The following is a 115,343-nucleotide window of genomic DNA, read 5'->3' as shown; positions in this document are numbered from 1 at the left end:
GATCAGGCTCTACTTCAGAAGAAGGTGTATTCAACTGAATAGAGGTCGGCTCATCTGCTTGAGTAACTTCAAAATGAATCTCTTCAATTTCTTCAAGCGTTGTCTCTAAAGCAGCATCATTGCTCAATAAATTGGGTAGGGGTGTGTTATAAGCATTTGCAATGAGCTGTTCAAAATTATCTACATTTAAATCTGACAGTTTGAAGAGACTATAACCAATTTTGACATGCTGTTGATAGGTTTGATCTCCCAGATTGACGAGCCTAGGTTTTTCAAGCGCATGTAGCGCAGAGAGTCTTGATTTTAGAACTTCAATCGTTTCAGCTTGAATGATAGTGGCATACAGGGCTGTTTCAATTTTAAATACAGCGCCATTGGTCTGTTCGAGAATAAAGTCTGAAAGTTTGCCGAAATAGCCTTTAAAAGTATCCCAATCAGAACTCAAGATATAGTCTGGACAACTGGCTAGGCTGAAGATGACCAAAGCATTTTCTTGAGCAGGGTGTTCTTCAAGATGTTGTAAAATTTTTGCCAATGTTGTGTGTGGTGCAATTCTACTGTCTTGGTGAGGTGCAGTCTCAAGTTGAGGACTAAATGGTTGATCATCCTGTTGAAAATGCGTTGAAATCGTAATTTCAATGATTTGATTTTGATCTGTAGGATTACATTCAATTTGGACTGGATTTTGATGTGTTAACTGTGGATTAAGAGAAATCAGTTCAAAAGGTCCATACTCAAATTTACCGAAAGCTAATTTTTTAAATCGTGCTTTAAAAGATTGAATATCCTCAGGTTGTATTAAATCAATGAGCGGGGATCCAATAACGTCATCAAACGTGTTGAAGCCAAATAAATGCGTAAACTCATGGTTGCATTCAACGACAATCCCTTCTTCTATGATTGCAACTGCTTTTTTATGCTCTTCGATCCAATTTTGTTTAATTTGAACATTGTGTTTCAGTTCATCCGTTAATTGCATCTGATTTTTTTGTAAGCGACTAAAAGCCAATGCTCGAATAATTTTAAGTAAACATTGTTCAGGTTGATCAATATTTAAAACATCGTAGATGCCCATCGAAATGAGTTTTACTTCAGACATTTCTAGCGCTTCTGGAGCTAGATAAAGTGTTGGGGTAAAAGCTTTATCAGAATCTGCAAGCAGTCGAAGAAAATGAGTTAAGGTCAGTTCATAGGCACGACCAAACAGAATTAAATCCCAATCTAAATGAAGTTGCTTTTCAAGACTCACTTGATCATCGAGTAGCACTGCTTCTACCTTGTACTCGCGTTTTTCGAGTAAAGAGATAATATGGTTATAACGAATCTGATTATCATCGACAATGAGTAAGCGCATTCCAGATTGTTTTAATTGTGTTGATAGAAGTAGGTTTTTCACTTCAATGCTTCCCATACATCTTGAAAACGATTTGATTCAAGGTTTTGATGTTGTAAAAATTCATCAATCAGATATTGCTGCTCATCATTAAATAATTCAAATTCAAATTGAACAAAACTTTGTGTGATGAGCATGGTCTTTATCAATTCTACTTTGATATCTTGATCAGTTAAGCGTAAATAAATAGATTGTTGTTCTTTGAAAAACTGTAAATTTGGCAAAATAAGAGAATGCTGTGGAGCATCAATCTTCAAGGTATGTACAAATAAACATGGATGATAATTAAAAGAACTTCGATCTGTATAAACTTTTGCGGCGCAAGGGTGGATGTCGGGTCCAATCACTTCAAGCCCAAGTTCATAGCTTTTTTTAACAGATTGTTTGATCCAACGAATTACACCACCTTTCCATTTGCTGTTCACTCCCTCATTGATCAGGATAAATTCACCAGTTCTTAAATTTGGAGGTGCTTCTTCTTCTAACCAACGTACGCGATAACCATTTAAACTGATATCTAAAACTTGAGCCGCATGGATTTGACGTGCCTGTTTATCTAGAACCTTGTTTGATTTGTCTGTATAGGCATCTGGGTAGTCATTTAAATATGTAAATGCAAACTCGTCTTCTGATTTTGATTTAGGCGGTGTTAGTCGTAAGGTTTCGCTAAAAGTTTTGGTTTTAGAGAGATAATAATGAGCGGTAAGTAAACTGAAACAGAGTTGTAACTGAGCGGAATGTTCATAACGTTCATGTCTGCGTTCAATGGTCGAGCCTAAAACATTTTGTACATGAAATTTAAGAGGCGCAGTTAAATATGCTTTCTCTTTCTTAGATAAATATTCATTGTCCTTTTGAATGGTTAAGTTGACATGCTCAAGCAACGATTGTGTCGCCACGAAAATGTTAGGTTTAAAACTCTCATGGTGTTTTCGGTTGTAAACTGGCGGATGATCTTTAGTGGTATCAATGACGTAACGAGATAAAGCGGTTTCGCGTGGTAAAACTTGCACTAATTGTGCCCAATCCGCTGTGCATTGATAGAGCGCGTAGATCTCAGAAGGACGAATTTGGTGAGTATTAAATATTTCTAATAATAAGACTTGGGCATAGCACTGTTGAATATTTTTTAAAGCGTGATGAGTGCCTTGCAATAAATTAATATTGACCGTGTGTTCTTGGTTTTTTAATGCCAAATCATACAGATAATGGGTCATTAACCATTGCTTAGACAAGGCAGAACGATAAAGCATCTGTTGTTGTACTAGCAATAAACCCAATTGTTGAAGAGCGTAATAACTGGAAAGGAGTCGTGCAGTTTTCACATTACGCTTTTGAGCAAACTTCAAAATAGAAAACTTTTGTTGTTTTAGCTGCATTTCACTGCGCTGTGCAATATCTATGTAGATATCAGCAAATAATGTTCTCAAGCGAGTGGTTAATTCTATAATATCTTTGTTACGGTCAGATAGAAAAAGACCTTGATTTAAAAAGTTTTTTTCAAGTCTCTCTAAAATATTTTCGATCAAAGGGTGTAGCGCTTGAATAAGATCAAAGCGCAATGTTTCCGAACATTTGAGTTCAGCGATTTCATATAGGGCTTTTAACACCGCTTCAGAGGTGTCACCTAATTGCATAATTGAAAGTTGAGATGCCCAAAAACCCAAGTCCTGAACATTTGCATTTGCAAAACTCAGTTGATCTCGAGTCAAGGCAGTAGGATAGTGAAAAATTTCTGAAATCTGAGCCTGAAGCATGTGAATGAGTCTCTAAAAAGTGGCAACTCCATAAAGCGGTGTTTTATTCTGTTCTCCCGCAATTTCTCTAACCAGCTTTGGAACCAAGTATCCAGGCAACCTTGCCAAAACCTCTTTATAGATTGAATCAATAGATTCACTTGGTAAATCAAAATGCTGAGCACCTTTCACTTTATCCAACACATGTAAATAATAAGGCATCACACGCGCATCAAATAATCGATGACTTAGATCAACCAAAATATCAGGATGATCATTAATACCTTTTAATAACACAGCTTGATTCAACACCAAAATATTTTGTTGTGAAATTTGCATTAATTTCGAAGCGGTAAAGTCATCAATTTCAGTAGCATGGTTTGAGTGTACCACTAGAATAATACGTAGCCTACTGTTTTTTAACAGAGAAATAAGTTCATCATCAAGCCGATTTGGGATAACGATTGGAACTCTAGAATGAATACGCAAAATTTTAAGATGTGGAATTGAACTTAATCTATCGATCCAAACGGCAAGTTTACGATTTGAAAGTGTTAGGGGATCCCCTCCGCTTAAGATCACTTCATTGATTTCTGGATGAGCGAGTAAGTAGTCTTGTATTTTTTTCCAGTCGTCATTTTTAGGTAAATTTTCTTGATATGGAAAATGACGTCTAAAACAATAACGACAATGAACAGCACATGCACCTGTTAAAGTCAGTAAAAAACGTGACTGATATTTATGTAATACACCTGGAATTAAATTGGCAGCCTCCTCATCAAGGGGGTCTGTCACAAAATCAGGATGTTCATTTAACTCCAGATGATGAGGGAGTACTTGAAGTAACAGTGGATCATCAGGATTAGATTTTTGCATCTTCGCGACGAAGGCGCGAGGGACTCTTAATTTAAATTGGGCTGATGCCAAAATTGCACCATGTATTAAATCTTCAGGTTGCAATTCCAAGAGTTCAATGAGCTCATGTGGGTCAGTGATTAAATCGCTGAGTTGATTTTGCCAATGTTGCTCTTGATACAAATAGTGGGTCATACAGTTTAAATTTAGAGGGAGATGAAAGGCTTCATTTTAAATCAAAACCCATTGAAAAACTCAGTTGTGTCCTGATTAAGCCTTCTTTATTGAATGTTGGGATGAAAATACTCAAGCCTAAAGATGATCAAATTAAGTCTACAACAGTAGTTCTGCATGGAACTTAGACAGCTTAAACGTTGTATTTCGGAATTTATCATTGCGGCAGAGTAGGTTGGTCATTTAGAATACGCAACATAAATGCATGTGCATGTGGCATATCATGCACCTGTCAGCCTTGCTAAATGACAGTGTAGCAGCCCATCGCATTAATAGATTAAAGTTAGTAAGTTTGGAGTGAGCCTCTCATGGCCTATTATTCTACGAACGATTTCAAGTCTGGCCTTAAGGTAATGCTTGATGGTAACCCATGCTCAATCATGGAAAACGAATACGTTAAACCAGGTAAAGGCCAAGCGTTCAACCGTGTTAAATTACGTAACCTTAAATCAGGTAAAGTATTAGAAAAAACATTTAAATCTGGTGATTCTTTAGAAGCAGCAGATATCGTAGAAGTAGAAATGGACTACTTATACAACGACGGCGAACTATGGAACTTCATGGATCCTGTGACTTTCGAGCAAATTGCGGCTGACAAAGTTGCAATGGGTGATGCTGCGAAATGGTTGAAAGACGATTCAAACGAAAAATGCACAATCATGTTATGGAATGGTGTTCCTTTAACAGTGAATGCACCTAACTTCGTGGTATTAAAAATTGTTGAAACTGATCCAGGCGTACGTGGTGATACTTCTGGCGGTGGTGGTAAACCAGCGAAACTTGAAACAGGTGCTGTAGTACGTGTTCCATTATTCGTTCAACAAGAAGAAAGCGTTCGTGTTGATACACGTACTGGTGAATACTTAGAACGTGCATAATGGTGTAAATTTATACTATTATCGAAAGGGATGATGACAATCATCCCTTTTTTAATGCCAAGGTCTAAGGTAAAGAAGAATTATTGAGGAGTATAGTCGCAAGGGAAAACAGCAGTAACACGAATAATAAAATTGAGCTGATTGCAAATACGAAATAATGAGGGTTTGATATGGATCAAATACAACCGAAGTCATCCATGACTTCGAAATTGATTTGGATTATTGTGGCCATAATCGGTGCAGTATCCTTTGGAATATTAGCGGTTAGTCGTGGAGAACATGTCAACGCAGTTTGGCTCGTACTCGCTGCAGTCTGTGTTTACAGTATTGCATATCGTTTTTATAGTTTATTTATTGCTAATAAAGTATTCGAGTTAAATGCTCGGCGTTTAACACCTGCGCACCGTCTAGCGGATGGTCTAGATTATGTGCCTACAAATAAAAGTGTTCTGTTTGGTCATCACTTTGCTGCGATTGCAGGTGCTGGTCCGTTAGTTGGGCCTATTCTTGCTGCGCAAATGGGTTATTTACCAGGAACGATTTGGCTGTTAGTCGGTGTTGTACTGGCAGGTGCAGTCCAAGATTTTCTAGTTTTATTTATTTCTACACGCCGTGACGGACGTTCACTGGGTGAAATGGCAAAACAAGAACTGGGTTCATTTGCAGGAATTATTGTGATGCTTGGCGCATTAGGGGTAATGATCATTATCCTAGCTGTGCTTGCACTCGTGGTGGTTAAAGCATTAACCAATAGTCCATGGGGTGTGTTTAGTATTGCTGCCACCATTCCAATTGCATTATTTATGGGCGTATATATGCGATATATCCGTCCAGGAAAGATTGCCGAAGTTTCAATCATTGGCTTTGTACTGATGATGCTCGGTATCATCTACGGTGAAAATATTGCTCAACATCCTTATTGGGGGCAATTATTCACTTTATCGGGTACAGAGTTAACATGGGCATTGATTATCTACGGTTTCATCGCTTCTGTATTACCAGTATGGTTGTTATTGGCTCCACGTGATTATTTATCGACTTTCTTGAAAATTGGCGTGATTGCAGGTTTAGCATTGGGTATCGTATTTGCGATGCCTGAATTAAAAATGCCTGCAATTACCCACTTCGTAGATGGCACGGGACCTGTATTCTCTGGATCACTTTTCCCATTCTTATTTATTACCATTGCCTGTGGTGCAATTTCAGGTTTCCATGCATTGGTTTCATCAGGAACTACACCTAAGCTCGTAAATAATGAACGCGATATCCGGATGATCGGATACGGCGGTATGTTGATGGAATCATTTGTCGCAATCATGGCGATGATCTGTGCAACGATCTTGGATCCAGGCGTTTATTTTGCCATTAACTCACCAGCTGCGGTGATAGGAACGACGGTTGAAAGTGCCGCAGAGGCGGTACGTAATTTAGGATTTGTGGTTACACCTGAAGCTCTAACACTACTTGCTCAAGAGGTTGGTGAAAGCACAATTCTTTCTCGTACTGGTGGTGCACCGACGTTTGCGATTGGTATGGCGCACATCATCACTGAAATTTTTAATAGTCGAGAAATGATGGCATTTTGGTATCACTTTGCGATCTTGTTTGAAGCGCTATTTATTCTAACTGCTGTTGATGCAGGAACACGTGCTTGCCGTTTTATGGTTCAAGATACTGTGGGGATCGTTGTCCCTGCGGTTAAAAACTCTAAGTCGTTTGTGGGCAACTTGATTGGTACTGCCGTTGCAGTCTCAGGCTGGGGGTTCTTTGTATATCAAGGCGTAGTTGATCCACTGGGCGGTATCAATAGTTTGTGGCCATTATTTGGTATTGGTAACCAAATTTTAGCTGCGATGGCACTGATGCTGGGAACTGTCATTTTGTTCAAGATGAAGAAAGAAAAATATGTGTGGGTCACCATTGTTCCAACGATTTTCCTATTCATTACAGCGATGACTGCTGGTTGGCAAAAAATCTTCCATGAAAATCCAAAAATTGGATTCTTGGCACAAGCAGATCGTTTCAATGCGGCTATTGAGCGAAACGAAATTTTAGCGCCTGCGAAATCCATTGCGGAAATGCAAACTGTTGCTTTATCTAATCAGATTAATGCTGCGTTATGTGCATTCTTTATGATTGTTGCTGTGGTGATGTTGTTTGCTGCCATTAAAGTGATTCGTCGTGCTTTAGCAAATCCGCAGCCAACGGCTCAGGAAGCTGAAGCAATTTATACTGATCAAGTCCCTGCAGGAGAGACCAAATGAGTTTGAAAGAACAAATTCGTCAAAAGCTGGCATTGGGTAAAATCATTAAATTCACGATTTTGGCTCAGCCGAAGAAGTTTTTAATGTTGAATGGAATCAAAACAGTTCAACTGATTTGGCAGCGGCTACAACAAAGTTTTCGTTTAATGGTGGGTGTCCCAGATTACCAAAACTATGTAGAGCATATGAAAAAGCATCACCCTGACCTAGAGCCAATGGATGAAAAAACTTTTCATCGTTATTGTGTCGATGCACGCTATCCAAGTGCAGCAGGCGGTATGAAAAAATGCCCATGTTAATTTTCTAATATTAAATAAAAAACGGCACTGAGGTGTCGTTTTTTATTTGTTTTAATTGTATAAAACCTGACAAATTTATTGTTCTGAAACTCGTATACTCTTGATCAATAACAAAGGATAAAAACATGAAAATTGGAATTTATGGTGCAGGATCGATTGGCAGTTATATCGGTGGAAGAATGGTCGCAGCAGGCCATCAGGTGACATTTTACTGTAGAGAAAGAAGCTATCAAAAATTAAGCCAAAATGGGTTGGAGCTCAGTGATTTAAACGGATACCATCATAAGCTCACTCCAGATCAATTAAGACTTACAACAAATCTAGCAGAAGTCCTAGACACGGACTTAGTCATGATTTGTGTAAAATCAGCAGCGACAGAGCAAGTGGCATTTGAAATACGAAGCTGTGACACTCTCAATAAACCACGTCTCATCAGTTTTCAAAATGGAGTGAGTAATGTTCCACGGTTAAAAAAAATGCTGCCAGAATGGGAGATTATGGAAGGAATGGTTCCATTTAATGTCGCAGAACTCAAACCTTCTCATTTTCATCAAGGTTCTGATGGAATATTAATGATAAAAAAATTTGCAGAAAATAATCAGCTAAAAATAATGTTAGATGCGGCGAAACTACAAGTTGAATTCCGTGATGATATGTTAGAGGTACAGTGGGCTAAAGTCTTATTCAACTTGAACAATTCGATTAACGCTTTATCTGGTCTAACTTTAAGAAATCAACTTACTAATCGAATGTATAGAAAGTGCCTTGCTCAGGCACAGTTAGAGACGCTTCAAATTTTAAAGCAGGCAAATATTAAACCCGCACAATTAACGCCTGTACCAGCGAACATCATTCCTCATATTCTTCGACTTCCTAATTGGTTGTTTAAGTTGATCAGTCGCAAAATGTTAGCCATTGATCCACTAGCTCGTTCATCTATGCAGGATGATCTGAATTTAGGGCGCACGACGGAGGTTGATTGGATTAATGGTGAAGTGGTCAGACTTGCTAATACACTCGGGGGGAATGCACCGATCAACAGCTATTTTATTGAACAGATCAAGCTGGCGGAAAACAATAATTCAAGCCTTCAAATTGGACCTGAAGAGATGCTCACACAGTTGAAGCTTATTCAGCATTAAGTTTGATACTGATTCTTTAATACACTGATTATTAGAAATATTTGAGAAAATAAAAAAAACCTGTATGGTAGAAATATATAGTTTTGGAAATGTAAATGATGATTTGGGGAATGAAGCAGAGTGTTCAATCAAAAGATATTATACAGCCTGAGTTAGAATCTCAGATTCAATCATTTACTCCCAAAATTTCATTATTTCTAGAACAAATCAATCAAATTGTTTTGGATAAAAATACGCAAACTGAATTGGCTTTATGTAGTTTAATTGCAGGTGGTCATATTTTATTTGAAGACTTACCTGGATTGGGTAAGACCACATTGGCCAGTAGTTTGGCATCATTATCAGGTTTATCATTTCAAAGAATCCAATTTACCAATGATATGCTCGCCAGTGATGTAATTGGCGTGAATGTTTTTAATCAAAAAGAGCATCAGTTTGAATTTAAGTACGGACCTGTCTTTACCCAAGTTCTTTTGGCAGATGAAATTAATCGCTGTAGTCCTAAGACACAGAGTGCATTGCTAGAAGCGATGGAAGAGGGCTACGCCACGATTGATGGACAGCGTTATGCTTTACCTCAGCCTTTTTGGGTGATAGCAACTCAGAATCCACTCTTTCAAAGCGGGACTTATGCACTACCAGAGTCTCAGTTAGACAGATTCCTCATGCGGTTATCTCTTGGCTATCCATCTCGCCATGCAGAAAAAATACTTCTTCAACAAGAATCACGTGCCAAATTAATCGCACAGTTGATCCATGTATTTAATGAGACTGAAATACTAAGATTGCAATCCTTGACTCATCAAGTCCATTTAAGTGATGCAATTCAAGACTATTTATTGGATTTGGCTGCGGTAACACGAAAAAGTGCGCATGGTTTATCGACGCGTGGATTATTGGCTTTAAAACGAGCATCACAAGCGAGAGCGATCGTGCATGCCAGAGCCTTTGTCATTCCTGATGATGTAAAAGCTGTATTTTCAGCAGTATGCGCTCATCGATTAAACTTGAGTGAGGATGAGACGGTCTCCCTAATGAATCAGGTTAAATTGATTTGAGGGTATGCAGGTGACCAGTATCTGGAAGCAATGGTTAAAAAAAAGATTTCGGTTTGAGCAGAGTAAAAAAATTGGTCAACGCGATATTTTGATTTTTATTTATCAGCAAGGTTTCTTATATCTTGTGTTGATTTTTATCACATTTATTGCGGGTATTAACTATGCCAATAATTTGATATTAGGTTTCTGCTTTTTAATTAGTGCGATCTTATGCATTAGTTTTTATATCACCTTTAAACAATTGCATGGTCTTGAGATAGACATCATTACTGATGAAGTTGGACAGGTAGGGCACTCGATTTTATTTAAAATCTACTTGAATCAACCTTATTCATATTCACGTTATTTATCGATCTCCATCGATTCTGAGACACAGCACATTCACATTGACCAAAAACAGTCTGAATGTGTTATACCGATTCATGTTGATCAACGAGGACAGTATAACTATCCCGATATACACATTGCTTCAGTGTATCCATTTGGTCTTGTTCGAGCTTGGACTTATATCTTTCATGGACGACATGCATGGATTGCGCCACAAGCCAAAATAAATACGAATACAAGCTTTTCAAATGCATTTGTATTGGATCAGGAAAAAGATGAGTTTAAAGAATTAAGAAGTTTTCAGGTCGGCGACTCATTACAAAGTGTATCTTGGAAGCAGGCTGCTCGTGGACAAGGTTTGTATATTAAAGTTTTTGAAGAGCATCAACAGGATCGATGTGTTGATATTCATTATCATCATATGCCATCAGTCGAGCATGAAGAAAAGCTCAAATATATGATGGGTGTGGTGGAGCAGTGTGAGCAATTACAAATTCCTTTTAAGCTGGTGTTACCTCATGCCGAATTGAATCAAGGATTTGGAGCTGAGCATATCAAGCAGGCTAAAATTCTGCTTGCTCAGGCATAAAGTGTGAAATAGAAAATAGGTTTTGATATATGGTACATCCTAAAGTTTCACAATCCATGCTATTGAGTTTGGCACTCATTTTATTTATCCAGATTATTTATCTGCCTTATGCTTTAATTTTGGTGCTCTGTATTGAGCTTATATATTTATGGCATATTCAAAAAAGTAAAAAAAATGTCTCCAAAGCAATAAAATTTAGTTTTACAGCAATTGCACTTGGCGCGATTTATCTGCATTACCATACCTTTGTTGGTGTTGAGGCTGGGGTAGCATCGCTGACAACTTTTCTATTTTCAAAAGCATTAGAAACCCAAAAAAAACGTGATTTGATCATCGTTTTTAATTTTGCCTTATTCGTGGCGGCAAGTACGTTTTTATATAGTCAAACGTTGTATGTTGCTTTGGGAGTGGTGCTGTGCTTAGTGAGCTGTTTTGTAGGACTCTATAGAATTCAAACCGCGGAGTTTCTGTCCACTCGAGAAACTAAAAATGGCTTAAAGCACGATGTCATTCATGTTGGTAAATTCATCGGATTGGCAATTCCTTTTTTTATACTACTCTTTATTTTTTTCCCAAGATTACCTCCGCTTTGGCATCTCCCGATTCAGCAAAATAAGGGAATGACAGGAATCAGTGACTCTATGTCCCCAGGTGACATTGCTGAGCTGTCTCAGTCAAATGAATTGGCATTTCGTATTATTGGTGATATCACAAAATTACCGACGCGTTCAGAAATGTATTGGCGAGCTTTGGTCTTAGATCAATATGATGGTCAAAAATGGACAAGTCATGGATTTAATAGAGGGTTAAACGAGTTAAACTCTTATCAACTTTCTAATTTAAATCAAAAAGTTGAATATCAGTATTTGGCTAAAGATCCTTCTGTAGAATGGATCATGGGATTAGAGCAATCTGTACCTCAACAACGAAATTATTATCTCCGTTATGACGGTGGTATTTCAGCTCAACGACCTATTCAAACGGCTCAACCCATAAACTTAGTTTGGTTAGGGCGTGAGACGAAAATAAATCATGAACTTAGTCAGTTTCAAATTCAGTATTACACTCAGTATCTCCATCAGCGTGATATCAAAAGTCAAAGTTTAGCGTGGGACTTATTTATTAAAAGTGGAGAGCGGCCAGAGCGTTATATCCAGCAAGTTTTAGACTGGTTTAAGCAAAATAGCTTTCAGTATTCTTTATCTCCCGGTGTTTTGAGTGGTGATCGGATAGATGCATTTATGTTTAATTCACGACAAGGATTTTGTGAGCATTTTGCTTCTAGTTTTGTCATGATGATGCGTTATGTCGGTATTCCTGCCCGAGTCGTGACTGGTTATCAAGGAGGTCAATTTGCGCCAGACCAGAAAAGTTGGGAAGTGAGGCAGTTAGATGCACATGCTTGGACTGAAGTATATTTTGGAGGTCAATGGCAGAGGATTGATCCCACTGCAATGATTGCTCCTGAACGTATTGATCAGGGAATGCAAAATTTAATTCAAAATAATCAAACACTCTACTCTGAGAATACAAATTGGTCAGTTGCAAAATATCCTTTTTTGACAAAAATTCGCGTGTGGAGTGATTACGCAAGTTATCAATGGCAAAGTAAAGTTGTTGGATATAATGCTGATCAACAGCAGAGTTGGATGACAAAATTTGGAATTCATTCAGTTGCTTCAGTGTTTGTGATTATCCTTGCAGTCTCACTGATCATATTAGGATGTTATGCGCTATGGATGTTGAGAAAAAAGAGAAAACACTATTCACAAATCGATTGGGTACTTCATGTTTTCAATAGAAAATTAGGACTTCACAGTCGCCGTTATTCTTACGAAACGGTTCGACAATGGTTAGAAAGAATTTCATCACCTTTAAGTCAAAATAATAGAGCTGTTTTCCTTGAAATTATCATTCTGTACGAGCACTTAAGTTATTCACAATCGAGTATTTCTAAACAAGAGTTCGCAAATTTTAAGTCAATGATTAAAACTTGTTCATATCTTTTGGTTAAATATGAAAAAGGCTTGTCAGCCAAGTGATTTTTGCATAAGATGCGAAGCATTCTAGGTGTATAGCTCAGTTGGTTAGAGCGCTACGTTGACATCGTAGAGGTCTCCAGTTCGAGTCTGGATATACCTACCAAGATTTAAAAAAGGGCTTAAGTACTTTACTTAAGCCCTTTTTTCGTAAGCAAGACATTACTTCTTTATTTAAAAGTAAAGTATTCGTTATCACTTGCTCTATCAATAAAAATTGCGTTTCAAAAATCTCTAAATTTGATATTAAATTATATATTTTAAGTATAAATACCCAAAATGCTTTAATCTAAATATTGGGTATTTCCGTAATTTATTAATATACCCGTACATTAACACTTACAATAACGCCCGAAATGTACGCTTTTGCCATCCTGTTTAAATATGAGACACGTATAATGTTCATATTACAGGGAAGTTGAGATCAACGTTCATTACCAGTTCTTCACTTTTCATTCAGAAGTAATGAAATTCATACAGTATTATCAAACTAAAGATGGATACTATTTTGTATGTTATTTCATCAAAATAGCGTACTAAAAGCTTATTTCATTGACTGAAATGCGACGAAGAACGATACTCTCAACGTTTTAATTTAAGCAAATCGGTTCTAAGAGACTGGACCAAAAGTTCGGTGCTCTGTAACTCAATCCAAAGCAAGGGGCTATATATGGCTGGTGGAAAGTCAACTATCATCTACACACTGACCGACGAGGCGCCATTACTGGCGACTTACTCACTACTGCCGATCATTGAGACCTTTACTAAGCCTGCTGGTGTTGAGATTGTAAAAACTGACATCTCAGTTGCAGCACGCGTGCTCGCTGAATTCTCTGAATACCTTAGCGAAGAGCAGAAAGTATCAGACAATCTTGCAGAATTAGGTCGTCTTACACAAGATCCAGACACAAACATCATCAAACTTCCAAACATCAGTGCATCTGTAGCTCAGTTGACTGCATGTATCAAAGAGCTTCAATCAAAAGGCTATGCAATTCCAGATTATCCTGAGAATCCTACGACTGAAGAAGAAAAAGCACTCAAAGCACGTTTTGGTAAATGCTTAGGTTCAGCAGTAAACCCTGTATTGCGTGAAGGGAATTCTGACCGTCGTGCGCCTGCTGCTGTTAAAAACTATGCGAAAAAACACCCACATTCTATGGGTGAGTGGAAACAGTGGTCACAAACTCACGTTTCTCACATGGATGAAGGTGACTTCTATCACGGCGAAAAGTCTATGACTTTAGATCGTTCTCGCAATGTGAAAATGGAACTGATCACGAATTCTGGTGAAACCATCGTTCTTAAAGAAAAAGTTGCACTGCAAGACGGCGAAATCATCGATTCTATGTTCATGAGCAAGAAAGCACTTTGCGACTTCTATGAAAAAGAATTAGATGATTGTAAAGAAGCGGGCATCTTGTTCTCTTTACACGTTAAAGCAACCATGATGAAAGTTTCACACCCGATCGTATTCGGTCACTGTGTGAAGATTTATTACAAGGAAGCGTTCGAAAAACACGGTAAACTGTTCGACGAACTAGGTATTAACGTAAACAACGGTATGGCTGGTCTTTACGAGAAGATCGAAACTTTACCGACTTCTTTACGTGAAGAGATCATCGAAGATCTACACGCATGTCAAGAACACCGTCCTGCTTTAGCAATGGTGGATTCAGCAAAAGGCATCACTAACTTCCATTCTCCAAACGACGTGATCGTAGATGCTTCTATGCCTGCAATGATCCGTGGTGGTGGTAAAATGTGGGGTGCTGACGGTAAGCCTTACGACTGTAAAGCAGTAATGCCTGAATCTACATTTGCACGTATTTACCAAGAAATGATCAACTTCTGTAAGTGGAATGGTAACTTTGACCCACGTACAATGGGTACTGTACCTAACGTTGGTCTAATGGCTCAAAAAGCTGAAGAATACGGTTCACACGACAAAACTTTCGAAATCGCGCAAGCTGGTGTTGCTAACATCACAGATATCGAAACTGGCGAAGTGTTAATGTCTCAAAACGTGGAAGAAGGTGATATCTGGCGTATGTGTCAGGTGAAAGATGCACCGATCCGCGACTGGGTGAAACTAGCTGTAACACGTGCACGTAACTCTGGTATGCCAGCAATCTTCTGGTTAGACCCATACCGTCCACACGAAAACGAATTGATCAAGAAAGTTCAAAAATACTTAAAAGATCACGATACAGATGGTCTAGACATCCAAATCATGTCTCAAGTACGTGCAATGCGTTACACACTTGAACGTGTTGCTCGTGGTCTAGATACAATCTCTGTAACGGGTAACATTCTACGTGACTACCTCACTGACTTGTTCCCAATTATGGAGCTTGGTACTTCTGCGAAAATGCTGTCTATCGTGCCTTTAATGGCGGGTGGTGGTATGTACGAAACTGGTGCAGGTGGTTCAGCACCTAAACACGTACAACAACTTGTTGAAGAAAACCACTTACGTTGGGATTCTTTAGGTGAGTTCCTTGCACTCGCTGTTTCACTTGAAGAGCTTGGTATTAAAGAAAACAACCCTAAAGCTAAACTTCTTGCGAAAACATTGGATGCTGCAACTGGTAAATTACTTGACAACGGCAAATCTCCATCACGTCGTACAGGTGAGTTAGACAACCGTGGTAGCCATTTCTATTTAGCGAAGTTCTGGGCTGAAGAATTAGCAGCTCAAGACGAAGATGCTGAATTAAAAGCGACATTCTCTACTTTAGCGAAGACTTTAGCTGAAAATGAAGAGAAGATCGTTGCTGAACTTGCAGAAGTTCAAGGTAAATCTGTTGATATCGGTGGTTACTACGCAATCGATCAAGAGAAAGTAAATGCAGTTATGCGTCCAAGTGCAACTTTAAATGCTGCTATTGCAAGCATCTAATAACACTTAATTTGAACTGAATTTCAGTTTGGCGGATTAAAAAAGCTGGTACTTCGGTACCAGCTTTTTTTTATTAAAATTTTTGTAAATCAAACAATGATAACGCCCAATTAGAGAGAGCTTAAGGGGAGGATTTAAAAAACTTTCATTCAATTTGCAAGCATTTCTGATTACAATGCGTTTTAATTTATTTTTAACTTATCTAGCTGTTTGGATAAGTTCTGTAGGTGCCCGCATGGAAATCAAAGTCAATTATCTCGACAATCTTCGACAGGAAGCAAAGTTCGACGATTTCACGGTTATTGCCGATCAACCTATTCGTTATAAAGGTGATGGATCTGCACCAGGCCCATTTGATTATTTTCTTGCGTCTTCAGCATTATGTGCAGCTTATTTTGTAAAGGTGTATTGTGCTGCACGAGATATTCCTACAGAAAATATTCGATTATCCCAAAATAATATTGTTGATCCAGAAAACCGTTATAAACAAATTTTTAAAATTCAAGTCGAATTACCCTCAGATATCTCTGAGAAGGATCGACAAGGTATTTTGCGTTCAATCGACCGTTGCACTGTAAAAAAAGTCATTCAAACAGGTCCTGAATTTGTTATTGAGGAAGTTGAAAGCATTGATGCGGATGCTCAAGCTTTACTTATGCCAAATATTGCCAAGAAAAATGTGACTGTTATTCCGGGCAAAGATTTACCGCTTGAAGAAACGATTGCCAACATGTCTGCAATTTTGGCGGGCTTAGGGATGAAGATTGAAATTGCGTCTTGGCGGAATATAGTGCCAAACGTATGGTCTTTACATATTCGCGATGCACAAGCGCCAATGTGCTTTACCAATGGTAAAGGTTCAACGAAAGAGAGTGCTTTAGCGTCTGCATTAGGCGAGTTTATTGAACGTTTGAATTGTAATTTCTTCTATAACGACCAATTTTGGGGTGAAGAAATCGCAAATGCAGAATTTGTGCATTACCCAGATGAAAAGTGGTTCCAACCAGGTCCAAATGGTGAATTGCCATCAGAAATTTTAGATGAATATACACTTGAAATTTACGATCCTGAAGATGAGTTATTAGGCACACATCTGTACGACACAAATTCTGGCAATACTGAGAGAGGTATTTGTTCGTTACCATTTGTGCGCCAGTCAGACGGTGAGATTGTATATTTCCCTTCAAATTTGATTGAAAATTTGTATCTGTCAAATGGTATGAGCGCAGGAAATACCTTGGCTGAAGCACAAGTACAATGTTTATCTGAAATATTTGAGCGTGCGGTTAAGCGCGAAATTTTAGAGGGTGAAATTACCCTGCCAGATGTACCTGAACATGTTCTAGCAAAGTACCCAAAAATAGTTGAGGGTATTAAGGGGCTTGAGGAGCAAGGTTTTCCAGTGCTGGTCAAAGATGCTTCATTAGGTGGGAAATTCCCAGTCATGTGCGTGACATTAATGAATCCAAGAACGGGTGGCGTTTTTGCATCATTCGGGGCTCATCCAAACTTTGAAGTTGCATTAGAACGCAGCCTAACAGAGCTTTTACAAGGTCGTAGTTTTGAAGGTTTAAATGACTTACCACGTCCTACTTTCAATAGCCATGCACTGACAGAACCAAATAACTTTGTGGAACACTTTATTGATTCATCGGGTGTTGTGTCTTGGAGATTCTTCAGTTCGAAATCTGATTATGATTTCGTAGAGTGGGATTTCACCAGTCAAGGTGAAAATACAAACGCTGAAGAAGCTGAAAAGATGTTCAATATCCTAAAAGAGATGGGTAAAGAAGTTTACATGGCTGTATACCAACATTTAGGTGCAACTGCATGCCGAATTCTGGTGCCAGGATATTCTGAGGTGTATTTGGTTGAAGATCTGGTTTGGGACAATACCAATAAAGCTTTAGCCTTTAGAGAAGATATTCTTAACTTACATCGTTTAGATAATAAACAGCTCGAAGCTTTGCTAGAGAAACTTGAAGAAGTTGAAGTGGATGACTATACCGATATTATTACCTTGATTGGTGTTGAATTTGACGATAATACGGTGTGGGGTCAGTTAACTATTCTTGAATTAAAACTATTAATTAACTTAGCTTTGGAAAATTTCGAAGAAGCGAAAGACCAAGTAGAACAGTTCTTACAATACAACACCAATACTGTAGAACGAGGCTTATTCTATCAATGCATGGATGTTGTATTAGAAGTGTTGTTAGATGAAGAAATGGAAATTGAAGACTATGAACCGAATTTTAGACGTATGTTCGGTGATGAGAGAGTTGATGCTGCAATAGGCTCAATCGAAGGTGATGTGCGTTTTTATGGATTGACGCCAACCAATATGCAACTTGAAGGTCTCGATCGTCATTTAAAACTTATTGAGAGCTATAAGAAGCTTCATGCTGCCAGAGCACGTTTTGTTTCTCAACAAAACTGATCGAATGAAAGGCTACTATGAATAGTGGCCTTTTTATTTTAAAGATCAGCAAATCGATGCATCTAGTTAGGGTGCTCAATTTTTTATAATAAAATGAAGTGGTTATGAAAAGTACTGATAGTATTTATTAAAAATAGTAATTTATTGATATTTAAGGGAAATAATTCTATTTCACTGGTATTATTAGCTAAATGCATTATCATAGTGCATGACGAGTTAACTTAAGGCGAGCATTATGAATTTCTTGAAAAAAAAGAATAAAGCAAGTTTCGTTTTCTTTATTATTACTGCGTATTCCTGTTTGGGCTTTGGATTAGGTTACATAATTTGGGAATACCTCCAAATGAAATAATGTTCATATTGATCGGTAAGAGTGCAAATTTAGAAAGTATTCACTGTTAGCAAGCATAATTTACTCTACCATTTAAAATTAAATGATCTAAAAATCATCAGTGATTTTTTAAGGGGTATATTTAAATTTATATTTTTTAACGTGATTTAAATAAAGATTAAATTTTAGCGTTTTATAACCTATGACTGTGTATTCAGCCCTTCAAATTCAGTCTATGTTATAATTAAAAATATATCCCGATAGATCGAATTGTCTAGCGACTGTTCAATTGATAGATCATCATATCAAAGCTGCTTTATTGCAGCTTTTTTAATTGTGCTTCAATTTATCGGAAATGTCATTTTGGTACGTTTATTGAATGCGTCATCTGAGCTACATTTGCCAATGAATCATTGAATAAATGATCTAAATAATTTTTACGACTCGCTCGATCTTAAGCAGGGGCTCGACAATGACAAATCCAAATTCTTCAGCGGGTTTGCTTGAACGCTTATTTAAACTAAGTGAAAACAAAACAACTTTTCGAACTGAAATGATTGCAGGGATGACGACATTCCTGACAATGTGCTACATCATCATTGTCAATCCAATGATTCTGTCTGAAACAGGAATGGATCATGGTGCGGTATTTGTTGCGACATGTTTGGCAGCAGCAATTGGTTGTTTTGTCATGGGTATTATTGCCAATTACCCAATCGCATTGGCTCCGGGTATGGGCTTAAATGCATATTTCACCTATTCGGTATGTTTAGGAATGGGTGTACCTTGGCAAACCGCTTTAGCTGCGGTATTTGTGTCTGGTCTGGTCTTCATCGCGATCAGTATGTTTAAAATTCGTGAAGCGATCGTGAATGCCATTCCAATGTCTTTAAAATTGGCTATTGGTGGTGGTATTGGTTTATTCCTAGCATTAATCGCTTTGAAAAATGCTGGCATCATTGTGGATAATCCTGCGACTCTAGTGGGTTTAGGTGATTTAAAACAACCAACCGTTCTCTTAGCCTTATTCGGTTTTTTGATGGTTGTTGTTATGCATCACTTTAAAATACGTGGTGCGATTATCATTAGTATTTTAGTGTTGACTGCAATCTCAACATTCCTAGGATTGAGTGAATTTAAAGGTGTGGTTGGTCAAATTCCTTCAATTGCACCAACATTCATGCAAATGGATTTTGAAGGCTTATTTACCGCAAGTTTAATCGGTGTAATTTTTGTGTTCTTCTTAGTTGATCTATTTGATTCAACAGGAACGCTGGTTGGTGTTTCACATCGTGCTGGTTTACTCAAAGATGGTAAATTACCACGTTTGAAGAAAGCTCTGTTTGCCGACTCTTCAGCGATTGTTGCTGGTGCTGCATTAGGTACATCATCAACGACACCATATATTGAGTCTTCTGCGGGTGTAGCAGCAGGGGGGCGTACAGGTCTTACAGCGGTAATAGTTGGCTTACTTTTTATTGCTTGTTTGTTCTTAGCACCGTTGGCTCAATCTGTTCCTGGATTTGCAACTGCACCAGCCTTACTCTTTGTAGGGGTATTGATGATTCAGGGTATTACACATATTGATTGGGATGATATTACTGAAGCGGTTCCTGCTTTCTTAACGATCGTGTTTATGCCGTTCACTTACTCAATCGCTGATGGTATTGCCATGGGCTTTATCAGTTATGCGTTGGTGAAGTTACTTACAGGTAAAGCATCTACAGTACCATATATGGTATGGATTATCGCAGTATTATGGGCGCTAAAATTTGCAATGTTTGGCGGCTAATTTTTAACAGTTTTTAAAAGGGTGTAAACTCAGTTTGCACCCTTTTTATTTTTGGTTTCATGAGGAGTAGCAATGAACCGTGTTGAGTTAATTAAAGCTTTACCTAAAGCTGAGCTTCATGTCCATATTGAAGGGACATTTGAACCTGAGTTGATGTTTGCCATTGCTCAGCGCAATGAAATTGCAATCCCATATCAATCAGTTGAAGAAGTCAAACAGGCTTATAATTTTCACAATCTGCAATCATTTCTAGATATTTACTATGCAGGTGCGAATGTATTGATCAATGAGCAAGATTTTTATGATCTTGCATGGGCATATTTTGAAAAATGTGCAGAAGATCGAGTGGTTCATACTGAAATGTTTTTTGATCCGCAAACCCATACGGATCGTGGTGTGTCATTTGAAACGGTAATTAAAGGCTTAAAACGAGCTTGCCACGATGCTGAGGTAAAATTAGGCATCACAACGCATTTGATTATGTGTTTCTTACGTCATTTGAGTGAAGAGGCAGCATTTGAAACACTTGAACAGGCTTTACCTTACAAAGACCAAATTATTGGGGTAGGGTTAGATTCAAGTGAAGTTGGGCATCCACCTTCTAAATTTGAAAGGGTATTTGCAAAATCACGTGATGAAGGATTTTTGGTTGTTGCTCATGCAGGTGAAGAAGGTCCAGCAGAATATGTCTGGGAAGCTTTGGATTTACTTAAAGTGAATCGTATTGATCACGGCGTACGCTCTGAAGAAGATCCAAAGTTGTTGGCGCGTTTGATTGCTGAAAAAATGCCTTTAACGGTTTGTCCATTATCAAATTTAAAGCTTTGTGTTGTAGATGATATGGCAGATCATAATATTCGCCGTTTGTTACAGCAGGGTGTGCATGTAACCGTCAATTCAGATGATCCATCTTATTTCGGTGGGTATATGAATGATAACTTTATTGCGATTGCTGAGGCCTTAGATTTAACAAATCATGAATTAAAGCAACTCGCTATAAATTCATTTGAAGCATCGTTTATTTCCGATGTGCAAAAACAAAAGTGGAAAGATAAAATTCTCGCAATTTAAAACAGTTAAACTTGTTTATGTGAAATACTGGAAGGTGGGGGCAAAATCCCACCTTTGGTTTAATATGCTTTAAACAATAGAGCCGAATGTGATGTTGAAATTGAAGTCTTTGTTTTGCTTGAGTCTGCTAATGTTGCCCGTAGTTATCGCGAATGCAAATACGACATTGACACAGCGTATATTAAAGCCTGTCATCCAGTATCAATGTGAGCGTGAAGTCGACCATTCAAAAATATGGAAAATAACGACATATTTAATGAATGAAGAAAACAAAAAGAAATTAAAATTAGAAACCTGTGATTGTGTATCAAATCATGCTTTAAAAGATATTCCGGCTCAGGAACTTGTCAAAGCAACAGTTAACGAAGATATCAAGCAAGAAGTCATTCGAAAAGCCATGTTGAATAGCCTAAAAGCATGTGTGATTAGCTCTAAATCTAACTCAGAAATTTAGAGCCGTACTCAATCAATCTTTAGGTTGTTTGGTCATGCTGTCTAAGACATGATCTTTATCTATAAAGTGATGCTTTAATGCCGCAGCAATATGTCCGAGTAAAAGTAAACCTGCAGCCCAAGAAATCCAAATATGAAGTGGTTTTACAATTTCAGTTACTTGAGGATTCTCACCTATTAAAGCGGGTAGATCAAATAAGAATAATACTGGTGCAGGGTAGCCGAGACTCCAACTCCATAAGCAACCCGTAATTGGTAAAGCCAGAAGCATAAAATAAAGTCCAAGATGCCCTAAATGTGCGAGTCTTTTCATGAGGGGAGACATTGTCTCTGGTAACTCGGGTGCAGGATGAGTGTAGCGCCAAAAGATACGAACCACGACCAGAAAAATAATTGTGGTTGCAATATTTTTGTGAAGCGTGATGACGTCACCTTTGAAGCTACCATCTACTTCATAACTTAAAAAATTGCCGCTATAAAAGCCGATCGCCCACGCCGTGATAAAAATAATCGCCATGACCCAATGCAAGACTTGAGCTGTACGTGTGTAATATTTGGATTTATTATTCATGATATAAACTTATGATTGAATTTCGCACATAATAATTTAAGCATAAATTATTTATAAGTATTGAAATGGGACACAGTGTTGAAAATATGCAACGGAATGCGACTTATAACTGAACATATAGTCGGGAAATACAAAAAATCTATTTCTTCATGATGTTACATTAGGCAAAATAGCTCAATTCGTAAGATGATAAGGACAATACTGTGAAAAAATTAATCGCTTTACTCGCACCAATGACATTAGTGCTCGGAGCTTGTGCTACAGGTACAACAGGGACATCATCACCTGCCGCAAATACCACTCAACAGTTAGGTTCGGCTGCACTTAAAATTGCGATCAATGCAAAATGCACAACTGAATTGAACAATATTTCTGCTTGGAAAACTGCAACGAAATTAATGACTGCAGAGCAGAAAGAAAATATCCAAGGTGAAATTTGTGGATGTGTAAGTGAAAAAGCTCCTCAAAGCGTAACTACGGTTGATTTGGCTACAGCAGCGATTGATCCAACAGCACGTGCAACAATCGTCAGCAATATCGTGACTAAAACTATTAATGAATGTGTAGCTGAAGCTGTACGTTAATTTTAAAGATATATGAATAGGCTGATTTTGATCGGCCTATTTTTTTAAGGATAAATTAGGAAAATGATGTTGATTGCTGGTGCTGATGAAGCAGGGCGCGGTCCACTGGTGGGATCGGTCGTTGCGGCTGCTGTAATTTTGGATCCTAACAATCCGATTCTTGGGTTAAATGATTCTAAAAAACTCAGTGAAAAGAAACGTGAAAAATTATTTATAGAGATCAAAGAAAAAGCACTAGCTTGGGCTATCGCTGAAGCGAGTCATCACGAAATTGATGAACTCAATATATTGAATGCTTCGTTGTTGGCAATGCGTCGTGCCGTTGAACAATTGACTGTGCAACCACAACATGTATTGGTTGATGGTAATAAAATTCCCCAAGGATTGAGTATGAGTTGTGATGCTGTAGTTGGAGGAGATGCATTACATCCAGAAATTTCTGCTGCCAGTATCCTGGCTAAGGTGACACGTGATCATCAAATGTTAGAACTTGATGCTAAATATCCTCAGTTTGGTTTTGCAAAACATAAAGGCTACCCGACCAAAGCTCATTTTGAAGCTATTGCACAGTTTGGCGTGGTTGAAGAGCACAGGCGTAGTTTTGGTCCAGTACGCAAATCATTGGGACTTTAAACAGCTTAAACACCAAAAATTTAAAGCGGCTAAATTTAGCCGCTTTAGTCACAAAATCATTTCTAATCAACGATTGAAATCATTTTGAGTGTAATTCTCTTCTTCGTAAGAAGGTTGGTAATCTTGGTCAAGATGTTGCAAGTGCTCATGCATCGCACGTTCATGCTGAATTCGTTGATAGATTTCTTCACGATGTACAGATACTTCTTTAGGCGCATTCACACCAATTCGCACTTGGTTACCTTTTACACCAAGTACAGTGACACTGACTTGATCCCCAATCATTAATGTTTCACCAACACGACGGGTGAGAATCAGCATGTTTATCTCCTTGCTTAAACGCTAAACCTGCGATAGTTTTTTCAAAAATGAAAATAACAACCTCGGCACCACGAAATATTTTAATAGATAAATGTGACGAATTTAACCATTCGCACAGGACTATTGAAATTATCCCATAAACCTCTAGACCTAATATAACAGAGCCACTATAGGAAAAACTATAGTGGCTCTGAATATTTCTTCATCAAGTATGCATTGTTTCTGCTAACTCATGGCAGAAAATTAAGCACGTGCGCTAGACTCACCATGTTCGCGGTCAAGACCAAACGCAGTGTGAAGTGAGCGAACAGCAAGCTCTAAATAATTTTCTTCAATAATAACAGAGATTTTGATTTCAGAAGTTGAAATCATCAGGATATTGATGCCTTCATCAGCAAGTGCTGTAAACATTTTACTTGCAACACCAGCATGAGAGCGCATACCAACACCTACGATAGATACTTTTACAATATCATCACGTGTTGCAACTTCACGAGCACCGATTGCTTGAGCAGTTTCTTCAAGAATTTTTTTAGCTTTAGCAAGTTCGCCACGATTGACTGTGAATGTGAAGTCAGTTGTACCATCTTCTTCAACGTTTTGGATGATCATATCCACTTCGATATTAGCATCACCAATCGGTTTTAAAATTTTAGATGCAATACCAGGAAGATCAGGCACACCTAAGATAGTTAATTTAGCTTCGTCACGGTTAAATGCGATACCAGAGATAATTGGCTGTTCCATGTTGTCTTCCAATTCAGTAGTGATAAGTGTTCCGACGTTGTTTTTGAATTCTTCGTCAAATGCGCCATCATTTTCATTGTCGAAGCTAGAGAGTACGCGTAAAGGGACTTGATATTTACCCGCGAACTCAACAGAACGTATCTGTAAAACTTTAGAACCAAGAGAAGCCATTTCGAGCATTTCTTCAAAAGAAATACGATCAACTTTTTTCGCTTTTGGTGCAATACGTGGATCTGTTGTATATACACCATCCACATCTGTATAAATTTGGCATTCATCCGCTTTGAGTGCAGCTGCTAATGCAACACCAGAAGTATCAGAACCACCACGACCCAAAGTTGTTGTGTTTCCATTAGCATCAAAACCTTGGAAACCTGCAACAACGATGACACGACCAGCATCTAATTGTTCAGTCATGACATCTGTATCAATTGATTCAATACGTGCTTTTGTGAATGAGCTGTCAGTTTTAATACCAACTTGGCGTCCAGTCAAAGATTTCGCTTCCACACCGATAGAGTTCAGTGCCATTGCTAACATTGAAATCGTTACCTGTTCACCCGTTGAAACCATTTGGTCTAATTCTCGTGGGTCAGGGGTGTCGGTAATGGCTTTCGCTAAAGCGAGTAGGCGATTAGTTTCACCACTCATTGCTGATACAACAACCACAACCTTGTGGCCGTGATCATGCCAACGCTTTACACGACGAGCAACATTTAAAATGCGCTCAGGAGTACCCATTGAAGTACCGCCATATTTTTGAACGATTAATGCCATAGTTGTTCCATATAAACCATGACCTTGAAGAGTTGTTCAAGGTCAGTTACACAAAAGGTGAAGTTTTATTTTGCAGCTAGCCAAGCAGTTAATTCTGCCATGACAGAAGCAAACTTCTCGTTAAGTGGCGCGCCACCTTGTGCCAAATCAGGCTTACCACCACCTTTACCACCTAGCTCAGTTGCTAAGTGTTTGATGATGTCACCTGCTTTTATAGAAGCTGTGAAGTCTTTAGCTACAGATGCGATCAAGCTCACCTTGTCACCCTCTACACCTGCAAGGACAATCACAGCATTTTCTAATTTTGATTTCACGCCGTCGTGTAGATTGCGAAGTGATTTCGCATCCATACCTTGAACAGTCGTGATTAACGTTTTGCGACCTGCAATTTCCTTAACTTGGCTAAGTAGTTCAGCCGCCTGTAAATGTGCAAGTTTTTGATTCAATTGATCAATTTGCTTTTGTAAGCTTGATGCTGTGTCCGCTAAGGCTTCAACTTTCTCAATCGTTTGATCTTTTTGTGCTTTCAATAAGCCATTAATCGTGTTGATGTCTCGATCAGCTTTTTGAGCCACCTCAATTGCTTTCGTACCTGTAACTGCCTCAATACGACGTACACCTGCAGCAACACCGCCTTCAGAAGTGATTTTGAACAGACCAATGTCACCTGTACGTTTTACGTGAATACCGCCACAAAGTTCGATCGAGAAGTTTTTCTCTTCAATGATTGAACCCATAGAAAGTACGCGAACTTCTTCGCCATATTTCTCACCAAACAACATCATCGCACCTTTAGCTTTTGCAGATTCGATGTCAAGGAGTTCGGTTGTTACAGGCGTATTGGCAATCACTTCAGCATTTACCAGACGTTCAATTTCTTGAATCTGTTCAAATGTCACGGGTTGATCATTGGCAAAGTCGAAACGTAACACGTCAGAAGCAACCAATGAACCTTTTTGTTGAACATGTGAACCCAAGATTTGACGAAGTGCAGCATGTAGAAGGTGAGTCGCAGAGTGGTTACGTGCTGTTGCTGCACGAATGTCTGCTTTAACTGTTGCTTCTACATTTTGAGTAACTTTAAAGTTACCCATGGTCACGATACCTTGGTGAACGAACGCACCACCAGATTTTTTCGTGTCTTGAACTTCGAAAATACCTGTATCGTTTTTAAAGATACCTGTATCACCAATTTGACCACCGCTTTCTGCATAGAAAGGTGTTTGGTTTAGAACGATTAAAGCTTCATCACCTTCAACGACTTCATCAACTTGTTCGCCATCCTTATAGATTGCGATGATTTGACCCTCACCAGCAGTTGCATCGTAGCCGTCAAACTGAGTTTCGCCTTCAACTTTTACAACGTTGTTGTAGTCGATTGCGAATTTACCCGCATCACGTGCACGTTGACGTTGAGCAGCCATTTCTTTTTCAAAACCAGCTTCGTCAATCGTTAAATCACGTTCACGTGCGATGTCAGCCGTTAAGTCAGTTGGGAAGCCGTACGTGTCGTAAAGTTTGAATACTACTTCGCCTGGAATTACAGAACCTTTTAAGTTCGCAAGTTCGCCCTCAAGCAATTTCAAACCTTGTTCTAAGGTTTTAGCAAATTGCTCTTCTTCTTTTAAAAGTTGCGCTTCGATACGCGCTTGTTGTGCTTCAAGTTCAGGATAGGCAGCGCCCATCACCTCAATTAAAGGCTTTAACATTTTGTGGAAGAATGAACCTGTCGCACCCAACTTGTTACCATGACGAACTGCACGACGGATGATACGACGTAGAACGTAGCCACGCCCTTCATTTGATGGGTTTACGCCATCAGCGATTAGGAATGAGCACGAGCGTGCATGGTCGGCAACGACTTTAAGTGATGCTGGGTATTCAACTGGTTTGCCTTCCGCTTGCGCTTTCGCTTCAAGTTCAGCAGTATCTAAACCAATAATTTCAGCTGCAGCTTTTAATAGGTGTTGGAATAGATCAATTTCGTAGTTTGAGTTGACGTGTTGTAAAACAGCAGAAATACGCTCTAAGCCCATACCTGTATCGACAGACGGAGCAGGAAGCGGATGGAGTACGCCATCAGCAGTACGGTTAAACTGCATGAATACGTTGTTCCAAATTTCGATGAAGCGGTCGCCATCTTCTTCAGGTGTGCCTGGTAAGCCGCCCCAAATGTGATCGCCATGGTCATAGAAAATTTCAGAACATGGACCACAAGGACCTGTATCGCCCATTGCCCAGAAGTTATCTGAAGCGTATTGACCGCCTTTGTTGTCGCCGATACGGATAATGCGAGACTCATCTAGACCGATTTCTTTGTTCCAGATGTCGAATGCTTCATCATCAGTGTGATAAACCGTTGCATATAATTTGTCTTTAGGTAGACCTAACCATTTTTCATTGGTTAAGAAATCCCAAGCGAATTTAATCGCGTCACGTTTAAAGTAATCTCCGAAAGAGAAGTTACCTAACATTTCAAAAAACGTATGGTGACGAGCTGTGTAGCCCACGTTATCTAAGTCGTTATGTTTACCGCCAGCACGAACACATTTTTGTGATGACACTGCACGTACATAATCTCGTTTTTCTAGGCCTAAGAAGCAATCTTTGAACTGGTTCATACCAGCATTTGTAAAGAGCAAAGTTGGGTCGTTGGCAGGAACTAGAGAACTCGACGCGACACGTGTGTGGCCTTGCGATTCAAAGTAACGCAAAAATGCTTCACGAATTTCAGCTGATGTCATAAAACGAGTACTCACAACCAAGTCACTCCATTAATTCTGTATTGGCAAATAATATGTCTGGGAAATAAAGTGCGAATTCACAAAAAAATTCACCCCAGCATACCGGGCTAAAAGTTTAAAAACGCCAAATTATAACGGAATTTGCCACCTGTACCAATGATTTTAAAGTGTTTTAATGACAATTCTCTTTAATTCTGATTTTAGGTGAAATTTTAATCATTATTTGTGTTGAGATCATTTTCAAATGCTTAAGCAGTGTATCTCGCACGAAGATCAATCAAAAATATTGAGTAGTCATAAGACCATTATTTATTACTGAATATTTTAGAAATACTTTAACATAGAGCTTTCAAGAACTTGTATTAAAGAGTTGAAGGTTACATATGCAGCGTATCGCAATTAATGGATTTGGACGAATCGGGCGAAATGTTTTAAGAGCTTGGTTTGAAAATCCAAAACAATTCAATTTTGAAATCGTTGCGATTAATGATGTGGCTGATGTAGAAACTTTAATTCATTTATTTAAATATGACACCACACATGGAAGATTTCATGGGGAAGTGGAGTTGAGTTATGTTGCAGAGCAAGTATTTCTCAATATTTATGCCTATCAAAAAAAATTATCTATTGAAGTCCACTGTCAAACAGAACCTGATCAACTGCCATGGAAGCGTTTAAACGTTGATGTTGTTTTAGAGTGTACTGGTTTATTTAGATCTCGAGCAGAAGCGACACGCCATCTCAATGCTGGCGCTCAACGTGTGATAATTGGGGCTGCACCTTTTGATACGGTTGATGCTGCAATTGTCTACGGGGTAAATCATACAGAGGTTAAAACTACGGATCAGATTATTTCGAGTGTTTCATGTACGACACAAGCATTGGTTCCTCTGGTCAAAATTATTGACGATGCCTTTGGCATAGAAAGTGCGTTAATGACAGAAATTCATGCTGTTACAGCGGATCAATCCGTTTTAGATCATGTTCACCGCGATTTACGTCGTGCGAGGGCATCTGGGCAAAACATTATTCCAACGACTTCATCTGCTCTAGGTGCAATCAAACGTGTCATGCCAAAAATGGAAGGGCGAATAGACGGTTACTCAATTCGTGTTCCTACTATTAATGTGGCAGCTATTGATTTGACATTTATAGCGCAACAGTCAATTACAGACCATCAGTTAAATGAAGCGTTAATTTCAGCAGCACGAGAGCAATTTTCGGAAATTATGTCGGTAACAGATGAGCCTTTAGTATCATCTGACTTTAATCATTCTCCGTTTTCACTCATTGTTGATTTAACTCAAACCATGGTGGTCGGGAAGCAAGCTAAAGTCTATGCTTGGTATGATAATGAATGGGGATATACCAATCGTTTACTGGATTTATGTCATTCATTTCCAGATCAGTCATGAAACTGAAATGCTGTGTCTTTTATAAAGGCTTATGTCTATAACATAGATCAACTGCTAGTGCGTTCAGAATTACCAATCGAAGCTTATGAATAATCTAAAATTCCGATTTAATTATTTAAAAGTCTGATGCACATGGGGGTTGATCGTGATAGACTAGGAGAAATCGGGTGTGTTCCCGATTTTTTTATGCGGATTTGTTCCGCGCTGACAGAATTTAGGTTTACAACATGCCCATTTCAGAGACATGGTTATTACCTGATGGTGTAGCTGATGTATTACCAGAGCAAGCGCAAGTTATTGAAACTTTGCGTCGTACCGCGTTAGATTTCCTCGCAGCTCGAGGTTATCAATTGGTGTACACGCCATTTATTGAATACATCGAATCTCTATCTTCTCTTTCAGAATCGAATCAAGATTTAGACTTAGCCACATTTAAAGTAATCGATCAACTTTCAGGTCGTTTACTTGGTGTGCGTGCAGATATGACGCCTCAGGTGGCGCGTATTGATGCACACGTGTATCCAGTTGAAGGTGTTGCACGCTATTGCTACGCTGGAACGGTACTTCATACCAAACCACAAGGTTTCAATACCACACGTGCGCCTTTACAGCTCGGTGCTGAGTTGTTTGGTTCAGACAGTATCGATGCTGACGTCGAAATGATCGATGTCATGTTGGAATTATTAAAAAATACAGGTGTAACTGAGGCGATCCATTTAGATATTGGACACGTTGGTCTATTCCGTAGCTTAGTTAAACATGCAGGATTGAACAAAGCTACAGAGTCGCATCTATCTGATTTATATCAGCGTAAAGCATTACCAGAGCTTGCTGAATATACGCAACAACTTAAATTCGGCTCTGATTTTTATGCGCTTGGTCGTTATGCAAGTGATTTAGTCGCTTTAAAATCACATTTAAGCCAAGAAATCTTAGAAGATTCGGCATTCCAAGAAGCATTTAATGCAGTTCAAAGCACACAAGATGCAATTCAGCAACGTTGGCCAAATCTGCATATTGGTATCGATGTTGTAGAGCTTCGTTCATATCACTATCACACTGGCTTAATGTATGCAGTGTATGCACCAAATCGTGCTGCACCATTAGCTCAAGGTGGACGTTATGATGGTATTGGTGAGCATTTTGGTCGTGCACGTCCAGCAACTGGCTTTTCATGTGACTTATACGCTTTAAGCGCTGGTCAATTTAAAGCATTGGAAGTAATCGTTGCACCTAAGGGCAATAATGCTGACCTAGTCAAAGCAATTCAAGGATTACGTGATCAAGGCAAAAGCGTTGTGCAGTTGCTTGGTCAAGATGAGTTGAATTCAGTACCTAACGCGACTCACCAGTTGGTGAATCAAGCGGGTGAGTGGAAACTCGAACAGATTTAATCACCTGATTTGAATACTAAATTTCAAATCATGTTCTTCAATTTTAACAGCATGATGCAATGAGGCTATTATGGGCAAGAATGTTGTGGTACTTGGTACCCAATGGGGCGACGAAGGTAAAGGTAAAATCGTTGACCTGCTCACAGATCAAGCGGCTGCAGTTGTTCGCTATCAAGGTGGACACAATGCAGGTCATACTCTCGTCGTAGGTGGTAAGAAAACTGTTTTACACCTCATTCCATCTGGTATTTTACGTGAAAACGTACTTTGCTTAATTGGTAACGGTGTAGTGCTTTCTCCTGAAGCGTTAATCAAAGAGATGACGATTCTTGAAGAGCAAGGTGTGCCAGTTAAAGAACGTTTACGTATTTCTCCAAACTGTCCATTAATTTTGCCAAACCATATTGCATTAGACCAAGCACGTGAGAAAAAACGTGGGAATGCCAAGATTGGTACAACAGGTCGTGGTATTGGTCCAGCGTATGAGGATAAAGTTGCACGTCGTGCGGTTCGTGTCGCTGATTTAGTGCGTGGTGGTGATCATCTTAAAGCATTGCTTGAAGAGTTACTTGAATACCATAACTTCCAATTAACACAATTCTACGGTGTAGAAGCGGTTAAGCTTGAAGACGTGCTTGCGTTATGTGATCAATGGCGTGAAGTTGTTGCTCCACTGGTTGTTGATGTTACTGGCGAATTGCATAAATATCGTAAGAACGGTGACAACATCATGTTTGAAGGTGCTCAAGGCTCACTTCTTGATGTTGACCATGGTACTTATCCATACGTAACATCTTCAAATACGACTGCTGGTGGTGTGAGTTCTGGTTCTGGTCTTGGTCCATTACACCTTGACTATGTATTGGGTATTACCAAAGCTTATACAACTCGCGTAGGTGCAGGTCCATTCCCAACTGAGTTGGTTTATGATGCTGCAAACGATGTTGGTGATGCAATTGGTAAGCACCTTGGTACTGTAGGTTCAGAATTTGGCGCATCTACTGGTCGCCAACGTCGCTGTGGTTGGTTCGATGCTGAAATCCTTCGTCGTTCAGTAGAAGTAAACTCACTTTCGGGTATTTGCTTGACTAAACTTGACGTTCTTGATGGTTTAGAAGAAATCAAAATCTGTGTAGGTTATGAAGCTGCAGATTCGGGCTGCGTAGGTTCTTCTGATGCACTTGCATTTGAAACTTTAAAACCAATTTACGAAACAATGCCTGGTTGGACTGAGTCTACTTTTGGTGCTAAATCTTTAGACCAATTGCCAGAAGCAGCAATCAACTATATTAAGCGACTTGAACAGTTAATCGAATGTCCAATCGACATCGTATCAACTGGTCCAGACCGTGATGAAACGATTATTCTTCGTCACCCGTTTGAAGCTTAATTAAAAGTTTTAAAAAAGCCCTGTGATATCACAGGGCTTTTTTTGATCTAAACAACGACCAAAGTTGTATAAAAATTGGCTGTGCTGAATCTTAGAGATTGTTAAAATCGAATGTATAAAATAATAGAGTGTGCAGGATGCATAAAAATATTTCTGGAACAATGTTTTATTCGTTGTTATTTGCAATGGGGGGGGCACCCACGATTGCGATGATGATAATTCGATCTCAAACAGTAGCCGAAGATGTGGTCTACCAAGTCTTTATTGGGCTGTCGATTATGATCGCTTGCATATTGGTCCCTATTATTTTAATTCAGAACACCTATTTATTTTTTAAACGTAAAGATGAGAAGCTTGAAACTCGTTTAAAACCGTGGAGTCAAACCTATCTCGTGCTTAATATTTTTTGTTTGGTCTTTTGGATCAGCTATCAATTTGTTTACTAAATTACATAACAAATAAAAAAGTGAAGAAAAATGAGATATTAAGCTTAGTTGAGTTTGTCTATAATTATGAACAAGTACTTTCAAGTAGATTGGAACATTATAATGAAGAACAAATTATTGCTCGGTCTTACAGCATCTGCGGTGATCTCGATTTCAGGGTGTACAACATTTGCGGATATGGCGGGTGCGGACTCAGCGACATTAAATGCAGCTGCTGCACAAAGTTACTCGCAAGCCATTGATACAGCTCGCAGCAAGGGCTTATTGGATACAAGCTCAAATACCTATAAGCGTATTACCAATGTCTACAATCGTTTGCGTCCATATGCTGATCAAATGAATCAAACGGGTCAGCCATTCCAATGGCAGGTATCTGTAATTAAATCAAGTGAATTAAATGCTTCTGTCATGCCGGGTGGTAAAGTTGTTTTTTATACAGGTATTGTGGAACGTTTAAATTTAACAGATGCTGAAATTGCGGCCATCATGGGACATGAAATGATCCATGCTTTGGAAGAGCATGCAAAAAGTAAATTGGGTGCTCAAGCTTTAACTGACTTGGCTTTAGGTGTTGGTTTAAGTGCAGCTGGGGTAGGTCAAGGTGGCGCAGCAGTTGCACAAATTGGTTCTCAACTGGGTGTAGGGTTGCCTTATTCACGTAACTTGGAGAGCCGTGCTGATCAGGGTGGATTAATGTTAATGGCTCGAGCTGGTTATAACCCACAAGCAGCGATTACATTATGGGAGAAAATGGCTAAAGCAAGTAATGGTGGCAATGCATCTTTCTTATCAACACACCCTTCAAATGCTCAACGAATTGAGGCGATGCGTAAAAACTTACCTGCAGCTCAAGCGATTTATAACCAAAGTCGCCGTTAAAAGAATAAAGCTAAAAAAGGATGCGTTAGCATCCTTTTTTTTATATTCACCACTTAGTAAATTGTTATCACAGTATGGCTTTGATTCAAATGTATTGAAATCGAATTTATTAGACACTTAAGGTGCTGGATTTGGCTGTTGTTTATGGATGATCTCAATTTCCTGAAGTATTTCTGCTGACAATGACACATTAAAAGCATCAATATTTTCTTTGAGTTGATTTAAATCGGTTGCACCAATGATTGTGCTGGTCACGAAGAACTGCTGCTTAATGAAAGCTAACGCCAATTGCGTTAATGTCAGTCCATGTTTTTCTGCTAAGAGGGCGTATTGTTCAGTTGCCCATTCACTTTCAGGATTACTATAACGCACAAATCTAGAGTATAAGGTGACTCTGGCATTTGCAGGTCTCGCACCATGTCTAAATTTTCCTGTTAAATAGCCAAAAGCGAGCGGTGAATAGGCCAGTAAACCGATGCCTTCAAATTTAGCAATCTCCGACATGCCGATTTCATAGGTACGATTTAATAAGTTATAGGGGTTTTGTACAGAAACAAATTTAGACAGCCCTAACTTTTCAGCTAAATGTAGAAATTTCATGGTTCCCCATGGTGTCTCATTGGAGAGTCCGATATAACGAATTCTACCTCTATTAATTTCCGCTTGAAGGGCAGATAAGGTTTCCTCGAGTGGTGTGATATCTAGTGTACTGTGAGCATGGTGATTGGTATAACCCAATTGACCAAACATATTGGTTGGGCGTTGAGGCCAATGCAGCTGATAAAGATCAATATAGTCAGTTTTTAAGCGTCTAAGATTTGAGTCTAAGGCTGAGCTGATGTCGCTGGCAGTATAGCGAGTTGTGCCGCCTCTAATATTGCTACCACCTTGGCCTGGACCTGCAATTTTTGAAGCAAGAAAAAGTTGATCACGTTGGCCGCGCTGCTGAATCCAATTGCCGATAATTTCTTCCGTCGCGCCTTGAGTTTCGACTTTAGGTGGTACTGGGTACATCTCTGCAGTATCCCAAAAATTTAACCCCCGCTCGAGTGCATATTCCAGTTGTTGGAAAGCCTCGGACTGGCTATTTTGCTCACCAAAGGTCATTGTTCCTAAACAAATTTCGGGAACGTGTATATCTGTTTGCCCAAGTCGATTAAATTTCATGCTCAACATCCTTGCTGTATTTTTTAAGTTGATATATTGAAATCATACCTAATCTAAGATTCAAAACGTATGTAAAATAAATTCGAAAGTTTTCAGAAAAAAGGCAATAAAAAAGCAAATCGTCAGATTTGCTTTTTTGAATGTAGATCAGATGAAAATTTATTCATCATCATTGTTGTCAAAGTCTTCTTCAACAGAATTTACTGCTTCTAATGATGAATCAAAAATTAAGATAGCTTTACCATCAGTTTCAATCATGCCTTGTTCTTCAAGTGTTTTAAGAACACGACCAACCATTTCACGTGAACAACCTACAATACGACCAATTTCTTGACGAGTAATACGAATTTGGCGTCCATTTGGAAGAATCATTGCTTCAGGTTGAGCTGACAAGTCGATTAAACAACGTGCAATACGACCCGATACATCAATAAATGCTAGGTCAGTTACTTTTCGAGTTGTATTTTTTAAGCGACGAACAAGCTGTGCGAACACCGCATAGCTAAGATCTGGATACTGCTTACTTACTTCATGGAAGTTAGCATATGAAATTTCAGCAATCTCACATACATCACGTGTACGTACTTCTGCAGTACGCTGAGGATTACTTTCAAATAATCCCATCTCTCCAAAAAAGTCCCCTGGGTTTAAATAGGCTACCACAATTTCACGTTCATCATCTTCACGTAAAATAATTGAAACCGACCCTTTTAAAATTAGATACAGAGATTTCGACTCTGAGCCCGCATCAATAATTGAAGTTCGTTTTGGAAATCTATTGATGTGCGCACGCTTGAGCAAAGCTTTGACAGATTCAGGTAATTGACCTGGCGACAAAGCATCTGTACTAAGTTGTGAAAAATTAGAAGTCATGCTTTTTAAATTCCGATTTGGATAGTAACTAGATCTTTAGACCTAAATAAACTTGCCACGTGAAGCATAAGAGGTGAAATTCCTTATCAGCTCAATATATGCTAGTGTACAGTCCTAAGTAAATTTATAGTTTTTTTTAGGTAGTTGCAATGCATACTAGCGTACATTGGTTAGAGAATGTTGCTTTTGAAGCAAAATCTGAAAGCGGTCACCAAATTATCATGGATGGTGCTGAAGCTTACGGTGGTGAAAACCGTGGTCCACGTCCGATGGAACTTATATTAATGGGGCTTGGTGGGTGTGCTTCGTTTGATATTGTGACCATATTAAAAAAATCTAGACAAGATGTGATGGGTGTTCAATGTCAGTTGAAAGCCGAGAGGGCAGACACAATTCCCGCGGTTTTCACGAAGATACATTTGCATTTTGTGGTTACAGGAAAAGCAGTTAAAGAAAAGCAAGTTGCTAAAGCGGTTGAGCTATCTGCAGAAAAATATTGCTCAGCAAGTAAAATGCTTTCAGATGGCGGTGTTGAAATTACACATGATTTTGAAATCATTGAAGCCGAAGCTTGATTTTATCGAGTTGAAAAAAGCAACCTTAAGGTTGCTTTTTTTATGTAAGTTGAGCGAATCAATTTTACTCTTGTACCCATGGCAGATTGTGAAATCGCCAGCCATTGTAAGTACCACGATGGGAGTTGGGATCTAAATCACCTTCAAAACCTTGATCGATATTATATACGTTTGTGAAACCAGCATTATACGCCACACTCGCTGCTGCCGCGGAGCGCTTTCCACTACGGCACATGAGCAAAATGATATCATATACATTAACAAAAGATTGTAACTTCTCTAAAAACTCTGGGTTACGTTCAAGTGAGATGCCTGTCAGCCAAGGAATATGTTCTGAATGTTCGACATAACCTACGAATTTTCGCTCTTCATGTGTTCTGACATCAATAATGATCGCTTGCTGGGATTGAAATAAAAGCCACGCATCTTGGGGTTTTAAAGAGCCTGCAAAGAGGAGTGTATGATCTTCTACATTTTTTTTTGCTTCAGATAAAATAAATTTAATTTTATCTTGATGGACTTTATTTTCTGAGAGATTTATAAAATGATTCATATAAGTATGCCTGAATGATTAAATCATCCGTTTATGGAAAACGGTGATTATTATAAGTTTTATCTATATTCTTTAAATAAATATAAAATTAATTGTTTATCTTATAAATTCATATTGAATGATTTTGCACAACATGTACCGATTAGGTCGATATAAGTTCGGCGTACTCCTATGTGATGATTTGAGAACAATAATGACCGTTTACTGAGAATATATTTTCTTTGTCATATGTAGTGAATAGTAGATAAATATCATAATCACCATGAAAAAATTGTGAAGTGGTATTGAAAAATGTATGAGCAGCACAAATATTATAATTATAATCTATCTTTATTTTTTAAATAATTGAAATTTAAGAAAATAATTAAAAAAACGACTTGAAATATGACGCTTCTCACCCATTAACTAAGCAAGTACCAAATTTGTTGTGAGGAAAATAATAATGCGTTTTGAAAAATTTACAAATCGCTTACAGCAAGCCTTATCTGATGCGCAATCTTTAGCAATGGGCAAGGATCATACAGCGATTGAAGGCATCCATATACTATCGACACTGCTTGAAGAGCCATCAAATATGAGTTTGTTGCAGCAGGCAGGGGCGAATTTACGAGAATTGAGCACAAAGTTGCAACAGGCGCTTGCTGATGCACCAACACTTGCCCATCCAACTGGGGATATCAATCTCAGTCCAGATGCGGTTAAAGCGCTTAACTTGGCAGATAGTTATGCACAAAAATCGGGTGATGAGTTTCTTTCAACAGATTGGGTGTTACTTGGTTTAGCAGAAACAGGTGCAACCAAAACTATTTTAAATGCGGTTGGTGTTCAATCCGCAGGTTTAAAAGCGGCGATAACTAAAGTTCGAGGTGATGAAAAAGTCATGAGTAACAATCATGAAGATCAACGTGATTCATTAAACAAATACACCATTGATCTCACTGAGCGAGCACTTTCTGGCAAGCTTGATCCAGTGATTGGGCGAGATGATGAAATTCGTCGAACAGTCCAAGTTTTATCACGCCGTACAAAAAATAATCCTGTTTTGATTGGTGAACCGGGTGTTGGTAAAACTGCCATTGTTGAGGGTTTAGCACAGCGTATCGTCAATGGAGAAGTGCCTGAAAGTTTAAAAAATAAACGTGTCTTATCACTTGATCTTGGATCGCTTTTAGCTGGTGCAAAATATCGTGGTGAATTTGAAGAGCGCTTAAAAGCAGTATTAAAAGATCTAGCTAAACATGATGGTGAAATTATTCTGTTTATCGATGAGTTGCACACTCTAGTCGGTGCAGGTAAAGGCGACGGTGCAATGGATGCAGGTAACATGTTGAAACCTGCTTTAGCACGCGGAGAATTACGTTGTGTAGGTGCTACAACTTTAGATGAATATCGACAATTCATTGAAAAAGATGCAGCACTTGAACGTCGTTTCCAGAAAGTATTGGTTGACGAGCCTAGCGTTGAAGACACGATTGCGATTTTACGTGGATTAAAAGAGCGCTATGAAGTACATCATGGTGTCAAAATCTTAGATTCTGCCATCATTGCTGCAGCTAAAATGTCACATCGCTACATTACAGATCGTCAACTACCAGATAAAGCGATTGATCTAATTGATGAGGCGGCATCTCGAATTAAGATGGAGCTTGATTCAAAACCTGAGTCTCTAGATAAATTAGAGCGTCGTCTTATTCAACTCAAATTACAGCTTGAGGCTGTAAAAAAAGACGAAGATGCGGGAAGTAAAGCTGAAGTTTCACACTTAGAAAAACAAATTGCTGAAGTGGAGAAGGAATACAGCGATCTTGAAGAAGTGTGGATTTCTGAAAAGCGTTTGGTCCAAGGCGATCAACAAACTCAGGCTGAGCTTGATCAAGCACGTATTGCGATGCAAAAGGCACAACGTGAAAATGATCTAGCTGAAATGGCACGACTTCAATATGGAGTAATTCCTGATTTGGAGAAACGACTCAGTGAAGAAGCATCTGAAGAGAAAGTTGAACCTAAATTATTGCGTAATAAAGTGACGGACAATGAAATTGCCGAAGTTGTAAGTGCAGCAACAGGAATTCCTGTAGCAAAAATGCTACAGGGTGAGCGTGAAAAATTACTCAGTATGGAAACATTTTTACATAACCGCGTCGTAGGCCAAGATGAAGCGGTAGTTGCAGTTTCTAATGCTGTACGACGCTCACGTGCTGGACTTTCAGATCCAAATCGCCCAAGTGGTTCATTCTTATTTTTAGGTCCAACAGGTGTCGGTAAAACTGAGTTAACTAAAGCTTTAGCAAACTTCTTATTTGACAGTGACGATGCCATGATCCGTATCGATATGTCTGAATTTATGGAGAAACATTCTGTTAGTCGTTTGGTGGGAGCACCTCCTGGTTATGTTGGTTATGAAGAGGGTGGTGTGCTAACTGAAGCAGTTCGCCGTAAGCCTTATAGCGTGGTGTTATTTGATGAAGTAGAGAAGGCTCATCCAGATGTATTTAATATTCTGCTTCAGGTACTTGACGATGGTCGCTTGACTGATTCGCAAGGGCGTGTGGTGGATTTTAAAAATACCGTGATCGTCATGACTTCAAACTTAGGTTCAAATGAAGTGCGCGAATTAGGTGACATGGCGACGGAACAAGATGTACGCAGTGTTGTGATGGCTGCTGTTTCTGAGCATTTTAGACCAGAGTTTATTAACCGAATTGATGAGCTTGTAATCTTCCATGCACTGAAAAAATCGCAGATTCGAGGTATCGCGGATATTCAGTTAGATCGCTTACGTGCTCGTTTGGCTGATCGTGATTTAAGTTTGACTGTAGATGACACTGCTTTCGATGAATTAATTGAGGCAGGATATGACCCAATCTATGGGGCTCGACCACTTAAACGTGCTATTCAACAAAAGGTTGAAAATACATTGGCTCAAAAAATCTTAGCGGGAGAATTTTTGCCAGGAGATACAATTGTTATACAAAGCACTGATGGAAATTTGAGTTTTAGTAAACTTAAATTAAATTAGAATTTAATAAACAAACTTAGAAAACCTGAATTCGTTCAGGTTTTTTTTCATTTAAGTGATTTAAAAATAATAAATTTATTTTTTAATAAAATTGCTACTCAAATCTATTAAGTATAAGATTGCACTCAATATTTTTGTGAATAAATGTTTAATTTGTTTATTGATTCACAAAAGGAATTCATTGTTTAGCTTAATGGGATCAATATGCTAGAATTAAAACGACTCCGAAAATTAAAAAAAGAACCTTATAGTGAGTTTGTTAAGGTAAAAGATTTAAAACCCCGTGATATTGAAAAGATGTTCAATATTTACAGTAACTATTATTCAAATACAGTCTTTGAAATTTTTGAAAGAGACCTTCTGGAAAAGACTGGTGTGTTTATCATTCGAGAACCCAAAAAAGATTTTTTAGTGGGTTTCTCAACTGTAATGGAGCGAAATTTTACCGTGAATGGTAAAACTGCCCATGCTTTTTTTAGTGGTGATACCATTATTGAGGAGGCGTATTGGGGTAGTCGAGCATTACAACGTGCGATGTTTCGTTATGTAATGACCTTCAAATTACGTCATACGGGGGTACCGATCTATTGGATGCTGATCTCAAAGGGCTTTAAGACCTACTTACTTCTTGCAAATAATTATTATCACTATTATCCAAATCCAGAAAATAAAGATGAATATTTAAAAGATTATGTTGAAGCGTATTGTCGTGAGTATTTTGCAGAATACTATGATGATGAATCAAAGCTGATTGATTTTGGAGAAAACTATCAGTGTCTGAAACCTGATGTGGCCCCAATAACAGAAGAAATGCGCCAGAAAAATCGTAAAATTGAGTTTTTTGAGGAATGCAATCCATCTTGGGTTCAAGGTACTGAATTACCGTGTATTGGTGAGCTGCGTTGGGTTGATATTTTGCAAACAGCGGTAAGGTTTGTGAAAAAATCATCGCTCAAAAAAAATAAGTCGAATCTGAATAAAGATAAATTATCTAAATCGGCTCAAACCAAAGATCAAGATCAAGATTCTAAGGTGGCCTAATGTCTGTGATATTTGCAGCTCATCAAGTTTTAAATTTGGCCTGTAAAAAATCATTTAAAGACTTTTATCAATACGCTGATCAATTGGAAAAAGTTCAGCGTGATAAATTAAAAGTTATATGTGATGATCCAAAGATGGAATATGAGTCGTTTGCTCAACATTTTCCAGTAACACGTTATGCTGATTGGAAGCAGAAAGTTGAAGCATCACGTAATCAAGGCGTAAATTTACTTAATAAAAGTAAAATTATCCGATTCCAGCCTACAAGTGGTTCAAGTGAAGCACTCAAATTTATTCCATATACCCAACAATTTTTAGATGAAATAGATCAGGCGATTGGTTTATGGCTCACGAGTTTATATCGTCGTTATCCTGAACTAAAACGTACAACTCACTATTGGTCTGTATCTTGGTTGCCTGAAAGCCAGCGTCAACTGACGACCACTCATAATTTAAATGATGATAGTGCCTTACTTTCTTTTTCAAAACGAATTTTAACTCAAATTACGCAGGCCGTGCCTGCTGACATTGCTTTGGCAGAAACTGCTGAAGATGCGATGTTCGCTACGGCTGTATATTTAGTCAGAGATGAAAATCTCGGCATGATTTCAGTGTGGAGCCCAACTTTTGCACTGCAACTGATCGAAATTATCCAAGAAAATAAGAGTGAAATCGTTGAGGTTTTATCGACTGGTCAGTGGAGTCGTCAAAGTTTAGATTTTTTAAAAATAAAAAAATCAGTAAAACGTAGCCAGATTCTAGAACGATTAGATTTGGAAGATCCGACTTGTTGGAAAAAATTGTGGCCAAAGCTATTTTTAATTTCATCTTGGGATACCGCAAGCGCACAGCACTGGGCACAAATTTTAAAAACCAAAATTAAGGGTGTAAGTTTTGAAGGTAAAGGGCTTTGGGCCACTGAAGGCGTAGTGACTATACCTTTAGATGATCATTATCCCTTGATGTATCAAGCTCATTTTTATGAGTTTCAAGATTTAGATACTCAGCAAATTTATCCTGCTTGGCAGCTTAAACCAGGTCAAATCGTGAGTCCGATTATTACGACAGGGTCTGGCCTAAAACGCTACATTATTGATGATGAATTATTGGTTGATTCTTTTTATCAGGGCATTCCGTGCTTTAAATTTCTCGGTCGAAAGATGACAGTTGATTTGGTCGGAGAAAAGATTGATCAATCTGTTGCTTTGAGTGTGATCGATACATTTAAACAAAACGGTTTTTTACCCATTAGTTTACTCGGTATAGAACAGACCGAATCGAAACCTTATTATGTTTTGCTTTCTGAGGGTAGTGTGAGTGGGCAGCCGTCCGATCAACAGTTAGATCAATTGCTAAAACAAAATTTTCACTATGAGTTGGCACGTAATTTAGGGCAATTAGATGAAGCACGCGTGATGCATGTGGAAGATGCATGGCATGAATATAAGACAATCGCAATGCGCAATGGCATGATTGAGGGGAATATCAAGCCAGAACCGTTGAAGAAAATGAAATTTATTTAAGAATTTAAAAATGACAGAGCAAAATTTACTATATCGATCAAAAATCTCGCCTGAATTTTATCTACGTTATGCTGCGGAGCAAGATGATCCTCAATTGATTGAGCTGATTTCTGAAAGTATGCCGAGTAACGGTATGGTGATTTCATTTGAGCGGAAACCGAGTTATTTTCGGGCTACACATGCACAATATAATAAGCCTGAAATTTTGGTTGTCGTACATCAAGATCAGCCTGATCAAATTATTGCCATGATGAACATCGGTTGGAAATCGTATTGGATCAATGGCGTCACTGAACAATTACGCTATGTATCAGATTTACGAATCAAACTTACAGCTCGGGGTAAAAAAGCGTTTAATGTATTTATGGAATACATTTTTGAATGTTTCCCTCGTGAAATTATCTTCCAGAGTGTGATTTTAGAAGATAATAAAGTAGCTCGTAATATGATGCATCGTGAAAGAGAAGGATATGCTTTACCTTATATCTTTGATTCGATGACCACTTTTACCATTTCTAAGGTGCCTAAGTTTAAGCAGTCTGCTGAACTTCGCCTTGAAACAATGACCATAGATAAGATTGATGCGGTCAATGGTTTTATACAAGAAATGGCTTCCCATTATAATTTTTTACCTGATTATGACTTTAGACAGTTATTGGAAGCTAATCATCCTTTTTGGTATGGGCTGAGATTAGAAGACTTTCATTTAGTGCTCAATTCAGATCATAAAATCGTAGGTTTATTTGGTTTGTGGGATCAAAAAGATTTCAAACAAACTAAAGTGGCGAGTTATTCTACAACGTTAAAACTGTTAAAACCTGTCTATAACACTTATGCTCGAATTACTGGACAGTTAACGCTTCCCGAAGAAGGGCAATCCTTTGATTATCTCATGACGCATAGTTTCCTCTGTGATCCAAGTGCGTTAGACGTACTAAAGTTTATGCTGACCAAAGTAAATACATTGGTGAAAGCTCAGGGTAAAACATCATTTTGTGTGACTGTGGTTGAGAATGACCCACGTAAGCAAGTTCTAGAGCAGTGTTCATCACATAAAATGAAAGCAGTTCACACGCTTCATAGTTATGAAAGTAAACCCTATGACGTGATTGATCGTTCTAAATACTCTTACTTTGAAGTGAGTCGTATTTAAGAATATGGTGCGTTCATCGGAATGCGAGTGAACGCACTTGATTAGCTGTAATTAATAAATATATAAATAAAATTACAATAATAATTCTCGAGATAAAAAATGGAATTCATAAGTGTTACTTTTCGACGGTCAATTTTAATTTCTTGCATGCTGATGTGTGGTTTCCAATGGGCAACTGCACAGCAATTAGATGAATCTGAACTCATCGAACAGCAAGTGATTGATCAGAATTTGAATGAAAATTTAGTGCAAGAATTAAAAAAAGAAGTATCACAGAGCGCTGAGGTACAAATACAAAATCAACAACATTTGGCTCAGACTCAAGCAGAAGAGTTTAATCAGAAGCAATTGGTTTCAAATGCAGTTTCTGATTTTGAATTGAGCAAAAAAGCAGATCCAGAGCAGATTAGCAAAACCATTAAACCACTGACGTATTATCCTTATGATACGCTACCACGCACTGTCTATGTTTCAACAGATCCAACCATTATTGTGACAAAGGAATATTCACCTTCAAAAAATTTAAAAAAATAAAAAAAGGGCAAACGAATTGCCCTTTTTTTTATTGGTCCAGCTCTCTAGTCATTAGGCTTGAAGGTGTCTAATTTTCCATGAACGATGAATTTTAGTATTACGTTTAAAGTCTAGACCAATTGTTTCATGGGTGAGTTCTTCAATGTCATAAAACGCTTTGATTTCGTCGTCTAATTCGAAACCACGATAGTTATTTGAGAAATACAGCGTACCACCAGTGGTTAAACGATTCATTGCACGTTTAATCAGGGATAAGTGATCACGTTGAACGTCAAACGTACCATGGAATTTTTTAGAGTTCGAGAACGTTGGCGGATCGATAAAGATTAAGTCATATTGTTCATGACCTTCTTTTAACCATTCAAAACAATCGCTGGCAAAGAACTGGTGTTGTTGGTCAGCATGATCAACCGTTAAACCATTTAAGACAAAGTTTTCTTTAGACCAGTTCAAATAAGTATTTGAAAGGTCGACACTGGTCGTGCTCGCAGCACCACCTAACGCAGCATGTAAACTTGCAGTTGAGGTATAACTGTATAGATTAAGGAAATGTTTACCTTTTGCTTCAGCAGCGATGCGTAAGCGAATTTGGCGATGGTCGAGGAAAAGGCCAGTATCCAAATAATCTGTGAGGTTAACCAAAATTTTCGCTTTGCCTTCTTGAACGATAAAGCGTTTAGAGGCAGTACTTTGTTTTGTGTATTGGTTTTTACCTTCCTGACGAGCACGAGTCTTGATAAAAATGGCATCGCGACCTAAACCTGTGACAGCACGGATAGCTTGTAAAGCAAGATTAAAACGTTTTTTCGCTTTTTCAGGATCGATTGATTTTGGTGGGGCATATTCTTGAACATGCAATCGGTCACCATATAGATCTACGGCGACATTGAAGTCTGGTAGATCAGCATCATAAATTCGCAAACAATAGATATTTTCTTTTACTGCCCATTTTTTCAAATTCTGCATATTCTTTTGCAGGCGATTTGTAAAATCTTCAGCACCTTCAATTTTATCGAATTGAAGTGGTTGCCAATTGGCTAAGAAAGGTTGTGTCACAACAGGCGGCTTAATCTTACCTGAGCGAATATAAATAGGTAGCTTACCATTCATTAAGCGAAGTGTTTGAGTTTCGCTAAATGCCAACACGTCTGCTTGTTCAATTTGAGCTGCAATAACTGCGGCAGTTTGGTTGGCAAAGTTCTTTTGAAGTAAGCCAGATAGACCAAGATAGAATGAACGGCTAGAGCCTTTATCACCAAGACGCTCACCATAAGGTGGGTTGGTGACAACGACCACAGATTTACCTTCTGCCTTAAAATCTGGCCAATCAGAAAGGGTGCGCTCTTCTATTTGAATTTGATCTAGCAATGCCTCAAATCCTGCAGCGCGGATATTATTTTTGGTTGCTTTTACTGCTTCCCAATCTGCGTCAAAGGCATAGAATTTTGGAAGCGGTTTTTCTAAGGCAACTTTGTGACGTTCCGCAGCTTCACCTTTAATTTGCATCCAAAGATCATGATCATGACCATTCCAGCCATTAAAGCCGAAACGACGAACCAAACCAGGAGCACGGTCAGTTAACATCATCAAAGCTTCAATAATGAATGTTCCTGAACCACACATTGGATCAAGAACAATATCTGGATTCTTTTCAATTAATTTTGCATGTTGAAGGATGGCTGCAGCCAAGTTTTCTTTGATGGGTGCATCAGTCATATAGTGGCGATAGCCACGTTTATGCAATGAATCACCAGACAAATCTAAACAAAAAGTATGTTCTTTCTTACCAGCCAAAGCATAAATGGTAATTTCTGGTTGTTTGATATCGATGCTTGGACGTTTACCGACAGCCTCCATGAAGGAATCTACGATACCGTCTTTTACACGTAATGTGGCGAATTGGCTATTGACCTTGATCTCACGTTCAACATGTAAACGCACAGCAAATGTACTTTGAGGTGCAAAAATAAGCGACCAGTCAAAACTATTTGCACCTTCGTAGAGTTCTTCAGCTACATCGCGTGCATCGTGAGTAAATTCAACTTCAAACGTATGAATAGGCGTCAAAACACGTGATGCAAGACGAGACCACATACAAATGCGGTAGGCATCAGCCAATTGACCTTTGAAAACCAATCGCCCAGGGAAACGTTCAACGTTTTGTACTCCTAAACCTTCAATTTCTTCTTGAAGTAAGGTTTCAAGCCCATCTGCACAGGTAACCCAATATGTAGAAAGACGAGGTTTAGAATTCATGAACATTCCCAAAGACAAATAAAGCAATCGCATATTTTAACTTATTTTTGATTTTAAAACTGCTTTAATGCGCTGATACAACCATTTTAAAAATAATTTAAATTTAAAGATTGATTGAAACTGGTTGATATAGCCCCATAAAACTAAAAAAACACTAAAAGATAAAAAATATGCTGGCTTTAATTTTCTCTATGTTTACTTTTTCATTATCGATGTCTATCTCTCCTGGACCTGTTAATTTAACTATTCTCAGTAGCAGTATGAACTTTGGTGTTCGAAAAACTTTTGCTTTTATTTCAGGTGCTACCATTGGATTTACTGCTTTACTTGCAGCAGTTTGCTTTGGTTTATATCAGATTATTTTATTGTATCCGGTTCTTTTGGATGCTATTGCGCTGTTAGGAACGGCTCTATTGGTTTGGATTGGCTGGAATATTTTAAGTGCTAAAGGCGAGAAAATTCAAACGGATCAACAAGATCTAGAGAAAATTCCAAATTTTACGCAAGGTGCTTTAATGCAGTGGCTGAATCCAAAAGCTTGGATTGCCGCTGTTTCAGGTACAGCTCTATTTTCAGCTTCAGAGAATAGTGTTTATTTAGCGCTTTTTGTTTTGATTTATTTTATGGTCTGCTATGTCTCTTTATGGCTTTGGGGATATGCAGGGGAAAAATTGGCTCAGTTTCTTAATGTGGGAAATCGAGCAAGAATTTTTAATATTTGGATGGGATTGATTTTAATCTTTATTTCACTTCAGATGTGTTGGGCGCATTTTTATGGTTAAATTGAATCAATAAAAATGCCAAAAAAATAACCATATGAAAAAAATCGCTTTAATATTGAGTCTGTTTTTTCTCTTTCAAGGGCAAATATACGCACAAATTTCAACACATGCGTTATGGAACGCCGAAAAGACCTTAGCGATTGACACTCAAAAACAAGATAGAAAGAACAAAATCACAATTTATATGCAATTTGGACAAGATTTACTAGAAGAAATTGATATTAGTCAAGTTGAAGGAATGAATTTGGGGAAGTTGGGTCTTTATCGTTCTAATTATTATGATCGAATTGAAACAACACCTATCGCATGGATCAATCGTGATGATGGAAAGTTTCAGGTGGATATACAGACACGTGTTTGGAAAAATGGGCAGAGACAGACAGTGAAAGAATCTGTTGTTTTTGATAAAGATGGAATATTCTATTGGCGTTGAATTTACTCATGTTATCAATCTCGTTGAATCTAAACTACAGCGCCTATAAATTTAAAAAAGGGGTAATGTCCATATTTTTAGATATTGAAAGATCATGAAAAAAAGTATCATGTAAACTTATAAAAATTAAATTTTTTAAAAACTTATTGCTAAATAGGATGAAACCTAAACCAATATTTTCGGTATTTATCTAATGGCTTTCTTTAGAAGAAGGAGGAAAGGACCATATTCCGAAAGGTGGGATTTATTATTCAACGACACAAATCAATCATTAATTTACTCAAGTTAGTGCCTAGTGATTGAAATAGACACCAATAATGTACAAGTTGCTAGAATGCAATATCTGATACCTGATGTACCAATAAAAATTGCAGTTGGAGATATACTTCCATTATTGGAAAGGTCTCGAATTGTTGCAAATATATGTATTAAGCGTGAATTATGGCAGCGTGGTTGTATTTGGAATAATTATATTTTTGAAATTTAATTGGTTTCTAGTTTTTAAAAAACTAATGTTTAAAAGTTAAACTGCGGTCAGAAAAGAATTTCTGTATAATACGTTAACTTAACGTATAAGGAATCTCTCATGCACTTCGCTGCATTGCATACACCGAGCCAGATTCAACTCAACCAAGATGGGAATCTCAAACACTTCCTCACCATCGAAGGCCTTTCAAAAGAAACTCTTACAAAAATATTGGACACTGCACAGTCCTTTTTTAATGACCAAAATCAGCTCATTACCAATAATATGCTTGAAGGCAAAACGGTAATGAATCTGTTTTTCGAAAATTCGACACGTACACGAACGACATTTGAAGCAGCGGCAAAACGTCTTTCTGCCAACGTGCTCAATATTGATATTGCTCGCTCAAGTACTTCTAAAGGCGAAACACTGAGAGATACACTGTGGAATTTAGAAGCAATGGCGGCCGATATCTTTGTTGTTCGACATTCTTCATCGGGTGCTGCACATTTTATTGCGAAGGATGTTTGTCCAACTGTTGCGATTATCAACGCGGGTGATGGACGTCATGCGCATCCAACACAAGCAATGTTGGATATGCTTACGATTCGCCGTGAAACCAATAAAAAATTTGAAGATATTTCCATTGCGATCATTGGGGATATTAAACATTCACGAGTTGCACGTTCTGATGTGGCTGCATTGCAAACATTAGGTTGTAAAGATATTCGTGTGATTGCGCCGAATACGTTACTTCCTTATGGCTTCGATGAATATGGTGAAGGTGTTCGCCTATTTAACAATATGGAAGCTGGGATTAAGGATTGTGATGTCATCATTACTTTACGTATTCAAAATGAACGTATCGATTCACCTGCATTATCTTCACAAGCTGAATTTTACAAAATGTATGGTTTGAACAAAGAGCGTTTGGCTTTGGCCAAACCTGATTGTATCGTGATGCATCCAGGGCCGATGAATCGTGGTGTTGAGATTGATTCAAGTATTGCAGATGGTCCTCAATCAGTGATTTTGAATCAGGTGACCAATGGTATTGCGGTGCGTATGGCAGTTCTCGCGCTGGCGATGCAGGGTCAGTTACAAGAACAAGGTTTAATTGAAGCAGTTGCGGTATAAGGAATCAGTCATGTCTATTGTTAAAGTCGAAAATGTACGCGTCCTAGATCCAATTGCTCAAACTGATCAAATACAAACTATTTTTATTCAAGATGGAAAACGCATCGAAGCGACTTCAGATGTGCATGAAAGCATCGATGGGCAAGGCAAATGGTTGATGCCAACGATGGTTGATTTGTGTGCACGTTTACGAGAGCCAGGTCAACAACAACATGGAACGTTGAAATCTGAAGGTAAAGCAGCACGTGAAAATGGCATTTTACATGTATTTACCCCACCAGATTCAAAACCTATCGTTCAGGACAATGGTGCTTTAATTCATGGTCTTGTTGAAAAGGCAATGTTAGATGGCGGGATTTACCTTGAAGTGATAGGTGCACAAACACAAGGGCTTCAAGGAAATCAACCAGCCAACATGGCAGGTTTAAAAAAGGGTGGTTGTACTGCTGTATCAAATGCAAATGCACCTTTTGCGAATGACGATGTGGTGCTTCGTACGCTTGAATATGCTGCAGGTTTGAATTTAACTGTCGTATTCTATGCTGAAGAGCCTCAAATTGCGAAAGATGGCTGTGTGCATGAAGGCTTTATTGCTTCACGCCAAGGTTTACCAATGATTCCTGCTTTGGCAGAAACGGTCGCGATCGCAAAATATCTATTAATGATAGAGGCGACAAAAGTCCGCGCACACTTCGGATTACTGTCTTGTGGTGCTTCGGTTGAGTTAATACGTATCGCGAAGGAAAAAGGATTGCCAGTCACGTGTGATGTTGCAATGCATCAGTTACATCTTACGGAATCTTTAATTGATGGATTCAATTCCTTGGCACATGTACGTCCACCTTTGCGTTCAGAGTCTGATAAAGAGTTACTTCGTCAGGGAGTGAAATCTGGAGTAATTGACGCGATTTGTACGCATCATGAACCACTCAGTAGTTCTGCAAAAATGGCACCTTTTGCAGAGACTTTGCCAGGTTTTACTGCTTTTGATTCATATGTTCCTTTTGGAATCAAATTGATTGAAGAAGGTTTATTTAGTCCATTAGAGTGGGTTGAAAAAGTAACGAGTGCGCCAGCTGCTGTTGCACAAATGACTGAGACATGGAAAGCACAGGCTGGATGGGTGCTGGTTGATCCAGATTTGGAATGGACACTTGATAAATCTTCTATTATTTCTCAAGGTAAAAATACACCGTTGATTAATCAAAAAGTCAAAGGTAAGGTAATTCGTACTTTCATAAAATAATGTGAATTCAATCATTTAAAGGTCGATTAATATCGGCCTTTTTTATTTTGGATGATTGAATAATTCATGATTCAGTATATTTTATGAAGATCTGTATTTTTTAATAAAATTTAACTGAGAGCTTTAATAAGAATCAAAACAAAACCAATGAGGTTTGGTATCAAGAGCTTGAGTTTGATTGGGGGAGTAGCATGAAACTTCGGATGAAAACATTGACCACATTGTGCATGGTTGGTGCATTGTCAGGATGCCAACAAGTGTATTCAATCATGTATGCTTTTAATCGTTGTGATCAACCTGAAGTGCAATTAAAACTCGAACAAGTCATCCATAAAGACATCGCGAATATCTCAGCGACTCAACTCAAAAGTATTATAGAAAATGATCAAGTTATTATAGATGGTCAACTCTTACAGCGTAGTTTGAAACCAGTTCAATTTAAAATTGAAAACATTGATAAAATAAAGAAAATGAGATCCTCTGATCAGACGATGTGTACAGCAAGAGTCACTGCTGAACTACCATCAAATTATCTGACGGATGCTGATGTATCGCGCGCATTAAATCGAGAGTCAAATGTTTTAGAATCAGCTGCACTTTCTCAATTAAACTTTGAGAACAATCAGATTTCTACTGAGTTAAATTATAGTGTACGAATTTCAGAGCATGAAGTAACTGTACAATTGGTGAATGCACTACATTTCACCAGTTTTATGCAAAAAGTTCTAATAGATGCCCATTTAAAACCATCACGTTTGACGGCTTTAGTGTTAGATCGTCAAAAGAAACAAGCACTTTTAAATCAGCAAAATAAAACATCAGATGATTATCAATCCATTCTTATTGCTGAAGCACAACTTAAATTAGATCAAGCCAATGAGGATCTAAATTCTGTATGGAGTAGAGCTTCACTTCAAGCACGCCAAAAAATACAATACGAGCAAGAACTGTGGGCAAAAAAGCGTAATTTAGAATGTAAATTAAATAGTGAAGGCGCCGATAATCCTGAAGTTTTTCGATTGAATTGCGAAACAAATATGGCGATTAGTCGAACATCTGAATTACAGCAAAAAATTTTCACTCTAAGTTAGGCATTGATTAAACAGGGTTGTTGAGCGTTAGCTTTTACGCATCAAATTTTAAAAAAATAAAAATGTGATGGAGTTGTTGTTTTTTATTTGATTAAATATGTCAAAATTATAAATATGCGGTATAAAAAATGACGTATAAGATTAAATTGGCTTTGATTATCTCTACCATCTTCGTTGCAGGTTGTGATCTGAATAAGAAAAGCAAAGACACCTCACAGAATGTAGAAATTGCTGATTGGAGTTGTACTTCTCCTACGAATGTCAAAGAAATTGAACGCTTTGCGCAACAGGAATATAACAACATTTTAGATCGTCGTTTAAAAGCAACAGATCAGTATGAGTCAGATTTAAAATTACTTTCCCAAATCAACTCATCGCTTAGATTTGAACTCAAGTCGATTACAACAACGAGTGATCCTTCAAATGCAACAAACAAATTGACGTGTTCAAGCCAGTTGGTTATCCACCTGCCGAAGGGGCTTCAACGTCGTGCTGAAAATGCATACCTTGAAAAACCTTGCGAATACGAATGTGAACATGACGAAGGTAGTTATACGCTCCAACATTGGATTAATGATGTTCATGGCAATATCAGTTATGGGCAAGATAAGCTCACAGGCACTTTGAATTATGAGATTACCAAGACGGATAAAGAAGGTTTAATGCTGAGTGTGCAACCTGATAATGCATTGTTAGATATTGCTGCAAGTATGACGAGATATGCTGTTCAATTTGAAGCATTTCGTAAAGCAAATCAGAATGAATCAAAAGCTTACGAAGAGTATGAGGCTGTTCAACAAAAACAAAAGGCCTTGGCACTCAAAGCTATGCAATTGAGAAAATCTGATTTAGATAAAGAGCAAGCAAGAGCTGTCGAGCGACTTAATTTAACTTGGGATAATTTGAGCGGCGAACAAAAAGAGCAGCTAAAGAGCGATCAAACTGAATGGTTCGAACGTCGTGACGTGGACTGTAAAGTGGTCTCTCAAAAGTCAATTGAAAGTATCCCAGAAAAAGAACGCGAAACTTATCAGCAACATTATCAATATTGGGACAATGAAATGAATCAAATGAATGTTGAGATGCAATATTCTAAATGTTTCATTCAAAAGACCAATGAGAGAATTGTGTACCTAAACAATGTGTTTAATTAATTCATTACAATATAGCAAAAGGGCGAATTGATTCGCTCTTTTTTTATCGGCATGCTTAGGTATACAGAATATATGTGGAAGCGATATGCGTATTAGTGTGATTGGAGCAGGGCGCGTAGCTCATCATTTGGCTCAGGTATTGAGTCAGCATCATGAGATTGTCCAAGTGTTTAGTCGAGAGCAATCTAAAGCCAATTTGTTGGCGGCTTTAGTAAGAGCTAGACCATGCAATGCAATTGAAGATCTCGAAGACACTGTTGATATTGCATTATTGGTGGTGAGTGATAAGGCAATTGAAGAAGTTGCTGAAAAAGTTGCAAAACAGCTTCCTCAGGCTTTAATTGTACATACGTCTGGCAGTACCCATATCTCTAAAATCACGCAATATCATGAGCGTGCAGGTGTGTTCTATCCACTACAAACCTTTAGCTTTGAAAGTCAAATTGATTGGTTGAGTACGCCAATATTTGTTGAAGCGATGAGCGACCAGGATTTAGCATCCTTGACTCAAATGGCAAAAGAGTTGAGTCAAAAGGTTTATCAATATGACTCAACACAGCGCTTGAGTTTGCATTTAGCAGCTGTCTTCGCGTGTAACTTTACCAACTACTGCTATGACGTCGCTAAGCAGCTCGTAGATGCACAAAAAGTCGATTTTAATTTATTGTACCCATTGATTTTGGAAACTGCGAAAAAAGCGACTTTAAATCCCCCAAAACAGGTGCAAACTGGTCCAGCGATGCGTGGTGATCAAAACATTATCCATATGCATCAAGAGATGCTGGCGCAGGCTGGACGTACGGATTTAAGCCAAGTGTATAGTGTGGTGAGTGATCAAATTTATAAAAGACAATCAGAATAAAAAAACAGGACTTAAGTCCTGTTTTTTTATTATTGAATCTTTTTAAATAAGAAGTCGTTAATTTTATGGCCTTCTTCAATTCCACGACGTTCAAACTTAGTTTGAGGACGCCAGTCAGGACGAGGATAACTGTTACCTTTACCCGCCATATTTTCTAAACGAGGGCGGTTATCTAATACATCTAACATCCATTCTGCATAGGGTTCCCAATCGGTCGCAGCATGGAATGTTCCACCCATTTCAAGTTTTTCTTCAACTAAAGGCATACGATCGTGTGAGACGAAGCGACGTTTATGGTGACGTTTTTTCTGCCAAGGATCGGGGAAATAAAGTTGAATTGCATTGATACTGTTATCTGGCATTTCACGCAAAACTTGAATTGCATCCGCATCAAGTAAACGTAAGTTTGTCAAACCAGCCATACCCGCTTCATATACACATTGTGCAATGCCGGGAACATGTACTTCGATGCCGACATAATTGCGTTCAGGATTGGCTTTTGCCATAAGTACAAGAGAGCGCCCCATACCGAAACCGATTTCAACCGTCAATGGACGTTCAGGATGCTCAAATTGCTGACGTAAATCACCAACAGGATATTCCAAAATTAAGTGACCATATTGTTCAAGCGCAGTTCGTTGAGAAGTATTCAACGGAGATGAACGGCGCATAAATGTGACAATTTCGCGATGCTCGTTCAAGTTGTCTAATTCTACAACTTGCGGGTCTAATTGATCGTTCGACATAACTTTGGCAAATGAGAAAAAATTCGAATGCGGTATTTTAAGACCTGAGTCTCCTAAGTCAAACCTTTTTCTACCTGAAAGCACTACGTAGCTATCAATGATTTGTCGATCTATTCATGGACTTTTTCAAAATGTCATGAATTGTTCATCTACTTGTCATGCCTGTACACTAGGCTTGGAAAATAATATGAACAATGAATAAGACTTAAAATGAATAAAATAACGCTAAATAAATGGGTGTTCAATAAACTCACATTATCTTTATGTTTGATCGGATTTAGTTCAACGCCGTATGCTGAACTCATGATCAGCCAGTATGTGGATGGTAATAACAACAAGAAAGGTATTGAACTATACAATCCAGATGGAGGTGTTGTTGATTTATCCGCGTATCAATTAAAAATATTTCCGAATGGTCTAACCACCGCGAATTTGACGGTTAAGCTGCAAGGAACTTTAACAGCTCAGCAGCACTTTTTAATTGGACATTCAAATTTAAAAACTGAATTGGGTGAAGCAGTTCAGCAAACTGCTAACCTATCATTTAATGGCGATGATGCAATTGTTCTCTATAAAAACAATGTGGCTGTCGACCGTTTTGGTGCGATTGGAATACAGCAAAACTGGGCAACCGGTTTAAGCTTTGAACGTACAAAGAAAACACATGATGTCGTTTCGATAGATCCATCTGCACCCTTTGAAATTCAAAAAGAGTGGGCTAAATGGTCGGATCGCAATGCTTTTAACCAGTATTTAGCGATTAGTACAAATGAACCAATAGAGCCATCTCCGACGACTCTAAGTTGTAACTCTGCGAATACACCTATCGCTGAACTCTCACAAGCAGCTAAGAATCAAAACTATACTGTGAAGGGGGTGATTACTGCGGATTATCGTTATGCGAATGGATTCTCAGGTTTCTATATCCAAACCCCTGATGCCAAAGCAAAACCCGATCTAACTAACGCGATTTTTGTATATGCTCCTGCTTCAAGTCCTATAAAAGGAGGAAAAGTCGGAGAAGAAGTCGTTCTTAAAGGTCGATTAACTGAATATCAAAATCAGTTACAGATTGATAATTTATCCGAAAATATTTTAACTTGTAATCAAGCGGCAAGCGCTTGGATAACGCCATTATCAATCGAGTTACCATTTGAGAGTTTAACTAACGCGTCAGGGCATGCGCCAAAGCGTTATCAAGGTATGTTGGTTAAAATCCCTCAAACATTAACGGTAAGTGAAAATTACAATTATGGTCGCTACGGACAACTGTCATTAAGTCTAGGACGTTTGTTTATGCCGACCAATATTTATCCAGCTAAATCAGCAGAAGCAACGGCATTGGCGCAAAAAAATCTTTTGTCCAAAATTGAACTTGATGATGGATATAATGCACAAAATTTAACGCCTACACTGCCAAGTCAGTTTAGTGCTTTAAATACCCTACGTGCAGGTGATCAGTTAAATGCTGTTGAGGGTATTCTAGAATATCGATTTAATTCTTGGCGTATTCAACCTGTACAAGGTCGTACTCAAATCCAAATTAAAGCCAATAACCCGCGGCCACCAATGATTCAGAAAAATTCAAACCAAACCCGTGTCGTGGCTTTCAATGTTTTGAACTATGATAATGGTTTAAATGGTTTTCCAACTGAGCGAGGTGCTAGCAGCAAAGCTGAGTTTGAGAAGCAACATACCAAAATAGTCAGTGCAATGAAAGAAATCGATGCTGATGTATTTGGTTTAATGGAAATTGCGAATAATGGTTATGGTGAAAATAGTGCCATTGCATATTTAACACGAGCACTTGGATCGGAGTGGAAATATATCACTCCGCCAAATTCAAATCGATTAGGTGATGATGCGATTGCTGTTGCGATTATTTACAACAGTAAGCGTGTAAAACCTGTTAACGCTGCTGCAGTGTTTGATGACCAGTCACAAAGAAATCGAGTGACCCTTGCTCAAAGTTTTCAACCAGTGAGTGGCGGTAAAATCTTTACGGTTATTCCGAATCATTTGAAGTCTAAAGGAAGTTGTCCTTCAAATGATCAATCTGCTGATGCGGATCAAGGTGATGGTCAGGGGTGTTGGAATGCGACACGGGTTAAAGCGGTACAACAACTCATGCAGTGGATTGCAAAGAATCCAACGCAAATTACAGGTCATACGAATACGCTCTTGATTGGTGATTTAAATAGTTATGCAAAAGAAGATCCAATTTTGGCTTTAGAGCGTGCTAATTATACGAATGTACTGGCGGACAAGGTTGTAGGGCTCGGTGAACAGGCATATACCTATGTATTTGGTGTCGACAGTAACAAAGCTGGATTTGGTGGAGCAGGTAATTTGGATCATGCTTTAGCTGATGCTTCGCTATTTCCTGCGGTTAAGCGTGCATTTGTATGGCACATCAACGCTGATGAGCCAACGAATCTAGATTATAACGAAGAATTTAAGACTACAGAGCAGAAGTCGCTCTTTTATGCTGATCATGCATTTAGATCATCTGATCATGATCCAGTGATTGTCGACTTAGAGCTCAATAGCTCAACAAATGCTGAGCAGCCACAGCGTGACACTAAGTCAGGTGGTGGTTCGTTGAACTGGCTATCCATTTTAGGATTAAGCCTGTTAGCCTTGGTTGGTTGGAGACGCAGAAACCATTCCTAAAACTTAACAGTAAAAAAGAGCCATTTGGCTCTTTTTTTAAGTATTTGAGATACGTTCTATCAATGTTACGCTCGCTTGGTTTAGACCAATCACACGTACCTGAGTCCCTTGGGCTTCAAATTTAGCCACGACATTCGCTAACATATTGACAGAAGTGATGTCCCAAATATGAGCATAGCTGAGATCTATTTCTACTTGCTTGATATCTTCTTTGAAATCAAAAAATGCATAAAAAATTTCTGCGCTACTGAAAAATATTTGACCTTTCACCGTATAGTAGCGCACGTGATTTTCTAATTCAGATTGAACTTTTACTTCACTCTCGAGTTTATTAATGAGAAATAAGGCTGACAGAACTACACCAATCAATACGCCTAGAGCAAGGTTATGTGTTGCAAGAACAATCACCACGACAGTAAGCATGACAACATTACTTTGCACGGGATGTTTGCGGAAATTTTTTACTGAATCCCAATTAAATGTGGTGAACGCGACCATGATCATAATGGCGACTAAAGCAGCCATAGGAATATAAGCCAACCAATCTTTAAAGAAGACCACGAGACATAGCAAAAAAACACCAGCCACTAATGTCGATAATCTTGTTCTTGCACCTGAGCTGACATTGATGATGGATTGACCGATCATTGCACATCCAGCCATACCCCCCATAAAGCCACTTACCATGTTCGCGATCCCTTGACCGCGACATTCTTGATGACGATCTCCTTCAGACTCAGTCATTTCATCAATCACAGTCGTAGTCATCATGGTCTCAAGCAAACCAACTGTGGCGAGCGTGAGAGAGTACGGTAAAATAATAAGTAAAGTGTCGAGATTGAATGGAATTTCAGGAACTAAAAATACAGGCAAGGTATCTGGGAATGCACCTAAATCACTAACTGTTCTCATGTCAGCGCCAAGTAGAAGTGCCAATACACTGAGTACAATAATACACACTAATGGCGATGGTATGATTTTTCCGATTTTGGGTAAATAGGGAAATGCGTAAATGACCAATAAACCAATCGCTAAAAATATATAGCCTAAGCTATTCATTTGAGCAATTTCTGGAAATTGAGCGATAAAAATGAGAATCGCTAAAGCATTTAAGAAACCATAGACCACTGACTGGGAAACAAAACGCATGAGTTTTGCGACTTTGAGATATCCAGCGATAATTTGAATTACACCTGTCAGAATCGTAGCTGCCAATAAATATTGTAATCCGTGTTCTTTAACAAGAGTGATCATCAGCAGCGCCATCGCACCTGTAGCAGCCGAAATCATAGCAGTCCTACCACCAAAGAAGGCGATCGTAACAGCTATACAGAATGAGGCATATAGACCTACCTGAGGATCAACGCCAGCAATTGCCGAAAATGCGATTGACTCAGGAATCAAAGCTAAGCCTACGACTAAGCCTGCAAGTACGTCAGTTCGAATGTTAGAAAACCACTGATCTTTCTTTAAATAAATCACAATTTGCCTTTCACAAAGATGTAGCAGCGCTATGGTAAAACATCACACAAATAAAAGCTGAAAAAAGCTTGAAAATTAATTCAATCTGCACAATATTCATAAAGAGATCATCGATGTTTACGCTTGCTTGCAATTTAAAAAACAGTTCTTATTGAAAAAAAGCGTGAAGCAATTTAAAAATGATAGTAGTTAGATAACAAGGAAAAAGTATGAAGTTGTATTATTCGCCAGGTGCATGTTCACTCGCAGCGCATATTATTTTAAATGAAATTAATGTTGATTTTGATTTGGTTCGTGTTGATCTTAAAACTCATACCACTGAAAAAGGCGAAGATTACTTCGCAATTAATCCTAAAGGCTATGTGCCGGCGCTAGAAATTAATCCTGGCTTAATTTTAACGGAAAATGTCGCAATTTTACCATTTTTGGCACAGCATGATCCTGCTCAAGATTTAATTCCACCTTCTGGATTAGGTCGAGCAAAAGTACTGGAGTGGCTTGGTTATCTAAATTCTGAATTACACGATGCTTATGCAGTGTTTTTTGGTGCACCACTCACGGAAGATGCTAAACAAAAAGCGTATGCCGAAGTTGATCGTTTACTGACTTTCATTGATAAAACCATTGGTGAATCAAATAATGATTATTTGGTAGATGATAATTTTGGACCTGCAGATGCGTACTTATTTGTACTCACCAATTGGTCTAATCATATTGAACATGACTTGAGTCATTATAAAAATATTATTCATATACGCAATAAAGTTGCAGAGCGTCAGTCTGTACAGATTGCGATGCGAGATGAAGGATTGATTCCTTAACAGGTAAGGTTTCGTTCCGTTTATTTCGAGAGAGAGCCGAAAGGCTCTTTTTTTACTCTAAAATTTTCAAAGAAATTTCACAAATATTTTTCAGAAATAGAGAGCATTAAAAAGACAAATTTTTCATCATAATTCGTTTCAGATTCAGTGGTAATTCATTAAATAAGATATCGTTATTCATGATATTTTTTGAACTAAACATTATTTAAGTTGCTGATTTAAATCTGATATTTATATTTTGTATTTAAATCGTTGGACTAAAAAATGAGTTTGAAATTATATTCTTACAACGAATCAGGTAACAGTTATAAAGTACGTCTGTTAGCAGCATTATTGAAAGTGGATCTTGAAATTGTAGAACTAGATTATTTCAGTGATGAACAGCATAGTGAGAAATTTTTAAAAATTAATCCTAAAGGCGAAGTGCCAGCATTAGTAGATGGCGATATTGTTTTAACTGATTCTGCCGCAATTTTGGTGTATTTAGCAGGTAAATATTCAGATAAAAACACATGGTGGTCTGAAGATTTAGTAGAACAAGCTAAAATTGTAGATTGGCTTGCCTTTGCTGCCAGTTGGGTGCAATTCGGGGTTTTCAAGGCACGCGCGATATTGTCTTTCAAAGGTCCATACAATGGTTTGGGATTAGAAAGTACTGAGCAAACATTTAAAGAGGTGAAAATACGTGGTCACAAATCTTTGGCTATTTTAGATGGTGTGCTCAAAGACCGTGAATGGTTAGCGAATAATAGACCAACTATTGCGGATATCGCAGTGTTTGTCTATGTCGCGTTAGCACCTATGGGTGATATTTCTCTAGAGCCTTATCCAAACGTACGCGCTTGGATTGAAAGAATAAAAGATTTACCTAACTTTATCAAAATTGATGGATTGGATGATCCTTTGTATCGTCGAGTGAGTTAAGAAAAAACCCACTTTAAAAAGTGGGTTTTTTTTATTTAAAAAAGTATCCAGTTTCTGGAGAGCTTGCATTTGCCATACGTTTGCGTGGCATACGACCAGCAAGATAAGCCTCGCGTCCAGCTTCAACGGCTTTTTTCATAGCAGAAGCCATTAGAATCGGATTCTGTGCAGCAGCAATTGCAGTGTTCATGAGTACGCCATCACAACCTAATTCCATCGCAATAGCAGCATCACTAGCTGTACCAACCCCAGCATCCACCAATACAGGGACTTTAGCATTTTCTTTGATGATAGAAATGGTATGTGGATTAAGAATACCTAAACCAGAACCAATTAAACTCCCCAAAGGCATAATAGCGACACAGCCCATACTCTCAAGTTCTTGCGCGACGATAGGATCATCAGAGGTATAAACCATGATTTCAAAACCATCATCGATCAATGTTCTTGCAGCTTTTAAGGTTTCAGTAATATTAGGATAAAGCGTTTTTTCATCACCTAATACTTCAAGCTTGACTAAATTGTGACCATCTAAAAGTTCACGTGCGAGCATACAAGTGCGAATGGCACTATTGGCATCAAAGCAACCAGCTGTATTGGGAAGAATGGTGTATTTTTCCGGTGGAATCACTGAGAGTAGGTTAGGTTGATCTGGATTTTGACCAATGTTTACGCGACGGATTGCAACAGTAACGATCTCAGCACCACTGGCTTGGATTGCTAAGTCAGTTTCCTGCATATCCTTATATTTTCCAGTGCCCACTAATAGTCGTGAACTAAATGAACGTGATCCTATGATCAACGGACTATCTTCCATATTTACTCCGAGTTAACCACCGCCAACAGCATGAATTATTTCTATACGGTCAGCATCTGAAATAGGGGTATCTGCCAGTTTACTTTTTGAAATGATCATTTCATTTTTTTCAACAGCAAATCGTTTACCTTCTAGCGATAATTCTTGAACCAGTTCTAATAAGTTTTGGCATTGCGTTTGAATCGACTCGCCATTTAAAAAAATATTCATCAGATGACCTTCAAATTAATGTTGAATTTTGAATGCTTGCCATGCTAAAAGTAGCCAGCCAATAATCATCAATGCTCCACCAAGAGGTGTAATTGCCCCTAACCCGCGCGGGAGCCCTAAAGCCATGAGATATAGAGATCCACAAAATAAAATGATACCGAACTGGATGAAGATAAAGCTGAATTGAGTTGAAAAGTTTGGAATTATTTTTGGTATGAGTGCGAGTATTAATAATCCAATTGCATGATAAAAGAAATAATCAGTTGCAGTCTGCCACCATGTCAGTTGGGCTTCGGTTGCACGAGCTTTAAGGCCATGAGCGCCGAAAGCACCTAGCATTACGGCAAGTGCTAAATTAATGGCTGATATTGAGATCCACATCAGGTTATTCCCAATCGAAAATTGCGTCATACGATAACATACATGACGTACGATTTTTTTAAACTTGCATAGCGTAAATACAAAAAAAGAGCTTATAGCTCTTTTTTTGTAATCGTATTAATTTGATGACATGGCGATCTTGATCTTGTCCATGGCATTTTTTTCAAGCTGGCGAATACGTTCAGCGGATACATTATATTCGGCTGCTAGTTCATGCAACGTAGACTTATCATCATCTAACCAGCGGCGCTGTAAAATATTGCGTGAACGATCATCCAGCTGATCCATTGCTTCATGTAAAGCAGAGGTGCTCTGTGATTCATAATCTTCTTCCTCTGCTAAACGAGCAGGGTCATAACGATTATCCTCTAAGTAAAGCGCAGGAGCGACATGAACTGAGCTTTCATCATCTTCATCGGATTGAGCTTCGAAGGCTGCGTCATAAGCTGTTAAACGACCTTCCATTTCAAGAACTTGTTCAGCTGTTACATTTAAATCAGCCGCAATAGATTGTGCTTCCTCGAGCGTTAATTTCTTGCTCGATTTTTTTAAGCTTCTTAAGTTGAAGAACAGTTTACGTTGAGCTTTAGTTGTCGCAATTTTAACAATACGCCAGTTACGAATCACATATTCGTGGATTTCAGCTTTAATCCAATGTACTGCAAAAGAAACTAAGCGTACTCCCATATTGGGATCGAAGCGTTTTACGGCTTTCATCAAGCCTAAATTACCTTCTTGGATTAAATCGCCTTGAGGTAAGCCGTAACCTGCGTAACTGCGGGCAATATGCACAACAAAACGAAGGTGGGACATCACCAGCATTTTAGCTGCGTCTAGATCTTGGTCATAAAAATAACGTTCAGCTAACTCTTTTTCTTGTTCAGCTGTCAAAATAGGGATCTGATTTACAGTACTAATGTAAGCACCTAAATTGACCCCGGGCGCAGACAATGACAGGGGCATCAATTGATTGCTGCTGTCAGTCATGAGTACTCCTTATAGGAAAATAGTTTAAAAAACCAATTACATTCATCTTAATCCTTATAGCATACAGAATTAAGCGGATTTGGGTAGTGAAATGTAAATTTAAATACAATATTTATCCATGATTAATTTAGATGAAAACACCTAAGATTCAATCACGTAATGAAATTCAGAATCCGAAACTTGTTTAAATGCGCATGTCAATTTATGTAGCTGACAATAACGTTGAATATCGATTTGACTGTTCGGATCTGAAGCTTTTAATAAAAATTGCTGAGGTGCACTATTTTGTTTCATCGATTTCTTTAGTAGCAGTAAAGGTAAAGGGCAGGGTTTACCCATCGCATCGATTAATACTTGAGACATAGTAAAACACGAGATTGAATAATGAAATTGGTCATTATTCTAGCAAAAGTGTGACTTAAGAATAAAATTAAATGATTTAGATGAACTGTTCAAATAAAGTGCAATTTTTGCACTAAATTTGTGTGATTAATATACAAGTTTTAGTTAGATAATTAGCTAAAATTTTTCTATTAATTGTGTTGTACCCATGTTAAGCTCAATGCGTACTTAAGGATTGCGTAGAGAAATTTGTTCTCTAAGCCTTATTTATAATGGATATAACCGGGATTTTGTTAATAGTTTTACAGAATGATTACAAGCTTTGAAATAAAAAATGTTTTAAAATTTGTTTGCTCTGCTGTTTGCAACACCGGGTGGTCCCTTTTCTTACCAACTGAGGATTAACTTATGACAGCTCGCGAACAAGGCGTTGTTAAGTGGTTTAACGATACTAAAGGTTTTGGCTTTATTCAACGCGCAGGCGGTGATGACGTATTCGTTCATTTCCGTGCTATTCAAGGTGAAGGCCACCGTTCACTTCGTGACGGTCAACGCGTAGAATTCAGCGTTGTACAAGGTCAAAAAGGTTTTCAAGCTGAAGAAGTTCAGCCTTTAGACTAATCCTACTTTTCACTGAAAATTAGGTTGCGCTCCAATTTTGATAAATTGGGGCGTTTTTTGTTTATACTATAGACCATTATCAAATATTGATTGTAGAGCCCCTTATATGTCATCAGGTTTCGAAACCCTTAATTTACATCCGCAACTTAAGCAAGCGATTGATGCTTTAGGGTTTAATGAAATGACCCCCATTCAACAGAAAGTATTGAAATATACGTTGGCAGGGCATGATGCAATTGGACGTGCACAAACAGGCACAGGAAAAACCGCAGCATTCTTAATTAGTGTTATTAATGATTTACTGAATAATCCGATACAAGCACAGCGTTATCGTGGTGAACCCCGTGCCTTAATTATGGCGCCAACGCGAGAGCTTGCGATTCAAATTGAAAACGATGCACGTGATCTGACTAAATTTACCGACTTAAATGTTCTGACTTTGGTGGGTGGTGTAGATTTTGATAAGCAAAAAAAACAACTGGATGAAAATTTCGTTGATATTCTTGTCGCGACACCAGGTCGTTTGATTGATTTCACTGAACAAAAAGAAATTTGGTTGGATCAAATTGAATTTTTAGTTATTGATGAGGCAGATCGTTTACTGGATATGGGGTTTATTCCTTCTGTAAAACGCATTGTTCGATTCTCTCCACGCAAAGAACAACGTCAAACGTTAATGTTCTCTGCTACGTTTAGTTATGATGTACTCAATCTTGCTCAACAATGGTTATTTGAACCTGTTACTGTCGAAATTGAGCCTGAGAAAAAAACCAATGCTGACGTAGAGCAACGTGTTTATGTGGTTGGGAAATCAGATAAATACAAATTGCTTCAAGAAATATTGCGTGATGAGCCAATTGAAAAAGTCATGATATTTGCAAACCGCCGTGATCAAGTCCGTAAGCTGTATGATCATCTTAAACATGATGGTTATAAGGTAGTAATGTTGTCTGGCGAAATTGCGCAAGATAAACGTTTAAAGATGTTGGATCAATTTAAAAATGGCAAACACAACATTATGATCGCAACTGATGTGGCTGGTCGAGGTATTCATGTGGATGGTGTGTCACACGTGATTAATTTTACTCTGCCTGAGCAGTCTGATGATTATGTACACCGTATAGGTCGTACAGGTCGAGCAGGAACAAGAGGGGTGAGTATCAGTTTCTTGTCAGAAGATGATGCTTTTTATTTACCTGAGATAGAAAAAGCGATTGGTCAAAAGATTCCATTGACACGTTTAGATGGTTATTGCTAATTGCTCAATAAAAAAAAGTCCCATCAAAGGGACTTTTTTTATAGGAAATTTTAGCGGGATGAATTACAGCTGAAGGTGATTGTTGTTTGGTAGTCAGTGTCTTTTTCGATTGTATTTTTAGTGCCGATCACAGAGCCAAGAACTGATGAAGCTGCAGTAATGAGTTTACCAGTCTGTTCATCCACAACACCTTTTAGTGCGCCGTTATATTCAGTTTTTTCGTCAATTAAGACAGGCGCAGAATTCTTACCACAAGTTTTGTTCGCGGCAGAAATTGCATTATTTTTTGCAAGAACTTGGGTTTTGCCTAATCCTGACACTTCATATTGATTGTTTGGTTTTTGAATAGCAAGTGTTTCAGTAGGTGTTGATGCACAAGCACTCAGGAGAATTGTTGCAGTAGCTACAGAAGCCAATGTCATTAATTTTTTCATTTTATTTTTCCTCTAGCGTTGCAATATTAAGTTTGGAGCTCAGTCATGTATGCTAGGGCTTAAATTCCAAAGAATTAAGCATGTTTTGTATCGATTTTGAAGTGAAATACCTGATTTCTGTTTGATTGTAATCATGCTGGATGTCTCGTGTATAAGTATAACTGTAGAGTAGTTTTCAATGTTTATGCTAAGCTTAAGTACATAGTGTTAGTTTAAAGATTAGTCTTCAAATGTCAGATCAATTTTCTCAAGTAGTGCATGACAATATTCATCAGCGTCAATCCGTTGGTCATTTGGTAGAACCTCATCCTAACGCAGAACAATTAGAATTAGCTTTTAAAGCCGCTTTAACCGCGCCTGATCATCATCGTCTGAAACCGACACAATTTATTATTGTGAAAGGAGAGCAACGAGAAGCATTTGGAGTTTTACTCAGTGAAGCAGTAGCAGACCTTGGTGAAACTGATTCAATTCAAATTGAACGCGCACGTCAGCATCCTATGCGTGCACCTATGCTGATTATCGCTGTAACACGATTTCATGATCATGCGAAAGTTCCATATTTTGAACAAACTTTAAGTTCAGGTGCTGCAATACAAAATCTTTTGCTCAGTTTACAAGCTCAGGGTTTCAATACCATGTGGCGCAGTGGTGCTGTTGTGGAGTCGGATCTATTTAAAAGAAAGTTAGGGCTACAAACGCATGATTTAATTTCAGGTATCATTTATGTAGGGACTGCTTTTAAGGCGATTGCACCACGCGCTGAGATTGAAACAGATGCATTCGTCAGTTTTTGGCAGCCGTAATTGCAACATTGCAAATTTAACGATTAGAAAAAGAATGTTTAGGATTTAAAAGAATGTCGGAATTAAAGTTTTCAGATTTGGTCGAGCCAGTTGCAATTGATCATAAAACAGCCTTGCGTGTTACGATTCTTGGTGGTGGTAGTTTTGGTACAGCCATGGCGAATACGGCAGTGCGAAATGGTTGTGACACCATGATTTGGATTCGTGATGAGGAAATTGCGAATGAAATCAATCGAACACATGTTAATTCAAGATATTTGCCGGATTACAACCTTGAGCCAGCATTAAAAGCAGAATCCAATCTTGAAAAGGCTGTTCGAGATCGAGAAATTATTTTGGTCGCTATTCCGAGCCATTCATTCCGAGATGTACTCAAACAGATCAAGCCCTTTATCACTGCTCAGGCGGTTGTATCACTCACAAAAGGGATCGAAGCTAAAACCTTTAGTTTCATGAGTGATATTATTCGTGAAGAGCTTCCAGAAGTGCCTTATGGCGTCCTTTCGGGCCCAAATTTAGCGAAAGAAATTATGTCAGGAATGCCTGCTGGAACAGTGATTGCCAGCCATTCTGAATTGGTGAGATATGCAGTGCAGCAAGCATTACACAGTGCACTATTTCGTGTATTTGGAAGCGATGATGTACATGGCGTGGAGCTTGGAGGCGCACTTAAAAATATCTATGCTGTCGCAATGGGGATGGCTGCAGCCTACAACGTTGGCGAAAATACCAAAAGTATGATTTTGACACGTGCGTTGGCGGAAATGAGTCGCTTTGCTGTACAGCTAGGCGCAAATCCACTGACATTCTTAGGTTTGTCTGGTGTTGGCGATTTATTCGCAACGTGTAATAGTCCTTTAAGTCGAAATTATCAAGTTGGATTTGCTTTAGGTTCAGGTAAAACCTTAGAGCAGGCAACGACGGAACTGGGGCAAACGGCTGAAGGGATTAATACCATTGTGCAAGTGAATGCAAGAGCCAAAGAGCTTGATGTCTATATGCCAATCACCACAGCACTTTATGAAGTGATTTATGAAGGTGCACCACCATTACATATTGCATTATCTTTGATGAAGAATGGTCATCGAAGTGATGTTGAATTCGTATTGCCGCATCATAAAGTTTAAGATTAATGAATGGTTTATCATCATTGTCATAATGTTTAGATATGATGGATGACACATGGTTTAGGGAAAACAAATGCAACTCACTTTAGTTCGTCATGGTGAAGCCGCTCCACCAATTAATGGTAATGACTCGAAACGACCACTGACTGAGCGGGGTCATATTCAAGCTGAACAAACTGCGCACTTTTTAAAAGACGTAGTAGCACCTGATATATTTGTAGTGAGTACTTTGCTCAGGGCGCAGGAAACTTTAAAACATATACAGCAACTCTTTCCAAATGTTGAAGTTTTAGTATGTGATAAAATTAAACCTGACGATGATGCTAAAGTTGCAGTTGAGTGGTTATCTCAACTACCTTTTGAGAATATTGTGGTTGTATGTCATATGAATGTTGTGGCATATATTGAAGAAATTATTACGTCTGAATTTTTTAATCCTTTTTCGCTTGCTGAAGCGCGGATTTATGATCAGACAGTCATTGCTGCGGGACTTTCCACAAAATTAAAACATTTTGTACCGTCAGCTTAATAACCATAAGTGTTTAATGAATAAAACGGCAGAATAAAATTAATGTTGTATTTATGGATGCCAGTGTCGAATGGGGTTTGGCTCTGGTCAAATGGTGAAAATTGGAATTCATCAACAACGCTAGAAGAGTTGATTCAAGATACTCAACCGTATCATGGACAAGAAGCTGTTGTATTCTTTTCAAGCCATGATGTACAAATTATTCAACAAAATATGCCCAAAGCTCAATTCAAGCAAATTGGAAGCGAAGGCGCTAAATATTTACTTGAAGAATATACCATTCACTCCATTGATCAGATGAAAGTGCTTATTCAATTTGAGGCACCAGACCAATTGTCAGTAATGGGGATCAGTCAATACCAAGTCCAAACAATGCAACATGCTCTGAACTTGATTCCGGGGAAAGTGGTTGCGCTATTACCCGATTTTTTGGTCTTACCAGTGCCAGAACAGGGGCAAACTATTTTAGCTAATATTCATGGGCATTTATTGGCGAGAACAGGATCAAATCAAGGTTTTGCGATTGATGATTTAGCATTGTTTTTGGATCTATTGCCAAAGCCTATACATATTTTGCATGATCGGTTAAATGATGATCAGATGATGAGTTTGATTCATGCAACGGAACAAAATGAGCGGGAAAGCTTTAATTATGTATTTAAAGCTGAAAAAAAATTAAAGAATCATCCATTCAATGTTTTGCCTAAAGCAAAAAACACAGAGGGTGGAATCTCAGGCTATTGGAAAGCATGTGCAGCACTGCTTGTGGGCTTGCTTGTAGTGCAATTCAGTTATGATTTAGTGCGTTGGGTAAAGTTAAAAAAAGTATCTGATCAAACGGCTTTGGTTGCGGTAGAGCAATATCAATCTTGGTTTGGTCCCAACAGTCGTCTCAATGAGCAAAATTTGCGAAGCCAATTTGAAAGTAATTTGCGGATGAGTAAACCTGCAAATACTGAGGTCTTACAGTTAATCAGCCGTGTAGGTCCGATTTTAATGCAACATCAAATTATCGCAAATCGTGTTTCTTATGAAGCATCTGGTTTAAGTATGGATTTGGTGGCGGACTCATCCGAAAAATTACAAAATCTAATTCAGCAAATGAATCAGCAAGGCTTCAAAGCTGAACTTGGGAATGTGCAAACTCAGGATAAAATGGTCGTTGGTTTGGTGAAAGTACAATAATGAAAACTTTAGAAAAATTTCAAAATCAATTTGATCAATTATTTGAAAAGATTGATGACTATTTATCGTCATTGAGTGTGCGTGAGCGTGTACTTGTCATCGCTGCAACGATTATCGTTGTCGTCGCATTGATTGGATCTGCTTTGTGGAAAATGCACGAAGCAGCAGATAATCAGCAAAAAAGATTGAATGAACTGAAAGACACATTGGTGTGGATGCAATCCAATGTGATGACAATGAAATCTTCAACAGATTTGAGCCTAACACCTTCGGATAAAATTCAGCGTGTGGCACAACAAGCAGGATTATCTGTGGTCACACAACCAAGCGATAATAAATTAATGATCAGTGCTGAGCATGAAAACTACGCGATCCTCGCAAATTTTCTTACCCAATTGGTTCAAATGGGTTTAAGTGTTGAAAAATTGGAACTTATTAAGTCTGGAGCTGCGATTAAATTAACAGCATCAGTACAGTAAGTGGTGAAAATAAACCTATGACAGGCATAGCGTTTTGGGCATACTCAGCCTATAATGTGGCAACTTAAAAAACCGCAGTTTTTGAGATATGTTATATTCGCTTGCTCGTCCATTTCTATTTTCATTGGCGCCTGAGCGTGCACATGATTTGACATTATCAATGCTTAAATCGACATATAAGTTTGGCATAATGCGTCAAAAAATAGACCCAAAGCCAGTGACTTGTATGGGTATTCAATTTCCAAACCCAGTTGGTTTGGCTGCAGGTTTAGATAAAAATGGTGCATATATTGATGCACTTGCGAGTTTAGGTTTTGGTTTTATCGAAATTGGAACCATTACCCCTCGACCTCAGTCTGGTAATCCTCAACCGCGTTTATTCCGCCTTCCAGAGGCTCAAGCGATTATTAATCGTATGGGTTTTAATAATGATGGTGTAGATCAGCTGATTGAGAATGTTAAAGCAGCAAATTATAAAGGTGTATTAGGCATCAATATCGGTAAGAACGCCGATACAGCAGTTGAAGATGCTGTAACTGATTATCTCATTTGTTTAGAAAAAGTTTATAATTATGCATCTTATATTACTGTTAATATTTCATCTCCGAATACCAAGAACTTACGTAGTTTACAAAGTGGACATGCATTAACAGAACTTCTTGAAACTTTAAAAAATCGTCAACTTGAACTTGCTGAACAATATCAACACTATGTTCCACTGGTATTAAAGGTTGCCCCAGATTTAACTGAGTCAGATATTGAATTTATTGCATCTCAATTAATTCAATTTAAAATTGATGGTCTGATTGTGACCAATACGACTTTGTCACGTGAGGGTGTAGAAAATTTAGCGCATGGTGATGAAGCAGGTGGTTTATCTGGTGCGCCTGTATTTGAAAAAAGTACACAATGTCTATCTGCATTTTCAAAATTACTTCAAGGTCAAATCCCATTGATTGGTGTTGGTGGTATTCTTAGTGGTGATCAAGCCGCGACTAAACAGCAAACGGGTGCGCAATTGGTTCAAATTTACAGTGGTCTAATTTATACAGGGCCAAAACTGATTAAAGATTGCGTACAAGCTATGACCTAATCTATGAATACCATCGATATCTTTATACTGATTATTCTGCTCATTGGAGGGCTTAACGGTTTGCGTCAAGGATTCGTTAAAGCCTTTGCGAACTTGGTAGGATGGATTTTTGCACTCATTATGGGTGCAAAATTTGCGGGTCAAATTGCGCCTTCAATGTCCGCACTCAGTCAAGATCCTGTGGTTCAAAAAATAGCGGCATTTGCTTTTATTGTTCTGATTATTGTTGTTTTGACTTGGATCGTCACTGCAATATTAAATCGGTTGCTGAAAAGCTTAAAGCTTGGTCCATTAAATCGATTGGCAGGTGGTGCATTTGGCACCTTGAAAGGTCTCTTAATCGTCCTCATTACTATGCAAGGGATTGGTTCATTTGTAGAGAGCTCTCCACATTGGAAACAATCTAAGTTTATTCAAACTTTATTGCCTTACGCGCCTTTAGCGACTGAGTACACCAAAGAGACAGCGTCAAAAGCTTTAAGTCATATGAAATCAGAAGAGTCGAATCAATCATCAGATTCTTCTCGTCAATCATCTTCTGAACAAGATGATTCGTCATCTCATTCAACGAATAATCCTTTTTATTAATCCTAGCTTGTCTGCGAGGTTGCTATGTGTGGAGTTGTTGGTATAGCTGGTAAATCACCTGTTAACCAAATGTTGTTTGATGCATTAACGATGTTACAACATCGTGGACAAGATGCTGCAGGGATTGTGACATGCCATAATGGTCGTCTCTTTTTGAGAAAAGACAATGGCATGGTGCGTGATGTATTTCATACACGTCATATGCGTGCATTGTTAGGTAATTACGGAATTGGTCATGTGCGATATCCAACAGCTGGCTCATCGAGTAGCGCTGAAGCACAACCATTTTACGTAAACTCTCCTTATGGTATTACTTTAGCGCACAATGGTAATTTAACCAATGCTGACGAGATTCATGATGATCTGTTTAAAACAGATTTACGTCACATGAATACTGATTCAGATTCAGAAGTGTTATTAAACGTTTTTGCACATGAATTACAAAAACGCGGCAAACTTACACCGACTGCGGATGATATTTTCCATGTAGTCACTCGTGTGCATGAGCGTTGTAAAGGTGGTTATGCTGTTGTTGCGATGATCACAGGTCATGGTTTAGTTGGCTTCCGTGATCCAAATGGTATTCGACCTTTAATTTTGGGATCGCGTGATACCGATGATGGTGTTGAATATATTCTTGCTTCCGAATCAGTTGCTTTAACAGCGCTTGGTTTTAAAGTTGAACGTGATGTGATGCCAGGTGAAGCAATTTTTATTGATGATGCGGGTAATCTATTCACGAAGCAATGTGCGGCTAACCCACACCATAGCCCATGTATTTTTGAGTATGTTTATTTTGCTCGTCCAGATGCCATCATTGATGGAATTTCGGTATACAAAGCACGTTTGAAAATGGGTGAGAAGTTGGCGCAGAAAATCCTGCGTGAATGGAGTGAGGACCATGACATTGATGTTGTGATTCCTATTCCAGATACTTCGCGTACATCCGCTTTAGAACTTGCCAATACACTCGGTGTGAAATTCCGTGAAGGTTTCATGAAAAACCGTTATATCGGTCGTACCTTCATTATGCCGGGTCAGCAGTTGCGTAAAAAGTCTGTACGTCAAAAGCTCAATCCAGTTGAATTAGAGTTTAAAGATAAGAACGTATTGCTTGTAGATGACTCAATTGTGCGTGGCACAACGTGTAATGAGATTATTCAAATGGCGCGTGACGCCGGTGCTAAAAAAGTTTTCTTTGCATCTGCTGCACCAATGGTGAAATACCCGAATGTCTACGGTATTGATATGCCAGTTAAAAACGAATTAATTGCTTCAAATCGTGATGTTGAAGAAATTCGTGAAATGATTGGTGCTGATCGTTTGATTTTCCAAGATTTGGAAGATTTAAAGCAAGCTGTTCGTACGAAAAAAGTACCTGAGTTAACTGACTTTGACTGCTCAGTATTTGACGGTATTTACGTTGCGGGTAACATTGATGAGTCGTATCTCGATGGTTTAGAGCGCAAGCGTAATGACTCTGCCAAGAAAATCAAAGATGGTTATATCGATCTAAATATTGATGCAGCCTCAGTTGATCTGAGTGGCATTAAAGAAAATTAATTTATAGTTTTCTATTTGAAAAAGCGGGTATTTCCCGCTTTTTTAATTTATGATCACAAGACAATGTAATGAGGAAATTTTACATTGAAAGATGTGAGTGGTTACTTAATTAAAAACAAAAATATGCTGTGGTCATTAAGCGTATGTTTAATTGTTATTGTGCTCGCAATTATCATTTTAAACACGACGCTCGGATTGTTGGTTCATTATATTGATCCTTCTGAGTCCATTTGGTGGCATTTTCTCAGTCCATATATGATGGTGCTATTGATTAGCATTATTGGTGGTTCTGTCGTTTATGAGTTTTATGTCTTCCGCTCTGGTGGTCATACGCTCGCAAAACAATTGAAAGCACGACAACTCACTTTTATTGAAAGTACTCCAGAAGAAAGTACAGCGCTTAGACTTGCTGAAAAATTAGCACATCGTTTCTCAATTGATACACCTACACTCTATGTCTTACCCGATGAAATAGGGGTTAATGCACTGACTGCGGGTTTTCATCCCAAAGATACTGTGATTATTCTGACTTGGGGGGCGCTACAAAATCTTGATGAGTTAGAGCTTTATGGATTGTTGGGTCATGAATTCCATAAAATTTTATCGGGTGAAACTCGAGAAAATACTCGTCTTAAAATTTTATACAGTGGGTTAATTACCTTTAGCCAATGGGGCAGTAAAATCGCGAAGCAGGGATTTCGACGTAATCGGGATCAATTGAGAGATAGTTTGGAAACAACTTTTGTGGCGATCGGTGGAGTCATATGGTTAATTGGTAGTTTAGGCGTCTTTATTACGCGTCTGATGAAATATATTACTTTGGGTAGTCGAACATTGTATAACGATGCAATGACAAGACAATTATTGAGTAGTAATGCAAATATTCAAACCTTATTAAGAATCTATGTTCATCACGCAGGATCACAGATTCATAGTGAATATTCTGAAGCTATTTCTCATATGTGCTTTGCTAACTCACTTAGTCCTCAAAGTTGGTTGAATATCCAACCTTGTATTCAAGATCGTATATATGAATTAAATCCGAATTTACTTGAGGATATTCAATTAGAAAATTTACAAAAATTACGCAATCAACCACTATTTAGTTTAATGCGTTCTTTAGAGGAATCTATTGCTGAAGAATATAATCCATGGATGTCACCACAGCCACTTCCATTATTAAGATTATCACCGATCAGCTTTGCAATTAAGGATGCCATCAAACCCTTAAATAGTGAAGTTAGACAGCAGATGAAACGTCCAGAACTCATTCAAAGGGCTTTGCAAACTTCGACTGGTGCGCGTGAAGTGATGGTTGCGATTTTAATGATTCGGCAGTACCGTGAATTTATTCCTTCTGATGCGCCTGTGAGTCGTGCAATTGTCGACTCACTGTTAAATATAGATGGTCGAGTGCATATTCAAATTTTTCATGAGGCATGTAAGCAGTTGGGAAATATGCCTGCTACAAGTGCGCGTCAGTTTATTACTAAATTGGCTAAAATTATTCAAGAAGATGGTGAAATTGGACTTTTGGATGCTTTGCTGATTGAAAAGGTGAAGTCTCAACTGGATTTATTGCCAATACATCGTCCAACATCAATCGAGGATGCTAAGCCGCAAATTGTTAGGCTAATAGATGCGTTATTACATGTTCAGCAGTTAAATACTGCTAATCAGCTTGAAGTTAGAACCCAAATCTTAGAACGAATTTTAACTCGTGATGAAATTGAGTTTTATGAAGAAATTTCAGATGAACCTATCGACTTAGGTGAAATTCTTAATGATATTGCTGGATTGTTGCTGAGAGATCGGTTGAGTATTTTGGGTGTTGCTGAATTATGTTTATGGAATGATCGAATCATTACACAAGATGAGTTAGATGTACTTGAATTATTATATTGGCGACTTGGATTTGAAAGTGATGAAATTGTGGATCAAATGCATAAGAAAAATAGCGTCATTATTGTTTAGCTATCAATGCATTCTGAATTTAAAAGGTGCAAGGATATTAATGCGTCATAAATGAAATTAAGTTATGATTGTTTGCGGATTAAAAGTTCAGTAAAAGATTAAAAAAGTGGGTAGAATACCCAGCCCTCATGCCAGTCCATCTGTAATGAATGTGAATATGTTAGAGCATCAAAGAAGCCTCTTAGCTGTGATGGGAATCGATATATGGATTCCACAAAATACGGCACAAACACGTCATTACAAACCTTCCTTATATCGCGATCAAGTTGAAGAAAATCATCCAACAGATGTATCTTTTCCTGAATTTGCGCAAGCTCAATTAGAACAGTTCATCACAAAACCAGCTTCACAAGCTGAACAGCTAAATAAAGATGATTCTTCGCTTCAGTTAAAAAGTAATCCAGACGGTGTGCAGCTTCCTCGAGAGTTTGTGGAAAATGACAAACAGTCTCAAGATGAAGTTGTTGAGCGTCAACCGCTTGTAATCGATGCTTTTGAAATTCAAGCGATGATCACTAAAACACATACTATTCTGCTAGATGCTACAGCGCTCACCACAGAACAAGAAAACTTATGGGTGAATATCCAGCGTAGTGTGAGTTCACAGTTTTACGATTTAAAATGGCCATTTAATTTCGCACAATTCCAAGATGGAAGAGGTGCTGAAGTATTTATACAGGGTTTTATCGATGCATTATCTGTTGATAAAAAAATATTGAGCTTAGGGTATTTGCCGCATATATCGACGACGCAGCATATGCAGATTGCAAGTTTACAAGACATGATTGAGCAGCCATTGTTAAAACGTCGCTTGTGGAACTTAATTAAAAATTAAATCGATACTGGATCTAAAGAGGGAGTTTTATGAAAAAAAAGGTTGTGGTATTTAGTCAGATAGATCCGAAAATATTAAATCAATTAGAATCGAAATATCAGGTCGTTCAACTTAATCCGAAACAGGGTGACATTAATGAGCAACTTTTAAGAGAAGTTGCGGATGCAGATGGGATGATAGGCGCTGGGCGTCGTTTAAATCAAGACAACTTGAAGACTGCAAAAAAACTTAAAATTATTTCGTCGGTCAGTGTGGGTTACGATAATTACGACGTTGAATATCTAAAACAACAGGGTATTTGGTTGACCAATACGCCTCATGTGTTGACAGAGACGACCGCTGATTTGGCTTTTACCTTATTGATGAGTGCGGCTCGTAAAGTGACACATTTAGATTCTTGGACAAAGCATGGACATTGGACGCGTACCGCTGGTGTTGCACAATTTGGTCAAGATGTTTATGGGAAAACGCTAGGTATCATTGGCTTGGGTCATATCGGTGCTGCGATAGCTCGACGTGGTTTTTATGGATTTAATATGAATATTCAATACCATAATCGAAAACCATGTATAGAGCGAGCTGAGCCTTTAAAGGCGAAATATTGTGATCTTGATACTTTACTTTCAACGTCTGATTTTATCGTCATTGCAGTCGATTTAAATGAGCAATCGAAAGCGCTGATCGGTCAAGCTCAATTTGAGAAAATGCAAAAACATGCTGTGTTTGTGAATATTGCCAGAGGATCAGTTGTGGATGAGTCGGCCTTGATTGAGGCGCTTGAAAATCACAAAATTTTTGCTGCTGGTTTAGATGTTTATCAGAAAGAGCCGCTCCAAGAATCACCATTGTTTCAATTGGAAAATGTAGTGACATTGCCGCACGTAGGTTCGGCGACAGCAGAAACCAGAATGAAAATGGCAAATCTTGCTTATGATAATCTGGTAAAAGCCTTAGATGGGGATGAGCCTCTATATATTGTGAATAAGTAAAGTCTTTTGAGCGTAATAATAAACGTAACAGTTCATCATTAATCTTCACATCATTCAGTGTTATAGTCGATGGAGTACACGTTTAGGAATACAGGTTTGAAGAAGATCATTTTGGCTTTATTGATAGCGAGTTCGAGTTTTTCAGCGGTGGCTGATGAACTCTACAGTGCCAATAAAATTCAATTTGAAGTGCCTGATATTAATAGTGGTGTTGGATTTATCGATCAACAAAAAGAAAAAATGATCGGTGAAAAAGTCTATCGTCAAGTACAGCAACAACTTCCAGTGTTAAACAATGTTTGGTTGGAAGATCAATTTATGGCTGTATTCCGAAAAATTATTGCGCAAACACAGTTGGGTCAACCAATTGCTTTGGTGATTGTAAATGATCCACAAATTAATGCCTTTGCTGTACCTGGTGGTTTATTTGCATTGAATAGTGGGTTAATTACGTCGGCAAAGAATATGGATGAAGTTGCGGGTGTGGTTGCTCATGAGGTGGCACACGTCTCGCAAAGACACTACAGCCGTTCTCAAGAGGCTTTTAAAGGGCAGGGATTGCTTGCACTCGCTGGTATCATTGTGGGTGCTGCAATTGCATCACAAGCTGATGGTAATGCAGGTGCTGCACTGATGATGGGAACGCAGGCTGCATTGGTGGATCGACAGTTAAGTTATAGTCGTAATCAAGAGCGTGAAGCAGACCGTATTGGAATGCAATTGATGTATCGTGCCGGATATAACCCGTACAGTATGTCTGAGTTTTTTGAAACCATGAATCGTGCGACTCCAAAAATTAGTTATCTTCCTGATTTTTGGTTAACACATCCTTTGACTACTCAGCGCATGAGTGAGGCACGTTTACGAGCAGATCAACTTCCTAAAGTTCCGTATAGCAACACACTCTCTGAGTTTGATCAGATCAAGTGGTATACCGCAGTTGTGACCAATCAAACCAATGAGGAACAGTTAAAGGGAGTGGTGAGAGCAAATGCATTGGCTGGAAGAATTGCACTGTCTGCTTTTTATTTAAAGCGTGGTGATTTTGATCTAGCACAAAAAGAAATTGAACTTGCTAAGAAAATCCAGCCAAATCATCAACTTATCGCGCTTATTCAAGCAGATATCTACTTGGCGACCAATCAATTTGATTCTGCGCAGGAAACGATATTGGTGCGTCAACGAATAACACCTGAAAATCGTGCTTTAAGTTATAAATTAGCTGAAATTTATATTCGACAGGGAAATTTTGTTGCTGCTGAAAGGTTGGCGAATAAATTTATCCAAACCAATAATCGTGATACGCAAGCATGGTTCATTCGACAACAAGCGGCAAATTTAGATATTAAAAATCCTTTACGTACTGTAAATGTATTGCGATATCGGGCTGAAGTTGAATATTGGAAGGGAGCGGAAGAGAATGCGATTCGCTCACTCATTCATGCTCAGCGTTTAGCCAAGGAAAATAACTCTATGAGTGCAGTCATCAATCAAAGACTGCGGATGATGCAGGATGAGCGTCAACAAAAATTATAAGAGGTTTAAATGATAAAAGGTCAATGCTTATGTGGAAAGGTGCAATATATTTATCATGGTGATCTTGAGAAAAGTATCTTGTGCTATTGCAAGCACTGTCAGTTGGCTCAAGGCGGTTTTACTGCATGGAATAGCCCGATCCCGCTTGAAAACTTCGAGTTAATTTCTGGTGAAGATGTGCTTAAGTCTTATTTTCATACCGAGTTAAAGGCAAGAGTATTTTGTGGTGAATGTGGAAGTCCTTTATATTCACATCGACTTGATTTACTAGGAATTATACGTTTAAGGCTCGCTTCTGTGGTTGAAGGGAAAATACCGCCACCTTATGAAGAGTTTTTCCAGGAATACAAACCTAACTTTATTGAAACTATTCATTCTTAGTGATTAGATTCTTTTAGAATGATGAATGAATAAATATTTTAAATTATGTGATTGAATCTAATAATGAAATTGCCACTATTTTTTATGATGTTGTTTGGGGCAGGGGTGTTCACTCATGCGGAAACACTTCCTGTTAAATTTACACAAGAAATTGAAGTTGTATCACAAAAATATAATGCCGATATGAGGCATTTTCTAAAAATGCTAGCACCAAATACAACACACTTTAGCCTTGATCAGACTCAAAGATATTGTGTCATTGTTGGAACTTATGTCGATGGTTTTTATCAGGTGGTGGATAAATATCGAAAGGATTTACCATTTTCCTACTCTAGAATGAGTAAACAGGATGTTGTTGAGAAAGTGAACCGATCTAAAGAAATGCAGATTTTACAAAGATATAATATTCAATGTGAGTTTAAATAATCAGAAAGTGAAAAACTAAAAGTATTGTTGTAATAAAATCGGGGATACGTGATTTAGACTGGACTATTTAATGACATTATTAAATAGACCAAATCAAACATAATACGAAAAGTTAAGAAAGTTGAGCTTTAATTTTACTCGAAACTTGTGCAGGATCGGCACGTCCGGCTATGATCGGACGTAGAGAATTCATCACCTTACCCATATCTTTCATGCTAGTAGCTTGTTGCGCAGCAATCGTTTGCGCAATAATTGAATCAAGTTCTTCCTCAGTCATAGCTGCTGGTAGAAATTGAGATAAAACCTCAACCTCGGCTTGTTCCTTACTAGCTAAGTCTTGTCGATTAGCGCTTTCAAAAGCTTTAATCGATTCTTTACGTTGCTTGATTTGTTTTTCAATGACCGCGAGAACTCGACTATCATCTAGTTCTACGCGTTCATCGACTTCGATTTGCTTAATTGCTGCTTGGAGACTACGAATCACCGTTAACTTATCCATTTCTTTAGCACGCATTGTTGCTTTCAAAACGTCAGTAATTTGGTTTTTTAAAGTAGTCATTTATATATCCGAGCAGTCAATCACAAATTAATCTTAGTAAAGGCGAGTAGTACGTACTGATTCACGCGCCAATTTCTTTTGGTAGCGTTTAACAGCAGCAGCTTTTTTGCGCTTACGTTCTTGAGTTGGTTTCTCGTAGAATTCACGTTTACGAACGTCAGCTAAAACACCCGCTTTTTCGCATGAACGTTTGAAACGACGGATAGCTACGTCTACTGGTTCGCCTTCTTTCAATTTAACTTGTGGCATGAAGAATCCTCTAGTTTATGGATAAGACTAAGCGCCGAATTGCGCTGAGTCACAAGTGAAGGTCAGTATTTTACTCATTTACATCTCATATCACAAGTCTATAATAGCTTTAGCAATATTTTGAAATGGGTTAAAGGCAATTTAATGATCGTTTTAGGCTTAGAAACGTCGTGTGATGAAACTGGTCTCGCACTCTATGACAGCGAAGTCGGCTTAAGAGGACAGGTGTTATATAGTCAGATTAAATTGCATGCTGAATATGGTGGAGTGGTACCTGAATTGGCATCCCGCGATCATGTTCGTAAATTAATTCCTTTAATCAATCAATTGCTTGAAGAAAGTCAAATCAAAAAATCTGAGATTGATGCGGTGGCTTATACACGTGGTCCAGGCCTAATGGGTGCACTCATGACTGGAGCATTATTTGGTCGTACGCTTGCATTTGCGTTAAATAAACCAGCGATTGGTGTGCATCATATGGAAGGGCATATGTTGGCGCCTCTTTTATCAGCTACTCCACCGGAATTTCCGTTTGTCGCTTTGTTGGTCTCGGGTGGGCATACACAATTAATGGCGGCATATGATATTGGTCATTATGAAATCTTAGGTGAGTCGATCGATGATGCAGCGGGTGAAGCATTCGATAAGGTTGCTAAGATGATGGGGTTGCCTTATCCAGGCGGTCCAAATATCTCTAAACTTGCTGAGCAAGGTGATGCCACTGCTTTTGAATTTCCACGTCCTATGTTGCATCAAGGTTTGGAATTTTCATTTAGCGGCTTAAAAACAGCAGTTTCTGTCCAAATGAAAAAATTAGGTGAAGAAAACCGAGACGCTGATATTGCTGCGAGTTTTCAAGAGGCTATTGTTGATACATTGGTCAAAAAATCAGTTAAAGCATTAAAACAAACTGGTCTTAAGCGTTTGGTCATTGCTGGTGGTGTGAGTGCCAATAAGCGTCTTCGTGAACGTCTTGAAGCAGATTTAGCTAAAATAAAAGCTCAAGTATATTATGCTGAACCAGCTTTATGTACGGATAATGGCGCCATGATTGCTTTTGCTGGATATCAACGCTTAAAAGCAGGACAGCATGATGGCTTAGCCGTGACAACGACGCCACGTTGGCCGATGACGGAACTCAAAAAACCTACTGAAGCATAGATGTTTGGTCACGAGAAAAAAGAGGCTTATAGCCTCTTTTTTTATATTTACACTATTGAAAGAATTTGCATGTCTTCTGGTGAGAGTTGAAGATTCACTGCATTTGAAAATTGGGTAATTTGTTCAAGGTTTGTTGCACTGGCGATTGGTGCTGAAATATGCTTTTGCGCAAGTAACCAAGCCAAAGCTACCTCAGCAGGTGCTGCATTGTGGCGCGATGCCACATCTCTGAGCTTATCTAAAAGGTTTAAGCCTCGCTCATCAAAATATTTTACAAGCGTATCTGCACGTTGACGCCCTTGAATATTGTCTAATGACGAATATTTCCCAGATAGAAATCCACTAGCCAGACTATAAAAACTTACTACACCAATTTGATGGCGTTCACAAATGGGTTGCAGTGTTTGTTCGAATACATCGCGATCGTAAAGATTATATTCAGGTTGAAGAACCTGATAATGTTGCACACCAATCTTTTGTGCAGCTTGAATAGAAGCGTCTAATTGATTAGCTGAAAAATTAGAAGTGCCATAGGCACGAATTTTTCCTTGATCTTTGAGCTTTGAAAATGCTGATAATGTTTCCTCATGAGGTGTGTTTTCATCAGGCCAGTGTGCAAAATAAAGATCAAGATAATCTGTTTTCAAACGGCTTAGAGAGTCTTCAACTGCTTGCATAATCCATCGTTCAGATAAACCTTGATGGCCGGGAATCCCCATATCTAAACCGACTTTAGTAAATAGCACGATGTCTTCACGTTTACTTGGATTTTGTTTTAACCAATTACCAATGATTGTTTCTGACTCGCCACCATGATTGCCTGGTGCCCAAATGGAATAGAAGTCTGCTGTATCAATGGTGTTAAATCCACGCTCATACAGTGCATCTAAAATTTTGAAACTTTGTTTTTCATCAACCGTCCAACCGAATACATTTCCTCCGAATACGATGGGTGCGATGAATAAATCAGTTTGTCCAAGTTTTCTTTTTTGCATGAAACATCCTAGGTAGAATAATACGACTTATTCTAGCTATATAGGATTCGTCTATTTCTCGCTATCCAAATAATGTATAAACATTATCCAATGATTTTGACAAAAAAAGAGGCAAAAAGCCTCTTTTTTAATTCTCTATGTATTCAAGCAGAATCAGAAACGATAACCTGCGCTGATGTTGAACCCATCAAATTTAGCCCCATCAACTTTAGTACCTTCATAACCGATATTGATCGCATATTGCGGAGCAGGATTAATATTAATACCAACACCATATGCAAACGCTGTTTCACTTAGATCCATGTTTTCGTATATGTTCAAGGCGCGATATGAACTTTCAACTTTTGAATGCGCGATCCCGACAACACCATAAACACTGAAATTCTCATTAAGACGATATGCAGGGCCTGCTAGCAAAGAAAAATGCTTTACATCTGTATCTTGGCGTTCACCTGGTTCAATCCAAGTTTCATCACCAGTTTGATACGACATTGTTGCCATAACGCTTAAAGGAGTCTCGAGTTCATAGCGATATTGAGCGTGAACACCGCGAATATCAAACGCATTTTCAATTTCAGACTGAGCATAACCCAATGAAACGGTGTGTTGTTGGGCAAAAGTTGTCGTTGTTAAAGTGGTCATCGAGAGGATTAAACCCAATTTTAAAAATTTAGTTATCATGGCGCATGCTCATTATTTGTGATTTGTTTATCTTTAAATGCAAAAAATGGTGATCATTTTTTGGTAAATGCTATTGTACTTTCTATTTTTCTATTGTAAATAAAAATTAAAGAAATAGTTTTGTTTGTATTATAAATGGTGTGAGAATGTATTTATTGACTCGCAATTGAGTTTTTAAATCGTTCTTTTAATGCAATATAGTGGGAATGCTGTTTAGCTTCATCCCATTTCACTTTAAAAATTCGTGCTGCTGCAGCTTTAATAGGGTCTTCTTGTTGGCGTGGTAGTTCTTCACGCCCGTGAGCACCACTTAAACCTTTTTTGTCATTAGGTACAGGACCTTTATATTTTTTTCCGCCTTTATGGTTTGCATAACGTCTCGCTCGGGTATAACCCATTTGTAAAAATTTACGAGCCATATCTGCACCGACAAAATCATCGACTGCTAAATATTCAAGAAAGAGTTGATAAATCTTATTAGAACTCTCTCTAGCTTTATCTTCATCTGCAAATTTCCAAAAGGGCAGAATTTCAGATTTGTAGGGTTCGACGAGTAATACACCCTGTTCACCACGACCAATTCGATAGAGTTCTGGCCTTTCTCTGAAGTTAATTTTTGCAAAGTCCAATGAGTAATCAAAACTTTGAGAATAAACACGAGTGCTTCTATGTGGGATGGTATCAAGGTCGTTATGATTGCGAGTCATCACGTTCTCTTTTGTACTTTTAAAAAATATATTAGGTGATCTGAAATGAAAAACGATTATAGAATTGTGAGTGATATTTTAAAATTGTGATTAGTTGTTTTAAAGAGATGCGCTAAACACGCCGAAAGATTGAAATTGAACTGTACGAGAAATCAAAACAACGAATTAGACTATTGACGATAGCGGGGCGAAATTAAGTTTTAAACTTAAAATCTAGCAGACACAAATGATTAGACATGACTATGCTCAATAAGAAACATTTTGTCATATAAGTTTTATATCTATGAATTAATCTAAGCGATACGTATAAAAATAATTTTGGAAGTCTGATTGGATCTTATCATCATCATTTTTGGCTATCTATATGGTCGTAAATTTCATCCCAACAAGTACATTGAACAAGTATTTTTTTTAGCCCTGATTTTATTTATATTTTTTTGCACTGTTTACGCAGCGCCAAACCTACTTGCATTAGAAAATCCTAGAGCTGTTTTGAGCAAGCTAGTTATTCTCGCACTCGGGGTATGCGCATTTACTTACTGGTTTAGTTCACTATTTTATAAGAAGAAACAGCAGGAAAACAGCAAACGTAAAACAATCCAAATTAAGGATATCATTAAAATATTGACAGTGTATCTTTTGCTTAGTTTGGTTTTTGTGGGAGGAATCTTCACTTATCGAATGGATTTAATAGATGAGCAAATAGCTTTAAGTATTCAAAACGTTCTGATCTACATTATTCTATTTTTGATCGGAGTTTTTATATCAGCCTTTAATATCAAAACATTGCAATGGCATGATTTAAAACTCCCAATCATAATGGTTTTGGCAAATACAATATTTGCCTGCTTTATGCTGATAATTTGGAATGAAAGTGCTGTATTGCTTTCTGGATTCGGTTGGGCAAGTCTGTCTGCTGCGATGATTTCACAAAAACTAAATCCCTTATTGGCAGTTCAAGCTTTAATTGTGGATATGATTCGAGGGATGTTTTCCATCATTTTTCTACAGCTTTTTGGAAGACATCAACCACAAGCAGCAATTAGCACCACAGGTGTACTGTCCTGTGATGCATTCTTACCGATGATTAAGCAACATTGTGGTGAGCAATATGTGCTAGATGCGTTTAAAGCGGGACTATTGTTGTCGCTGTTTTGTCCATTGAATATATTTATTGCGATTCATTTTACCCAAAGTATGACAAATTAAACGGTAAAACACCTCAAAGACAGTGATTTTGGCAATCACTAACATACCATCACCATTGATATATCCGGCATTGTGATTCAAAAAAAATTCAGCATCCTCATTCATGTTATCGTGTTCATGCTTACAACCGCGTGTTCCTCCAAGGCCATCGTTATAAATAAAAACATGGCCAGATTTTGAAAGTTGATAATTGAATTGCTGAGAGAATAGGGTGCAAAGGTCTTGCATTTCTGTATTGTTATTGAGGTTTAAGCGAGTAGGCCATGTATTTTTTTTGAAAGCATATCGTGTAATTGCACGATAACTTGAGGGATGTAAACACACAGCAAAAAAATACGATGGTGCTGGGTGGCGGAGCATTTGAGAAATAATGAAATAAATGTATTGGAATTTTAACAGATTTGATTTTCGATAGGCGCTAAGAAGACCTGCTTGACCACGAAAAACATTTATTGTCTTGTCAAACTTTTTGACTTCATAACGTTGCATACATAAAAATCCAACAGGTTTTTCTTCATCAAAATAGATCAAAACCCGTTTGCTTGCAGCATCATCGGGGGCATAGGCTTGCGCAATGTCATTCAAATCACAACCCTCTGGTGTCATGAAGATCGCTTGATGAAGCGTTTTTAATATATTTTGAACATCTGGGGATTGTGTATGTTGGTTACTATATTTTTTAATTTGGAGCATGGATGCAGCCTTTTTCTATAATTATTTGCGTCCTTCATACTATTTTTGAATTGTTAAGTTTGGGTTACATTGATTTTGTTCGAAAAACAAAAAAATGGTAATTATGTTATATTGTTTTATAATTAAATTATTTTTTTAATTCTTATTTGGTTAATAAATTTTATTTAAATCAATAACTTAAAATAAATGGTGGGATTTTTTTGATTTAAGATTTTTTGATGTTGATAGAGAGCACTGAGTTAAATTATTAATTTTATCTTTATAATTATTAATGAATAATTTATTAACTTTTATCGTAATAAAAGCTAATAACTTAGCTTAAAGAGTGAAAGTCGAGAAACTAAGACGTTATTCCATCTTAGTTTCTTATTGCAGAAGCTGATGTAAATGCTTAATCACGCTTTAATTGAGTAGAACCGATCCAATGTTTTGAAAATTGGAATGCAGAACGACCTGAGCGTTGACCTCTGGCTTGGCACCAACGTAGCGCTTCAGCACGTACTTCAGGTGTCATTTCAATACCAGATTTTTTTAAATAGTGCTCTACAATCTCTAAATAAAGATTTTGACCCATTGGGTAGAATGAAAGCCAAAGACCAAAACGATCAGACAATGAGATTTTTTCTTCGATCGCTTCTTGCGGATGTAATTCAGTATATTGAGGCACGTCCACTTTAGTGATCGGGGTGTTTTCATGCATAAATTCTGGTAGTAGATGGCGGCGGTTACTGGTCGCATAAATAATAAAGTTGCCAGAACCTGACTCTAGTGAACCATCTAACACACTTTTTAAACTTCGATAATTTTCGTCTTCAGCATTAAAGGCTAAGTCATCACAATACACGATAAATTTTTCGGGACGACCTTCAATAATTTTTTGTATTTCTGGTAGGTCTGACAGATTATCACGCTCAATTTCAATGATGCGTAAACCACGGTCAGCATATTTTGACAGTAAAGATCTTACAATAGATGATTTTCCGGTTCCACGAGATCCAGTCAATAAAATATCGTTTGCAGGTAAACCTTGTAAAAATTGTTCAGTGTTTTGCAGTATTTTTTCTTTTTGTTTTTCGATACCTTTTAAATCATCAAGATGAATTATTTTAGGTTTTTGAATGGGGATCAGCCGTTTATTTTGCCATTTGTATCCTAGTGCTGAGAAATCAATTTCCTGACTCGGTTCAGATAATGTGTGATTAAGTTGGTCAATAAGTTGAGAAATTTTTGTTAACAGTTGATCTGGTAGTTCTAGAGTCGCCATAGTTGTTTGTGAAATACAATTCAATAAAATCAAGTTTAATCTACATGATGACGACAGCGATGTGAACTGATCTAAGGGATAAATCTATGGTGACTGGTCGATACAAGAAATAAATTTTATTAAGTTGATTATTTTCTGCTTTTTTTGCATAGTTTAAAAACTGAACAAAACTAATTGAATTAATAAAAATCAAAGGACTAGCTCAATGATTTTAGGCACTCGTAGTCAAATTAATCCGCATCAAGCGTATCGAATTAAAAAAATGCAACATGAGCTTGAACGTGTGGAGAGCTATGAAGAGTGGAGAGACATTGCCTTAAAGCTGGATGAGGAGACGGGCGCTCAGGAATGGAAGTTTGATAATACTTCACCCTATTTTGATGCTGAAATTATATCGCATCGTTTAAATCTCTTACGCCGTTACAAGCTGAATCATCGTGTGTTTGATCTTATCTATATTTTGCGAGAAGGCTTGAGTCATGATGTCGCCAATATTGGTCATCCTATGCTGTTCACACAAACATATATTGGCACTAAAAAACTTATTGAGGACTATATCGAAGAGGTTTCACAGAGTTTAATTTATATCGCTTCGGATGAATGTTCAGGTTTGACACATCAAGAAAAATTTGATTTTTTTAAAAATTGTCAACTGACCTATGGTCAACCAGCAATGATGTTTTCGGGTGGGGCCTCATTAGGTTTGTTTCATACAGGCGTGTGTAAGGCGCTGATGGAACAAGATTTGATGCCGAAAGTTTTATCAGGTTCGAGTGCTGGTGCGTTAATGACGGCGATGTTAGGCGTTTCTGATCAAAAAGATATTGATCAGCTGCTGACAGGAGAGAGCTTTTATAGCGAGGCATTCCATTTCAGAAGTTTAAAAGAGTTGCTTAGAGGAAATGGTGGTATTGCTGATGTGCGATATCTTAAGAAATTTCTAGTGGAAAATTTAGGGGACTTAACATTTCAAGAAGCGTATGAAAAGTCTGGACTTGATATTAATATCAGTGTCGCACCTTATGATGTCGCTCAGGAAGATGCTCGTATCATGAATAAATATACTGCGCCAGATTTACTGGTATGGAGTGCAGTATTGGCCTCATGCGCCGTTCCTATCTTATTTCCTCCAGTTCGACTGACCAGTAAGCGTTATGATGGGGTGCATACACCATACTTGGCAAGTATTCGTTGGGTGGATGGCAGTGTAAGAAGTGATTTCCCACAAGAGAAAATGGCTCGTCTCTACAATATTAATTACACCATTGCCAGTCAGGTGAATCCACATATTGTGCCATTCATGCAAAGTGATGCGGAGCGTTTTAGAACAGATCTACTCAGCTGGCCGCAACGTTTAGTGCGTAAACATGGTAAAACGATTGCGATGGATGTCATGAATTTCACTCGTGACCGAATGGGCAGTGTGCCGACGATTAGACGACTATTGGATCACGGTTATGGTATTGTTGATCAGCGTTATTATGGTGATTTAAATATTGTAGGTAATTACAGCCTACGACATTATCATTATATGCTACAAAATCCGCGACCTCATTTGTTTAAAGTCCTTCAAAGAGAAGGCGAGCGGGCAACTTGGTCTAAACTGTCCAGTATTGAAACACATGCGCGCATAGGAAAAACCATTGAACATTGTTTGGATATGCTGACGCAACTGAAACAGCAAAATGAATCTCTCGAAAAACAATCTACAGTGGCAAACCATTCAGCCTCTGCTCAGGCAACCAGTTAATTCTGAACAAAGTCAGCAGTATGGTCGTCTAATTTATTGTATCGAAATAGACGACCAAACGTATTGGGTTAAGCGACAACAGCAGGGTATCAGTTCACAGCATGAGCAGTGGTTCGACAATGAGATAAAACACTACCAATCACTCAGTACTCGCTCTTCAAAGATCTTAGTGCCGTTTGAGATCGTGTATAACGAAAACAGTAGATTCAATACACCTACATCAACACATGATTCTTCATCATTAATTCTGATTGAAAATGCGGCGCCGCTATTTGAAGTAGAAAATTCCGTCTATACTCAAATGCAGACCTTCTCACACAATGAGTTTTCAAATGTGGTCAATTTATTATTACATAGTCTAGATGCAATACTATCTATTCATGAGCAAGGATTGGTCCATGCAGATCTCAAAAGAGAACATTTTAGAATATTGAATGGTCAACCCAAATTAATTGATTTTGAACAGATGTTTCACTTGGAGTGCCATCCTCAAGTTTCTACACATGGAACACCAAGGTATATGGCGCCTGAGTTGTTTCATGGTGAGTCAAAATCACAAGCATCAGATATATATGCACTCGGTATTATTTGGTTAGAATGGTTAAATCAGTACTCAATCCGTAAAAAAAGCTATATAGATTGGGCAAAATGGCATTGTCAGCAATTAAAAGTTGAAATTATTAGGCCTTTTTCTGACTTAACACCAGTACTCCAGCAGATGTTGATGAAAAATAAATCACAAAGATTGAACAATATTTATCAATTAAAACAGTTATTAAGCGAATTTGTTTAAACAAAAACCAGTAAAATGGATAATTGTTTTATATTTAGTCAAACAATAAGGTTTTTCAAAAAAAGGGCTTGTCATGAGATAATGATCTCTATAATATACACAGCCATCGGGGACGTGGCGAAATTGGTAGACGCACTGGATTTAGGTTCCAGCGCCGCAAGGTGTGAGAGTTCGAGTCTCTCCGTCCCCACCAAGTAATTTGCTAGGTGGAACGACCGAAGTAAGTGAAATAGAGGATTGGTGTAATGGTAGCATGACGGTCTCCAAAACCGTTCGTCAAGGTTCGAATCCTTGATCCTCTGCCAAGTTTTATGAAGCTCAGTAATATGATTGAGTATTCAAAGGGGACGTGGCGAAATTGGTAGACGCACTGGATTTAGGTTCCAGCGCCGCAAGGTGTGAGAGTTCGAGTCTCTCCGTCCCCACCATATTAAGGCAAGGTTTGATACCTTGCTTTTTTATTGCCTATATTTTTATATAAATACAGACCAAAATATATAATCAAAAAAAATCGCCTACAAAGAGGCGATATTAATATTTAGATGATCTATTTAGTATTCATTCCGTTGAATTAAGGTGAGATTAAGCCTTTAAGTGATCCTCGAATTCTTCACCTAATTGCATTGCTAGAGTATTTCCAGATAAGTCACATGTCACTAAACCATATTCTTTTTTAAAACTGAAAGTGAAGCCTTGGTTATCCTTTAAATTTCGAACGGAATAACCTAATTTTTCTAACCAAATTCTGAATGCAATTAAATTTTTTGCTTTGACCACTTTCTTCATGAGACAACTCCTTTGACTAATGAAATATTAATAAGGTTAATGATGTTGTTTTTAAAGGGCTTTAACCTAAATTAATGTAAATATATTTTAATTCTATAAAAATGTATATATTTCATGCAATTAAAAGAAAGAATTTGATCATGTTGTTAAAGCTTTAAGATAAAGAAGAGAATGTATTGTCTGAAGGGTTTAAAAACTGAGCGAATATCGCTCAGTAATGAACACCTGTAATTTGAACAGATAATGCTAAATTTAGAAATTATCTTTCATTTCCCGAATACGTTTAAATTCTTCAGCACTGTTGACGCGCAAGAAAGGATTGGTCTCAAGTTCAATTTCAATGGTGGAAGGTAAGGTTATTTGATTTTGATCTCGAAGTTTCTGAACTTGCTCAAATCGTTCTTGCAGTGCCTTATTCTCAGGTTCTACTTGCAAAGCGAATTGTGCATTTGAGAGCGTGTATTCATGGGTACAGTAGACTTGAGTTCTTGGAGGGAGCGCTGACAGTCGGTTAAGTGATTGATACATTTGTTCAGCCGTTCCTTCAAAAAGGCGTCCGCATCCCATTGCAAATAAGGTATCTCCACAGAATAAACTGTCAATTTCATCTGCAAATATTGCGATATGACCTAAGGTGTGGCCAGGAACAGCGATGACGTCAAGTTTTAAGTCATTAAAATAAAATTCATCATCATGATTGAGTGGACAACTGATAAATGGAATTTTAGATAATTCTTCGCGTGGACCATAAACTTCAATATTTTTTTCCGCGATTAACTCTGGCACACCACCAATATGGTCTTTATGCCAGTGCGTAAGCCATATTTGCTTAAGTGTTAAACTATTCGAGTCACAATAGTTGACCACCAAATTGGCTTCTGTAGGGTCTACCACGGCAATTTCTTGGGTTTCAGTATCTTCAATAATCCATATATAGTTTTGTAGCGCATTGTTAACATCAATTACGCGAACTTGATAACGCATCCTAAACGATCCTAAAGCATGTGACTTATTTGATCTCATCCTAGATCAAGCTTATCAAATTGTAAAATTCACCCAAATTTTAAACAGCGATGTATTGTAAATATTGATTTCGAATTTGATGAGGTGCATTGTTGTTAGCTTAAGATTATCTGATCTGATGAACTAATTTCGAGTAAAAAGTAAATGATGATAAAAGTGAGATTGAGTGCTTGCATCAGCTCAGTGATGAGTTCGATTGTTCTTGTTGGTTGTATGCAGAACTCTCAAGTTGGTCAACTGCAAAAGTCTCAATTATACGAGCGTCCAAGCAGCTGTAAGGTCAATGAGACAATTGAACGTAAAGCGGTTCCTCAAACACCTAACCAAATGAGCCTTCCGAGTTTTGGGCAAGGGGTTATCGGTTGGGCAACAGGGCCAGAAGGTGCTCAAGCACGCTTAGAAAGTGTATCTAAGCAAGACATCCATCAGTTTAAAGCTCAAGGTGTTAGTTTGGAAATGATACGCGAATGGCAAGCGTTTTATACGCATGAAGCAAAGCGTAATCCATGCAATCCAACTGCGCCGTTACGTGCGCAATTAATGGAAAAAATCGCTTCACTTTGGATGGATTGATATTAAAAAAGATCCCATTTGAGATCTTTTTTTAAATTTACTATCGCATTTTGGCGAGTTTTTCACCTGTCATTTGTGCCAATTGTACTAATACTAAAAGAACAATGACGGTGAGTATAACGACACTGGTATCAAAGCGTTGATAACCATAGGAGATCGCAAGATCACCAATGCCACCTGCACCGACCGCACCAGCCATAGCTGTTGCACCAATTAAGCTGATTGCAGCTGTAGTTAAATTGAGAATGAGGGAGCTACGCGCCTCAGGCAGAATAAACTTGAAAATAATTTGCAGGGGTGTTGCGCCCATAGCTTGCGCTGACTCCACGATACCTTCGTTGACTTCAAGGAGTGAAGTTTCAACCAGACGACCAATATAAGGTCCTACATAAATGGTTAAAGGAACAATAGCTGCCCATGTCCCAATAGAAGTACCCACAATCATTTTTGTCAGTGGAATAACCGCGATCAGGAGGATAATAAACGGGAGGGAACGTAATGCATTCACAATAGGGTTTAATCCATAGTAAATCACACGATTGGCTAAAATCCCGTTTGGTCGTGTAACAAGTAGAGTTATCCCTTGAATTAAACCCCAAATCGTACCGAATAGCATTGCAAAAAAAACCATATGAAAGGTTTCTTGTAGGGCTGTCACAAATTGATCAATTGAAAGCGAGCTTTTCCAAAAAGGTTCAGTAATTTCTGTTAGCCATTGAACAATCATATCTCTCATGCACGTACTCCTGATTGCTCAACTTTAACGCCATGTTGTTGGAAAAAGCTGATGGTTTCTTGAATAATGTCTGGATCACCCAGTAATTGCACAAACATTTGCCCAATCACAGCGCCATTAATTTCGGTCATGTTGGCAAATAAAATATTGAGACTAATATCAAATCGTTTAATGGCAGCTTGCACAACAGTTTCTTGGGCCGAAGTACCTAAGAACTGCAAGCTATAAATACTGTGGTGATTTTGATTTTCTAAGTTATTTAAAATATTGATAGGTAATTGCTGCTGTAAAACAGTTTGAATAAATGTTTTGGTCGTCGGGTGTTGAGGTTGACTAAAGATATCGAGAGTACTGCCGTGTTCAATCACTTTGCCTTGCTCCATAACTGCAACAAAGTCGCAAATCGACTCAATAACATCCATTTCATGCGTAACCATAACAATGGTGATTCCTTGCTCTTGATTAATTTTTTTCAAAAGGGCAAGTACAGACTTTGTCGTTTGAGGATCAAGCGCTGATGTTGCTTCGTCACAGAGTAGAATTTTTGGATGATTGGCAAGTGCCCGAGCGATACCTACACGCTGTTTTTGACCACCAGAAAGCTCATCTGGAAAAGCATCGCGTTTATGTTTTAAATCGATAAACTCAAGTAGCTCATCTAAGCGTTTTAGACGCTCAGCTTTACTCCAGCCAAGGAGTTTCATTGGCATTTCAATATTGGCTGCAACGGTTTTGGTTTGTAGTAAATTGAAATGCTGAAAAATCATACCAATATTGGCGCGTTCTTGACGTAATTTTGAAGCGCTCAAAGCAGTGAAATCTTGACCGTGGATGATCATTTGACCTTGATTGGGTCTTTCTAGTAAATTGATCAAACGGATCAGTGTACTTTTACCTGCACCACTATAGCCTATAATTCCGAAGATACTTCCATCTGGAATCGTCAGATTAATATTGTCTAAGGCGTGAATAGTTTGGCCTTTAAGCTGATAATGTTTACTAATATTTTTAAATTCAATCATAACGTCAAGAACTATTAAAAATGAAAAACAGGCAAATTAAATTTGCCTGTTAAAAATACAGAAGTCTAGAATTATTGAGCTTCTGTGAGATATGTCGTTGGTTTATCAACATTAACTTTAGTGCCACCAAAGTTCTCTTTCACATATTGCTTAACCGCATCTGTATGATATAGCTGACCTACCTTTTGCAATACAGGATCATTCTGACGGCCTTCAGCTACAGCCAGTACATTCACATTCATTTTTGTACTTTGATCGATTGGCTCGTAGTAGATCGCATCTTTTAATACGTTCAAACCACCTTCCATTGCTAAGGTGTTGCCTAATACAATGGCATCCACTTCATCTTTCACACGTACCGCAGTTGCCATTTGAATCGGTTTGATGGTGATCTGTTTAGGATTCTCAGTTACATCAGAAGTTGTGCCTTTGACATTGTCAAATTGAGGTTTTAACTTTACTAAACCAGCAGATTGCAATAATAAAAGGGCACGTGATTCATTAGCACCATCGTTTGGAATTGCAATGGTCGAACCTGTTTTGAAATCATTTAGATTTTTAACTTTGCTTGAGTAAATCCCCATTGGCTCAAGATAAGTCGTAGATAATGGCGCAATTTTTTGAGTATTAGCATCATTGTATGCAACCATATATGCATATGATTGGAAGGCATTGATATCAATCTCTTTATTGGCTACCGCAGTGTTCATTGAAACATAATCAGTAAAGTTTTTAACATCTAACTTTAAACCTGCAGCTTCAGTTTCTGGCAATTTTGCAATGAACTTCCAGATATCTGCATCTGAACCTGTAGAAGCGATTGTAATGGTTTGAACTGAATCTTTATTCGTGTTGTTTGCAGCGGTTTCTGGAGCATCTTGTTTTGAGCATCCAGCGATACCCACTGATAGGCCCAAAACTAAACCAAGAATTTTCTTCATGATATTTCCTGAGTATGTTGAAACAATCTTCAACTTACATATGCAGTGAGGTGAATAGTGAAATGAACTGTCCTTGTTTAAAGAGCATTTCAACCTATTCATCTGTTAGAGATAATTCGGTATTTAGCTATCAATTATTTAAGCATTGATAACAAAAAAGTTGGTTGATGATAACAATTTTTTTTTATTCAATATAGTGATGTTAATGAACTAGCTTAGCATAAAGCGTCATATACAATTTATGAGAATGTATAAATAAACTTTAAATATCATACTTATAATTTGAGTGTTTAAAATTAGCAAGATCTGTTACCAGTCGAACACCTTATAATGATTTAATATATCAATATGAAAAATATGGATTTAATTAAATTTAGAAATTTGCTTGGTAAGATCATTATTGTATTTCTGCCGATATTGGCTAGGGGGCATACCAAACCAACGCTTGAATGCTCGTCTGAAATTTGAGGCATCGTGATAATTAAGAAGCATACCAATTGTTTCAATCGTGAGTTGCGTATGCTCAAGAAAATAAGCACTTTGCTGTGCAAGAACTTGATCTTTGACTTCTTTAAAGGTTAAACCTTCTTTTTCTAAATGACGAGCTAAGGTTCGTTTGCTCATGAATAATGAAGCGGCAATCTCAGATTCATTTTTGGGATCTGATAAATGCTCAATCAGTATTTTTTTGACACGAAACTGATAAGTATTTTGGGGTGTAAGAAGTTCCTTAAGTACATTTTCACATTGTTTTTTTGCAATGAGATAGTTCTCCTGACTTGCTGAAGCATTCGGGATTTTACACACAGATAAAGGTATCTGAATGCCATCAAAAGATTGTGAAAATGCGAAATCACATTGAAAAACTTTTGTATAAGCAGCGTGGTAAGCAGGTTTAGGATAGCTAAAAAGCAACTTCGCCTCAGTTAATGGCTTACCTAAAATAAATTCAGCACACTCTTTAAATACCACCATGCAAGACTCGATCATGCTTTGATATACAAGGGTGGAGCAATCGATATTAAATTGAATTTTACAATTCATCTGCTGATCACGCTTTTCGAGAATGACTTCTGCAAATCCAATCCGAGTAGGTAGATAATGTTGAATCGCTTCAAGTGCAGCATAGAGGTTTGGGCAACTGTGCATCAAAAAGCCCATTGCGCCATGAGTCGTTGGTTTAAGGCGATGTCCAAGTTCTAAACCGAAGTCGGGAACATCTGCCATGTTCAATGCATTGTCAAATATACGAATAAAATCAGATGCTGAAATCCGGGAATCTTCCTGTTGAATAAATTCAGCAGTCAGAGATGTGCCATTCAATAAAGTTGGGAATACACGCAGCCCACCTCCCAATTGTTGCGCAATAATTCTGACATATGCGCAGGGAATCAATGCCCGAATTGCATTATCGTCCTGATTGCTATGTTCTATTCCTTTAGACATCATACTCAAGTCCAGATAGCGTGATATTGATCTTTCTTAAATCTAGCCTCATTAGAGCTGCTAATTTGAATTAAAAGAATGTCAAAAAATGACTTATTAATGTCAAAAAATGACCTGATTGTGTATTTTTTAAATTCTATGCTCAAACACAGATCATCAGCTTAATGGAATAAAGGCTGAATATAAATTTAAAGATGAGATCACATAGGACACATTGTCATGAATAATTTAGTCAAAAAAATGAATGCTGTTCGAGTAGATTTGGTGAATTTTAGCGCTCGCTATATTCCCTTAGAAAATCACATCAAAGCTGCCCATGTATACCATAAATTAAAAAGTAGCCTATTTAAGAATCCTGATTTTGATCAAATTGAAGAAATTCAACTTCCAGATCCAAATGTTTGCCACTTACAAGAGCTTGATGTCAGTAGCCCTTTTTTATACAAGCAAGGTGTATGGAAGGATACTTTTAAGCGATTACGGAAAGATGCGCCGATACATTATCAATCAAACAGTTTATTTGGTCCTTTTTGGTCGATGACACAGTACGAAGATGTCATGTACGTTGATAAAAATCATCAGCTCTTCTCTTCAGAACCGATCATTATGTTGGGTGAGCAACCGCAAGGTTTAGAGCTTGAAATGTTTATTGCGATGAATCCACCGAAGCATGATATTCAGCGTAAAGCTGTGCAGGGGGTTTTTGTACCTAAAAACTTAAAAGACATGGAAAGCTTGATTCGGACACGTACCCAAGACGTACTTGATCACTTGCCTTTAAATGAAGCTTTCGACTTTGTAGATCGAGTTTCAATTGAGCTGACCTCAAGAATGTTGGCAACATTGCTAGATTTCCCTTACGAAGAACGCCGTAAATTGGTCTATTGGTCTGAAATTGCATCTTCATCCCCAGGTACGACAGGCGGCACGATGACCATTGAAAATACTTTTGATGGTCTAAAAGAGATGGTGAGAGATTTGTCACAACTTTGGCATGATAAGGCTGCACGTATAGAAGCAGGTGAGGCTTCAAGCTTTGACTTGATGAGTATGCTTATTCGGAGTGATGAAACAAAGGATCTGATTCAGCGGCCATTAGAGTTTCTGGGGAATTTGGCATTATTAATCGTAGGCGGGAATGATACGACTCGTAACTCGATGTCGGGCGGGGTTTATGCAATGCATTTGTTCCCTCAGGAATTAGACAAGCTGAAGAATAATCCTGATCTGTTGCCTAATATGGTTAGTGAGATTATTCGTTGGCAGACACCATTGGCGTATATGCGCCGTGTAGCGACTCAAGATCTAATTTATAAAGGTCAGTATATCCGCAAAGGTGACAAAGTTGTTATGTGGTATGCGTCTGCTAACCGTGATGAAACTGTGTTTGAAAATGCGGATGAATTTCGTATTGATCGTGAAAATGTGAAAAAACATCTATCATTTGGTTATGGAATTCATCGCTGTATGGGTAGTCGTTTGGCTGAGATGCAATTGACTATTCTTTGGGAGGAGATTCTCAAACGTTATGACAGAATTGAAGTGCTTGAAAAACCTGAGATTGTTCAGTCTAATTTTGTTCGTGGATATTCTAAGATGATGGTGAGACTGCATCCAAAGTCAGAATCTAAATAGTCCAAAATCCCTCATACTAGATGAGGGATGTTTTTATGTATCGTGAAAAAGAGGTTGGATTTGATCATAAATTATAACTCAAGCATCTACACACATTTGGATAAATGGAGCAGTGTCAGCGTCTTGCCGTTGGCCGAAGATGAGGCGAGGGGTTTGCAGAAAAATTTTCATATAGATAGGAATTAATAAATGATATTTTATTAGATTGTAGAAAGTTAAATATTTATAAGCTAAGAAAATGTTCACAGAAATTCATCAGTTTTTTGAAGAAAATTTGAAAGATTATTCTAATTTAAATCAAAATGATTTAATTATTGAAACGAAAATGATTAGTTTTGCTAAAGATAGAGGGATTTCTATAGCTGGGGTGGTAAAAGGTGATCCGAGTAGGTTTATTGAATTAGGTTGGTTAACTGTAGATAGCAATAACTTATTTCATCCATTTAGAATATATCCATTTTTGAGGGCAGTACAGCTATGTAAGCTAAGACACACTGTAACCTCATCAATTAATCGTGATTCATTTCAGGATTTTTTAAGGCGTGTAAGTGACTCTTTACCTTCTTTAGAGTTAATTGAAGCTGAAGTACAGCTAGCTAATCAAATTAGTAATTTAGCTATACTCTTAGAACCAATATATTGGCCTAAGATCACGAATAAAACAAAACTTAGATTTCCATATTGCTCAACTCCAGAAGAGTTTGATGAGACATTATTTCCTTATAAAAATAAAATTTTAGCTTATGTTAAGACTTTGGATATCGAAACTTGGCGGTCAAATCATGAAAAATTAAGAATAGGAGCTGCAAAACTCGATGATAACTATGAATTGTATATGATGCTCCGTTTAGCACCTTGGACTAAAAGGGAAAAAATCACCGGGAATATTGGTGGTGCTTTGTGGCTTAGACATATTGCTGAAGTTATACGATTAGCATTTCAAGAAGCGCATGGTGTTCAATGGGCTGAAGAATATGAAGCATTTGGTTTTTGGCATGAAGGTGCTAGAACAAAATTATATGGATCAGAAAGGCCGATTGAAAATGGACTCACCACTAGACCTCGCCTTGCTTTCGAATTTGGATTACACACTGGTAGCACAATAAGATGGTATTTAGAGGGCGAAACTGAGTATCAAGCGGCATTACATATTTTACCAAAAGCTGCTCTTGCTGGTATTGAATTCATTAATTTAAAAGGTGTTTTTCAGGAAAATGCAAATGCACCAATGCGACTCGAAGATCATTTGAAAAGTGACAGAGAATTAAAAAGATTCAGCTTTATTTCTTTTGATGGTGATGTTTCAAGAAATGTTAGCTTTTTTGGAAAACAATTAGAAAAAAATAATATTGTTGGTTACATCAATGTTAATTATCCTGATTTTGAGTTTGAAAACTTTACATTAAATGAGCTTATTGAAATAGCAATTTCATTAGATGAAAAGCTAGGGTTTAATTCTGAGAGATTGAGATCAGGAGATAGAGAAAGTATTAAGTCTGGGAAAGCCTTTGAAAAATATTATAGAGAATATTCAGATCGTAAAAATTCATTAAAAGGTAAGGAGTGGGGTGAAGCTTTAGCTAGCTACGCTTTAGATAATCCATTAAAAGAAGATACTAATCAGAGACGTACTTTCCTACAAACTATAGATCAAATTTTACATGCAAGACGAGTTTTATATGATTATCAGTATGATGCTTTTAAAATAGATTTAAATGATTTTAAAATTAAAGAGAAAGATGAATCTATATGAAATGTAAAAAACCCCGCACTCAGCGGGGTTTTTTATACTTAAAGATAATTAAGCATTTTCACGAGCAATCGCACGGTAACCAATATCTTTACGATATTGAACACCGTCGAAAGTCACTTTCTGGCAAAGCTCTAAAGCTTTTGCTTGTGCTTCACCAATGGTATTACCAAGTGCAGTCACGCAAAGGACACGACCACCAGCAGTTACGATGTCACCATTCTCATTGGCTTTCGTACCTGCATGGAACACTTTCGCATCTGCCATTTCCGTATCTAAACCAGAAATCACATCGCCATTGCTAGAGGTTTCAGGGTAGCCCTTGGATGCAAGTACGATACCGACAGTTTTACGCTCATCCCATTCAGCTTCTGCAGGAAGTTTACCTTCAATACCTGCTTCAACTAAATCAACTAAAGATGATTTTAAACGCATCATGATCGGTTGAGTTTCAGGGTCACCAAAACGACAGTTAAACTCGATTACTTTAGGCTGACCTTGTTCATCAATCATCAAACCTGCGTATAAGAAACCTGTATAAACGTGCCCGTCTTTTTTCATACCTTCAACGGTAGGACGCATCACTTCATTCATGGTTTTTTCAAAAACTTCAGCCGTCACAACAGGAGCAGGAGAGTAAGCACCCATACCACCCGTGTTAGGACCTTGGTCACCTTCAAAGATACGTTTATGATCTTGTGACGTAGCCATAGGTAAAATGTTGTCGCCATCAATCATACAAATGAAAGATGCTTCTTCACCTGCCAAGAACTCTTCGATGACAACGCGTGAACCTGCATCACCAAATTTGTTGCCTGCAAGCATGTCATCAATTGCATCGAATGCTTCTTGATTGGTCATCGCAACGATCACGCCTTTACCAGCAGCAAGACCATCAGCTTTGATCACGATCGGCGCACCATTTTTCTCAACAAATGCCTTAGCAGCATCGACTTCTGTGAACACGTCATAGAAAGCCGTTGGGATGTTGTGACGTTTCAGGAAGTGCTTCGCAAATGCTTTAGAGCCTTCTAATTGCGCTGCAAATTGGGTAGGACCCCAAATTTTAAGATCCGCAGCACGGCAAGCATCTACCACACCATTTACAAGAGGTGCTTCAGGGCCAACAACAATGAGCTCAACAGCATTGTTTTTTGCAAAATCGATAATTGCAGGGTTATCTAAAATGTTAAGAGCAACATTTTCACATTTTGGCTCTGTTGCTGTACCTGCATTACCTGGTGCAACAAAAACTTTTGAAACTTTTGCATCTTGAGCGATTTTCCATGCCAATGCATGTTCACGACCGCCACTACCCAATACTAAAATATTCATCGGTTCATACTCCATGAATCGAAAATGACATAAAGTCCTCAGCCTAAAAATAGGAGAGGACTTTATGCAAGATTAAACATCTATGTCGTTTAATGTATATGACGATGTCATTACACAACTTACCATCAATTAGTGACGGAAGTGACGCATACCTGTGAATACCATTGCAATACCAGCTTCATCAGCAGCAGCAATTGTTTCTTCATCACGCATAGAACCACCCGGTTGGATAATGCATTTGATACCTGCTTTCGCAGCGTTATCAATACCATCGCGGAATGGGAAGAATGCATCAGATGCCATTACCGCACCTTCAACCACTAAACCTGCATGTTCAGCTTTGATCGCAGCAATACGAGCAGAGTTTACGCGGCTCATTTGACCTGCACCCACACCAATCGTTTGACGGTTTTTAGCATATACAATCGCGTTTGATTTAACGTATTTCGCAACTTTCCAAGCAAAGATCATGTCATCAATTTCTTGTTCAGTTGGGGCACGTTTCGTCACAACTTTAAGATCATCTTTAGTAATCATACCTAAGTCTTGATCTTGAACAAGTAAACCACCGTTTACACGTTTGTAGTCCATTTGTGGAGCACGTTCGTCAATTGCTGGTAATTCGCCACATACAAGTACACGTACGTTTTTCTTCGCACCAGTCACTTCTAATACGCCTTCAGCAACGCTTGGTGCAATGATCACTTCAACAAATTGACGATCAACAATCGCTTGTGCAGTTGCAACGTCTAATTCACGGTTGAATGCAATGATGCCACCGAATGCAGATTCTGGGTCAGTTGCATAAGCTAAATCATATGCAGCTTTAATGCCGTCTAAAGAGACTGCAACGCCACATGGGTTTGCGTGTTTTACGATTACACATGCAGGTTTTGCAAATGATTTAACACATTCAAGTGCTGCATCAGTATCGGCAATGTTGTTATAAGATAATTCTTTACCTTGCAACTGTTTAGCAGTAGAAACAGAAGCTTCAGTTGCAGCAGGGTCAACATAGAATGCAGCAGATTGATGTGGGTTTTCACCGTAACGTAAATCTTGAGCTTTATTTAATTGCGTATTGAATGTACGTGCAAATTGATCAGCTTGACCTTCTTCTTTACCAACGCGAGCGCCTAAGTAAGATGCGATCATACCGTCGTACTGAGCAGTATGTTCAAATGCTTTAACTGCTAAGTCAAAACGAGTTGCATAAGAAAGTGAGCCTTCAGCTTTAAGCTCAGCAACTACAGTCGCATAGTCAGATGCATTTACAACGATACCTACAGACGCATGGTTTTTCGCAGCAGCACGAACCATCGTTGGACCACCGATGTCGATATTTTCAATCGCATCAGCAAGTGAGCAGTTAGGTTTTGCAACAGTTGCAGCAAATGGATAAAGGTTTACCACAACTAAATCGATCGCATCGATGTTGTGTTCAGCCATCACAGCTTCATCTAGACCACGACGAGCCAAGATACCACCGTGGATTTTCGGATGAAGTGTTTTTACACGTCCGTCCATCATCTCTGGGAAACCAGTGTGCTCTGAAACTTCGACTACAGCAATATTGTTGTCACGTAACAACTTATAAGTACCGCCAGTAGATAAAATTTCTACCCCTAGAGCAACAAGGTCTTGGGCAAATTCAACAATGCCTGTTTTATCAGAAACAGAGATTAATGCGCGTTTAATAGTCATGATTTAGTCACAGTTATCAAGAATTAAAACAAAAAAGCTAAATAGCAGGTAAAAAAAATGCCCGCGGAAGCCGCAAGCATTTTATCATTTATTCACTCATTAAACCGTGAGCTTTCAACTTTTTACGTAAAGTACCACGGTTAAGGCCTAGAATCTCAGCAGCGCGAGTCTGGTTGCCACGTGTATATTCTAACACTACAGATAAAAGAGGTTTCTCCATTTCTGCTAAAACCATGTCATAAACTTGAGATGGTTGCTCGCCTTGCAATTGTGCAAAATAATGGCGAACTGCGCGATCTACGTGAATACGAAGAGCGACATCAGATTGTGCAGTAAAAATAGGAGATTTGCTATTCATGCGAGTTAATCCGAGAATCAATAATCACTTAGGGTAAAAGTGATTTTGTGGTCAAAATAAAAAAACGAGCTCCGTTTTAGGTCCTAAAACGGTCGACTCTAAAACAAGAACAATTAGCTTGCCACAACTAGAGCAATTGAGTGAAAAATAAGCGTAACAATAGTTTAATATTTGTTACGGTTCCACATAAAACAAAAAACATCCCTGATGCGCTGAATAAAAAAATTAAGCACATGAACAGAACTGTATTTATTTTGAGAAATTGCGAGGAGTTTGCGGTACAAAGCTTTCGTGGCGCGTATCATACCATTGTCTATGAAAAAGTGAGCAAGAAAACTACATTTTTTTTAATTTTTTTATCGTTTTTTTTGATCTTATGGTCGTATAACTTCCAATTTATAATTGTCAAACTCAGATTGGGAAAAATTTATACTAAATTTGAAACCAAATGGACTGTCTTGAGGAATTCGTGTAATTCCATGCAAACTTTCTACTAAATATTCATTGGGTGTTTTAATAGAGGATGAAATCAATTTACCTTGTTGAAAAATGCTTATTTTCAACAGAGGCAGTTTTAGCCCTTTGCTATATTCGTTCACCAAGTGACCTGAAAAAACAGTGGAGATCGCTGATGTTGACTCAATATTGAGGTCTTGTACTTTTATATGGGTATAGCGTTCATCAAGCGTGTCACAATTAAATAAGTTACATGCTGATATAAATGCCTGATTTAGCGCAGGTGAGCGTTGCAATACATTTGGGTTAAACCATAAAAATTGAAAAACCAGTAATAACGCTAAAATTGTATTTACGATCGCCCATGTCGCAATATAAAGCCTAGTTCTTGGTTTCGATTGGCTATTGGCATGGATTGATGATGAAAGATTTAAAGATGGGTAGTTGGTAATCGGATCATGATTGAACGTATTTAAGTTATTTAAATACGTACGCAAGGTTATGTTTGAATTTGCAACTTTACGATCGAAAATATCCAATAGGTGTTGTTCTTGTTTAGGTTCAATCACATCTTCAGATGGTGCTGTACTGTCTTGGGCTTCTGTGATTAAAGGTTCAATCACTTTCGGTTGAGGATTGAATAGATGTAGAAGCGCATTAAACTCAGCAGAACATTTAGGACAACAAACCATACCCTCGGCAACAGTTAACTGGGTGACTGATACCTTGTAAATTGTGGAGCAATTTGGGCAGCGGGTTTGTTTATCACTCATATCTTAAATTAAGCTCTACTTATTTATGGCGTTTCCCAGAAAGACGGTACCAATTTTCATCACGCTTTTCTTTGTCTAATATATCAAAAAATTCAGCATAAACACGAGAAACATCATCAACTTGCTCTTCAATAATACCGGCTAGTGCGAATTCACCCTCAGGTTGAATGAGTGTTGAAAACTCCTCAGCAAGTGCCATCAGTGGGCCAGCAAGAATATTTGCGACAAATACATCTGCCTTTTGCTCACCGAGTGCTTGATTAAATTCTTCAGGTAAGCCGACATATAAATTTTCGAGAACGCCATTTAATTCAGCATTTTGTTGTGTAGCGAGTACAGCTTGAGGATCAATATCTGTTGCATATACTTTTTTTGCACCCAGCAATAGGGCAGCAACACCTAGAATGCCAGAACCACAGCCGTAATCGATGACGATTTTGTCTTTTACATCGGTTTTACCTAACCATTGTAGGCAGAGGAATGTTGAAGCATGATTACCTGTACCAAAAGCTAGGCCTGGATCTAATTTAATATTGACCGCATCCGCTTCAGGTGCTTCCATCCACTCAGGCACGATCCAATATTTTTCACCAATTTGAATTGGCTCATATGCATCCATCCAAGTGCGTTCCCACTCTTGATCTTCGATAAACTCATAACGTAAAGGCGCTTCAGGCATCTGGTCTTTAATGAAAGTTTCTAGTGCGACGACATCGATTTCTTCATCATCTTCTTGAGCGTAAATACCCGTTACGATGACTTTGTTCCAAAGCGGAGTCTCACCTGGAAGTGGTTCTAATAACGCTTGATCTTCTGCATCATCTAGCGTCACACTGACTGCACCAAGAGATAATAATAATGTTTCAGTAAAATCAACTTGTGCTTGATCGACAGTAATATGGATTTGTAACCACTTCACAGTAAAAAAACCTAAATATGCAATACGAGAGTTAGCATTGTACTGTATTCGCTTTAAGAATGCAGATAAAACCTGAAGCATAAATAAAGGCACGATTACAGTGCCTTTAAGATGAGTTGGTTAACTCAATTAATATCAGTTAATTTGTGAGTGGTTTCGAGTTAACTCAGCCGGATGGTCTAATGGTGCAAAACGATTCAGCAACATGCCGAAAATAGCAGCGAAGATATACATAAAGATTGAATAAACAGCTGCTGGCATCGCAATTTCGCTGCTATTCATTATCGTGATTGCAATCGCCATGGCCAAAGTACTGTTATGGATACCAATTTCAAAAGCACACGCTCTTGCTTGAAAACTCGGTACACCAAAGAAGCGTGGTAGAAAATAACCAACGCTAAGACTTGCGATACAAAATAACGCTGTTGCCAAACCAATTTGAGCAAGATAATTCATAATGTTTGCACGTTCAGAAAGTACTGCACCGACAATAATTAACACTAAGAATACAACGGCAAAAATACGCACTGGTTTTTCTAGTTTAGTTGCAACATTTGGAAATTTGTAGCGCACAAACATACCGAGGGCAACTGGAATAAGAATAATGGCGAACACTTGTAAAATTTTACTAAATTGTAGACCAATTTGAGTTGAATCCTGAATGAAATGTGTGATTGCAAAATTCACGATAAGTGGCAAGGTCACTGCAGCAATAATGGCATTAATCGCAGTCAAGGTGATGTTGAGCGCAACATCACCTTTGTATAAATAGCTAAACAGATTGGCTGTCGCACCCCCTGGTGAGGCAGCAAGCAACACTAAGCCGACAGCCAAGTAAGGAGAAAGATTGAGTATTTTACATATAATAAATGCAACGCCAACCAAAATGATGAGTTGGGAAAATAATGCGATGAGCACTGCTTTAGGGTGTTTACGAACGCGTAGAAAATCTTGAACAGTGAGTTCAAGTCCTAAACCCGCCATCACAATTGCAAGTGCTAAAGGTAAAAAAATCGTAAGGATCCCTGTGTCCATAAATTCATCCTGAATTTTGTTGTGTTATTTGTAAATAGATCATTATTTTTAATTTGGTTTTATCGTTATCAATAAATAAAAGCAACCAATTTTTCAATTGGTTGCATAAATGGTCGAACTTAAAAAAAATTGGGTTAAGACGCTTTTGGCATCGGTGGCGCATATCCGAGTGCACATTTGCCTTTATATTCTTGACCTTCGATATTTACTGAAACACTCGCTGCATCAGACTTACAAGCTGAATTAAGCTGCTCTTCATTTCCTTTCAAATCTTTACTTTGGGTTGGGAAAAATTGAGTTTGGCAAGTACCATTCCAAATGATTCCTTTATATGGGAAACTGACAGCATCACCTTCGCTTTTACCCTTACATACGCTTTGGAATTGTTTGGCATTATAGGCATTATCAACTTTGTCATTCGCAATACTCATACTACTTACGCTTAGACCCAAACAACATAACATTGACATCGTAAATAACTGGACTTTCATGTTCGTATACTCTTGTTAAAAAATATGACATGAATATGTTGAAAAAATAGTCAAATCAATGGAAGGGCAATGCTGTAAATAAATTTTCTAAATTGTTAAAAAATCACTTAAATCTGCAAAATTTATAAATTTTTATATCAATATGGTTTATATTATTGGACTTCAAAAAAATTAGAATTAAATTGTTCTCGATTGTCTCAAGGCAAACAAAATTTGCTATAATTTTCTGTCATTATTTTTATCTCCTCATATACCACTATGCATTATCCTAAAGTTTACGATGTCATTGTTATCGGTGGCGGACACGCTGGTACAGAAGCAGCGCTTGCTGCGGCACGTATGGGTCGACAGACTTTACTCTTAACTCATAATATTGAGACTTTAGGGCAGATGAGCTGTAACCCAGCGATTGGTGGTATTGGTAAATCACACCTTGTTCGCGAAATTGATGCCTTAGGTGGTGCGATGGCACTCGCTGCAGACAAGGGTGGTATTCAGTTCCGTATTCTGAACTCACGTAAAGGTGCTGCAGTTCGTGCAACGCGTGCGCAGGCTGACCGTATACGTTATAAAGCGGCTATTCGCGAAACATTAGAAAATCAAGCCAATCTTGATATTTTCCAACAAGCAGCAGATGATCTCATTGTTGACGGCGATACCGTTAAAGGTGTGGTAACACAAATGGGGATTCGCTTTGATGCGAAAACAGTCGTGTTAACCGCTGGTACATTCTTGGGTGGCGTGATTCATGTTGGTCTTGAGAAATCAAGCGGCGGTCGTGCAGGTGATCCACCTTCAATTTCTTTAGCGCACCGTTTACGTGAGCTTCAATTGCCAGTAGGTCGTTTAAAAACAGGTACGCCACCACGTATTGATGCACGTTCTGTAGATTTCTCTGTCATGACACCACAGCCGGGTGATTTCCCATCACCAACGATGTCATTTATGGGTGATGCATCTATGCACCCAGAGCAAGTCAACTGCTACATCACGCATACCAATGAAAAAACTCATGATATTATTCGTGGCGGCCTAGACCGTTCACCGATGTATACTGGTGTGATTGAAGGTGTAGGACCACGTTACTGTCCGTCAATCGAAGATAAAATTCATAAATTTGCCGATAAAGATTCTCACCAAGTATTCTTAGAGCCTGAAGGCCTAGATACACATGAACTTTATCCAAATGGTATCTCTACATCGCTTCCATTTGATGTCCAGTTTGAATTAGTACGCTCAATCCGTGGTATGGAAAATGCGCATATCCTGCGCCCGGGTTATGCCATTGAGTATGATTATTTCAACCCACAAGCTTTGAAATTCACTTTAGAGACTAAAGCGATTAATAACTTGTACTTTGCGGGTCAAATTAACGGTACGACAGGTTATGAAGAAGCCGGTGCACAGGGTTTACTTGCAGGTTTGAATGCTGCACGCCGTGCGTGGGATCAAGAACAATGGACACCGAAGCGTGATGAAGCGTACATGGGTGTATTGGTCGATGACTTAATCACTTTAGGTACGAAAGAACCTTACCGTATGTTTACCTCACGTGCGGAATACCGTTTGATGCTTCGTGAAGATAATGCAGACCAACGTTTGACACCAATCGGTCGTGAAATGGGTCTTGTGGATGACGAGCGTTGGGCAGCGTACTGCGAAAAAATGGAAGCGGTTGAGCGTGAAACAGGTCGTTTACAACATCTTTGGGCTGCACCTAACAATCCAATGGGTAAAAAATTCGTTGAAATGACAGGTGCGGATCTTTCTAAAGAATGTTCTGCGATTGATTTGTTGAAACGTCCGAACATTACTTTTGCTCAAATTGCGGAACTCACTGGTTCTGATGTTTCTGCTCAAGTGGGTGACCAAATTGAGATTGCAGTTAAATATGAGGGTTATATTAACCGTCAGCATCAGGATGTAGCGCAAATGAAGCGCTTAGAAGAGACTAAGATTCCAGCTGATTTTAATTATGACGTGGTATCTGGTTTATCTCGTGAAATTACTTTGAAACTCAAAGAAGTTCGCCCTGAAACTCTCGCTCAAGCAAGTCGTATTCCGGGCGTTACACCTGCTGCTGTTCAATTGGTGATGATTACGATTCGTAAGAATGCACAAACTAAAAAATCTGCTTAAGCCTGTTGCAGTCCAAAAAACCCGCTTGATGCGGGTTTTTTTGATCCTCATATAACGATTTATTCATAAATAAGATAAATAATTTATTATTTACGTTTAACAAGAATAGAGATTAATAAAGAAATTATGATTATTTCTCAATCCAAGTTGATGTCGTTATATTGATTCTACGTTCACAACAAAGAGGAAAGGCCATGACGATGAAGCGTATTCGTTATAATGGTTATGAAATTGCATGCTGCACGATGTAAATCATAATCCAACGACATTGAAAAGTGTACGTGGGCTAAAGGGGAGTTTAGTTCACGTATTTAAACTCAACACAATAAGAAATCAGCGCAATACTGAAAATATGATAATAAAAAATCTTCAGAGCCAATTTGGCTCTTTTTTAATTTTCAATTTCATGAACGGCGTTAAATACATCGAGCGGTTCAATACGAATGATTTTTTTGCCGAAGCTTCTGAGCCACCAAACCAATTGTGAAGTAAATGGCACATTAGCCACCACTTTAAAGAGATCATCGGATACTTGTGTGATGGATTGATCTTTACTGAGTTGGCTTTCGGAAAAGTAAAGTGCATCAGCTTTATTCATAAAGAGTTCGAGTTGAACGAGCTCAGTGGGTTTATTGAAATCAACTCTGAAGCCGAGCGCACCAGATTCAATGTAAGCATCAATATCAAAGTCAACAGGGTGTAAGGCGCGTTGCTCTAGAACTTTTGCAGATTTAAAGCGATGTAAAGCAAAGGTTTGAACTTCTGATTTGTCATGTCGAGTACAAATCAAATAAATGATTGAACCCTTTTGAACCAATGCGAGCGGGTTTAAGGTATAACCACGTTCTTCACTTTCAGGTCCACGCGCACGATATATGCATTCGATCTGTTTATCTTGCAATAGACCTTCATAAATGGCTTGCTGCGCATGTTTCTCTACAACAGGAGGGATCAAGGGCTGGCTTGCAGGGACAATACGGACACGGTTAATCCACTGACGTACGTTGTTTTGTGTAGATAAGCTGCGTTTTGCAAGCTCGAACCAAGGGTTCATCTCCTCAATTAAACTTGGTGGAAGCAAATGCTTCAAATGTTCTTCAACCATCATAAAGGTGACCGCTTGAGAGCTGGTCATATGCGGCAAGCTTTGAATAGGGGCATCTGATCGCCAACGCCAACCTTGTGGTACAGTTTTATTACTCTCAATAGGAAATCTTTGAGAAATTTGATTTAAATCACGTTGAATGGTTCTTAAACTGATTTCAATACCTTCTCTTTGCAGGGTCTCTTGCAACTCTCGTGTACCCATCCATTTGCCAGTGGTTAAACGTGAAAGAATTTGCCACTGTCGATATAAGCTATTCGATGTTTCTTTTTCTTGAGAGGACATAATCAACTAATGAATAAAGAGAAAATATTTTTCAAACACACAATAAAAAATCTTTAAGAGATAAGCAAGCATGGAAAGTGAAGCTGTTGAGTATATTTCGATACATCTTTAGGCCATTTTTCGTTGTGAATGCTTCAAAAATGGGGCATTAATAGATGAATAGGTAAATTTTTGGCATTGAAATTGCTTAATTTTGTTTACAATTGATAACAATTAAGAGGTATGTATGCTAAAAGAGGAAAAAGATACCACTTCAATTCTCGCAAATTTTAAGGCTGATCATACCGTCGAAGCTTTTGAAAAATCTATGCAGATCGAAGTTAAACAAAACAGCACTGCGTACTTGTTCGATCAACTTAAATCTGAATTTTATAATGAACTTTTAGATGATAAAACGATTGGCTTAGAGGCATCTAGCAAAATCGAAAATTGGTTATGTGAAAGAAGCTTGGATGAGCTGAAATCATTAAATCATCAAGCGAAGGAACATTTCCTCTATCAGGGCATTACATTTACAGTCTATGGTGATGCTGAGGGTACAGATCGTATTATTCCTTATGACTTAATTCCACGTGTAATTGCCAAACAACAATGGCACAAAATAGAGCAAGGCTGTGCACAAAGAGTGCAAGCATTGAACTTTTTTTTAGATGATATTTACCATAATCAGGCGATTTTAAAAGATGGTTTAGTGCCTGAGCTGCAAGTGCTCACTCATGAGGCATACCAACCATTGATGTATAAACATTCATTGAAAGGTAAAGTTTATAGTCAAATTAGCGGAATCGATATTATTCGTGATCAGCAAGGTGACTTCTTTGTATTAGAAGACAATTTAAGAACACCATCAGGCGTGTCTTATATGTTGGAAAGTCGAAAAATTAGTGAAAAAATGATGCCCGAACTTTGTAAGTCATCAAATTTACAAGGTGTTGAGCAATACCCACAACTTTTAAGACAAATACTCGAGGAAAATGCTGAAGTAGATAATCCATTTATCGTGGTGCTTACACCGGGTCGATATAACAGTGCATATTATGAGCATTGCTTCCTCGCACGTGAGATGGATGTTCCTCTAGTTACAGGTCAGGATTTATTTGTTGAAAATGCTAAGGTCTATGCCAAAACCGTTTGGGGTAAAAAACAAGTCGATGTAATTTACCGACGCCTAGATGATGGATTTCTTGATCCATTATGTTTTATGCCAGACAGTACATTAGGTGTACCTGGCCTAATGTCTGCATACTTACAACACAATGTCGTGATTGCAAATGCGCCTGGCACGGGGGTAGCAGATGACAAATCAATCTATCCTTATGTCGATAAAATGATTGATTACTATCTAAACCAGAAGCCAATTTTAAATAACGTACCGACTTACCAATGTCGTGAACGTGAAGAACTCGATTATGTACTTTGTAATTTAGAAAAGTTAGTGGTTAAAGAGGCGCAAGGTTCAGGTGGTTATGGCATGTTAATTGGTCCTAAAGCGACCGAACAAGAAATTGAACAATTTAGATTAAAGTTAATTGCACAGCCGCATGCTTACATTGCACAACCAACTTTAGCGCTTTCAGTCGCTCCCACTTTAACTGAATTCGGCATCGCTGAACGCCATATTGATTTAAGACCGTTTATTTTAAGTTCACCGTATCGTACAGAAATCGTGCCGGGAGGTTTAACCCGAGTTGCGATGCAAGAAGGGGCATTAGTTGTAAATTCATCGCAGGGTGGTGGCATTAAAGATACGTGGGTTATAGATCCGCTACATTCATAAATATACAACCAGGAGCTTGTCATGATTATATTAAACAGCAATGCACAAAATATTTACTGGGTTGGCCGTTATTTATCTCGTATTCAACATTTATGTGGTCAGTTTCCATTTCAAGATGATGTTCAAGCATTGCAGTATGCCCATGCTTTTTGCTTACCTGCTTTTAATGCGTGTTCGCTCAATGAGCTGATTCTGAGTAATGATCAGCCAGCTTCTTTTTTTCAACAATTTGAATATGTGAAAAATAATATTCAAGATTTACGTGGTGTATTGTCAGTTCAGGCTTATTCAGAATTAAAACAGATAGTGGATACAGCGACACAAAATGCAGGATTAATTTGTACTGTTGTTGATGAGTGTAGCGATATTCTAGAAGCTGAAAATGAAGACATTTTTCTGTTTTTTAGTCTAGGACAATATTTCGAAAATCTTGATCGTGAAATAAGATTGAATCAGGATGTTAATTCTACAGTCAATTCTTTAGGTGTTGTGATTGAACTGTTGAAGTCCAAAGGATGGGACAGTTTAGATGAGGCTTGGCAACATCTTGTAGCGCATCCAAATGCTAATAGCTTTTACCAATTGAATGATCAGGTGCAATGTTTATTTGAGGTGGATGCATGAAATTGATGATTAATCATCAAACCCATTATCAATATACGGAAACAGCAAAAAATAGTATCCAATATATAAGAATGTGTCCTCAAAGTAATGCTCACCAAAAAGTAGATGCTTGGTCAGTGAGTATTCCTGGTTATAAGGTCGAAGCAAAAGATGCCTTTAATAATATTTGGATCACTTCGACTCAACGCTATGCATATCAAAATTTAAGTATTATGGCGCAGGGCATTATTGAAATCGATACAGTTTCAGAACAAGCTATCGAGTCAGAAGTGCCAGTCGGTATTTTTCTACAAATTACCCCAGCGACTCAATGTGATGCTGAAATGAAAGCTTTTGCAGCTCAGCATGTGAGTAAAAAGACTCGTGATGAATTAAAACATTTAAGTTCTGCATTGCTTGAGCATATGCCATATATTTCAGATTCTACTCAAGTGAATACTACGGCAATAGATGCATTCCATCATCAACAAGGGGTATGTCAGGATCATACTCATGTATTTGTAGGTATGTGTAGAGAGTTAAATATTCCTGCGCGTTATGTTTCTGGATATCTTTACGTTCCAGAAATGAGTCATTTGGCGAGCCATGCTTGGGCTGAAGCTTATATAGATGGAGTTTGGTATACATTTGATGTTAGCAATCAGCTCTATACGCCAAGTTCACACATTTATATTGCATTAGGGCGTGATTATTGGGACGTTGCACCTATCAGAGGTGTGCGAGAAGCTGGTGGCGTGGAGAGTATGACGACCATCGTTCAGGTATTACCGTGTTAGAACAAAATTTAGAAGAGAGATTTCAATGACCTATTGTTGTGCTATGCGTTTACGTGATGGCTTAATTTGTATCAGTGACACGCGAACAAATGCAGGTGTAGATCATATCTCTGTATTTCGTAAACTCTATCTTTTCGGTGTTGAGGGTGAGCGTTTTATCAGTATACAAACTGCGGGTAATTTGGCGACGACACAAGCCGTTATAGGACATTTACAGAATCAGCTAGATTTAAAACACGAACCTAATTTGTATAGTGTGAATAGCATGTTCGAGATGGCTGAATTGGTTGGTCATACTTTAAAGCGTGTCATTATGGATGTGACTACTGATCAACTAGAGCAAAGTAATTATCACTGTACGATTTTACTTTCTGGTCAAATTCAAGGGGAGGATATTCAGTTATATAATATTTATCCTCAGGGTAATTTTATCAATGCGACGTCAGATACGCCCTTTTTTCAGATTGGGGAAAGTAAATACGGTAAACCAATTTTAGATCGTGCATTAAATTACAATACTGAATTAGATGAAGCATTAAGATGCGGTTTAATTTCATTTGATTCAACCCTTAGATCTAATGTTTCTGTGGGCTTACCACTAGATGCATGTATTTATAAAAAAGATAGTTTTGCAATTCCATTGTCTAAACGTATTCATGATGATGATCCATATTTCTCATCAATTAGTAAACTTTGGTCAGATACTTTGCGTCAAGGATTGAACGGTTTGCCACGGCCAACAGAAGACTATTGGCAATAATTTTGCTTTATGATTGAGTTTAGATTAAATTGAGTTGCATTGAATATTAAATCATTACTATAAAAATTAGGGGAAGCAATGCAACAGTTCAGTTATGCGAGTGTGTCGACTGCAGATGCAAGTCGCTTATTGATTGATGTTCGTGAAATCTTGAATGAAGCCCGTCATTTCAATTTTGAGCATCAAATTTCTGGAGCACTTTATTATGCAGATGGGCACTATTTTCAATGTCTAGAGGGTGATGAAGCTACACTAGATATATTGTTGCAAAAGCTTCACAAGGATAAACGCCATCATCAAATTCGCCTATTCCAGCGAAAAAATATTGAAAAAAAACAATTTCAAGAATGGTCTATGAAGTTTGTGGGACGACAAAGTCCAGTGAAGCAGGCTTTAATAGATATGGGATTTAGTCAATTTACGCCTACACAGTTTACACAAGATCAAGCTGATTATTTAATTCGATTTTTGACACGCGCTCAGGATACGGATTTTAATGAACTACAACGTAATGCTGTTTAGCATTACGTTGATTTAATTCGCTCATTACATTTTGAGACGCTTCGGACGTTGGCTTAATCGACATAACAACTCATAACCAATCGTACCATTCGCTTCAGCAACATCATCCACTAAACGATGTTTACCCCATAATTCTACTAGATCACCAATTTTTGCGTTGAGATCAGTGACATCTATGGCAATCATATCCATGGCAACCCGACCGATCACTGGGGTCAATTGACCTTTAAATGAAACTGAATTCTCACGAATAAAAGCTCTTGGATACCCATCACCATATCCGATCGAGACAATTGCTAATTGCATAGGTCGCTGTGCAACAAAGGTTGAGCCATAACCTACAGCTTCACCTGATTGAATGGCGTTAAGTGCAATAATCTCAGCACTGAATGTCATGACAGGTTTTAAATCTAGAGCGTGGACGTCACGATCTGCAAATGGCGTTGCGCCGTACAGCATAATACCAGGACGAACATAGTCAAAATGCAATTCAGGGTATTTATAAATTGCTGCTGAATTACAACACGAAGCTAAAATTGGTGCACAATCTTGTTTTACTTCAAGAAATTGAGATATTTGTTGTTCATTTAAAGGGTGATCAACATCTGCATTAGCAAAATGCATTGCAAGTACACAGGTAAAACCTTCATTTTTTAATTGATGAATAATCGATTTGATTACATCAATTTTGAAGCCTAAGCGGTTCATTCCGCTATTTAATTTAACCCATACTTTTAGATTTCGGGCGATATAAGCATCTTTAACTTGCAACAACCACTGCAGTTGTTGATGATGATGAACGATTACTTCAATATGTTGCTCAATCGCAATTTGCATTTCATCTTCAGAAAAAACACCTTCAATTAAGGTGATAGGTTGTTTAAAACCTAATTCACGTATTTCAAGTGCTTCTTCTAAACATGCAACGCCAAAAGCATCAGACTGGCTCAATGCGGCTAAACAGTCTGAGACTCCATGACCATAAGCATTTGCCTTTACCATACTTACAACTTTAGAGTTTGGTGCAAGTTGTTTCACGCGATTTAAATTGTATTGCAATGCGTGTGTGTCAATACAAACCGTTGCTTGGCGCACTCTAATTTACTCCTAGAGGCATGTGGAAAGGTTAAATCTTTTAAACTGAAAAAAGATAATTGTGGTCAGATCAATTCGTGCGTTCTTAACTAAGAATTGATCAAAGCAAAATTACTCTTCTTCTTGGTTCTGCGCGTAATATTCAGGTGACAAGTTACTAAAACGCGTATATTGACCTTCAAAAGCGAGTCGAACGGTACCAATTGGACCATTACGTTGTTTACCGATAATGATTTCAGCAGTTCCTGCTTCTTTAGATTCTTTGTTATATACCTCATCACGGTAAATGAACATGATCAAATCGGCATCCTGCTCAATTGCTCCAGATTCACGTAAGTCTGACATCACAGGACGTTTATTTGGACGGTTTTCGAGTGAGCGGTTAAGCTGCGAAAGTGCAATCACAGGGCAATGCATCTCTTTCGCCAATGCTTTCAAGC

At 38.2% G+C, this 115,343-nt stretch carries 107 protein-coding genes and 4 tRNA genes (2 of these 111 cut by a window edge); 69 read left to right on the top strand and 42 right to left on the bottom strand.

What is annotated here, in order from left to right:
* The 3 genes in view from AC1M9J_RS01105 to epmB are tightly spaced (at most 12 nt apart) and all read right to left on the bottom strand, a layout consistent with a single transcriptional unit that may run on beyond the window.
* On the bottom strand, window positions 1-1,396 hold the 5' portion of the coding sequence (locus AC1M9J_RS01105; RefSeq protein ID WP_481951708.1) for an EAL domain-containing protein. Its footprint begins 815 nt before the window's first position; only the first 1,396 of its 2,211 coding nucleotides appear in the window; its start codon is at window positions 1,394-1,396; the stop codon falls past the left edge of the window.
* Complete coding sequence (locus AC1M9J_RS01100) at window positions 1,393-3,150, bottom strand: GTPase (protein ID WP_481595521.1); 1,758 nt, start codon at window positions 3,148-3,150, stop codon at window positions 1,393-1,395. The genes AC1M9J_RS01105 and AC1M9J_RS01100 overlap by 4 nt, the downstream gene beginning before the upstream one ends.
* Window positions 3,151-3,162: 12 nt before the next feature.
* Window positions 3,163-4,179: an EF-P beta-lysylation protein EpmB gene (gene epmB, locus AC1M9J_RS01095; RefSeq protein ID WP_035265849.1), complete on the bottom strand. Its 1,017-nt coding sequence runs from the start codon at window positions 4,177-4,179 to the stop codon at window positions 3,163-3,165.
* 347 nt (window positions 4,180-4,526) lie between these two features.
* Here epmB and efp point away from each other — a divergent pair, with 347 nt between their 5' ends.
* From efp to AC1M9J_RS01025, 14 genes are all read left to right on the top strand, one after another.
* The gene (gene efp, locus AC1M9J_RS01090; RefSeq protein WP_035265851.1) at window positions 4,527-5,096 is read left to right on the top strand and encodes an elongation factor P; all 570 of its coding nucleotides are present in this window, start codon (window positions 4,527-4,529) and stop codon (window positions 5,094-5,096) included.
* Window positions 5,097-5,266: 170 nt separating this feature from the next.
* Window positions 5,267-7,360: a carbon starvation CstA family protein gene (locus AC1M9J_RS01085; protein ID WP_481588443.1), complete on the top strand. Its 2,094-nt coding sequence runs from the start codon at window positions 5,267-5,269 to the stop codon at window positions 7,358-7,360.
* Complete coding sequence (locus AC1M9J_RS01080; RefSeq protein WP_481588442.1) at window positions 7,357-7,659, top strand: YbdD/YjiX family protein; 303 nt, start codon at window positions 7,357-7,359, stop codon at window positions 7,657-7,659. The genes AC1M9J_RS01085 and AC1M9J_RS01080 overlap by 4 nt, the downstream gene beginning before the upstream one ends.
* Window positions 7,660-7,784: 125 nt before the next feature.
* Complete coding sequence (locus AC1M9J_RS01075) at window positions 7,785-8,801, top strand: 2-dehydropantoate 2-reductase (protein ID WP_481951707.1); 1,017 nt, start codon at window positions 7,785-7,787, stop codon at window positions 8,799-8,801.
* A 98-nt stretch (window positions 8,802-8,899) separates the two neighbouring features.
* Entirely contained in the window at window positions 8,900-9,859 is a 960-nt protein-coding gene (locus tag AC1M9J_RS01070; protein WP_035265922.1) for an AAA family ATPase, read from the top strand.
* 10 nt (window positions 9,860-9,869) lie between these two features.
* Window positions 9,870-10,775: a DUF58 domain-containing protein gene (locus AC1M9J_RS01065; protein ID WP_481951706.1), complete on the top strand. Its 906-nt coding sequence runs from the start codon at window positions 9,870-9,872 to the stop codon at window positions 10,773-10,775.
* Window positions 10,776-10,804: 29 nt separating this feature from the next.
* Window positions 10,805-12,817 carry a transglutaminase TgpA family protein gene (locus AC1M9J_RS01060; RefSeq protein ID WP_481951705.1) on the top strand — a complete coding sequence of 671 codons (2,013 nt, stop codon included), beginning with the start codon at window positions 10,805-10,807 and terminating at the stop codon, window positions 12,815-12,817.
* 26 nt (window positions 12,818-12,843) lie between these two features.
* Window positions 12,844-12,920, top strand: a tRNA-Val gene (locus tag AC1M9J_RS01055).
* A 564-nt stretch (window positions 12,921-13,484) separates the two neighbouring features.
* Window positions 13,485-15,716: an NADP-dependent isocitrate dehydrogenase gene (locus tag AC1M9J_RS01050; protein WP_481951704.1), complete on the top strand. Its 2,232-nt coding sequence runs from the start codon at window positions 13,485-13,487 to the stop codon at window positions 15,714-15,716.
* Between the two features lie 235 nt (window positions 15,717-15,951).
* On the top strand, window positions 15,952-18,156 hold the full coding sequence (locus AC1M9J_RS01045; protein ID WP_481595515.1) for an OsmC domain/YcaO domain-containing protein: 2,205 nt from the start codon (window positions 15,952-15,954) through the stop codon (window positions 18,154-18,156).
* Window positions 18,157-18,391: 235 nt separating this feature from the next.
* A complete protein-coding gene (locus tag AC1M9J_RS01040) occupies window positions 18,392-18,508 on the top strand; it encodes a hypothetical protein (RefSeq protein ID WP_481595514.1) in 117 nt (38 codons plus the stop codon).
* A 451-nt stretch (window positions 18,509-18,959) separates the two neighbouring features.
* Window positions 18,960-20,279 carry an NCS2 family permease gene (locus AC1M9J_RS01035; protein ID WP_035265860.1) on the top strand — a complete coding sequence of 440 codons (1,320 nt, stop codon included), beginning with the start codon at window positions 18,960-18,962 and terminating at the stop codon, window positions 20,277-20,279.
* 72 nt (window positions 20,280-20,351) lie between these two features.
* Window positions 20,352-21,350 carry an adenosine deaminase gene (locus AC1M9J_RS01030; RefSeq protein WP_481591235.1) on the top strand — a complete coding sequence of 333 codons (999 nt, stop codon included), beginning with the start codon at window positions 20,352-20,354 and terminating at the stop codon, window positions 21,348-21,350.
* A 130-nt stretch (window positions 21,351-21,480) separates the two neighbouring features.
* Window positions 21,481-21,804 carry a hypothetical protein gene (locus AC1M9J_RS01025; RefSeq protein WP_481951703.1) on the top strand — a complete coding sequence of 108 codons (324 nt, stop codon included), beginning with the start codon at window positions 21,481-21,483 and terminating at the stop codon, window positions 21,802-21,804.
* Between the two features lie 12 nt (window positions 21,805-21,816).
* On the opposite strand, the gene AC1M9J_RS01020 is transcribed toward AC1M9J_RS01025, so the two are convergent.
* Entirely contained in the window at window positions 21,817-22,374 is a 558-nt protein-coding gene (locus tag AC1M9J_RS01020; RefSeq protein WP_035265864.1) for a cytochrome b, read from the bottom strand.
* 203 nt (window positions 22,375-22,577) lie between these two features.
* Here AC1M9J_RS01020 and AC1M9J_RS01015 point away from each other — a divergent pair, with 203 nt between their 5' ends.
* Both AC1M9J_RS01015 and rnhB read left to right on the top strand, forming a co-directional pair.
* The gene (locus AC1M9J_RS01015) at window positions 22,578-22,958 is read left to right on the top strand and encodes a hypothetical protein (RefSeq protein ID WP_180027580.1); all 381 of its coding nucleotides are present in this window, start codon (window positions 22,578-22,580) and stop codon (window positions 22,956-22,958) included.
* Between the two features lie 66 nt (window positions 22,959-23,024).
* Window positions 23,025-23,591, top strand: a complete 567-nt coding sequence (gene rnhB / locus AC1M9J_RS01010; protein WP_481595669.1) for a ribonuclease HII — start codon at window positions 23,025-23,027, stop codon at window positions 23,589-23,591.
* A gap of 66 nt (window positions 23,592-23,657) precedes the next feature.
* Here the strand turns inward: rnhB and csrA are convergent, their stop codons facing one another.
* The 3 genes from csrA to alaS all read right to left on the bottom strand — a co-directional run bounded on the left by csrA (window position 23,658) and on the right by alaS (window position 28,195).
* Window positions 23,658-23,912, bottom strand: coding sequence for a carbon storage regulator CsrA (gene csrA, locus AC1M9J_RS01005; protein WP_035265869.1), 255 nt, complete (start codon window positions 23,910-23,912; stop codon window positions 23,658-23,660).
* A 243-nt stretch (window positions 23,913-24,155) separates the two neighbouring features.
* Entirely contained in the window at window positions 24,156-25,436 is a 1,281-nt protein-coding gene (locus AC1M9J_RS01000) for an aspartate kinase (RefSeq protein ID WP_481951702.1), read from the bottom strand.
* 65 nt (window positions 25,437-25,501) lie between these two features.
* The gene (gene alaS, locus AC1M9J_RS00995; protein WP_481951701.1) at window positions 25,502-28,195 is read right to left on the bottom strand and encodes an alanine--tRNA ligase; all 2,694 of its coding nucleotides are present in this window, start codon (window positions 28,193-28,195) and stop codon (window positions 25,502-25,504) included.
* A 368-nt stretch (window positions 28,196-28,563) separates the two neighbouring features.
* Between alaS and gap the strand changes: the two genes are divergently transcribed.
* The 5 genes from gap to AC1M9J_RS00970 all read left to right on the top strand — a co-directional run bounded on the left by gap (window position 28,564) and on the right by AC1M9J_RS00970 (window position 33,704).
* On the top strand, window positions 28,564-29,595 hold the full coding sequence (gene gap, locus AC1M9J_RS00990; RefSeq protein WP_481595511.1) for a type I glyceraldehyde-3-phosphate dehydrogenase: 1,032 nt from the start codon (window positions 28,564-28,566) through the stop codon (window positions 29,593-29,595).
* A gap of 227 nt (window positions 29,596-29,822) precedes the next feature.
* Window positions 29,823-30,989, top strand: coding sequence for an ATP phosphoribosyltransferase regulatory subunit (locus tag AC1M9J_RS00985; protein WP_179998348.1), 1,167 nt, complete (start codon window positions 29,823-29,825; stop codon window positions 30,987-30,989).
* Between the two features lie 70 nt (window positions 30,990-31,059).
* Entirely contained in the window at window positions 31,060-32,379 is a 1,320-nt protein-coding gene (locus AC1M9J_RS00980) for an adenylosuccinate synthase (protein ID WP_035265875.1), read from the top strand.
* A gap of 137 nt (window positions 32,380-32,516) precedes the next feature.
* Window positions 32,517-32,825 (top strand): hypothetical protein, encoded by a 309-nt coding sequence (locus AC1M9J_RS00975; protein WP_180027584.1) that lies wholly within the window; start codon window positions 32,517-32,519, stop codon window positions 32,823-32,825.
* A 102-nt stretch (window positions 32,826-32,927) separates the two neighbouring features.
* Window positions 32,928-33,704 carry a M48 family metallopeptidase gene (locus AC1M9J_RS00970; RefSeq protein WP_035265878.1) on the top strand — a complete coding sequence of 259 codons (777 nt, stop codon included), beginning with the start codon at window positions 32,928-32,930 and terminating at the stop codon, window positions 33,702-33,704.
* A gap of 117 nt (window positions 33,705-33,821) precedes the next feature.
* Here AC1M9J_RS00970 and AC1M9J_RS00965 read toward each other — a convergent pair whose 3' ends face one another.
* Entirely contained in the window at window positions 33,822-34,871 is a 1,050-nt protein-coding gene (locus tag AC1M9J_RS00965) for an NADP(H)-dependent aldo-keto reductase (protein WP_481595510.1), read from the bottom strand.
* A gap of 159 nt (window positions 34,872-35,030) precedes the next feature.
* A complete protein-coding gene (gene crp, locus AC1M9J_RS00960) occupies window positions 35,031-35,744 on the bottom strand; it encodes a cAMP-activated global transcriptional regulator CRP (RefSeq protein WP_035265881.1) in 714 nt (237 codons plus the stop codon).
* A gap of 149 nt (window positions 35,745-35,893) precedes the next feature.
* Here crp and AC1M9J_RS00955 point away from each other — a divergent pair, with 149 nt between their 5' ends.
* Window positions 35,894-36,319, top strand: a complete 426-nt coding sequence (locus AC1M9J_RS00955) for an OsmC family protein (RefSeq protein ID WP_180027588.1) — start codon at window positions 35,894-35,896, stop codon at window positions 36,317-36,319.
* A gap of 64 nt (window positions 36,320-36,383) precedes the next feature.
* Here the strand turns inward: AC1M9J_RS00955 and AC1M9J_RS00950 are convergent, their stop codons facing one another.
* Window positions 36,384-36,872, bottom strand: a complete 489-nt coding sequence (locus AC1M9J_RS00950; RefSeq protein WP_092766120.1) for a rhodanese-like domain-containing protein — start codon at window positions 36,870-36,872, stop codon at window positions 36,384-36,386.
* Between the two features lie 442 nt (window positions 36,873-37,314).
* On the opposite strand from AC1M9J_RS00950, the gene clpB reads away from it, so the two are divergent.
* The 5 genes from clpB to AC1M9J_RS00925 all read left to right on the top strand — a co-directional run bounded on the left by clpB (window position 37,315) and on the right by AC1M9J_RS00925 (window position 44,142).
* Window positions 37,315-39,891: an ATP-dependent chaperone ClpB gene (gene clpB / locus AC1M9J_RS00945; protein WP_481595509.1), complete on the top strand. Its 2,577-nt coding sequence runs from the start codon at window positions 37,315-37,317 to the stop codon at window positions 39,889-39,891.
* 204 nt (window positions 39,892-40,095) lie between these two features.
* Entirely contained in the window at window positions 40,096-40,932 is an 837-nt protein-coding gene (locus AC1M9J_RS00940; protein WP_481588431.1) for a hypothetical protein, read from the top strand.
* Window positions 40,932-42,455, top strand: coding sequence for a GH3 family acyl-acid amido synthetase (locus tag AC1M9J_RS00935; protein ID WP_481595508.1), 1,524 nt, complete (start codon window positions 40,932-40,934; stop codon window positions 42,453-42,455). The genes AC1M9J_RS00940 and AC1M9J_RS00935 overlap by 1 nt, the downstream gene beginning before the upstream one ends.
* Before the next feature lie 10 nt (window positions 42,456-42,465).
* Entirely contained in the window at window positions 42,466-43,608 is a 1,143-nt protein-coding gene (locus tag AC1M9J_RS00930; RefSeq protein WP_481595507.1) for a GNAT family N-acetyltransferase, read from the top strand.
* A 147-nt stretch (window positions 43,609-43,755) separates the two neighbouring features.
* Complete coding sequence (locus AC1M9J_RS00925) at window positions 43,756-44,142, top strand: hypothetical protein (protein WP_481951700.1); 387 nt, start codon at window positions 43,756-43,758, stop codon at window positions 44,140-44,142.
* Between the two features lie 51 nt (window positions 44,143-44,193).
* On the opposite strand, the gene rlmKL is transcribed toward AC1M9J_RS00925, so the two are convergent.
* On the bottom strand, window positions 44,194-46,398 hold the full coding sequence (rlmKL, locus tag AC1M9J_RS00920; RefSeq protein ID WP_481589786.1) for a bifunctional 23S rRNA (guanine(2069)-N(7))-methyltransferase RlmK/23S rRNA (guanine(2445)-N(2))-methyltransferase RlmL: 2,205 nt from the start codon (window positions 46,396-46,398) through the stop codon (window positions 44,194-44,196).
* Between the two features lie 170 nt (window positions 46,399-46,568).
* On the opposite strand from rlmKL, the gene AC1M9J_RS00915 reads away from it, so the two are divergent.
* The 7 genes from AC1M9J_RS00915 to AC1M9J_RS00885 all read left to right on the top strand — a co-directional run bounded on the left by AC1M9J_RS00915 (window position 46,569) and on the right by AC1M9J_RS00885 (window position 53,569).
* Window positions 46,569-47,180, top strand: a complete 612-nt coding sequence (locus tag AC1M9J_RS00915; RefSeq protein WP_481613740.1) for a LysE family translocator — start codon at window positions 46,569-46,571, stop codon at window positions 47,178-47,180.
* Between the two features lie 34 nt (window positions 47,181-47,214).
* Window positions 47,215-47,613, top strand: a complete 399-nt coding sequence (locus tag AC1M9J_RS00910; RefSeq protein WP_179998337.1) for a hypothetical protein — start codon at window positions 47,215-47,217, stop codon at window positions 47,611-47,613.
* A 586-nt stretch (window positions 47,614-48,199) separates the two neighbouring features.
* Entirely contained in the window at window positions 48,200-49,216 is a 1,017-nt protein-coding gene (locus tag AC1M9J_RS00905; RefSeq protein WP_092766128.1) for an aspartate carbamoyltransferase catalytic subunit, read from the top strand.
* Between the two features lie 10 nt (window positions 49,217-49,226).
* Window positions 49,227-50,462 carry a dihydroorotase gene (locus AC1M9J_RS00900; protein ID WP_481586674.1) on the top strand — a complete coding sequence of 412 codons (1,236 nt, stop codon included), beginning with the start codon at window positions 49,227-49,229 and terminating at the stop codon, window positions 50,460-50,462.
* 191 nt (window positions 50,463-50,653) lie between these two features.
* Window positions 50,654-51,553: a lysozyme inhibitor LprI family protein gene (locus tag AC1M9J_RS00895; RefSeq protein WP_481589789.1), complete on the top strand. Its 900-nt coding sequence runs from the start codon at window positions 50,654-50,656 to the stop codon at window positions 51,551-51,553.
* Between the two features lie 128 nt (window positions 51,554-51,681).
* Window positions 51,682-52,707, top strand: a complete 1,026-nt coding sequence (locus AC1M9J_RS00890; protein WP_035265899.1) for a lysozyme inhibitor LprI family protein — start codon at window positions 51,682-51,684, stop codon at window positions 52,705-52,707.
* An 85-nt stretch (window positions 52,708-52,792) separates the two neighbouring features.
* The gene (locus tag AC1M9J_RS00885) at window positions 52,793-53,569 is read left to right on the top strand and encodes a Rossmann-like and DUF2520 domain-containing protein (protein WP_092766132.1); all 777 of its coding nucleotides are present in this window, start codon (window positions 52,793-52,795) and stop codon (window positions 53,567-53,569) included.
* Between the two features lie 29 nt (window positions 53,570-53,598).
* Here AC1M9J_RS00885 and trmB read toward each other — a convergent pair whose 3' ends face one another.
* Complete coding sequence (trmB, locus tag AC1M9J_RS00880) at window positions 53,599-54,315, bottom strand: tRNA (guanosine(46)-N7)-methyltransferase TrmB (RefSeq protein ID WP_035265903.1); 717 nt, start codon at window positions 54,313-54,315, stop codon at window positions 53,599-53,601.
* A 210-nt stretch (window positions 54,316-54,525) separates the two neighbouring features.
* Here trmB and AC1M9J_RS00875 point away from each other — a divergent pair, with 210 nt between their 5' ends.
* A complete protein-coding gene (locus AC1M9J_RS00875) occupies window positions 54,526-56,988 on the top strand; it encodes an ExeM/NucH family extracellular endonuclease (RefSeq protein ID WP_481591221.1) in 2,463 nt (820 codons plus the stop codon).
* 36 nt (window positions 56,989-57,024) lie between these two features.
* Here the strand turns inward: AC1M9J_RS00875 and AC1M9J_RS00870 are convergent, their stop codons facing one another.
* On the bottom strand, window positions 57,025-58,470 hold the full coding sequence (locus AC1M9J_RS00870) for a SulP family inorganic anion transporter (RefSeq protein ID WP_481951699.1): 1,446 nt from the start codon (window positions 58,468-58,470) through the stop codon (window positions 57,025-57,027).
* A gap of 209 nt (window positions 58,471-58,679) precedes the next feature.
* On the opposite strand from AC1M9J_RS00870, the gene AC1M9J_RS00865 reads away from it, so the two are divergent.
* Window positions 58,680-59,291 carry a glutathione binding-like protein gene (locus tag AC1M9J_RS00865; RefSeq protein ID WP_180027603.1) on the top strand — a complete coding sequence of 204 codons (612 nt, stop codon included), beginning with the start codon at window positions 58,680-58,682 and terminating at the stop codon, window positions 59,289-59,291.
* 264 nt (window positions 59,292-59,555) lie between these two features.
* Entirely contained in the window at window positions 59,556-60,215 is a 660-nt protein-coding gene (locus AC1M9J_RS00860) for a glutathione S-transferase family protein (RefSeq protein ID WP_481951698.1), read from the top strand.
* Between the two features lie 31 nt (window positions 60,216-60,246).
* Here the strand turns inward: AC1M9J_RS00860 and AC1M9J_RS00855 are convergent, their stop codons facing one another.
* The 5 genes from AC1M9J_RS00855 to AC1M9J_RS00835 all read right to left on the bottom strand — a co-directional run bounded on the left by AC1M9J_RS00855 (window position 60,247) and on the right by AC1M9J_RS00835 (window position 62,973).
* Window positions 60,247-61,032: a thiazole synthase gene (locus AC1M9J_RS00855; RefSeq protein ID WP_092766137.1), complete on the bottom strand. Its 786-nt coding sequence runs from the start codon at window positions 61,030-61,032 to the stop codon at window positions 60,247-60,249.
* Window positions 61,033-61,044: 12 nt separating this feature from the next.
* Entirely contained in the window at window positions 61,045-61,242 is a 198-nt protein-coding gene (thiS, locus tag AC1M9J_RS00850) for a sulfur carrier protein ThiS (protein ID WP_035265912.1), read from the bottom strand.
* A 15-nt stretch (window positions 61,243-61,257) separates the two neighbouring features.
* On the bottom strand, window positions 61,258-61,623 hold the full coding sequence (locus AC1M9J_RS00845) for a DUF423 domain-containing protein (RefSeq protein WP_035265913.1): 366 nt from the start codon (window positions 61,621-61,623) through the stop codon (window positions 61,258-61,260).
* Window positions 61,624-61,740: 117 nt separating this feature from the next.
* Window positions 61,741-62,610 carry an RNA polymerase sigma factor RpoH gene (rpoH, locus tag AC1M9J_RS00840; RefSeq protein WP_035265916.1) on the bottom strand — a complete coding sequence of 290 codons (870 nt, stop codon included), beginning with the start codon at window positions 62,608-62,610 and terminating at the stop codon, window positions 61,741-61,743.
* A gap of 141 nt (window positions 62,611-62,751) precedes the next feature.
* Window positions 62,752-62,973 (bottom strand): sulfurtransferase TusA family protein, encoded by a 222-nt coding sequence (locus tag AC1M9J_RS00835; RefSeq protein WP_035265917.1) that lies wholly within the window; start codon window positions 62,971-62,973, stop codon window positions 62,752-62,754.
* A gap of 387 nt (window positions 62,974-63,360) precedes the next feature.
* Here AC1M9J_RS00835 and AC1M9J_RS00830 point away from each other — a divergent pair, with 387 nt between their 5' ends.
* Together AC1M9J_RS00830 and rhlB are read left to right on the top strand one after the other, a co-directional pair.
* Window positions 63,361-63,573: a cold-shock protein gene (locus AC1M9J_RS00830; protein WP_004824348.1), complete on the top strand. Its 213-nt coding sequence runs from the start codon at window positions 63,361-63,363 to the stop codon at window positions 63,571-63,573.
* A 106-nt stretch (window positions 63,574-63,679) separates the two neighbouring features.
* Window positions 63,680-64,831: an ATP-dependent RNA helicase RhlB gene (rhlB, locus tag AC1M9J_RS00825; protein WP_481951697.1), complete on the top strand. Its 1,152-nt coding sequence runs from the start codon at window positions 63,680-63,682 to the stop codon at window positions 64,829-64,831.
* A gap of 50 nt (window positions 64,832-64,881) precedes the next feature.
* On the opposite strand, the gene AC1M9J_RS00820 is transcribed toward rhlB, so the two are convergent.
* A complete protein-coding gene (locus tag AC1M9J_RS00820) occupies window positions 64,882-65,265 on the bottom strand; it encodes a hypothetical protein (RefSeq protein ID WP_481591217.1) in 384 nt (127 codons plus the stop codon).
* Window positions 65,266-65,495: 230 nt separating this feature from the next.
* On the opposite strand from AC1M9J_RS00820, the gene AC1M9J_RS00815 reads away from it, so the two are divergent.
* The 14 genes from AC1M9J_RS00815 to AC1M9J_RS00750 all read left to right on the top strand — a co-directional run bounded on the left by AC1M9J_RS00815 (window position 65,496) and on the right by AC1M9J_RS00750 (window position 78,776).
* The gene (locus tag AC1M9J_RS00815) at window positions 65,496-66,071 is read left to right on the top strand and encodes a nitroreductase family protein (protein WP_481591216.1); all 576 of its coding nucleotides are present in this window, start codon (window positions 65,496-65,498) and stop codon (window positions 66,069-66,071) included.
* 53 nt (window positions 66,072-66,124) lie between these two features.
* Window positions 66,125-67,198: an NAD(P)H-dependent glycerol-3-phosphate dehydrogenase gene (locus tag AC1M9J_RS00810; protein WP_481951696.1), complete on the top strand. Its 1,074-nt coding sequence runs from the start codon at window positions 66,125-66,127 to the stop codon at window positions 67,196-67,198.
* Window positions 67,199-67,271: 73 nt separating this feature from the next.
* A complete protein-coding gene (locus tag AC1M9J_RS00805; RefSeq protein WP_035268776.1) occupies window positions 67,272-67,727 on the top strand; it encodes a phosphoglycerate mutase family protein in 456 nt (151 codons plus the stop codon).
* 42 nt (window positions 67,728-67,769) lie between these two features.
* Window positions 67,770-68,912: a type II secretion system protein GspL gene (gspL, locus tag AC1M9J_RS00800; protein WP_481951695.1), complete on the top strand. Its 1,143-nt coding sequence runs from the start codon at window positions 67,770-67,772 to the stop codon at window positions 68,910-68,912.
* Window positions 68,912-69,391: a type II secretion system protein GspM gene (gene gspM / locus AC1M9J_RS00795; RefSeq protein WP_481591214.1), complete on the top strand. Its 480-nt coding sequence runs from the start codon at window positions 68,912-68,914 to the stop codon at window positions 69,389-69,391. Before gspL ends, gspM begins: the two co-directional genes overlap by 1 nt.
* 88 nt (window positions 69,392-69,479) lie before the next feature.
* Window positions 69,480-70,484, top strand: coding sequence for a quinone-dependent dihydroorotate dehydrogenase (locus AC1M9J_RS00790; RefSeq protein WP_035268767.1), 1,005 nt, complete (start codon window positions 69,480-69,482; stop codon window positions 70,482-70,484).
* Between the two features lie 3 nt (window positions 70,485-70,487).
* Window positions 70,488-71,072: a CvpA family protein gene (locus AC1M9J_RS00785; RefSeq protein ID WP_179998321.1), complete on the top strand. Its 585-nt coding sequence runs from the start codon at window positions 70,488-70,490 to the stop codon at window positions 71,070-71,072.
* 24 nt (window positions 71,073-71,096) lie between these two features.
* Window positions 71,097-72,635: an amidophosphoribosyltransferase gene (purF, locus tag AC1M9J_RS00780; protein WP_481591212.1), complete on the top strand. Its 1,539-nt coding sequence runs from the start codon at window positions 71,097-71,099 to the stop codon at window positions 72,633-72,635.
* A gap of 84 nt (window positions 72,636-72,719) precedes the next feature.
* Window positions 72,720-74,609, top strand: a complete 1,890-nt coding sequence (locus AC1M9J_RS00775; protein ID WP_481607019.1) for a M48 family metalloprotease — start codon at window positions 72,720-72,722, stop codon at window positions 74,607-74,609.
* A 106-nt stretch (window positions 74,610-74,715) separates the two neighbouring features.
* A complete protein-coding gene (locus AC1M9J_RS00770; RefSeq protein WP_155756986.1) occupies window positions 74,716-75,444 on the top strand; it encodes a hypothetical protein in 729 nt (242 codons plus the stop codon).
* A 29-nt stretch (window positions 75,445-75,473) separates the two neighbouring features.
* Entirely contained in the window at window positions 75,474-76,433 is a 960-nt protein-coding gene (locus AC1M9J_RS00765) for a 2-hydroxyacid dehydrogenase (protein WP_481612488.1), read from the top strand.
* Window positions 76,434-76,529: 96 nt separating this feature from the next.
* Window positions 76,530-77,969, top strand: a complete 1,440-nt coding sequence (locus AC1M9J_RS00760; protein WP_481607018.1) for a M48 family metalloprotease — start codon at window positions 76,530-76,532, stop codon at window positions 77,967-77,969.
* A gap of 9 nt (window positions 77,970-77,978) precedes the next feature.
* The gene (locus AC1M9J_RS00755) at window positions 77,979-78,350 is read left to right on the top strand and encodes a GFA family protein (RefSeq protein ID WP_481951694.1); all 372 of its coding nucleotides are present in this window, start codon (window positions 77,979-77,981) and stop codon (window positions 78,348-78,350) included.
* A gap of 63 nt (window positions 78,351-78,413) precedes the next feature.
* Complete coding sequence (locus tag AC1M9J_RS00750) at window positions 78,414-78,776, top strand: hypothetical protein (protein WP_481951693.1); 363 nt, start codon at window positions 78,414-78,416, stop codon at window positions 78,774-78,776.
* 112 nt (window positions 78,777-78,888) lie between these two features.
* On the opposite strand, the gene AC1M9J_RS00745 is transcribed toward AC1M9J_RS00750, so the two are convergent.
* Together AC1M9J_RS00745 and rpsU are read right to left on the bottom strand one after the other, a co-directional pair.
* A complete protein-coding gene (locus AC1M9J_RS00745; RefSeq protein ID WP_035268744.1) occupies window positions 78,889-79,335 on the bottom strand; it encodes a GatB/YqeY domain-containing protein in 447 nt (148 codons plus the stop codon).
* Between the two features lie 33 nt (window positions 79,336-79,368).
* Window positions 79,369-79,584, bottom strand: coding sequence for a 30S ribosomal protein S21 (gene rpsU, locus AC1M9J_RS00740; RefSeq protein ID WP_001136722.1), 216 nt, complete (start codon window positions 79,582-79,584; stop codon window positions 79,369-79,371).
* Window positions 79,585-79,728: 144 nt separating this feature from the next.
* Here rpsU and tsaD point away from each other — a divergent pair, with 144 nt between their 5' ends.
* Window positions 79,729-80,745 (top strand): tRNA (adenosine(37)-N6)-threonylcarbamoyltransferase complex transferase subunit TsaD, encoded by a 1,017-nt coding sequence (gene tsaD, locus AC1M9J_RS00735; RefSeq protein ID WP_481607016.1) that lies wholly within the window; start codon window positions 79,729-79,731, stop codon window positions 80,743-80,745.
* Window positions 80,746-80,792: 47 nt separating this feature from the next.
* Here tsaD and AC1M9J_RS00730 read toward each other — a convergent pair whose 3' ends face one another.
* The 3 genes from AC1M9J_RS00730 to AC1M9J_RS00720 all read right to left on the bottom strand — a co-directional run bounded on the left by AC1M9J_RS00730 (window position 80,793) and on the right by AC1M9J_RS00720 (window position 83,128).
* The gene (locus tag AC1M9J_RS00730; protein ID WP_481595492.1) at window positions 80,793-81,740 is read right to left on the bottom strand and encodes an aldo/keto reductase; all 948 of its coding nucleotides are present in this window, start codon (window positions 81,738-81,740) and stop codon (window positions 80,793-80,795) included.
* 153 nt (window positions 81,741-81,893) lie between these two features.
* Entirely contained in the window at window positions 81,894-82,421 is a 528-nt protein-coding gene (locus AC1M9J_RS00725) for an Ail/Lom family outer membrane beta-barrel protein (protein ID WP_092766154.1), read from the bottom strand.
* 152 nt (window positions 82,422-82,573) lie between these two features.
* Window positions 82,574-83,128: a DUF4385 domain-containing protein gene (locus tag AC1M9J_RS00720; protein WP_481595491.1), complete on the bottom strand. Its 555-nt coding sequence runs from the start codon at window positions 83,126-83,128 to the stop codon at window positions 82,574-82,576.
* A gap of 330 nt (window positions 83,129-83,458) precedes the next feature.
* Between AC1M9J_RS00720 and AC1M9J_RS00715 the strand changes: the two genes are divergently transcribed.
* Window positions 83,459-84,337: a LysO family transporter gene (locus AC1M9J_RS00715; protein WP_481595490.1), complete on the top strand. Its 879-nt coding sequence runs from the start codon at window positions 83,459-83,461 to the stop codon at window positions 84,335-84,337.
* Here the strand turns inward: AC1M9J_RS00715 and AC1M9J_RS00710 are convergent.
* Complete coding sequence (locus AC1M9J_RS00710) at window positions 84,266-85,030, bottom strand: hypothetical protein (RefSeq protein ID WP_481595489.1); 765 nt, start codon at window positions 85,028-85,030, stop codon at window positions 84,266-84,268. The two genes, AC1M9J_RS00715 and AC1M9J_RS00710, sit on opposite strands and share 72 nt — an antisense overlap.
* 391 nt (window positions 85,031-85,421) lie before the next feature.
* Entirely contained in the window at window positions 85,422-86,294 is an 873-nt protein-coding gene (locus tag AC1M9J_RS00705) for an ATP-binding protein (RefSeq protein ID WP_481951692.1), read from the bottom strand.
* A 205-nt stretch (window positions 86,295-86,499) separates the two neighbouring features.
* Here AC1M9J_RS00705 and AC1M9J_RS00700 point away from each other — a divergent pair, with 205 nt between their 5' ends.
* The 5 genes from AC1M9J_RS00700 to AC1M9J_RS00680 all read left to right on the top strand — a co-directional run bounded on the left by AC1M9J_RS00700 (window position 86,500) and on the right by AC1M9J_RS00680 (window position 89,265).
* A complete protein-coding gene (locus AC1M9J_RS00700; RefSeq protein ID WP_481595488.1) occupies window positions 86,500-88,044 on the top strand; it encodes a DUF3336 domain-containing protein in 1,545 nt (514 codons plus the stop codon).
* Window positions 87,980-88,837, top strand: coding sequence for a protein kinase domain-containing protein (locus AC1M9J_RS00695; RefSeq protein WP_481595487.1), 858 nt, complete (start codon window positions 87,980-87,982; stop codon window positions 88,835-88,837). Before AC1M9J_RS00700 ends, AC1M9J_RS00695 begins: the two co-directional genes overlap by 65 nt.
* A gap of 108 nt (window positions 88,838-88,945) precedes the next feature.
* Window positions 88,946-89,030 (top strand) — tRNA-Leu (locus AC1M9J_RS00690).
* Window positions 89,031-89,068: 38 nt separating this feature from the next.
* A tRNA-Trp gene (locus tag AC1M9J_RS00685) sits at window positions 89,069-89,142 on the top strand.
* A 38-nt stretch (window positions 89,143-89,180) separates the two neighbouring features.
* Window positions 89,181-89,265, top strand: a tRNA-Leu gene (locus tag AC1M9J_RS00680).
* 154 nt (window positions 89,266-89,419) lie between these two features.
* On the opposite strand, the gene AC1M9J_RS00675 is transcribed toward AC1M9J_RS00680, so the two are convergent.
* Together AC1M9J_RS00675 and gloB are read right to left on the bottom strand one after the other, a co-directional pair.
* Complete coding sequence (locus AC1M9J_RS00675; RefSeq protein WP_035267651.1) at window positions 89,420-89,623, bottom strand: hypothetical protein; 204 nt, start codon at window positions 89,621-89,623, stop codon at window positions 89,420-89,422.
* Between the two features lie 252 nt (window positions 89,624-89,875).
* Window positions 89,876-90,607: a hydroxyacylglutathione hydrolase gene (gene gloB, locus AC1M9J_RS00670; protein ID WP_481612494.1), complete on the bottom strand. Its 732-nt coding sequence runs from the start codon at window positions 90,605-90,607 to the stop codon at window positions 89,876-89,878.
* Window positions 90,608-90,832: 225 nt separating this feature from the next.
* On the opposite strand from gloB, the gene AC1M9J_RS00665 reads away from it, so the two are divergent.
* The gene (locus tag AC1M9J_RS00665) at window positions 90,833-91,219 is read left to right on the top strand and encodes a DUF4951 domain-containing protein (protein ID WP_481951691.1); all 387 of its coding nucleotides are present in this window, start codon (window positions 90,833-90,835) and stop codon (window positions 91,217-91,219) included.
* A gap of 40 nt (window positions 91,220-91,259) precedes the next feature.
* Here the strand turns inward: AC1M9J_RS00665 and AC1M9J_RS00660 are convergent, their stop codons facing one another.
* From AC1M9J_RS00660 to AC1M9J_RS00645, 4 genes are all read right to left on the bottom strand, one after another.
* Entirely contained in the window at window positions 91,260-91,955 is a 696-nt protein-coding gene (locus AC1M9J_RS00660; protein WP_481951690.1) for a methionine ABC transporter permease, read from the bottom strand.
* Window positions 91,952-92,977, bottom strand: a complete 1,026-nt coding sequence (locus AC1M9J_RS00655; RefSeq protein ID WP_179998301.1) for a methionine ABC transporter ATP-binding protein — start codon at window positions 92,975-92,977, stop codon at window positions 91,952-91,954. Before AC1M9J_RS00655 ends, AC1M9J_RS00660 begins: the two co-directional genes overlap by 4 nt.
* A gap of 71 nt (window positions 92,978-93,048) precedes the next feature.
* Window positions 93,049-93,918 carry a MetQ/NlpA family ABC transporter substrate-binding protein gene (locus AC1M9J_RS00650; RefSeq protein WP_035267639.1) on the bottom strand — a complete coding sequence of 290 codons (870 nt, stop codon included), beginning with the start codon at window positions 93,916-93,918 and terminating at the stop codon, window positions 93,049-93,051.
* A gap of 363 nt (window positions 93,919-94,281) precedes the next feature.
* Window positions 94,282-95,367 (bottom strand): AraC family transcriptional regulator, encoded by a 1,086-nt coding sequence (locus tag AC1M9J_RS00645; protein WP_481951689.1) that lies wholly within the window; start codon window positions 95,365-95,367, stop codon window positions 94,282-94,284.
* Window positions 95,368-95,583: 216 nt separating this feature from the next.
* On the opposite strand from AC1M9J_RS00645, the gene AC1M9J_RS00640 reads away from it, so the two are divergent.
* Together AC1M9J_RS00640 and AC1M9J_RS00635 are read left to right on the top strand one after the other, a co-directional pair.
* Window positions 95,584-96,999: a cytochrome P450 gene (locus AC1M9J_RS00640; RefSeq protein ID WP_481951688.1), complete on the top strand. Its 1,416-nt coding sequence runs from the start codon at window positions 95,584-95,586 to the stop codon at window positions 96,997-96,999.
* 238 nt (window positions 97,000-97,237) lie between these two features.
* A complete protein-coding gene (locus AC1M9J_RS00635) occupies window positions 97,238-98,752 on the top strand; it encodes a hypothetical protein (protein ID WP_481586978.1) in 1,515 nt (504 codons plus the stop codon).
* Window positions 98,753-98,800: 48 nt separating this feature from the next.
* On the opposite strand, the gene purD is transcribed toward AC1M9J_RS00635, so the two are convergent.
* The 7 genes from purD to AC1M9J_RS00600 all read right to left on the bottom strand — a co-directional run bounded on the left by purD (window position 98,801) and on the right by AC1M9J_RS00600 (window position 105,820).
* On the bottom strand, window positions 98,801-100,084 hold the full coding sequence (purD, locus tag AC1M9J_RS00630; RefSeq protein WP_481951687.1) for a phosphoribosylamine--glycine ligase: 1,284 nt from the start codon (window positions 100,082-100,084) through the stop codon (window positions 98,801-98,803).
* Window positions 100,085-100,213: 129 nt separating this feature from the next.
* Window positions 100,214-101,788: a bifunctional phosphoribosylaminoimidazolecarboxamide formyltransferase/IMP cyclohydrolase gene (gene purH, locus AC1M9J_RS00625; protein ID WP_092766164.1), complete on the bottom strand. Its 1,575-nt coding sequence runs from the start codon at window positions 101,786-101,788 to the stop codon at window positions 100,214-100,216.
* An 88-nt stretch (window positions 101,789-101,876) separates the two neighbouring features.
* Window positions 101,877-102,146 carry a DNA-binding transcriptional regulator Fis gene (gene fis / locus AC1M9J_RS00620; RefSeq protein WP_001086304.1) on the bottom strand — a complete coding sequence of 90 codons (270 nt, stop codon included), beginning with the start codon at window positions 102,144-102,146 and terminating at the stop codon, window positions 101,877-101,879.
* Between the two features lie 374 nt (window positions 102,147-102,520).
* Window positions 102,521-103,375, bottom strand: coding sequence for a DUF3426 domain-containing protein (locus AC1M9J_RS00615; protein ID WP_481588397.1), 855 nt, complete (start codon window positions 103,373-103,375; stop codon window positions 102,521-102,523).
* A 19-nt stretch (window positions 103,376-103,394) separates the two neighbouring features.
* The gene (gene prmA / locus AC1M9J_RS00610; protein ID WP_035267660.1) at window positions 103,395-104,294 is read right to left on the bottom strand and encodes a 50S ribosomal protein L11 methyltransferase; all 900 of its coding nucleotides are present in this window, start codon (window positions 104,292-104,294) and stop codon (window positions 103,395-103,397) included.
* Window positions 104,295-104,429: 135 nt separating this feature from the next.
* Complete coding sequence (locus AC1M9J_RS00605) at window positions 104,430-105,329, bottom strand: bile acid:sodium symporter family protein (RefSeq protein WP_481951686.1); 900 nt, start codon at window positions 105,327-105,329, stop codon at window positions 104,430-104,432.
* Window positions 105,330-105,463: 134 nt separating this feature from the next.
* Entirely contained in the window at window positions 105,464-105,820 is a 357-nt protein-coding gene (locus AC1M9J_RS00600; RefSeq protein WP_035267631.1) for a hypothetical protein, read from the bottom strand.
* A 258-nt stretch (window positions 105,821-106,078) separates the two neighbouring features.
* On the opposite strand from AC1M9J_RS00600, the gene mnmG reads away from it, so the two are divergent.
* Window positions 106,079-107,959, top strand: a complete 1,881-nt coding sequence (gene mnmG / locus AC1M9J_RS00595) for a tRNA uridine-5-carboxymethylaminomethyl(34) synthesis enzyme MnmG (RefSeq protein WP_481951685.1) — start codon at window positions 106,079-106,081, stop codon at window positions 107,957-107,959.
* 391 nt (window positions 107,960-108,350) lie between these two features.
* Here the strand turns inward: mnmG and AC1M9J_RS00590 are convergent, their stop codons facing one another.
* Entirely contained in the window at window positions 108,351-109,349 is a 999-nt protein-coding gene (locus tag AC1M9J_RS00590; protein ID WP_179998271.1) for a helix-turn-helix transcriptional regulator, read from the bottom strand.
* 226 nt (window positions 109,350-109,575) lie between these two features.
* Between AC1M9J_RS00590 and AC1M9J_RS00585 the strand changes: the two genes are divergently transcribed.
* From AC1M9J_RS00585 to AC1M9J_RS00565, 5 genes are all read left to right on the top strand, one after another.
* A complete protein-coding gene (locus tag AC1M9J_RS00585) occupies window positions 109,576-111,126 on the top strand; it encodes a circularly permuted type 2 ATP-grasp protein (protein WP_481951684.1) in 1,551 nt (516 codons plus the stop codon).
* Window positions 111,127-111,147: 21 nt separating this feature from the next.
* Window positions 111,148-111,750: a hypothetical protein gene (locus AC1M9J_RS00580; RefSeq protein WP_481609489.1), complete on the top strand. Its 603-nt coding sequence runs from the start codon at window positions 111,148-111,150 to the stop codon at window positions 111,748-111,750.
* Window positions 111,747-112,526 carry a transglutaminase family protein gene (locus AC1M9J_RS00575; RefSeq protein WP_481951683.1) on the top strand — a complete coding sequence of 260 codons (780 nt, stop codon included), beginning with the start codon at window positions 111,747-111,749 and terminating at the stop codon, window positions 112,524-112,526. Before AC1M9J_RS00580 ends, AC1M9J_RS00575 begins: the two co-directional genes overlap by 4 nt.
* Window positions 112,527-112,551: 25 nt before the next feature.
* Window positions 112,552-113,286, top strand: a complete 735-nt coding sequence (locus tag AC1M9J_RS00570; protein WP_035267625.1) for a proteasome-type protease — start codon at window positions 112,552-112,554, stop codon at window positions 113,284-113,286.
* Window positions 113,287-113,364: 78 nt separating this feature from the next.
* Complete coding sequence (locus AC1M9J_RS00565; RefSeq protein ID WP_180027635.1) at window positions 113,365-113,808, top strand: BLUF domain-containing protein; 444 nt, start codon at window positions 113,365-113,367, stop codon at window positions 113,806-113,808.
* Window positions 113,809-113,832: 24 nt separating this feature from the next.
* On the opposite strand, the gene alr is transcribed toward AC1M9J_RS00565, so the two are convergent.
* Window positions 113,833-114,903, bottom strand: coding sequence for an alanine racemase (gene alr / locus AC1M9J_RS00560; RefSeq protein WP_481595478.1), 1,071 nt, complete (start codon window positions 114,901-114,903; stop codon window positions 113,833-113,835).
* Between the two features lie 111 nt (window positions 114,904-115,014).
* Window positions 115,015-115,343 carry the final stretch of a replicative DNA helicase gene (gene dnaB / locus AC1M9J_RS00555; RefSeq protein ID WP_481951682.1) on the bottom strand. 1,117 nt of this gene lie beyond the right edge of the window, so 329 of the gene's 1,446 nt are visible here — the last part of the coding sequence; its start codon lies off the right edge, out of view — the gene reads right to left on this strand; it ends in the stop codon at window positions 115,015-115,017.

It is taken from the genome of Acinetobacter sp. ANC_7588, from assembly GCF_056783995.1.
This window is presented reverse-complemented; position numbering and strand designations above follow the sequence as displayed.

Bases quoted from the DNA above. Each gene is read 5' to 3' on its own strand.
- AC1M9J_RS01070 (WP_035265922.1), top strand. From the start codon at position 8,900: ATGATTTGGGGAATGAAGCAGAGTGTTCAATCAAAAGATATTATACAG.
- AC1M9J_RS00940 (WP_481588431.1), top strand. From the start codon at position 40,096: ATGCTAGAATTAAAACGACTCCGAAAATTAAAAAAAGAACCTTATAGT.
- AC1M9J_RS00885 (WP_092766132.1), top strand. From the start codon at position 52,793: ATGCGTATTAGTGTGATTGGAGCAGGGCGCGTAGCTCATCATTTGGCT.
- csrA (WP_035265869.1), bottom strand. From the start codon at position 23,912: ATGCTGATTCTCACCCGTCGTGTTGGTGAAACATTAATGATTGGGGAT.
- AC1M9J_RS00975 (WP_180027584.1), top strand. From the start codon at position 32,517: ATGCATAAAAATATTTCTGGAACAATGTTTTATTCGTTGTTATTTGCA.
- AC1M9J_RS00720 (WP_481595491.1), bottom strand. From the start codon at position 83,128: ATGACTCGCAATCATAACGACCTTGATACCATCCCACATAGAAGCACT.
- AC1M9J_RS00905 (WP_092766128.1), top strand. From the start codon at position 48,200: ATGCACTTCGCTGCATTGCATACACCGAGCCAGATTCAACTCAACCAA.
- clpB (WP_481595509.1), top strand. From the start codon at position 37,315: ATGCGTTTTGAAAAATTTACAAATCGCTTACAGCAAGCCTTATCTGAT.
- AC1M9J_RS01025 (WP_481951703.1), top strand. From the start codon at position 21,481: ATGTTGCCCGTAGTTATCGCGAATGCAAATACGACATTGACACAGCGT.
- purH (WP_092766164.1), bottom strand. From the start codon at position 101,788: ATGACTATTAAACGCGCATTAATCTCTGTTTCTGATAAAACAGGCATT.
- AC1M9J_RS00650 (WP_035267639.1), bottom strand. From the start codon at position 93,918: ATGAAGAAAATTCTTGGTTTAGTTTTGGGCCTATCAGTGGGTATCGCT.
- thiS (WP_035265912.1), bottom strand. From the start codon at position 61,242: ATGAATATTTTTTTAAATGGCGAGTCGATTCAAACGCAATGCCAAAAC.
- AC1M9J_RS00575 (WP_481951683.1), top strand. From the start codon at position 111,747: ATGAAATTGATGATTAATCATCAAACCCATTATCAATATACGGAAACA.
- AC1M9J_RS00815 (WP_481591216.1), top strand. From the start codon at position 65,496: ATGTCAGATCAATTTTCTCAAGTAGTGCATGACAATATTCATCAGCGT.
- gap (WP_481595511.1), top strand. From the start codon at position 28,564: ATGCAGCGTATCGCAATTAATGGATTTGGACGAATCGGGCGAAATGTT.
- AC1M9J_RS00805 (WP_035268776.1), top strand. From the start codon at position 67,272: ATGCAACTCACTTTAGTTCGTCATGGTGAAGCCGCTCCACCAATTAAT.
- crp (WP_035265881.1), bottom strand. From the start codon at position 35,744: ATGACTTCTAATTTTTCACAACTTAGTACAGATGCTTTGTCGCCAGGT.
- AC1M9J_RS00785 (WP_179998321.1), top strand. From the start codon at position 70,488: ATGAATACCATCGATATCTTTATACTGATTATTCTGCTCATTGGAGGG.
- AC1M9J_RS00745 (WP_035268744.1), bottom strand. From the start codon at position 79,335: ATGACTACTTTAAAAAACCAAATTACTGACGTTTTGAAAGCAACAATG.
- AC1M9J_RS00835 (WP_035265917.1), bottom strand. From the start codon at position 62,973: ATGTCTCAAGTATTAATCGATGCGATGGGTAAACCCTGCCCTTTACCT.
- AC1M9J_RS00855 (WP_092766137.1), bottom strand. From the start codon at position 61,032: ATGGAAGATAGTCCGTTGATCATAGGATCACGTTCATTTAGTTCACGA.
- AC1M9J_RS00955 (WP_180027588.1), top strand. From the start codon at position 35,894: ATGCATACTAGCGTACATTGGTTAGAGAATGTTGCTTTTGAAGCAAAA.
- mnmG (WP_481951685.1), top strand. From the start codon at position 106,079: ATGCATTATCCTAAAGTTTACGATGTCATTGTTATCGGTGGCGGACAC.
- AC1M9J_RS00730 (WP_481595492.1), bottom strand. From the start codon at position 81,740: ATGCAAAAAAGAAAACTTGGACAAACTGATTTATTCATCGCACCCATC.
- AC1M9J_RS00655 (WP_179998301.1), bottom strand. From the start codon at position 92,977: ATGATTGAATTTAAAAATATTAGTAAACATTATCAGCTTAAAGGCCAA.
- rnhB (WP_481595669.1), top strand. From the start codon at position 23,025: ATGTTGATTGCTGGTGCTGATGAAGCAGGGCGCGGTCCACTGGTGGGA.
- AC1M9J_RS00830 (WP_004824348.1), top strand. From the start codon at position 63,361: ATGACAGCTCGCGAACAAGGCGTTGTTAAGTGGTTTAACGATACTAAA.
- efp (WP_035265851.1), top strand. From the start codon at position 4,527: ATGGCCTATTATTCTACGAACGATTTCAAGTCTGGCCTTAAGGTAATG.
- AC1M9J_RS00930 (WP_481595507.1), top strand. From the start codon at position 42,466: ATGACAGAGCAAAATTTACTATATCGATCAAAAATCTCGCCTGAATTT.
- AC1M9J_RS01040 (WP_481595514.1), top strand. From the start codon at position 18,392: ATGAATTTCTTGAAAAAAAAGAATAAAGCAAGTTTCGTTTTCTTTATT.
- AC1M9J_RS00900 (WP_481586674.1), top strand. From the start codon at position 49,227: ATGTCTATTGTTAAAGTCGAAAATGTACGCGTCCTAGATCCAATTGCT.
- AC1M9J_RS01030 (WP_481591235.1), top strand. From the start codon at position 20,352: ATGAACCGTGTTGAGTTAATTAAAGCTTTACCTAAAGCTGAGCTTCAT.
- AC1M9J_RS00590 (WP_179998271.1), bottom strand. From the start codon at position 109,349: ATGTCCTCTCAAGAAAAAGAAACATCGAATAGCTTATATCGACAGTGG.
- trmB (WP_035265903.1), bottom strand. From the start codon at position 54,315: ATGTCGAACGATCAATTAGACCCGCAAGTTGTAGAATTAGACAACTTG.
- purF (WP_481591212.1), top strand. From the start codon at position 71,097: ATGTGTGGAGTTGTTGGTATAGCTGGTAAATCACCTGTTAACCAAATG.
- AC1M9J_RS01075 (WP_481951707.1), top strand. From the start codon at position 7,785: ATGAAAATTGGAATTTATGGTGCAGGATCGATTGGCAGTTATATCGGT.
- AC1M9J_RS00890 (WP_035265899.1), top strand. From the start codon at position 51,682: ATGACGTATAAGATTAAATTGGCTTTGATTATCTCTACCATCTTCGTT.
- AC1M9J_RS00950 (WP_092766120.1), bottom strand. From the start codon at position 36,872: ATGAATCATTTTATAAATCTCTCAGAAAATAAAGTCCATCAAGATAAA.
- AC1M9J_RS00875 (WP_481591221.1), top strand. From the start codon at position 54,526: ATGAATAAAATAACGCTAAATAAATGGGTGTTCAATAAACTCACATTA.
- rhlB (WP_481951697.1), top strand. From the start codon at position 63,680: ATGTCATCAGGTTTCGAAACCCTTAATTTACATCCGCAACTTAAGCAA.
- AC1M9J_RS01035 (WP_035265860.1), top strand. From the start codon at position 18,960: ATGACAAATCCAAATTCTTCAGCGGGTTTGCTTGAACGCTTATTTAAA.
- AC1M9J_RS00765 (WP_481612488.1), top strand. From the start codon at position 75,474: ATGAAAAAAAAGGTTGTGGTATTTAGTCAGATAGATCCGAAAATATTA.
- AC1M9J_RS00845 (WP_035265913.1), bottom strand. From the start codon at position 61,623: ATGTGGATCTCAATATCAGCCATTAATTTAGCACTTGCCGTAATGCTA.
- AC1M9J_RS00915 (WP_481613740.1), top strand. From the start codon at position 46,569: ATGCTGGCTTTAATTTTCTCTATGTTTACTTTTTCATTATCGATGTCT.
- AC1M9J_RS00605 (WP_481951686.1), bottom strand. From the start codon at position 105,329: ATGGACACAGGGATCCTTACGATTTTTTTACCTTTAGCACTTGCAATT.
- AC1M9J_RS00860 (WP_481951698.1), top strand. From the start codon at position 59,556: ATGAGTTTGAAATTATATTCTTACAACGAATCAGGTAACAGTTATAAA.
- AC1M9J_RS01100 (WP_481595521.1), bottom strand. From the start codon at position 3,150: ATGCTTCAGGCTCAGATTTCAGAAATTTTTCACTATCCTACTGCCTTG.
- gloB (WP_481612494.1), bottom strand. From the start codon at position 90,607: ATGCGTTATCAAGTTCGCGTAATTGATGTTAACAATGCGCTACAAAAC.
- AC1M9J_RS00970 (WP_035265878.1), top strand. From the start codon at position 32,928: ATGAAGAACAAATTATTGCTCGGTCTTACAGCATCTGCGGTGATCTCG.
- AC1M9J_RS01045 (WP_481595515.1), top strand. From the start codon at position 15,952: ATGGAAATCAAAGTCAATTATCTCGACAATCTTCGACAGGAAGCAAAG.
- AC1M9J_RS00725 (WP_092766154.1), bottom strand. From the start codon at position 82,421: ATGATAACTAAATTTTTAAAATTGGGTTTAATCCTCTCGATGACCACT.
- gspM (WP_481591214.1), top strand. From the start codon at position 68,912: ATGAAAACTTTAGAAAAATTTCAAAATCAATTTGATCAATTATTTGAA.
- AC1M9J_RS00640 (WP_481951688.1), top strand. From the start codon at position 95,584: ATGAATAATTTAGTCAAAAAAATGAATGCTGTTCGAGTAGATTTGGTG.
- AC1M9J_RS00665 (WP_481951691.1), top strand. From the start codon at position 90,833: ATGAGTTCGATTGTTCTTGTTGGTTGTATGCAGAACTCTCAAGTTGGT.
- AC1M9J_RS00645 (WP_481951689.1), bottom strand. From the start codon at position 95,367: ATGATGTCTAAAGGAATAGAACATAGCAATCAGGACGATAATGCAATT.
- tsaD (WP_481607016.1), top strand. From the start codon at position 79,729: ATGATCGTTTTAGGCTTAGAAACGTCGTGTGATGAAACTGGTCTCGCA.
- AC1M9J_RS00865 (WP_180027603.1), top strand. From the start codon at position 58,680: ATGAAGTTGTATTATTCGCCAGGTGCATGTTCACTCGCAGCGCATATT.
- AC1M9J_RS00675 (WP_035267651.1), bottom strand. From the start codon at position 89,623: ATGAAGAAAGTGGTCAAAGCAAAAAATTTAATTGCATTCAGAATTTGG.
- rpoH (WP_035265916.1), bottom strand. From the start codon at position 62,610: ATGACTGACAGCAGCAATCAATTGATGCCCCTGTCATTGTCTGCGCCC.
- AC1M9J_RS00790 (WP_035268767.1), top strand. From the start codon at position 69,480: ATGTTATATTCGCTTGCTCGTCCATTTCTATTTTCATTGGCGCCTGAG.
- AC1M9J_RS00615 (WP_481588397.1), bottom strand. From the start codon at position 103,375: ATGAGTGATAAACAAACCCGCTGCCCAAATTGCTCCACAATTTACAAG.
- AC1M9J_RS00565 (WP_180027635.1), top strand. From the start codon at position 113,365: ATGCAACAGTTCAGTTATGCGAGTGTGTCGACTGCAGATGCAAGTCGC.
- AC1M9J_RS01060 (WP_481951705.1), top strand. From the start codon at position 10,805: ATGGTACATCCTAAAGTTTCACAATCCATGCTATTGAGTTTGGCACTC.
- AC1M9J_RS01085 (WP_481588443.1), top strand. From the start codon at position 5,267: ATGGATCAAATACAACCGAAGTCATCCATGACTTCGAAATTGATTTGG.
- AC1M9J_RS00710 (WP_481595489.1), bottom strand. From the start codon at position 85,030: ATGCTCCAAATTAAAAAATATAGTAACCAACATACACAATCCCCAGAT.
- epmB (WP_035265849.1), bottom strand. From the start codon at position 4,179: ATGACCCACTATTTGTATCAAGAGCAACATTGGCAAAATCAACTCAGC.
- AC1M9J_RS00580 (WP_481609489.1), top strand. From the start codon at position 111,148: ATGATTATATTAAACAGCAATGCACAAAATATTTACTGGGTTGGCCGT.
- AC1M9J_RS00705 (WP_481951692.1), bottom strand. From the start codon at position 86,294: ATGGCGACTCTAGAACTACCAGATCAACTGTTAACAAAAATTTCTCAA.
- AC1M9J_RS00585 (WP_481951684.1), top strand. From the start codon at position 109,576: ATGCTAAAAGAGGAAAAAGATACCACTTCAATTCTCGCAAATTTTAAG.
- AC1M9J_RS00925 (WP_481951700.1), top strand. From the start codon at position 43,756: ATGCTGATGTGTGGTTTCCAATGGGCAACTGCACAGCAATTAGATGAA.
- rlmKL (WP_481589786.1), bottom strand. From the start codon at position 46,398: ATGAATTCTAAACCTCGTCTTTCTACATATTGGGTTACCTGTGCAGAT.
- AC1M9J_RS00635 (WP_481586978.1), top strand. From the start codon at position 97,238: ATGTTCACAGAAATTCATCAGTTTTTTGAAGAAAATTTGAAAGATTAT.
- AC1M9J_RS00935 (WP_481595508.1), top strand. From the start codon at position 40,932: ATGTCTGTGATATTTGCAGCTCATCAAGTTTTAAATTTGGCCTGTAAA.
- fis (WP_001086304.1), bottom strand. From the start codon at position 102,146: ATGAATAGCAAATCTCCTATTTTTACTGCACAATCTGATGTCGCTCTT.
- gspL (WP_481951695.1), top strand. From the start codon at position 67,770: ATGTTGTATTTATGGATGCCAGTGTCGAATGGGGTTTGGCTCTGGTCA.
- AC1M9J_RS00695 (WP_481595487.1), top strand. From the start codon at position 87,980: ATGAATCTCTCGAAAAACAATCTACAGTGGCAAACCATTCAGCCTCTG.
- AC1M9J_RS00755 (WP_481951694.1), top strand. From the start codon at position 77,979: ATGATAAAAGGTCAATGCTTATGTGGAAAGGTGCAATATATTTATCAT.
- AC1M9J_RS00700 (WP_481595488.1), top strand. From the start codon at position 86,500: ATGATTTTAGGCACTCGTAGTCAAATTAATCCGCATCAAGCGTATCGA.
- AC1M9J_RS01080 (WP_481588442.1), top strand. From the start codon at position 7,357: ATGAGTTTGAAAGAACAAATTCGTCAAAAGCTGGCATTGGGTAAAATC.
- AC1M9J_RS01050 (WP_481951704.1), top strand. From the start codon at position 13,485: ATGGCTGGTGGAAAGTCAACTATCATCTACACACTGACCGACGAGGCG.
- AC1M9J_RS00660 (WP_481951690.1), bottom strand. From the start codon at position 91,955: ATGAGAGATATGATTGTTCAATGGCTAACAGAAATTACTGAACCTTTT.
- purD (WP_481951687.1), bottom strand. From the start codon at position 100,084: ATGAATATTTTAGTATTGGGTAGTGGCGGTCGTGAACATGCATTGGCA.
- AC1M9J_RS00600 (WP_035267631.1), bottom strand. From the start codon at position 105,820: ATGAAAGTCCAGTTATTTACGATGTCAATGTTATGTTGTTTGGGTCTA.
- AC1M9J_RS00910 (WP_179998337.1), top strand. From the start codon at position 47,215: ATGAAAAAAATCGCTTTAATATTGAGTCTGTTTTTTCTCTTTCAAGGG.
- AC1M9J_RS00810 (WP_481951696.1), top strand. From the start codon at position 66,125: ATGTCGGAATTAAAGTTTTCAGATTTGGTCGAGCCAGTTGCAATTGAT.
- AC1M9J_RS00820 (WP_481591217.1), bottom strand. From the start codon at position 65,265: ATGAAAAAATTAATGACATTGGCTTCTGTAGCTACTGCAACAATTCTC.
- rpsU (WP_001136722.1), bottom strand. From the start codon at position 79,584: ATGCCACAAGTTAAATTGAAAGAAGGCGAACCAGTAGACGTAGCTATC.
- AC1M9J_RS00980 (WP_035265875.1), top strand. From the start codon at position 31,060: ATGGGCAAGAATGTTGTGGTACTTGGTACCCAATGGGGCGACGAAGGT.
- AC1M9J_RS00750 (WP_481951693.1), top strand. From the start codon at position 78,414: ATGAAATTGCCACTATTTTTTATGATGTTGTTTGGGGCAGGGGTGTTC.
- AC1M9J_RS01020 (WP_035265864.1), bottom strand. From the start codon at position 22,374: ATGAATAATAAATCCAAATATTACACACGTACAGCTCAAGTCTTGCAT.
- AC1M9J_RS01000 (WP_481951702.1), bottom strand. From the start codon at position 25,436: ATGGCATTAATCGTTCAAAAATATGGCGGTACTTCAATGGGTACTCCT.
- AC1M9J_RS00965 (WP_481595510.1), bottom strand. From the start codon at position 34,871: ATGAAATTTAATCGACTTGGGCAAACAGATATACACGTTCCCGAAATT.
- AC1M9J_RS00895 (WP_481589789.1), top strand. From the start codon at position 50,654: ATGAAACTTCGGATGAAAACATTGACCACATTGTGCATGGTTGGTGCA.
- AC1M9J_RS00570 (WP_035267625.1), top strand. From the start codon at position 112,552: ATGACCTATTGTTGTGCTATGCGTTTACGTGATGGCTTAATTTGTATC.
- AC1M9J_RS00985 (WP_179998348.1), top strand. From the start codon at position 29,823: ATGCCCATTTCAGAGACATGGTTATTACCTGATGGTGTAGCTGATGTA.